This is a genomic window from Arcicella gelida, assembly GCF_034931025.1.
GTDB lineage: Bacteria > Bacteroidota > Bacteroidia > Cytophagales > Spirosomataceae > Arcicella > Arcicella gelida.
Window position 1 is genome coordinate 1 of sequence record NZ_JAYGIL010000009.1, and the last position, 115,343, is coordinate 115,343.

Below are 115,343 nucleotides of genomic sequence, written 5' to 3' on the forward strand. Positions count from 1 at the left end.
CCCAACAATTTTATAATTTCGTCTTTGATGATTTGTTTCATCCTTAAAGGCTGGTTTGATGCGTGGTAGCTCAAAGTTCAGCCTTTTTGTTTTCAGAAACAAAATCTTCGGGTAGAGTAATATACAGCTATAAGAAATAATCAAATTTTTGACTTTATGTCCATAACCCCAAATGAAAATTTCTATTTTCAACATTATGAATTTTAATAATGCTAAAATTCTATCAAATGTTTGATAATGACTTTTATAGTATTCGGTCTCACCTAAAATTACAGATTTTAAGTCTCCAATTTCTGATTCAATTTCAATATCTAAAAAATGGTCAGCCTCACTTTGCATTCCTATATTTTGAAAATTAATTTTTAAATTAGTTGCTAATTTCTTTTTTAAATTTGATTCATTAGGTAATGCTGCACTTATCTCACGTACAGGTAAAATACAGTTTTGAAATCTACAATGCTGAAAGTTGCAGTTAATAAATTTTATATTATCAAAATTACAGTTTATAGATTGAGAACCAGTGAAGTCTATGTTTTCAAATATAACACCTCTTGCATAAAAGTTTTCATAAGTGCAATGTTTAAAATCACAGTGTGAAAATTTTAAGTTCAAAAAACTAATATTATAGAAAGTTGCAAAATGTAAGTATTTTTGAGTTATTATTTTTGTTGAGTGATTTTTAGAATTTATGTCACTTTGTTGAATAAATAATAAATCATATTTTCTATCATTTTCGGTATCTGGTACAAATAAGGAATCTATCTTTTCTATTTTCATAACATATAAATACTAAATTTTCTCATTTTTTCATTTAAAGTTTGATATTAGACGTAGCGTTTATCAAAAATAACTATTTAATATTGCATATTTTTGTCCCTATTAAATCTTTATACACTACGAAAATGATTAACAACATTTTTGCTACTCAAAATCAAACCAATTAATTTAAAATCATTAAATTTCATCATATATCAGAGTATATCATGTTTGTCAGTGCTATAAAAACATTGCTAGCAACTGAAAGAGAAACTATTTATATAACTTATTAAACTATGAAAAGATTACTCTTAGTAAAATATCGTTTTTATACCCTAACACTATCAGTATTGGTTGTGTGGATGTTTTTTTTTGATGATAATAATGTGTTTACTCAGATTAAAATGTATCGTGAATTAAGCCGATTGGAAGATGAAACTGCTTATTATGCTGAGAAATTAAAAGAAGTAGAAAAAGAAAAAGTAGAAGTAATGGGAAGCCCGAGTTTGATTGAAAAATTTGCTCGTGAAAAGTACTTGATGAAAAAGCCCAATGAAGAGATTTTTGTGATTGTCGATGAAGACAATCTACCAATAGAGAAGTAAATCTTTTCAAAATAAATGCAAATGAGCCTGTAATACTAAGCTGTTTTACAGGTTTTTTTGTGAAATTTGTATTCCAGCTTTATTTTACACAATTCTTAGTTTGGATTAAACATTGAATTGTTATCGTTAAAAATGATGTTAAAAATCTTATTTGTTTGTACTGGTAATATTTGTCGTTCGCCTATTGCGGAGGAAACTTTTAGAAGAGCCGTAAAAGCCCGTGGTTTACAGCGTGTTGTTCAGTGTGACTCTGCTGCTACTCATGCTTATCATATCGGAGATTTACCCGACCCTCGTACTCGTAAAAATGCAGAGTCGCATGGTTTGAAACTTACTCATCACTGTAGAAAACTTTCTGGAGAAGATTTTTCTGTTTTTGACTATATCGTTGCGATGGACAACTATAATATCGAAAATATCCAAACCATTAGTGCTAGGTCTATCGGGATAAAACAACCCGAAGAGAATTGTTTTTTATACAGAAGATTCGACTCAACAACTCCTAATAAAGTAATGGAAGTGCCAGACCCTTATTATGGAAATTCTGATAATTTTGAAGAAGTTTACCAGATTGTGAATCGTTGTGCAGATACTTTTTTAGATTTTTTAATTGATAAACATCATTTGTAGATGAAAGGATTAATCTTAATATTACTGATATTAATTTCAAGTGAGATTTTAGCACAATCTTATCAAGAAAGTATCGTAAAACATCGAGAGCATTATAAAAATGAGTTTTTGGAAAGTGGAAATAGTCCATTGAAAAAGGCAGATTTAGCTTTTCTTCGTTTTTATGAACCTGATGAAAACTTCAAAGTAAACTGCACTTTCAAAAAATCTGATAACGTTAGTCCATTTAAGATGATGACTTCTTCTGGAAAAAAGAAAGAATATTATAAATATGGAATACTCTCTTTTCAGTTGCAAGGACAAACTGTTGAATTGAATGTTTATAGAAGTATAGATTTGATGTCGATAGCCAAGTACAAAAATTACTTATTCATTCCATTCAAAGATGTCACAAATGGCAAAGATACTTATGGTGGAGGACGATATTTAGAACTTGAAACTACCGATATTCAAAATGATAGCGTAATTTTAGACTTCAATAAAGCATACAATCCTTACTGTGCTTTCAGTAATGGATATTCTTGCCCGATTCCTCCTAAAGAAAATCACTTAACGGTGTCTATTGAAGCAGGAGAGAAGAATTTTGGTAAAGAACATAAGTAAGAGTTATGAATGATGAGTTAGGTCTGTAAGAAGGATTTAACAAGTCTAAACCTTCGTACAAATAAAATGATGAGTTATGAATTTAAAATATTGATAAATAGCATTTTAATGCTCAGAAACCTCTTATTTTCAGAAGTTCATTAAAAAATTAAAGCTTAAAGCTTATAGCTTAAAGCCAATTGCTAAATACTAATAAAACAAATCAAGCAATACACGTGGACAAAAAAGTAATTTTAATCATCCTTGACGGTTGGGGAATAGCTCAGAAGGGTTATGAAGACCGTTCGGCAATCATTGCAGCCAGAACACCATTTTATGATTCTATTTTGGCGAATAATCCAAACAGTACTTTAGTTACTTTCGGCCCAGAAGTGGGTTTGCCAGAAGGTCAGTTTGGTAATTCAGAGGTTGGTCACATGAATTTAGGGGCTGGTCGTACTGTAAAACAAAGTTTGGTTCGCTTAAATGATGCAATTGAACAAGATACTCTTCGTCATGAACCAGTTTTAGTGAAAGCGATTAAGTATGCTAAAAATAATAACAAGCCTTTCCATTTGATGGGTTTAGTGTCAGACGGTGGTGTACACGCACATATCAATCACGTAAAAGCATTGTGTAATGTATTAAAAGATAATGGTTTAGATAAAGTGTATATCCATGCTTTTACAGATGGACGTGATACTGACCCTAAATCAGGAAAAGGATATATTGAAGATTTATCTTCTTTCTTAGTTACTTCCGTGGGTAAAATTGCAAGTGTAACGGGTCGTTATTTTGCAATGGACAGAGATAATCGTTGGGAACGTATTCAAAAAGCTTACGACGTAATGGTTAAAGGAATCGGAACTGAAACAGAAGATGTTTTGGCTTCAATTGCTGCTTCTTATGAAGCTGGAGTAACTGACGAATTCATCGAACCGCTTTTAGTAACAGAAAACGGAAAACCAGTTGCTACTATCGAAGAAGGTGATGTTGTATTATGTTTCAATTATCGTACAGACCGTCCGCAGGAAATCACTAAGGCTTTAACGCAACAAGATTTCCCTGAAAATGGTATGAAGAAATTGGATATTCAGTATTATACTTTAACGAATTATAATAAGTCTTTTGTTGGAGTAAATGTAATTTTTGATGACAGTAATTTACCAGCGACTTTAGGTGAAGTATTATCTGAAGCTGGTAAAAAACAAATCAGAATTGCAGAAACAGAGAAATACCCACACGTTACTTTCTTCTTCTCTGGCGGTCGTAATGAAGAGTTTGAAGGTGAAAGTCGTATTTTATGTAATTCTCCGAAAGTGGCTACTTACGATTTACAACCAGAAATGTCTGTATATGAAGTACGTGATAGCTTAGTACCAGCATTGACAGAAGAAAAAGCTGATTTCGTTTGTTTGAATTTTGCTAACCCTGATATGGTTGGTCATACTGGAGATTTTCAAGCAGTAATTGATGCTTGTGAAGCAGTAGATCAATCATTAGAAGCTGTTGTTAATGCTGGTGTTGAACATGGTTATTCTGTAATCGTATTAGCTGACCACGGAAATGCTGATTATATGATTAACGACGACGGTTCGCCAAATACACAACATAGCTTAAATCTTGTACCTTGTATTTTGATTGACAAAGATAAAAAGGCAATCAAAAATGGTAAATTAGGTGACATCGCTCCAACTATTTTGGATTTGATGGGAGTTGAAAAACCTGCTATCATGACGGGAGTAAGCTTAGTATAGCATTCAATTACGAGTATTATCTCGTGTAAAAATAAAAAGGTCAGGTTTTTTAAAACCTGACCTTTTTCTATACTCTTTTTAAAATATCACTCCTTAAAATAAAATATTTTAAGGTAATGGAATAATCAATTTCTCGCCTCTTTCAGTTATATCTTTTGTCTTTTTATTAGCATCCATGATTGCTTGCTTGCTAACGCCATATTTCTGAGCAACTACTCTTAGAATATCACCTGGTCCCACGGTATGAATCGCTTTTACTTTCACATTCAGTTTAGTAATACCAACTTTAATACCTTCAGGTTTTACATCAGGATTAAGCGTTTGTAAAGCAGCTTTACTGATATGATAACGATTAGCAATGCCATAAAAAGTTTCTCCAGCTTGTACTGTATGTACAAAGGTTGTTCCCTTTAAAGGTACTTCCGCAGTTTTCTTTTCAGTTTTGGCTACTTCTTCAACCTTTTTGGTTTCTTCTTTTTTCTTCTCTGCTACTTTTTCTTCTTGAGCTTTTTTGTCTTGCTTTTCTTCTTCATCAACTGTTGTTGATGCTTTTTTATTTTCTTTCTCTGCACCTTCTTCTGGCATTTCCGTAGTTGGGGCAGTTACAAGGTCAGCATCTTCTTGTCCTTTCATCGCATCAGATTTTGGCGGAGTACTTAGAACAACTTCTGTTTTGGTGGTATCATCACTCATCGACTGCCAACCAACATAAAGCAAAGCAATTACCAATGCCACTAATACCAAAAGGGTAATCATGGGAATGTTTGAATTTTCTTCTGCTGGGCGAGGATTACGATAGTCTTCCATATTTCGTAAGGATTGGTGAGGTTTGTTTAGAAAGAAAACAGTTTTCGATTATTAAAATTATAAAAATCTCAAAAACTATTATTTATTTCCTTTCAATTCTGTAACCATTTCTGCAACTTTTTCGCTAAGTTCTGCTTTATAGTTTTGCAATTTAGTAGCAATTTCCTGATTTTCAATACCCAACATTTGAATTGCCAATATTCCCGCATTTTTAGCACCATTCAATGCTACAGTAGCTACTGGAACACCAGAAGGCATTTGTAAGATTGAAAGTACTGAATCCCAACCATCAATTGAGTTTGAAGATTTTACAGGTACTCCAATTACTGGAAGTGTTGTGATAGAAGCAACCATACCCGGTAAATGTGCTGCGCCGCCTGCACCAGCAATGATTACTTTGATTCCTTTTTCTCTGGCTGTATTGGCATAATCAACCATTTTCAAAGGTGTTCTATGTGCCGACACGATGTCTATTTCATACGCTACGCCAAATTGTTTACAAACGTCGGCAGCTTCTTGCATGACTTTGATGTCTGAAATACTGCCCATGATGATTCCTACCATTATCTACTTACTAATTAAATTGCGTTAAATGAATACAAATTTAGGGCTAAAAATCGAAAAAGCCTCTATTTCAAATGGAGTAGAGGCTTTTTCGGGTATTCTTTTATATTACTTATTCTTACTGAAATAAAATCATGAAGCCTAAGCAATTACCTTTAGCTTTTCTTTCACAATATTTACTTTCTCTTTTAATGATTCTAAGTTTTCATCAACTACAGTAACGTGTCCCATTTTTCGGAAAGGTTTCGTGATTTTCTTGCCGTATAAAAATGGATAAACACCTGCTATTGCCAAAGCTTCGTTCATGCCCACATACTTTGCTTCACCAGTGTAACCGTCTTCACCCAAAAGATTCACCATAGCTGCTTTTGAATGTGCTGTAGTATCACCCAATGGTAAGCCTAAAACCGCTCTAAGATGTTGTTCAAACTGTGAAGTATGATTTGCTCTGATGGTATGATGTCCGCTGTTGTGTGTGCGTGGAGCAACTTCATTGATAAGTATCTTACCATCTTTCGTCAAAAACATTTCTACGGCTAAAAGCCCAACGATACCAAGTTTCTCAGCTGTTTCAATCGCAATTTGTTTGGCTTCTTCATGAATTGTTGAGTTTACATCAGCTGGTGCAAATAAATATTCAACTAAATTATATACAGGATGAAACACACATTCTACCGTCGGGAAGGTTTTTATTTCGCCATGCTCATTTCTAGCAACGATTACGGCAATTTCTTTATCGAAATCAATTGCTTTTTCTAATAAACTTGGTTCAGTAAAAGCTAAAGGCAAATCAATTTCAGAACTTAGCTTTTGTACGCCTCTGCCATCATAACCGCCTTTTCCTAATTTGTTGAAAGCAGGTAAGAAATCAAGATGTTTACTGATGTCTTCTACAGAATCGGTCAAGATAAAATCAGAAGTAGGCAGATTGTTATCTAAGTAAAACTGTTTTTGAACACGTTTATCTTGAATGATTTCTAATACTTCTGGTTGAGGAAATACTTTTTTCCCTTCTGAACGAAGTTTCTTTAAAGCTTCTAAATTAACGTTTTCAATTTCGATGGTAATTACTTCACAATCTTGTCCGAATTGATAAACAGTATCATAATCAAGAAAAGAACCCACTACAAATTCTGGTGCAATCTTAGCACAAGGAGCATCTGGGTCTGGGTCAAGTGCTTTTACATGAATATCTAAATCAATAGCAGCTTGGAGTAACATTCTTCCTAATTGTCCGCCACCTAATAAACCTAATTTGAAATTTTTAGAAAACATTTTTTATCGGGGTAAATGATTGGAGCTATAAGATTCTTTGACTTTAGGGTTTTGTTATTGTAAGGCATTAAGATTAATTCAAAATGCTTCTATATTTAGCCCTAGATTTCAATGTTGGTAAAAAGTATTTACTCCTTAAAGACTCTTCTATTTTAAATTTTTATCAAAATTACGTTGAAATCTGTAAACCTTAGTAAATTTGTATATCCTAAATAAATTAGAATAGAAATTTAGGAGAAAATATTCATGAAAAATTCAATAAACCTTCGTTTTGGTGTTTTAGTTGCTATCATTTTGGTTGCTACTGCCTTTCGTTTTTTAGCGGTGATTGCACCAACTTTATCCAACTTTTCGCCAGTAGGAACAATCGCATTGTTCGGAGGGGCTTATTTTACCAAGAAACAGTGGGCTTTTATTATACCAATGGCTGCTTTGTGGTTATCTAATTTGGTGTTGAACAATGTTTTTTACACACAATGGTATCCTACTTTTTCATTTGGTTTTGACTCAGGCACTTTCTTTTGTTTTGCTTTGGTAGTAGCGATAGGCATCCTTACGCTAAAGAAAGTAACAGTTACAAGCCTACTTACCGCTAATTTATTAGGCACAGTTGTATTCTTTGTAGTGTCTAACTTTTTAGTTTGGACTGGCGGTAAAATGTATCCACAAACTTTTGAAGGTTTAATGTCATGTTATACAATGGCTTTACCTTTCTTGAAAAATACATTGACGAGTAATTTAGTTTTCTCAGCCATCATGTTTGGTGCTTTTGAATATGCAAAATCAACTTCTAAGGTTTTACAATTGCAATAAGAGATTTAAGAAATCAATCATATTTGAAATAGTGTAGGCAAAACCTACACTATTTTTTTTGTGTCTATTGCTGGAATTTATGCTAATTGGCTAATATTTAACTCCGTAAATATTGATATACCACCAATAAATGCTTTTTCATTATTGATAAAACCCTGTTCTTCTATGGGTAGAAAGTATATTTTTCATCCTTGAAAAATTATTTTGTAGGGTAGAAAAAAACATTTTCACCCTTGAAAAACTATTTTGTAAGGTAGAAAAAAACATTTTCACCCTTGAAAAACTATTTTGTAAGGTAGAAAAAAATATTTTCACCCTTGAAAAATTATTTTGTAGGGTAGAAAAAAACATTTTCACCCTTGAAAAACTATTTTGTAAGGTAGAAAAAAATATTTTCACCCTTGAAAAACTTCTTCATTCGTCAGAAGCGATTCCTCAATCGCTCATTACAAATAGTGGATAGGCATTTTAAAAAGTGGTATAGGCATAAAAAAATAACAGATGACTTGAATCAAATTCATGTCATCTGTTAAAATATTATTCACAAGCCATTGTTGGTTTATCAACAGAATGGCTGATTATGCTTCAATGTCAACAATCTTGGCAATATGTTTCCAGAAAGAAGGATATGATTTTACCACTACATCTGGTTCTTCAATCGTAATGTCTGAAACCAAGGCTAAAGGAGCAAAAGCCATAGCCATACGGTGGTCATCATAAGTATGAATAGCCGTATCTGCTTTAATGGCTTCTCCGCTTGCAGTTAACAAATATTTATGATTTTTTTCTGTTTCGACTAAACTTCCACCAATTTTTGCTAGTTCAGTTTGTAAAGCATAGATACGGTCGGTTTCTTTTACTTTTAAAGATTCCACGCCTGTTAATGTAAGTGGAATGTTTTTAGCCGCCGCCACAACGCAAACTGTTTGAGCTAAGTCAGGACAATTGGTAAAATCCCAAGCTAAAGAAGCTTCCGCAGGAATTTTAGTCAATTTAAAACCACGACCAGTATATTCAGATTTCACGCCTAAGTGACTCATGATGTCAGTAATCACAGAGTCGCCTTGTAATGAATTTTCTTTTAAGCCTAATAGTTCTAATTCAGCATCTTCAAACTCAGAAAGTGCAACCATCGAAAACCAATAACTCGCCCCAGACCAATCTGATTCAATAGCATAAGGAATTACTTCATATTGCTGTGCAGGCACAGTAATCGTCATGTTTCCCCAATCAGGAGTAACCGTAATACCAAAACTTTTCATTTGTTGAATCGTCATTTCGATATATGGCTTAGAGCCTAAATCACCAGTAATGGTTAAAATAAGTCCTTCTGGCAATAAAGGGGCAATCATCAAAATAGCAGAAATGTATTGCGAAGAAACATCGCCTCTGATAGATAAATTGTTATTTCCAGAGAAATTAAAACCATTCAATTGCAAAGGCGGATAACCTTCTTTATTGATATAGTCGATATCAGCACCCAAAGAACGAAGGGCATCTACCAAAATTCCAATCGGACGCTCGCACATTCTAGGAGTACCCGTCATCGTCTTTTGCTGACCTGTTACCGAGAAATAAGCAGTCAAGAAACGCATAGTAGTTCCAGCATCAATCACATCAGCGATGGCATCATCAGAAGCCAACAAACGCATCATTGTTTGCGTATCACGAGCTTCGGCAAGGTTCGATAAATTATCTTTTCCCTTAGCCAAGGCATTGATAATCAAAGCACGATTAGATTCTGATTTAGAAGAAGGCAATGGTATTTCCGTTTGGAAAGATTTCTGTACTTTGGGAAGGAATAGCTTTTTCAATGTGTGATTTCGGATTTATTTTCGGGAAAAAACACTCCCGATATACTTCTCTGATTCGTTTTTGGGATTTAAAGAATACAAAGATAAGGGAAAAGCTTGAAAATAGACTTAATAACAGGGCTTTACAGCTTACAAAAAGGAGGAATAAAATGAGGAGATGGTTTTAGAAGAGTTTTTCAAAAGAAAGATGAAACAATAAATTGTTGTTGTCTTACAATTTTAAATCTTTACCTAATTCAATTTTTCGTGTAGAGGAATAGGAATTTGTTTTATCGTGGCAAATACTTGTTTCTCATTGATATTTATTCAAATAATACTTGTAGTGGTAACCTTTACGGTTACCGTTTCTGGTTACTTTCGAACGGTAACCGCAAATTTTCAGGAACTTGACACTGTTTATCTTTTGGAGTATGATAAGTTACCGTTTCTGGTTACTTTCGAACGGTAACCGCAAGGGTTACCGCTACAGGTTTTTATAATGGTTAAATGCTAATCTTTACGGTTACCGTTTTCTTATTACTATTACTGTCGAATGGTAACCGAAAGGGTTCTACACCCTAGAAAAATTAGTTTAAACCTGATAATTTTTGAGAACTTATTTAAAGTTTAACAATCTTTACAAAAGCTCATCATTTTCAACAATACTTTCTCTAAATCGTTCCTGATACATTTCAAGCAACTGTTCCAGTTGCCATGCAGTAATATCCAATTGTTGAATAGGAATTTCTTGAATTCTTCCATTATTGGTAAAAACCAAGGTTTCTGAATAATTATTTCCCTTCACTTCTGGGCGAATCTGTAAACCATGTACAAATGCCCAAGAAACAAAAGGTTGTCCAACCACTTGTATGCCATCTTGGCTAATAATGAGTTTAGCCTTCACCTTGATTTTTTCTAAATAATGATAAATCAAAAAAATGCTAGTGAGTAAACAGAAAGTACTTGATAAGTATTCTGTTCTAATCAAGAAATAGATAACATATAAAAACGTCCCTAAACCGCCCAAGAGTAATAAATGTTGGTCGGAGGGACGAGTATTAATGATTGAAATATGAGGAATATTATTGTTGTCAGCCATTTTAATTCAAACTTGGGTCGCTTGGATAATTAGCTAAAACTTTGAACGAGCCACCCATTTCTTTGAGAATTGTTCTCCAGAAATTTTCTGGGGGCGTATCAAAAATAACATCCGAAGTAGTACTTGAAACTATCCAAGAATCTTTTTTGAGTTCATTATCAAGTTGGTCTTCTTCCCAACCCGAATATCCAATAAAGCAACGAATATCTTTGGGCGATAAAACACCATTATTGAGGAGGCTCTTTACTTGTTGGAAATTTCCACCCCAAGTAACACCATCCATCAAGGTGATTCCCCCGTCGATAATATCAGGACGGCGATGCACATAGTGCAAAGTATTATGCTGAACGGGACCACCAACATAAAGTGGTACGTCAGGATAAATATTTTCTTCCAATACATCATCAAGATTTAGATTGGAAGTTTGGTTCAGAATCAGTCCGAAAGAGCCTTGGTTTGTCTCGTGTTCACAAATAAGTACAACACTTCGATTGAAATTTGGGTCCTTAAGAAAAGGTTCTGAAATGAGTATAGAGCCTTTTGTGATGTTTTTCATGGTAGGTATTTAAAGGATTATTGGTGAATTAAGCGATATTTATAAATCTTTGCAAGAATATACACTACGAAAAGCGAATCGGTCAGTAATAATATAGATTATATGCTATGGAGCTTTTAAAGAAGTTTAACTAAAAATACAATGCAAAAGCTAAATCTCCAAACGACTTACTTACTTTTAGGGTCAAATTTGGGAAACAGAGCCGAAATTCTGGAAAATGCCATCCAATTAATAGCCATTAAGATTGGATTGATTACCAAACGGTCAAAATTCTATGAAACTACACCTTGGGGTGTGGAAAACCAACCTAATTATTTAAACTTAGCCCTTGCCGTTGAAACAACACTAAGTTCAAAAGAATTGTTGCTACAAGCACAAATGATTGAGGAAATGTTAGGTAGAGTTCGCATCGAAAAATGGGGTGCAAGATTAATTGATATTGATATTATTTTTCATGGAAATCAAATTATTGATGAACCTTCGCTAACACTCCCACATACTTTGATGCAAGAAAGAAACTTTGTACTAGTGCCATTAGAAGAAATTGCAGCAGATTTTGTACATCCAATACTTCACAAAAGTGTTAAAGCATTATATAATGCTTGTCCAGATGTAGGTGAAGTAAAACCTTATTTTATCCCAACAGAATAGGGAAGGAGTAAAGTGAAAAAAGTAGAATTATCAGAACAATGTGCATTGATACTTCCTCCATGAAGTTTCACAATACGATTTACTAAAGATAAGCCCACACCATAACCTTTGATACTCGCCGTATTTTGGCTTCTGTAGAAAGGCTCGAAAACCAAAGCTATTTCTTTTTGTGCCATTGCCCCTTTGTTTTCAAACTGTACTTCTATTTGTTTTTCCAAGAAACGAATGCTTACTTTCACCGTATGGTTTTCAGAGAATTTACAGCCATTTTCCATTAAGTTGACAAAAGCTGTTTTCAATAATTGTGCATTGCCTTGAATCACCAATTCTGAATCTTCATCAATTTCACTGGTAAAGTTTACTTGTACTTGATAATCTTTTTCGGCTTGCAAAAGTAAGTCGCCAGCTTCCCAAATAATTTCATCAAGGCGTACTTCATCGTACATTAAACTATGATTCAAATCACTTACTTTGGCTAATTCTAACAAAGTATTTGAAAGCTGACCAAGTTCACGAATATCCTGTCTGACAGACTGCAAAGTTGCCAAGTATTGTTCTTCACTTCTGCTTTTTAATAAAGTAACATCTATTTGAGAACCGATTTTCATCAAAGGGTTTTTCATTTCATGCGAAACATTCGAAACAAATAGATTTTGCAAACGAAATACTTCACCGATTCTTTCTAAAAGCTCGTTGAAAGTAGCAGTAAGTTGTCCAATTTCATCTTTAGGATTCTGAATGGTAAGCCGTTGATTAACGTTTTGGGGATAAATGGTTTTTACTTGTTTGATTACTTCAGAAATAGGCGACAAAGCACGAACAGAAAAATACCAACCTGTTACCGCCACAACAGCAATCACAATAAAAAACAAACCAAACATGGTGTTTTGAAGATTTTTTAAATCTCGTTCACCTGATAAATCTACTGCACCAGCAATGGTTACAACACGATTGAAACGGTCACGATAAAGGATTCCGACAATTTTGAAATCTCCTTGTGTAAACCTTGAAACTCGTTCTTTTCTAACTTGGTTAAGCATTTCCGAAGAAATCTTAAACCCACTCGTATCATTACTTGAATATACTTTTAGGTTTTCGTAATCGTAAATAATGAGATTTTCACGATAAAGAACATCCTTGTTAGTTTGGTTGATTTTCTTGAGTAGTTTATAATTTACTTCGTTGATAGTAACCAATAATTTGGCAGATGTAGAAGCTTTTTGCGTAAGGCGATTATAAAATTCTTCTTTGACGTAATTATAACGCAAACCATAAATAACAATAAAAATTGTCAAAACAATTACTGACACTAAAAGTGTAAATTGTAAAGTAAGTTTTGCCCGAATTTGCATGATTTATAGAATCGTTTTTTGATTTTACCTGAATTACTCCTCAACCTTTAAAACGTAGCCAACGCCATATTGGGTATGAATCAATTTAGTATCATAATTTTTATCGACTTTCTTACGAAGCATCGTCATGAACACTTCGATGACATTAGTACCCATTTCAAAACGACTATCCCATACTTTTTCAGCAATATCAGCTTTTGAAATTACTTTTCCCTGATTGCGTAAAAGATATTCTAAAAGAGCGAATTCACGAGCAGTTAAATCAATCTTATTGCCTCCTCTGGTTACTAGATGTGCATCCAGATTCATTTCAAGATTACTGTAACTCAGAATATTACTATTGTTTGGAAGAGGGATTTGGGTTCTTTTACTCAATACTTTAATACGAGCCAACAATTCCAAGAAATCAAAAGGTTTTACCAAGTAATCATCTGCACCAGCATCAAAACCCATCAGTTTTTCTTGGATACTTCCCATAGCAGTAAGCATCAAAATTGGTGTAGTAACACCTTCTTCACGCAATTGTTTGCAAAGTTCAAGTCCATTGATACCCGGCATGATGATGTCGGTAACAATGATTTGATATTGATTTTTTCGAGCAAGATGTTTACCAATGACGCCGTCATAAGCAATATCAACTTCAAAACCATTTTCCTCTAATCCTTGTCGAAGCGATTGAAGTGTTTTGGGTTCGTCTTCTATCAGTAATATTTTCATGAGATTTGGCTAATGAATTTAGGTTCAAAGATAAAATAAAAAACTCCGCAAGATACTTTTATTCTTGCGGAGTCATTACTAAATGAGTATTTCTTATAGATTCTCGGAAACTTTAGATTTGTCCATCGTTGCCATTGTTCCAAATATATAATCCCAAAGCGGAGAAGAAACACCGAAAACAGCATTTCCATCTTTATAATGATGCACAGCGTGGTTAATCCACAATTGCTTCATAAAATTCTTTGGTGGTGCATAAGCATGAACAGAATAATGTACTAATAAGTAAGCCGCATAACCCCAAATAAAACCAGGGAAAAAAGCATAGGCAGCTTCGCCCATCAATACAAAAAAGATTGAAAACAAAGTAACAGCCACAATTACAGCAACAATCGGAGGCATTGCTAAACGAGTTTTATCTTTTGGATATTCGTGATGCACACCGTGAGCGATGTATTGGAATTTTGCTCTTGCTTCAGTGGTTGGCTCAATGTGATACACACTTCTATGAACCCAATATTCAATAAAAGTAAATGTAATTGCACCAACTATAAATAGCACACCAATTGCCCAGTTGTCTAATTCGGTATGAGTAAAAGCATAATATCCAAGCACAAAACCTGCAATGAAAAACATACTAACAGGAATGGCAATGTGTGTGTGTGATAGTTTCTCTAAAATTGGATTATCGAATAATTGTTTAGAGCCACTATTTTTAGGTCTTATTTTTGAGTTTTTCGCTTCCATAATACTATTTCAGATAAGTAGGAGAGTTAGCGTATAAATTGTACTAATTTTATATAAAGAGCTTAATACCTATCAATTTGTTGAATTATAACGACAAAGATACTGAAGATTTATTTACAATAAAATACCGTTTGTCATGTTATTTAATGATAATTTGTTTATGTGATTAATAGTCAGTTCGCTAAGTTTGATTGTTTTTAGGAGATTTAGCTTTGATGATTAACCTTAATGACTGGTCGTAAGTAATATAATTCCACAACCAGTTGATAAATATTAACACTTTGTTTTTTACTCCGACAATAGCAATGAGGTGAACAAACATCCAAGTAAGCCAAGCAAAAAATCCTTGAAAATGCCAAAATGGTAAATCTACTACAGCTTTGTTTCTACCAATAGTTGCCATAGACCCCAAATCTTTATAGCAGAAATCTTCAACAGGGTTTCCTTTTAGCATATTTTTTAAATTACTAGCCAATAAATTTCCTTGTTGAATAGCGGGTTGTGCTACTTGTGGGTGACCATTCGGAAATTTATCTTCCGTCATATAAGCCACATCGCCTACCGCAAAAATATTTTCGTATCCTTCTACAAGATTTTGTCTGTTCACTTTTAAGCGTCCGCCACGAATCATGATTTCTGGTTTTATACCTTCAATCACATTAGCTTTCACACCAGCAGCCCAAACTAAATTGTTAGTTCTGATAGTTGTGCCATTATTAAAATAAACGTGCTTCCCATCAAAATCTGTTACTCTGGTATTTAGATGAACTATTACACCTAATTGCTCTAAATATTCTTTAGATTTAATTTGTGCATTGAGCGACATTGGCCCTAATAATTCTCCGCCAGATTCAATGATATGAACCTGCATTAAATCAAAATCTAGTTCTGGATAATCTTTAGGCAACACCATTCTTTTCATTTCTGCCAAAGTACCTGATACTTCTACGCCAGTTGGCCCGCCACCAACTACCACTACATTCATTAAACCAATTTTATCTTCTTCTTGGTCGGCAAGTAAGGCTTTTTCAAAATTCTCTAATAAACGATTTCTAAGTCCAAGTGCTTCACTCACCGATTTCATCGGAAGGGCATTGTCTTCAATATTTTTATTACCAAAAAAATTGGTATCAGCTCCAATTGCAATTACCAGATAATCGAAAGAGAGTTCACCAATATTAGTTTCAATAAGATTTTGTTCAGGAATAATTTTTGTGACAGTCGCCACCCTTACATACACATTTTCATAGTGATGAAAAGCCAAACGAAGTGGGAAAGAAATCGCCGAAGGTTCTAGTCCTGCGGTGGCTACTTGGTAGAATAATGGTTGAAATTGATGATAATTGTTTTTATCAATCAAAACAACTTCAAAATCAGCACTTCCTGCTAATTCTTGAGCAAGTTTCAACCCTCCAAAACCCGCACCAATAATGACAACTCTTTTACGATTACTTACTTTTATGTTTAGGGGCATATTATTATTAATTTAAACTATCGACTGCACAAGGTTGTGGTGGAAATTTCCAACTTTTAGCAGTTACTTCTTCATAATAACGTTCGTAAAGGGGTAAAATATTGGCGATGTCAAACTCTTTGGCTCTTTCATGTGCATTGTGTTTGAAACGAGCCAATACTTCATCATCTTCCAAAATTGAAATTGCATTTTTTGCCATATCGTCGGTATCGCCAATTTTAGAAACAAAACCTGTTACGCCATGCACATTTACTTCTGGTAATCCACCAGCGTCAGACGAAATAATTGGTACTTCACAAGCCATTGCTTCTAAAGCTGCCAAGCCGAAACTTTCTTTTTCGGAAGTAAGTAAAAATAAATCTGCTAAAGAAAGTACTTCTTCTATCACATCAAGTTTACCTAAAAATCTTACATCTTGCTGAACGCCCAATTCTCTACAAAGCATTTCTATGGAAGTACGTTCTGGGCCGTCGCCGACTAAGAGTAATTTTGAAGGAATTTTTTGATTTACTTTATGAAAAACGTGAACAACGTCTTCGATTCTTTTTACTTTTCTAAAGTTAGAAGTGTGCATCAATAGTTTTTCGCCATTGGGGCAAATCGCTATTTTGAAATGATCTTTACGAAGTTTTTTGAAACGTTCTAAATCAATAAAATTTGGAATTACTTCTATTTTACTTACAATTTCAAATTCATCATAAGTATCGTTTTTCAGACTTTCAGAAACTGCCGTAACACCGTCAGATTCATTAATTGAGAAAGTAACGACTGGTTCAAAAGATGGGTCTTTGCCTACTAAAGTAATGTCTGTTCCATGCAGCGTAGTGATAAATGGAATATGAATACCTTTAGATTTCAGGATTTGCTTTGCTAAATAAGCCGCAGAAGCATGAGGAATGGCATAATGAACGTGTAATAAATCAAGCCTTTCGTTGATAACTACATCAACAATTTTACTTGCCAAAGCCGACTCGTAAGGTAAGTATTGGAAAAGTGGATAGCTAGAAACACTTACTTCATGATAATAGATATTTTCGTTAAAAAAGTCTAACCTTGAAGGTTGTGAATAGGTGATAAAATGTACTTCATGACCTGCTTTAGCAAGTGCCTTACCTAATTCTGTGGCTACAACACCACTACCTCCGTAAGTAGGATAACAAACAATTCCGATTTTCATTAATCTAATATTGAAGCGGTTCGCCGCACGTTGTGGATATGTAAAGTTAAGTCTTAGCGAATAGACTTATCAAAGGTCTAACACACAAAAACAAAAAAAAATCTCTTCTAATGACTAAAAAAGTTTTTTAAGGGATTAAAATGGAATAAATTTGGTTGTTATAGTGTATAGCAATCTTCTAATATGATGTTGAGAACCCCTCGGAAAGTTACATACCTACAAGTACTTACAGGTTTTAGCCGACTGATTCGTTGGCAAAATTTAGCAATTATCGTATTTACGCAATATTTTACAAGATTCTTTTTGGTTAGAGATAAACCGCTTTCTTTCAGTCATCTCCTTGATATTTTATTAGAAAAAAACTTATTCTTAATTGTTTTAGCGACCGTTTTGGTGGCTGCTTCTGGTTATATCATCAATGATTATTATGACATAAAAATTGATTTGGTGAATAAACCTGAACGAGTAGTAATTGGGCGGTACATCAAAAGAAGATGGGCTTTATTGATTCATCAAATTTTTAATGCTTCTGGAATTTTATTAGGTTTATTGGTAGATAGAAAAACAGCTTTTGTGAATTTATGTGCCGTTTTTTGTTTGTGGCTTTATGCCAATAAATTAAAAAGATTGGCTTTTTGGGGAAATTTGATGGTTGCTATTTTAACAGGTTTTTCTTTGTTGGTTTTAGCGGTTTATTATCCTGGTCATCAGAGAGAAGTATGGGTTTATGCCACATTTTCATTTTTCATTACTTTGATTCGTGAGATTATTAAAGATATGGAAGATGTAAAAGGCGATGAGCGTCACGGTTGTAGAACACTTCCAATTATCTGGGGAATTGCTAGAACCAAAAATCTTGTTTACGGATTAATCGCCATTTTTATCAGTATTTTATTCATTCTGGCAAGTCAATTACCGAATGAGAGAATTGCTTATATTTTTCTATTAATGATGTTTCCTGTAGGTTTACTTACTTATAAATTAGTTTATGCCGACAAACCCAATGATTTTGCTTTTCTGAGCAATGCCTGTAAAATTATTATGCTAATAGGAGTTTTAACAATGATAGCTGTTTGATTGTAACGATAGAAATGATTTTCAAACAAAATGGCTTCGTTTTTGCGAAGCCATTTTGTTTGATTTTTATTAAGAAGAATTATCAAAAATGTTCAAATCCGGGTGAAGTAACATTAATTAAAGTACCCGATTTCATCATTAATTTTACACCATCTACATCATTCGTCATATAACCCAAGAAGCTAATATCAGACATATTTTTGATGGTTTCAAAGTCTTCTTGTTTCACTGTAAAAAGTAATTCATAATCTTCTCCACCATTCAATGCCGCCGTCATTGGGCTAAAATTTAATTCAGTCGCTACCAAATAAGTTTGGTCGTCGATTGGAATTTTGTCTTCAAAAATTACTGCACCAGTACCAGAGTTCTTGCAAAGATGTAAAATTTCAGAAGCCAATCCATCCGAAACATCAATCATAGCAGTAGGAATTACGCCTAAATCACGCAATTCATAAATTACGTCCATTCGGGCATTTGGTTTCAATTGACGTTCTATCACATAATCTTTGTCTTTATCCAATTGAGGTTGCATATCAGGGTTTGCTAAAAATACTTGTTTTTCTCTTTCAAGTGTTTGTAAACCAATGTAAGCAGCACCTAAGTCTCCCGAAACACAAATAATGTCGTTGGTATTCGCAGTATTTCTTTGAACGATATTTTTCTTTTCAGCAGTACCTAACGCAGTAATTGAAATCACCAAACCAGAGCGAGAAGCCGAAGTATCACCACCTACTAAATCTACTTTATATTCATCACAAGCAATCTTGATGCCTTCATATAACTCTTCAATGGCTTCTACTGAAAAACGATTACTCAAGCCTAAACTTACTGTAATTTGCTTTGGTATAGCATTCATCGCAGCAATATCAGAAACATTTACGGCAACAGCTTTGTAACCTAAATGTTTGAGAGGAGTATAAGCTAAATCGAAATGGATGCCTTCCATTAAAAGGTCGGTAGAAATTACCAATTCTTTTCCAGCTGTATCGATAATGGCTGCATCATCACCAATTCCTTTGATGGTTTCTGGATTAATGGTTTGAAATTTCGAATCGATTAACTTTATCAAGCCAAATTCTCCGATTGTACTTAATTCTGTTCTTGTTTCCATAATACAAAGTTACGTTTGATTTTGTGATTGAGAGAATCGAGGGATTGATATTTTATGGAAAAGAAAAAAGCCATCCTGTTAGAGATGGCTTTGTGATAATAATTTATGTTTGGTTTAAGGATTTACTAATTGTAAATTAACAATAGAATTACTTGCTTTAATGTCTGGTTGTAAAGACTCAAGTGTTACTGCTGAACCAGTTCCATCAATTGTAACGATTGTAAATTCAATTGTTCCAGTAGTTCCAGTTGGATTTGCTCCTGCTGAAGTTTTTAATCCAGTTAAACTTAAAGTTTTGTCTGTATTTGTCAATGCCCAAGTACCCGTGAATGTAGTATTATCTTTCGCCGTTAATGTAGCCGACTTTGTACTACTTAAACTTAATTTGTAGTTAGAATAACCAGAAGCAATGTTTGTTGCTTTAGTTTTGTTGTAAACTTCAACACCACCTTCTTTTGCAATGCTAACGGTAAAAGTTTTTGTCAACTTTTCTGTTAAAGTTGGTTCAGGTGCATCTTTTCCACAACTGCTTAGTATTAAAACAAAGGCAAAGAGAATAGGGAGGGATAGAATTAGTTTTTTCATTATCTGTTAGATTTTATTTTTGAGGGATAAAAATGATAAAATAAATTGAGTTCAACAAATTTGATACAATATATAAAAAATAATTATGCTAAAAAAATACACAAAATCTCAATTGGCTTTAAGGAACGGTCAAGATCGTGACGAAATCTGGATTGCCTTCAAAGGGTTTATTTATGATGTTAGTGATTCCAGACTTTGGCGTAATGGTAAGCATTATGAACATTGGGCTGGTCAAGATTTAACCGATGAACTAAAAGACGCTCCGCATACCGACAAAGTTTTTGAAAAATTTATAGTTGTGGGTGAGTTAGCTTGAGTAATTTTAATGACTGCTTATCTTAAAAAAAGGTTGCATTGTATATCCGAAAACTACATTTTTAAAATACTAAATAATGATTTTAATCGCAGAAAGTGGCTCAAGTAAAACAGATTGGCGAATGATTTCTCCAAACGGAGAAGTTTCCCAAGCCAAAACAATTGGGCTAAATCCATATTATCAAACTACTGATTCAATTATTGAAGAATTACAAAAAAACTTATTACCATCACTCAACAATCAAGCAGTTTCTGAAGTTTTTTATTATGGAACGGGTGTCACAAATGAAGAAAAAGCTGAAATTATTCGCTTGGCTTTCAAAACAATTTTTCCAACAATAAAAAAGATAGAAGTACACAGTGATATGTTGGCGGCGGCTCGTGCTTTGTGTGGTCGTGAGGCTGGCATTGCCTGTATTTTAGGGACAGGCTCTAATTCTTGCTTTTATGATGGTAAAGATATTACTTTTCAAGTACCACCTTTAGGTTTTTGGTTGGGAGATGAAGGAAGCGGAGGTTACCTTGGCAAACAATTAGTATTAAGTTATTTGCACAAAGAAATGCCTATTGATATTCGTGAAAAATTCGAAAAGCGTTTTGGTGCGAAAGACCGTCTGGAAATTTTAGATAATGCTTATCAAAAACCTTTTCCTAATCGTTACTTTGCTTCTTTTTCAAAATTTATTTTTGATAATCGTAATCATCCATTTACGTTTGGCTTAGTTAAAAGTGCATTTGATTTATTTTTTGAAAAATACTTATTAAAGTACCCCGATTACCAACAGTATAAAATTCATTTCACAGGTTCTGTCGCATTTTATTACTCTGATATTCTAAGAAGAGTAGCCATCGAAAAAGGCTTTAGTGTTGGAGTGATTATGGAAAGTCCGATTGCTGGTTTGACTTTGTTTCACAAATCACAATTAACCTAAATTGAATGAGCTATATTACGTTTTATACTTTTGTTTGTTTAAAACCTACTCAACTGCTTGCTAATTCGTTTTTTGTATTAATTTTTAGATAAAGAATTATATTTTTGGTAGATTTTTGTCAAGCTTTGCCCATTGAATTGTAAATTAGGAAATGCTTTGAGTGATAGGGTACAATTAAATAAAGAGAATAATGTCATGGTAAATTACGATAGAAATTTAGGCACAAAACAGAAGGCTCTTCGCATCAATCTCGACCGCCGAATTTATGGCTCTTTTGCTGAAATCGGGGCTGGGCAAGATGTCGCTGCTAATTTTTTTAAGTCGGGCGGAGCATCAGGAACGATTGCAAAAACTATTTCAGCTTATGATATGGCTTTCTCGGATGCCATTTATGGGGAAGAAGAATCTGGGCGTTATGTAGTAGAAGCCCGTTTGATGAAAATGCTTACTCGTGAGTATAAATTATTAAATGTACGTCTGACCGAAATGGCTTCTGAACGTACATTTTTTGCTTTTGCTGATACTGTTGCTGCGCTAAACTATCAAAAAAATAATGACCCACATGGGTGGATTGGCTTACGTTTTCAACTTGAACCAAATGGCGAACCAAACGATGTTGTCATTCACGTTAGAATGAAAGACAATGACAATGTTTTACAGCAACAAGCTTTAGGTGTTATTGGTGTAAACTTGATGTATGGTTGTTTCTATTATAATGCACAGCCTGAAATTTTGCTTCAATCTTTAATGGATGATTTATCGTCTGATAGAATTGAGATTGATATGATTCGTTTTCGTGGTCCAGATTTTAAAGGTGTGGACGACCGTTTGATGTCGCTTCACTTAGTAAAAAATGGTTTTACCAATGCCGCACTTTTCGGACCAGACGGAAACGTAATGCAGCCTTCAGAAGCCTTCTATAAAAAACATATTGTGGCAGTACGTGGACGTTTTAGACCTGTTACGAATGTATCTTTAGACATGATTAAAACGGGTTTGAAACAGTTTGAAGCCGAACCAGACGTTGATGACGATAAAGTAGTTTTATTAGCTGAACTTACTTTGAAGAATTTACAAGCAGGTGGTGAACAAATCAATGAAAGAGATTTCCTCGATCGTGTAGATATTTTATGTTCGCTAGGACATACCGTTTTGATTTCAAATTTTCATGAATATTATCGTTTAGTGCAATATCTATGTGGTTTTACCAAATTAAGAATGGGTCTGATTCTAGGAATGCCTAACCTTGATTATATTTTTGAAGAAAAGCATTATACCAATATTTCAGGGGGAATTCTTTCCGCTTTTTCTACCTTGTTTGCTCCTAAAATTAAATTGTATTTGCATCCAATGCTCAATGCAGATGGTGAAATTGTAACCACAAAAGAATTTACTCCTCCTTCGCATTTAAAAGGCTTGTTTCAATATTTGCAAGACAACGATAAATTTGCCGATATTAAAAATTACGATAAAGAACTACTCAAAATTAATACAGATGCGGTCTTGAAACTAATCCAATCTGGCGAATCTGGTTGGGAAGAATTAGTACCATCAGTCGTATCGAAATTAGTAAAAGGAAATTGCTTATTTGGTTATCCTTGCGAAGTAACACCTGCTTGAGATGCTAAAAAGACCTTTTGATAATATAATTCTCAAATCCTTTCCTATTAGGCGGTGACTTAAGTCGCCGCCTAATAGGAATTGTAGTTTTTATAACTTAATGGCTCTCACTACCTCTCTTTTACCCCATATTCCTACATGCTTTTCTACTTTAAATCCTGCTTGTTCCATTGCCCTTCTGACAATAGTTTTTGAACAATAAGTAGTCAGGAATCCTCCTTTTTTTAAGAAAGACGCAACATGAGTAAATGTTTCCACCGTCCAGAGTTCTGGTTGTGACGAAGGAGCGAAGGCATCGTAATAAACTACGTCAAATAGCTCGTCAGTTTTAAAATCTTGAAGCGTACTCTTTACTTTTTTGAGTGAAAAATTAGAAGAGATTTCAATGTTTTCTTCCCAGTTTACTGAATGAAGCCTTTGGAGTAAATCAGTTGCTGTGTCCGTCTGATAATTTAATAATTTGACATCTTCTTCAGAAATGGGAAATGGCTCAAGACTGGTATAATGTACTTTTAGCTGATTTTTTTTAGCTTCTCCTGCGGTTATTAAAGCATTTAACCCAGTACCAAAACCCAATTCCAGAATGCTAATTTCCTGCGTTTCCTGCATTTTCGCCAATAAACCCAATTCAATATATACTCTTTGGGTTTCGTCTAAAGCACCACGAACAGAATGATAAAATTGGTTAAACTCTGCACTGAATAAAGTAGTAAAACCGTCGTCAGTAATTCTTACTCTTTGCATTTTTTATTTAGATATAAGATTTTAGAAGCAAGATACAAGACCAATGATAGCAAATGAAAGAGTTTTTGAAAGGGAATAGTTTTTACAAAACAATAAAGACTTGAATTTGAAAGCTACATACTTTCAAATTCAAGTCTAACACTCTTGTTTCTTTTCTCTTGCTTCTTGAATCTACTTAAAGCATTCCCACAAAATTATCAAACAAATAACGAGAATCGTGTGGACCTGGAGATGCTTCTGGGTGATGTTGTACCGAGAATGCAGGTTTATCTTTTCTTCTTAACCCTTCAACAGTTTTGTCGTTTAAGTTGATATGCGTTAATTCAACATTTTCATTTGCTTCCAACTCTTCCATTTTTACAGCAAAACCATGATTTTGAGAAGTGATTTCTGATAAACCAGTAATCAAATTCTTCACTGGGTGATTCAAACCACGGTGTCCGTTTTTCATTTTATAAGTAGAAAGACCAGACGCTTGTGCTAAAATTTGGTGACCTAAACAGATACCAAAAGTAGGGCTATCGTTTTCTACAATTGCCTTAACAGTTTCAATGGCATAAGGCATCACTGCTGGGTCGCCAGGGCCATTCGAGATAAAGTATCCGTCTGGATTCCAAGCTTGCATTTCAGAATAAGAAGTTTTTGCTGGGAATACTTTCAAATAACAATCTCTATCAGTAAGATTACTTAAAATACTTTTCTTTACGCCTAAATCTAAAACAGCTACTTTGTGTTCTGCTTCTGGGTTTCCCAAGAAATATGATTCTTGTGTACAGATTTGAGAAGATAACTCAAGTCCTTCCATTGGCGGTACTTTCGCTAATTCTTTTTTCAATTCTTCTACATCCAAAATCTCAGAAGAAATGATGCAGTTCATTACACCAACCTCACGGATATGACGAACAATTTGACGAGTATCAACGCCAGAGATACCAACGATTCCAGCTTTTTCGAAGTAGTCTTGTAAAGAACCATCAGCAGTTTTACGTGAATGAATTGGTGAGAATTCATTACAAACCATTCCAGAAATGGTTACAGTGCCAGATTCTTCTTCTAAATCGTTCACTACTCCATAGTTTCCGATATGAGAAGTTGTATTTACAATTACTTGTCCAAAATACGAAGGGTCAGTATAAATTTCCTGATAGCCAGTCATACCTGTATTGAAGCAAATTTCTCCGCCACTCGTCCCGATTTTTCCGAGAGCATTCCCTCTAAAAACTGTACCGTCTTCCAACAACAAAATAGCTGCTTGGCTTTGTGTTACTTTCATTTGATTGTTTCTTGGTTACTGAAAAAAGATTGTACTATAAAAAAGGAGGTCAATTAACTTGACCTCCTAATAAAAATATTTTTTAGAAACGATAACACAGCCCTTTTTTGAAGGTAAATCTTTGGACATTTTCCAAAAGTTACTCGTAAAAACTGCTTGTATCATCATTTTTTTCATTTCTGATACAAAGATAGGGAATAAATGATTTTTGGACAAATCCAATATTCTTAATTTTGAATTTGATGAAAAATATATCGTAAATCATTTATCCTAAGTGTAATAAAAAAGCACAAACCCCAATGAGTCTGTGCTTTTAATATAGTTTTTGTAATTGAGACCGAATCCACAATTACTATATACTAATTACAATACTGCTTCTGCCAATACTAAGATTTTGTTGTTCAATACTTCAACAACACCACCGTCGATAGTGAATACTTGTTTGTCAGCCGCTAATGTTCCTTTTCCTAAAGTCGAAACGATAGGAGCATGGTCTTTCAAAATTTGGAAAGAACCATCTGTGCCCGGTAAAGTAACTACTTCTACTTCGCCAGAGAACACTTTTTTGTCGGGAGTAATGATTTGTAAATTCATTTTTTTTCAGTTTATGAGTGTATGAGTTAAAAGTTTATGAGTAAGGTTTTACTCATAAACTCATTTACTCCTAAACTTTATTTCGATGCTTCTGCTACTAATCTTTCTCCTTTAGCAATAGCATCTTCGATACTACCTACTAAGTTGAAAGCTGCTTCAGGAAGGTGATCGTATTCTCCATCAATGATTGCGTTGAATCCTTTGATGGTATCGTTAATATCAACCAATACTCCTTTTAAACCTGTAAATTGTTCAGCCACAAAGAATGGTTGTGACAAGAAACGTTGTACACGTCTAGCACGAGATACTACCAATTTATCGTCTTCAGATAATTCGTCCAAACCAAGGATGGCGATAATATCTTGTAATTCTTTATAACGTTGAAGAATCTCTTTAACACGTTGAGCAGTGTTATAGTGAACATCACCTAAAATGCTTGGAGATAAAATACGTGATGAAGAATCTAATGGATCCACCGCTGGGTAGATACCTAATTCAGCAATCTTACGAGATAATACCGTTGTAGCATCTAAGTGAGTAAACGTAGTAGCCGGAGCAGGGTCAGTTAAGTCATCGGCAGGTACATAAACGGCCTGTACTGAAGTAATTGAACCTCTTTTTGTTGAAGTAATACGTTCTTGCATCGCACCCATTTCAGTAGCAAGCGTTGGTTGGTAACCTACAGCCGAAGGCATACGACCTAAAAGAGCCGATACTTCAGAACCTGCTTGTGTAAAACGGAAGATATTATCAATAAAGAAAAGGATATCACGACCTTGGTCTTCACCTTCTGCATCACGGAAATATTCAGCAACTGTCAAACCAGAAAGAGCAACTCTAGCACGAGCTCCTGGAGGTTCGTTCATTTGACCGAACACCAAAGTAGCTTGTGAAGCTAAAAGAGCTTCTTCATCTACTTTAGATAAATCCCATTCTCCTTTTTCCATTGCGTGTTTGAAATCTTCACCGTAACGAATTACGTTTGATTCAATCATTTCACGCAATAAGTCGTTACCCTCACGAGTACGCTCACCAACACCAGCGAATACAGAAAGACCTTCGTAAGCTTTAGCGATGTTGTTGATAAGTTCCATAATTAATACAGTCTTACCTACACCAGCACCACCAAATAAACCAATTTTACCACCTTTTACATAAGGAGCAAGTAAGTCAATTACTTTGATACCTGTAAAAAGCACCTCAGTTGAAGTTGCCAATTCGTCATACTTTGGAGCAAGACGGTGGATTGGCATTGATTTGTTAGACTTAGGTTGAGGAATACCATCGATTGCCTCACCAACTACGTTGAAAAGACGTCCTTTGATACTGTCACCAGTTGGCATAGACATAGGTTGTCCTAAGTCTCTTACTTCCTGACCTCTTTGAAGTCCTTCTGTTCCTTCCATTGCAATGGTACGAACACGGTCTTCACCTAAATGTTGTTGTACTTCGAGAATAACTTTGGTGCCGTTGGCTTTTGTAACCTCCAAGGCATTCAAAATTGTGGGGAGATGAGAGTTAGCACCCTCGAAGCTCACGTCCACAACTGGTCCGATTACTTGCGTAACTTTCCCTGTATTGACTGCATTTGCCATTTGTATTGTGATTTTGTTATCTGATTGTCAAGTGATTACGTTTTTTATGTACTTAACGTAGTAATTCAGACTGCAAAACTACTTGGTAAAATTCAGATTAACAATTCTGTTTTTGGATTTTTACCATATTTTTTGCTTAAAAAGTATCGTTTTGTTGGATTGCTTTAAGAGTGAGGGTAGAAAAATAGTTTTTTTTTCGGTTTTAGACGTCGATTTTCACTTTTCTCAATATAGTCGATGAAAAGCCGTATTTCTTTTTTAAATCACAATGCTTTTTCTTTTCGTTTCTTATGTTTCATAATGAATGTTTGTAATCATTGAAAGATTTGATGTCGTAAATAATTTTCAAGAGTTTCAACAAATCATAATAATTACGAATTTTGTGCATTAGTGAATAGTATAACTAGTTTCTTTAATTGATGAAATCATTAAACTAGCCAAAATAATAAATTTCATTTTCCCTAAAAGGCTTAATTTATCATATCAATATGAATTCAATACAATTCTGGAAAAACTGGCAAAAAGCTTCTCGTCTGCTATATTTTTTCTCAATCAGTATTTTGTTGTTTACAGTATTTGCATTTGCTTTCTTTTATTTCAAAGGATTAGAAAACGTGGTGCATTGGAATATTTTAGCTGAATTAGGCGAAGTTCCTTTTGTGTTGGACTACTTTGATGTTGGTCAAGAAACTCTTTCTTTTCCAAGTAAAACTTTTACAGTAACAGAGCAGTTTCTAGCTTCACCGATGGAAATAAACCTTATCGGGAATTATATTTTTCTATCACTCTTTGTCTTTGCTTTTGTTTTAATCCTCTCAGTACTTTCGTCGCTGGCTCGTTTTTGGTATTTGGTGGCGATGGGGCTTGTTATTTTACTCTTGGTCACTTTCAACCTTGAATTATTGTATAATGCCAGCAACAGATACTTCACGATGGGGTTGATTGTACTCTATGCAGGTCTTAGTTATTTTTTCCACGCTTTTCGTCCCGATATTAATATTTTCAAAAGGTTTTTATCTTTCTTTTTGATAAGTATCGTACTCATTTTGGTGATTCTTTACAGTACAAAAGTGAATACGCCTTTTTTGTTATTAGCGAGTTATAGAACAGCGGGAGCGATGATATTGAGTGTGGCTTTCATTTTTATGATTGCTTATGAAATCGTTCAAGGTTTTTTGGTGTTGACAACCTCTTCAAAAAGTCCTCAGGCATTGAAGAATTTCTTGTTAATTTCTTTGATTTACTTAGCCAATGTATTACTCGTTTTTTTGCATAACAACAAAGTAATTGACTGGGAAATGATTTATATCAACCCATTTGTCCTATTAATTACTTCTACTTTTTTAGGCATTTGGGGGTTCAAAAAGCGATTGGAAGGCAATAAGCAAATCATCGATTTTGAAGATGCTGGTTCGTTTATCTATTTAGGATTAGCCATCATTACTTTAGCTACTTGCGGACAAGCATTTTCCACTGGCAACGACCCTATGGTAGAAGTATTAGAAGATGCAATTACCTACACGCATTTGGCGATGGGATTAGTGTTTTTAATTTATGTTTTAGTGAATTTCTTGCCACTTTTCAAGCAAGGATTTGAAGTACACAAAGTAGTTTTCAAACCCATAAACCTGCCGATTTGGACAGCCAGAGTATTATCAATTATTATCATAGCCGCTTTATTAGTATTGAAAAACTTCTTTACATTTCAGCAAGCAAATGCGGCATATTATAATGCTTTGGGCGATTATTATGCTTTTGACAAACAATATAGAGTGGCAGAATCGGAGTACCAAATGGCTTTGGCTTACGAATATCGCAATCATAAAAGTAATTATGCTTTGGCTTCTTTGGCATTATGGCAAAACGATAATGAACGAGCAGCATTGTACTTCAAAAAAGCCTTGGCGAAAAACCCATCAGTTTTTGCTTATGAAGGATTGAGTCGTTCTTTTTATGATGGCGAACATTTTTTTGATGCCATGTTTACTTTGAAAGAAGGCTTGGCGAAATTCCCGACAAGTGGAGAGTTGCAAAATAATTTAGCCTATTTATTCAACAAATCGAATGTAGTGGATTCTACCGTTTTGTATTATGAAATGGCAGTGAAAAACGCCAGAAAGTCAGAAGTACCTGCTAGTAATTTATTAGCATTTTGGGCAATGAATGGAAAAGAGCAAACCATTCAAGAATTGTTAGCAAAGCCAGAGAATATTGAATACAGTTCATATCAAGCCAACGTACTTGCTCTGAAAAATGTGTTGAAAAACAAAAAAGTAATTGCTTCTGAAGAAATCACTAAACTAGATTTACCCAAAGATTCCGTATTAAGTAACATCGCCGATTTCGCAAGAGTGTATAATCAAGCACTTTATCAGAAAGCAAAGGGAGAAATTTTGCCATTAAGGAGATTGTCGGAACTAGATGAAAATCAGGCGGATACTGAAGATTTACTTTTTGCTGATATTGTTCAAGAGTATTATAAAGGAGATAAAATAATAACTTTTCAAACGCTACAAGCTTGGTCGCTAGGCGATTCTGCCGATAAAAAAGGGAAGTACTATCAATTATTATTGAATACTTTACTAAAGAAAGAAGCAACAGAAAAGGTAACTATTGCAACCATAAAAAATATTGCTACAGATGGCTTAAAACAACATCCTGTTAATGAAGAAGTACTGACGAAAGCCATTGAAATACTCAACCAACAAAAGCAAGAAAATAAAGCTTATGAAGCCACTTTGAATGCTATTGCTTGGCGAAAAGATTCTCCAGTGTTATACCAATTATATATTCTTCAAGCTTTAAAAGTTGGGATGAAAGATTATGCTATAGATGGAATGAAGATACTTCAAAAATTATCCCCAACCGACTATCAGCGTTTTCTACCAACCTATCAAGCTAAATTAGCTTCTATCGAAAAGGCAAGTGCTGGTTTTCAGTAAATTATTAAGTTTGTTTATTAAGAATAATTTAATGGACATGAGCGAGCAGTTAACCTTCTCTAAAGATTTTTGGAGTTCCACCTACGAAGTTAAAGATGGTGCTCAAGTACTTATTAAAACAGAAAAGAAATCTATTTGGTCTTACGACTCAAATGTAAGAATTGGAGATAAAGAATATTTTTTTGATGTAACAGGATTGCTCTCCGATACTGTGATTATCTACGAAGATAAAGACAAAGTAATAGGAAGAATTAACATCAATTTTTGGAATACAGAAGCCTATATACTATTAGAAAATGAAGAGAAGTTTTTCTTCAAACAGATAGGTTTAATTGCTAATGAATGGGAACTGCACGATGAAGAAGGTTTAATGATTCATTTTTCAAAAGATTGGTTTACTAATGATGGAAGCATAAAAATCTATCAAGAGAATAACAAATGTTTAGCCATCGGTATTTTTCTCATTTCATTGTATCAACAAAAGAGTAATAATTCATAAATGATTAATCATTTTGAAGAAATACATAAAACATGAGCCTCTAAGCTCAACAGGTCAAAACTTTACAGTTTAATAAAATATTATGAAAATCATCGAAACCAGCCACATATCAAGACGTTACGTAATGGGTGAAGAAGTAATTCAAGCCTTGAAAGATGTAAGTATTTCAGTCAGTAAAGGTGAATATGTAGCTTTTATGGGTCCATCGGGTTCTGGGAAGTCAACATTAATGAACATCATTGGCTGTTTGGATACTCCATCTACAGGGAAATATATTCTGAACAATCAAGACGTAAGTGAAATGTCTGAAAATGAATTGGCAACGGTTCGTAACAAAGAAATTGGGTTTGTATTCCAAACTTTCAATTTATTACCCCGTCAGTCATCTTTAGAGAATGTTGCTTTGCCTTTGATTTATGCAGGTTACAATAAAGCCGACCGTATTGAGAAAGCAATGTTAGCTTTAAAAGGAGTGGGTTTAGAAAACCGTGCAGGTCATAAACCCAATGAACTTTCAGGTGGTCAGCGTCAGCGTGTGGCAATTGCCAGAGCATTAGTAAATGACCCTTCGATACTTTTAGCAGATGAACCCACAGGTAATTTAGATACTAAGACTTCTTATGAAATCATGGATTTGTTCGATCAGCTTTATTCAAAAGGAAATACCATTGTAATGGTAACGCACGAAGATGATATTGCTCAATACGCCCACAGAATAGTAAGATTACGTGACGGTTTGGTAGAATCTGATAAGATAAATACCAATGTTAAAAAGGCTAAAGACTTAATGGCGGGTCTTCAAGGACATTGATAGTAATATAATTTGAAAATATTTTAATTGTATAAGTTGCTGTTAATTAGTTGATTAAAAGTTTATTTGAAATAAAGTTAAAATATTTTTCATTTTTATTTCAGTGAACGCTTGTATAATAAAAAAACTGTCGTACCTTTGCAGTCCAATCAAATGGAAACAACACCGCAGGATGGAGCAGTAGGTAGCTCGTTGGGCTCAAATTATTGTTAATTGAGGATTTTGAAAATTACTTTATCAAAATTTGTACAATCAATTTGCAAGAGGGCTGCGTAGAAAGAAATTTTTACGTGAAAGTTTGTCAAATTCGGGGAACCCTTTAAGTATGGCAATCCCGAGCCAAGCCTTAGAAATAAGGAAGGTGTAGAGACTGAATGGCAGATACCTTAACGATTAGGTCGAAGGTAAAGAGACAGTCCAGACCACAAACCAGTAGGGTAGCGAAAGCTATAGTGGTAAGCATAACCCAAAGGTCACAGGTTCGAGTCCTGTTCCTGCTACACAGAGTAAAGCCAATTATTTGATATTCAAGTAATTGGCTTTTTTGTTTTTGTTTTAGATTAGAAAATGATAAACACAGATACAAAACTCAAAGGAGACATCGCTGAACAAGCTGTTGTTTTACAAGCTTTAAAAAAAAGTTGGAGTGTTTTAAAGCCAATAGGAGATAGACTTCCTTATGATTTAGTTTTTGAGATTGATGGAAGGTTTGTCAAAATTCAAGTAAAAAGTGCTTGGTTCGATACAAAACGACAAAACTATGTTGTTGATACTCGAAGAACTAAGACGAACAGAAGAGAAATGTTAAGGGAAAAATATAGTGAATCAGATTTTGATTTTGCGATTATTTACCTTGAGGAAATACAAATTTTTTATATTATTCCTGTCGGAGTATTTATTCGTTATAGCTCTGAAATTCATTTAGTTGAATCAGAGAAGAGACAAAGAAAACCTAAATCTGCTGATTATCGTGAAGCATGGCATTTATTGAATCCTATTTCAGTAAATCAACAACGAATAGCAGATAACGACTTCTAATCGTATGGAACAACTTAATCATAAAGCAGGCTTTGTCAGTATCGTCGGAAAACCAAACGTTGGAAAATCTACTTTGATGAACGTTTTGGTGGGCGAACGCCTTTCAATTATTACTTCTAAGGCACAAACTACTCGCCATCGTATCATGGGAATTCTGAACGGAACCCATAAAGGAACTGATTTTCAATTGGTTTACTCTGATACGCCTGGAATTATTCTTCCAAAATACGAGTTACATAAATCAATGATGACATTCGTGCATAGTTCTTTGGAAGATGCTGATGTTATTTTGTTTGTAACGGATATTTTTGAAAAGTACGATGAAGATGATGTTATCAATAAATTAGCAAGAATCGACCACGTGCCAGTTTTGTTATTAATTAACAAAATTGATTTGGCCACAGAAGAACAAGTACAGGAAAAAATTGCACATTGGCGTGAACGTTTTCCAACGCAAGCAATTATTCCAATTTCTGCTTTGAAGGAAGAAAATATTGGTCAGATTTTTGATACAATTGTTGAACAATTACCCCTTCATCCGCCATATTTTGATAAAGAAGAATTAACAGACAAACCAGAACGCTTTTTTGCTTCTGAGATTTTAAGAGAAAAAATCTTCTTAAATTATAAAAAAGAGATTCCTTATTCTTGCGAAGTAGTAATTGTTTCTTTCAAAGAAGAGGATAATCTTATCCGAATCTCGGCAGAAATTTATGTGGAAAGAGTAACACAAAGAGCGATTCTGATTGGTCATAAAGGAGAATCTATCAAAAAAGTAGGTACTCAGGCTCGTGAAGCGATGGAAAAATTCTTTGGTAAAAAAGTATTCTTAGAACAATTTATCAAAGTAGAACCAGATTGGCGTTCAAAAGCACAAAAAGTAAAATCGTTTGGTTATAGTCAAGACTAATTTTGATTTGGGAATTGTGATTTCGGATTTGGATTTGAATGTAAACAAACGATTTGGATATTAACTCAAAACTGAATCCGAAAGTGCATATACAAACATTCATAATTCATCACTCATAATTCATAACTCTTTCATTCTTCTACCCCTAATTTTAACAGTATATTGTAATCTTTAACGTTGAGGTGCTTGTTAAGCCAAGATTGAACGACTGATATTCAGGAAATTAATCATAAAAGGTACGCAGGGAACAGCTCAAAAATCAAAAAATGTCAAACATTGTTGCAATTGTAGGTCGCCCAAACGTGGGTAAATCTACGCTTTTTAATCGCCTTATCGAACAGAAAAAGGCAATTATGGATAACGTTTCAGGCGTTACTCGTGACCGTCACTATGGATATGGTGAGTGGATTGGTAAATATTTCACCATTATTGATACTGGTGGCTATGTTCATGGTTCAGATGATACTTTTGAAGGTGCAATTCGTGAACAAGTAGAAATGGCAATCGAAGAAGCAGACGTTTGTTTGTTCGTGGTAGATTGTTCTACTGGTGTTACAGATTTAGATAAGGACTTCGCCAAGGTACTTCGTCGTTCAAAAAAACCTGTTTATATCGTAGCCAACAAAGCTGATACTTATGAAAAAGGTATGGAAGCGGTTGAGTTTTACGAATTAGGGATGGGTGAACCTTATGCGATTGCTGCTGAAAGTGGTTCAGGAACAGGAGATTTATTAGATGCAGTTGTTAGCCATTTTCCAGAAGAAGGAATTGAAAATCCAAATGCTGGTATTCCGAAAATTGCGATTTTAGGAAAACCAAACGTAGGAAAATCATCTTTCTTAAATGCACTTTTAGGAAAAGAAAGAAGTATCGTAACGGATATTGCAGGAACCACTCGTGATGCGATTGATAATCACTATACTTTATTTGGAAAAGATTTTATCATTACCGATACCGCCGGGATTCGTAGAAAAGCAAAAATTGATGATAACATCGAATATTATTCGATTTTGCGTTCAATCAAGGCGATGGAAGAATGTGATGTTGCGGTTATTATTGTTGATGCTACTACAATCGACGTACAAACGGGTTTACAGGCACAAGATATGAACATTATTTCGATGGCTGATAAAGCAAAAAAAGGAATTGTGTTGATGATTAATAAATGGGATTTGGTTGAGAAAGATTCAATGACAGCAAAACGCATTGAAGATGCAGTTCGTCAGAGAATGGCACCAATCAATTATATGCCAATTATTTTTACTTCGGTAAAAGATAAACAGCGTATTTTCCAAGCCGTAGAAAAAGTACTGGAAGTGTATGAAAATAAAACTCGTAAAATTCCTACTTCTAAATTAAATGATGTGATGTTGAAAGTGATTGAAAACTATCCGCCACCAGCTTGGAAAGGGAAGTACATCAAAATCAAATACATGACACAATTACCAACAAAAGCTCCGTCTTTTGTGATGTTCTGTAATTTACCGCAGTATATTCGTGAGTCGTATGAACGTTATTTGGAGAACCAAATGCGTGAACACTTCGATTTTACTGGTGTACCGATTCAGATTTTCTTTAGAAAAAAATAATTATCAAATGAATATGATTTCAGCATATTGGTTACTTCTCGCAATCAGCCCACAAGGCATGAGATAAGTAGCTATTTGATAAAATATATTATTAAAAAGACCTTTCTCAGCGATGTGAAAGGTCTTTTGTTTTTTACCTCAATTTTTAATAAGCCATGAAAGAAATAAGTAAAACAAAGTATTTTGTTGGAGTAGTTTTAGTGTTGACTGGAGCAGTTTTATTTGCTGGGAAAGCTGTTTTGGTAAAGTATAATTATATACATTACCATGTGGATACTGTTTCATTATTAGCTTTAAGGATGCTGTTTTCAGCACCTTTTTACCTGATAATTTTATTTTTTCAACAGAAAGAGGAGAAACAAACAAAGCTGACTACACGTCAATGGTTTTGGATGTTTGCCATTGGTTTAGTGGGTTATTACTTAGCTTCGTTTTTTGACTTTTTGGGTTTAAATTATATCACAGCCAGTGTTGAGCGTCTGATACTTTTTATATATCCAACCATTGTGGTTGTGGTTTCAGCTATTTTCTTAAAAAAGCCTATTCATAAAATTCAATATGTAGCTTTGGTGATTACCTACTTGGGAGTAGCTTTAGCTTTTATTCCAGACTTAAAATTGGGCTTACAGAAAGATTTATTAATTGGTTGTTTCTTGATTTTTTTGAGTGCCTTTACTTACGCACTATTTTTGGTAGGAAGTGGCGAAATGATTCAAAAAGTAGGAGCGTTACGTTTTACTTGTTATTCAATGTTGATTTCCACAGGTATGGTAATTATTCATTATTTAGTTTCTGTTGGGAAAGGGTTGTTGGCGTATGAAGCTGGAGCATATTGGTTGAGCCTTTCAATGGCAGTATTTTCAACGGTAATTCCTTCTTTTATGATTTCGGAAGGTATCAAACGAATTGGTTCGGGAAATGCTTCAATTATTGGAAGTATCGGGCCAGTAGCAACGATTATTATGGCGAGTGTTTTTTTAGATGAACAAATATCAGCTTGGCAATTAGCTGGAACATTCGTGGTGTTATTTGGAGTATTAATGATTTCTTGGAAAGGGAAGAAGTGATAGGAGTTATGAATTATGAGTGATGAATTTTGAAATAATTCAATAAAATCCGTAGCGAGGTTGCCATAGAAAATGGTTTAGTACTTGTAATAAAATGAGTTTATCTTTTCAGGGTATAAATTTTAGTTTATACCCTGAAACTTTTACCTATTTTCCGAAAAATGTAGTATCTAATTTGGCAATACTTCCTTTGCCTCCAACAGCCCAAATACCGTTTCCAGAAATACTAATGGCATGAAAAGGAGAGGTGTCAATTACTTTCCATGACTTTCCAAAATCTTTTGAAAAACTGGTTCCTGATGGTCCAACAGCTATCAGGATTTTTTTCTTGTAAATTGCTACTGCTTCTTTTAATCCAGCTGGATTTGTTTGTGGAGCATCAATCCAAGTTTTACCACCATCGTTAGTTAATAAAACATTCGGAATGGCTTTATTGACTTCCATATAATCTCCACCAACGGCAACTCCATGAATGTTATCCCAAAATCTCAATCCAAATAATCCACTGGTTTTACCCGCTGCCATTGAAGTACTGATTACCTCCCAAGTTTCACCTTGGTTGTTACTTTTGAATATACGTGCATTTGAAGAACCGCCAGTGCAGATATAAGCATTACTCTTGCCAGAAATAATTAAACTTGTACCACTCGCAGCAAAGGCAGCTTCACCCTCTTGATTACTTGGAATATTTTCTGGATTTACAGGCAACCAAGTTTTTCCGCCATCTTTTGTTTTAATAATGTAAAAATGACCATTGATTGGGTCACTAAAAGCTATTCCATTTTGTTTATCCCAGAAATCGATTCCGTCGAAAAATATACCTTTTTCAGAAGTTTGATAAACGATGTTCCATGTATTGCCACCATCTTCAGTTCTGTAAATTTTGGCTTGTCCTTGTTCTGCTTCTCCTGCACTCATCAAAATAGCAGTATTTTCATCAAAGGCATGAACGTCTCTGAAATCTAATTTTTCAGCTTCAGGTACTTGTTTTACTTGCCACGTTTTTCCGCCATCGGTTGTTTTGATGAATGTTCCTTTTGATCCTCCAATCCAAACTACTTTTTCAGAAACGGCATGTATTGCTCTAAAACTAGCATCCGTAGCAAGGTTTTGTTTTATCCATTGCGCATAAGTATTTTGATGCAATAATAAGACTAATAAGTAGGTAATATATTTTAAGGTTGTCATTGATGAAATGATTTATGAATGAAATGCTAATGTACAAAAAGTAGCATAAAAAAAGCCTTCCCAAAATACTTTGAGAAGGCTTTTCTTTATTTATTATAACTATCTATTTACGATAATACGTTTAGTTAAATCAAAATCTCCAGCTTTAAAACGAAGCATGTATTCTCCTTCATTATTATTTCTTAAATCTACAATTACTTTTCCTTTAATTGTTGGTAAAGTACTAGCGTAGATTTGTCTTCCAAGAAGGTCGTAAATCAAAATCTGAGGATTATCGTAATCTGCTAATGTTTCGATTGTTAATAAACCATTACTTGGGTTTGGATAGATAGACAAGCCTTTGAAAATAGCTTCTTCACTAAATGTAAATGCTTTAGAGAAGTTAGAAAAACATCCTAACTGTCCGCCAGGAGCAGAAGCAATAGCGAATACAGTTTTAACTCTTGCACTATAATCACCATATCTATTTGCTTTAATTACCCCTTCTTTAAATGCTAATACTTCTGAACCATATTTCCATTCATATTCATTTCCAGTAGGGAAATTAACTGCTTTCAAAGTATATGTACCATCTTTTTCAATGCTAGCTGCTGAAGCATCAGGGTTATTTCTAACGATGATATTGATTGGTGCTGATTTCGCAGAAACACAACCTGTTGTAGTATTTTTAGCAGTTGCAGTATATTCTCTTGAAATATCAATAAAAGTACCTTGGCTGTTAATAGAAGTAAGATTAAGTGTTTTACCAACTAAACCGGTACTCCAAGTTACTTCAAAAGTACTAGTCGCTAATAGATTAACAGAGTTGATTTTACTGTAATCAGCATTATCTCTCGAACAAAAAGTCGTAAGTCCATCAGCTGCGATAGTTGGGGCATCAGGTACTGGTAAAGCAGTCGTTGTAACGATGTCAGACGAAGGAGATACACATCCACGAGGGTCAATTACTTTTACTGAGAATGTACCAGTTGTTTTCACAGTGATTGATTTAGTAACATCTGCACTACTCCAAAGATATTTTGTTACTTCACCATTTGGTAAATCAGAAGAAGTAATAATTACACTTTGGTCAGCACAAAATGCAAGGCTACTACTTGAAGTAATTGTTGGTTTGGCAGGTAAAGCATAAACCGTAACTTTCACTAAATCTGAAGATGGAGATTTACAGTTGTTAGCATCAATTACTGCTACTGTTAAATCTTGAGAGGTTTTAATCGTGATAGCTTGAGTAGCTTCATTATTACTCCAAACATATTTAACATTTGGTGTTGATGTTAAAGTAACTGCACCACCATCACAAAATGCTAAAACACCATTTGCTGTAATTACAGGTTTGGCAGGAAGTGAATTAACAATCACAGTAGTAGTATCAGATGACTTAGATACACATCCTTTTTCATCAGTGATTTTTAAAGTATACTTACCAGAAGTTTTGATATTATCAATACTTCTAGTGGTAGCTCCTGTATTCCAAGTATAGCTAAATCCTGAAGTTGAAGTAAGCATCACAACGTCGCCATCACAAATAGTAGCATTCAGTTTTGAAGAAGTAATGATTGGTTTAGCTGGTAATGCAAGAGCTGTTAAATTAACGGCATCTGAAATAGGAGATAAACATCCTAAGACGCTTTCAACACCAATGATTTGAATTGATGCAGTTTTGTTGAAAGAATTGACGGTATTTGTAGTACCTAGAGTATCTTGTTTCGCACCATTGATGAACCATTGGAATGATGTAGCAATAGCACTGCTTGTTGCTTTTAACGAAACTGCTTTATCTTCACAAAATTCTAAAGCACTTGCAGTGATTACAGGCTTAGTTGGTACTGTAACTGCTTTAAGTGAAATGGCTTCAGAAATTGGAGAGAGACAATTTAAAACACCTTCCACAGCAATTACTTGCACAGAACCAGTTTGATAAAATTTGTCGATATGACTAATTGTTCCTAGATTTTCATTCCTAACACCGTTCAAAAACCATTGATAGTTTTTGATGATAGATGAACTATCCGTTTTAAGAGAGGTACCTTTGTCTTCACAAAAATCTAAAGCACTTGCAGTAATAACAGGCTTAGCGGGAACTGGAATTGCTTGTACTGTTACAGGATTAGAAATTGGAGAAAGACATCCTAATCTAGCTTCTACAGAAACAACTTGAACTGAACCAGTTTTTTGGAATTTATCAATATGACTAATCGTTCCCATATTAGGTTGCCTAATACCATTCAAATACCATTGATAATTCTTGATAAATTGAATACTATCTGTTTTCAACGTTATACCTTGATCTTCACAGAAAGTAGCAGCTGATGTTGTAATTACTGGTTTTGGCAAAGAATAAAATTCAGCAAAAACCACACCACTTGCATAAGCAGGAGCTTGAGGACAGCTTGGAGATACTACAGAAAGGTAATAATAACCAGACAAAGTAGCCTTTAAGGTAGGAGTTCCGAATCCTTCTGTATTAGGGTCTATAATATTAGGAGCCGAAGGAGTATTGTTTATTCCTAGTGTACGCTCCCAACGATATTCATAATTTGGGTTAGTAATACTAGACTTTAGCGTTATTTTCTCCCCATCACACGCAATACTTCTGTCAAGTGTGATAGTTGGAATTGTTGACGGAGCAGCCTGATATTGAACATTTACACTATTAGAAGGATCTCCAAAACCAAATCCATCATAACATTTAGCATAAACAGTAATGTTAGACGTGATTTCTAAAAACTTAAGGTCACGACCAGGTGAATCCAAGCCTAAATCATTGTTATTGGAATCATACCAATGTGTTTGGCTAGAACCACATCCCGTTGCTCGCACGATAACTACACTAACAGGATCACCAATAGATTGATAACCACACCTATCAATACCAACGTATTCAACGACTGGTCTTGCAGGAATGACTGAATTGCCCGAAGTTTTTGTGGTGCTTGTGTTCTCCCCTGAAGTTGAAGTAGAACCATTTGCCCAGACAACACCTAAAGACGCTATCACAAACAAAATAACTAAGAGTGTTCTTTGAGTAAGGTTGTTCATAATTAAAATATTTTTTTGGTAAAATTTTTAGGTTGAGATTTCAGAAAGTTTAAAGATTGATAGTGGCTTTGTACGAGGCAATTTACCTAATATATTCTAAATAAATGCTATGCCCTGTAAAGTATGAAGTAAAAATAAGACAGGACTAGCTTAAAACCATAAAAAAATCATTAAACTTTTTGAATTCGAAATTTTAAAATGTTCAGGAAATATTTTTAAGCCTTCTATAACACAAGTTTTCAGACTTGTTTTTGAAGAATATTTCCTAATATAAATGCTGAAGATAACGTTAAAAATGCCTTTGGTTCGTTAAAAGGCTATTTTTTCTAAATAAAAAATACACATTTATTTACTTTAAAGTATCAAAAGATATACCTTTGTGATATTATTAATAATTTTATATTTTTTATAATAAATCAGTGATTATTTTCACGATTTTCAATGAATATTCGCAAATTACCATCGGCAAGTCAAGCTTTTAAATATCCTTTATTGATTAAAAGTATTCTTGCTTATTCTACTATGTTAGAGCCTTATAACGAAATCGTTTATAAGGATACTTTGCGATACAACTATTTCGAACTTAATAGAAGAGTACGAAAACAAGCCAATGTTTTAAAAAACTTGGAAATTGACGGAGGAAAAACAATTGCTGTAATCGACTACGATTCTCATCGTTACTTAGAATGTTTCTTTGGCATTCCGATGACTGGCAACGTTTTGCATACTATTAATTGGAGGCTTTCTCCTGCTCAGGTTTTATACACAATCAATCATGCTCAAGACGAAGTAATTATTTGTCATATTGACTTTTTGCCACTTTTGGCTTCAATATTTGATGAAATTACTACGGTGAAAAGTATTATTATTTGCGCTGATAATGGCGAGTTTGTTAATAATACTACTTTGCCAATTATTGGTGAATACGAGGCTCTTTTAGCAAATGCTTCTGATGAATACGATTTTGAAGATTTTGATGAAGATGCAATAGCTACAACTTTTTATACTACTGGAACCACAGGAAATCCTAAAGGTGTTTATTTTACCCATCGCCAATTGGTATTACATACTTTATCAATTAGTGTAACATTTAGTGCAATTGATGGTGCTTGTCGCTTCAATAATTCAGATGTATATATGCCACTTACACCTATGTTTCATGTTCACGCATGGGGTTTTCCGTATGTGGCAACTATGTGCAACACCAAACAGGTTTACATTGGCAAGTTTGAGCCAGAAACAGTTTTGAAGTGTTTTGTGAAAGAAAAAGTCACGTTTTCACACTGCGTGCCAACAATTTTACAAATGTTTGTTAGCCATCCAGCTACGCAACAAATTGATTTGTCTCGTTGGAAAGTTGTAATTGGTGGTTCTGCTTTACCAGAAGCACTGGCTAAAGCGGCTTTACAAAGAGGCGTTGATGTAATTACTGGATACGGAATGTCTGAAACCTGTCCGATTTTATCAACAGTTTATCTCAAGCCAGAAGATGTACAGAATACAGACATAGATTTTCAAGTAAAGGCTCGTACTCGTTCTGGAACTCCTGCAATTTTGGTTGATTTACAATTATTTACAGAAGATGGGAAAGTGGCCGAGAAAGATGGTGAAACAATAGGGGAGATTACTGCTAGAACGCCTTGGTTGACTCAAGGTTACTTTAATGAACCTGAAAAGTCGGAAGAATTGTGGAAAGATGGCTGGTTGCATACTGGTGATGTTGCCACAATGAATCAAAGTAATTCATTGAAGATTACAGACAGAATAAAAGATGTAATAAAGTCGGGCGGTGAATGGGTCAGTTCTATTGCTTTAGAAAATCTAATAGGTAAACATGAGGCTGTTCAAGAAGTAGCGGTTGTAGGAATTCCAGATATAAAATGGGGTGAACGTCCTCATGCAATGATTGTATTAAAAGACGGAAAAAGTTTAACGAAAGAAATACTTAAAGACTTCTTACAAAAATATGTGGATGACCAAACAATTACTGCTTGGACAATCCCAAGTTCGGTTGATTTTGCGAAAGCAATTCCGAAAACATCAGTCGGAAAAATCGACAAAAAAGTAATAAGAGCTTCGTTGGCGAACTTAGAAGAGAAAAGTCTTTCATAATGATTTTTATATAAATGCTTGATTACTGAAACCTTGTTCGGATTCCGAGCAAGGTTTTTTGTTTGTATCTTCGCTTTTCCAATGGTTAGCTTAAATTTATACGTGAGTTGTCGAGAATTTTTTCAAGTATTTTGATTATTGTCAAGATATTAAAAATAGAATGACCAGCAACGGAAAACTTGTAAGAAAGTACTTAATCTCAATTAATTAAAAGACGATGCAAAATACTTCCATAAAAAACCGATTATTTCCTGTTTTTCTTAAATTAGAAGAACTAAATGTTTTACTTGTTGGCGGTGGAAATGTTGGTTTAGAAAAACTTTCTGCAATGCTCAACAATAGTCCAGATGCTAAAGTAACCGTTGTTGGCACTTTTATAAGACCTGAATTAAGAGAATATGCCAAAGCTTTTTCTCAAGTAATTTTAGAAGAAAGGAATTTCGAAAATAGTGATTTGAACGAAAGAGATTTGGTGATTTTAGCAACCGATAATCCAGACTTACATGCAAGTATTAAGCGAATCACAGCAGAACGACATATCCTTTGCAATGTTGCTGATACACCTGCACTTTGTGATTTTTATTTAGGCTCAATCGTACAAAAAGGAGATTTGAAAATTGGGATTTCGACCAATGGAAAATCGCCAACGATGGCCAAAAGAATGCGTGAGTTTTTAGATGATATTATTCCAGACGATATTCAGAATTTATTAGAAAATTTGCGAGAAATTAGAAAATCAATCAAAGGTGATTTTCAGGAAAAAATCAGGGTTTTGAATGAAGTAACTGAAAGTATGATTAATAAAAAATAATCAAATCCGATGAAAACGTTGAAAATTTTGAAAACGAATCAGATAAAAGCATTGGATGCTTTTACGATTCAAAAAGAAGGGATTTCTTCTGTTGATTTAATGGAAAGAGCTTCTGTTGCTTTTTTGAATTGGTTTCTTCAAAAGTATTTTCACAATTCAAAATTGTCTGTCAATGTTTTTTGTGGTTTAGGAAATAATGGTGGCGATGGTTTGGCGATTGCTCGTTTATTGATTCAAAAAGGGTTTTCGGTTAATGTTTTTGTCGTTCAATATGCTGAAAAAACAAGTACTGATTTTGAAGTTAATCTTCGCAGGCTACAAGAATTTAAAAAGGTCTTTTTTATTAAAAATGAAGATGATTTTAAAGTTTTTCAACAAGTCACAACTAATGATATTATCATTGATGCCATTTTGGGTGCAGGTATAAATCGGGCTGTCGATGGACTTTTAAAAGCTTTAATTATTCAATTGAATGAATTGAATGCTGAAAAAATATCGGTTGATATTGCTTCAGGTTTGTTTATGGATGAAGCAAACACAAAAGAAGACATCATTTTTAAACCAAATTTTACCATTACTTTTCAGTTGCCAAAATTGGCTTTAATGCTTCCTCAAAATTATGAGTATGTCGGTGATTGGGAAGTTCTAGACATTGGTTTGAACCAAGAAATGATTTCAGAATTACCTTCTTATTATTTTTACACACAAGATATTCAGCCAAAAGCTCGCCCGAAATTTTCTCATAAAGGTACTTTTGGACATACTTTATTGTTGGCTGGTTCAAAAGGAATGATGGGTGCTGCCATTTTATCGGCCAAAGCTTGTCTGCGTTCAGGAGTAGGAAAACTTACTTGTCATGTTCCGAATATTGCGTTTGAAATCATGCAAATTGCCGTTCCTGAAGCGATGACATGGACAAGTGCCGATGATTTTGACTTTATTTCAACCAATTTTACTGAAAATGATTTAAGTACTTTTCAGTCCATTGCAATCGGCCCAGGCATTGGCACACATCCAGATGTTTATAAAATGCTAGAAAGTGTAATTTTATCGGCTCAAGATAAAAAGCTGGTAATTGATGCTGATGCCTTGAACCTTTTAGCGACTGAAGAAGGGAAAGAATTATTGAATAAATTACCTAGAAATACAATTTTGACACCTCATCCAAAAGAGTTTCAAAAACTATTGGGGAAAACATGGAAAAACGATTATGAAAAACTGGCTTTACTTCAAGCTTTTGCTCAAAAATATCAAATATTGATAGTATTGAAAGGCTATCAATCCGCAGTTGCAACACCCGAAGGTGATATTTACTTTAATGCAACAGGTAATGCAGGAATGGCTACAGGTGGAAGTGGAGATGTATTAACTGGAATTATTGCAGCTTTGCTAGCTCAAGGCTATTCGGCTAAAGAAGCAACGATTTTAGGTGTATTCAAACATGGAGAAGCAGGAGATTTAGCAGCTGATACTCGTGGACAAATGGCAATGATTGCCAGTGACATTATCGAAAATTTAAAATGGTAATTTATTGATTCAATCCATTTATTGCTAGAATTCCTTTCTGAATGAGTAATTGGCTAAAGGCTGTGCTAAAATCGTGAATGGTATCAGCATCAGTCAAATAGGGAAGTAAATAATAAGAAATTCTTGAAGCCAAGAGTTCTTCACAAGTATTTTTTAAAACGCTATCGCTACTCCAAGCTTTGTTTTGAAATATTGCGGGATATGGTTTCCTCATTCCTAATAAATAGTAACCACCATCATTTGCAGGACCAATTACTACTTCATGTGTATCAAGCGCATAAAATGATTTAGTAAGATGCCATAAGCTCAAATCGGGACAATCACTTCCAATAATACTTGCCTTTTTAATATTGTCTTTGCCCAATGTATAAATAAAAGCATTGAGCATTTTTTCTCCTAAATCATTACCAACTTGCAATTGTTTATCGTACAAAGTATTATCCCAAGCATCATTATAGTCGATAAAATCTGAATAGAATAATACCTTTTCTCCAATTAATTGATTAGTAATTGAGCGAGTGATTTCAGTAAGCGTTTCATAAATTTTCAAAGCTTTTTCTTCTCCTAAATCTTGAGCAATTCTAGTTTTTACTTTTCCTAATACTGGATTTTTAATAAAAATAATGAGGGCACTTTGTTGAGGCATTGTTTGTTGAGATGCGGGTGAATAAATAAATCATTTCCTTAAATATAGAAGAAGAGGAGTAATCTACCAAGAAAAGTTTTTGTGAGAGATGTAGAATATATTTTTTTCTGTGGAAGTTTAAATATAATTATTGAATCAGTTTTTACTTGAATTACCTAAAACAATAAAAGCAGACCTTAAGCCTGCCTTTATCGTAAATATTGTTGGAAATATTATTTCAATACTTGATACACAATAAGTGCTGAAATATAAGCCAAGCCAGTCATGTAAAATAGTTGAATGGCTGGGTATTTCCAAGATTTTGTTTCTCTATAAGTAATTGCCAGCGTACTCATACACTGCATGGCAAAAGCATAGAAAATCAATAATGAAAATCCTAATGCTGTGTCATACATCGGCTTACCAGTTGCAGGGTTGATTTCTGCACGCATTCTGTTCATTACCGTCGAATTTTCATCATCTACTTCGCCGCCTAAACTATAAATAGTTGACATTGTACCCACAAAAACTTCACGGGCAGCGAAAGAAGTAATCAATGCAATCCCGATTTTCCAGTCATATCCTAACGGCTTAATGGCTGGTTCGATAACCTTTCCAAATACACCAGCATAAGAGTTTTCTAATTTCTGAGAAGCAATCTTATTGTCTAATTCAATACCAGAAAGTGTTGGATTTTCCGCTTTTACTTTAATTTCTGCTTGTTCAATTGCATCGCCAGGGCCATAACTTGCTAAAACCCATAATACAATTGAAATGGCTACGATAATTTTACCTGCTTCAAAAACGAATGCTTTAGTAGAATTTAATATCGTGATAGCAACGTGCGAAAATCTTGGTCCTTTATATGAAGGTAATTCCATGATGAAATAACTCCTTTCTTGCACTTTCAATAACAACTTCATAATCCAAGCTGAAAATAAAGCCATGAAGAAACCTAATAAATACAAGGCAAAAAGTGCTACTCCTTGTAAATTGAAAATACCAAATAATGAACTTGTTTCAGGAACAACCAAAGCAATCAATACCGTGTAAATCGGTAAACGTGCTGAACAAGACATCAAAGGCGTTACCATGATTGTAATCAATCGGTCTTTCCACGAACTGATACTTCTGGTACTCATGATGGCTGGTACTGCACAAGCGATACCAGAAATTAAAGGCACGACAGATTTTCCACTCAAACCAAATCGACGCATTAATTTATCCATGATAAACATTACTCTCGACATATAACCTGTTTCTTCCAACATGGAAATAAACAAGAATAAAAAGGCAATTTGTGGAATAAAAATCAACACACCACCAATCCCCGAAATCAATCCGTCGGTTAATAAATCGGTTAGTTTTGAATTAGGAAGTTCTGTTTTGAGGAATTCATTCAATGAAGCTACACCTCCGTCAATTAAATCCATTGGATAAGTTGCCCAAGTAAAAATTGCTTGGAAAACAATGAACAAAATGCCCAAGAAAATAAAATAACCCCAGAAACGATGTAAGAAAATTTTATCAAGTCTGTCGGTCCAAGTATTGATTGGTTCTTCCTCAACAGGCATTTCGTGCAAACAGTTATCCACAATTTCATTCAATTGTGCATATCTTGCCATCGTTTCTTTTGATTGCGCTTCCTGTGTTTTCCAACCGTATTTTTCTTGAAGTGCATCAAAACCTACTCTTTGTTGCGTATTGAATTGCCTTAAATTATCGTGTTCAGAAAGCCAAAGTAAGGCATGATAATCGTCAGTATCGCCATATTTCTCTTTGATTTCTTCTACCAATTCTTTTGAATAAGACATCGGAAGCGAATCATTTGAATTATAGCCAGATTCTAAAGTTTTATTCACCGCCAAACGTAAACCGTTTAAACCGATCCCTTTTTTAGCATTGATTTCAGCAATTTCAACATTTAATTCACGAGATAATTTTACAGAATTAATCACAATTCCTTGGTTTTCTGCAACATCAATCATGTTTAGTGCTAAAACTGTTGGAATACCTAAATCACGTACTTGGCTGAAAAGTAGCAAATTACGTTTTAGGTTGGAAGCATCAGCAACAACAATGGCTAAATCTGGATAATCAGGATGTTTGGGATTGGCTAGAATGTTGATAACTACTTGTTCATCCATTGATTTTGGATAAATACTGTAGATGCCGGGTAAATCCAGAATTTCGGCTTCATCCCCAGTTTCTAATTTCCACTTACCAATTAGTTTGTCCATCGTTACTCCAGGGAAATTTCCCGTTTTCTGACGAAGCCCAGTTAGTGAGTTAAATAACGATGATTTCCCAGCGTTTGGATTACCGATGAGAGCTATTTTTGGAGATTTTTTCAATTTTTTAAATTAATTAACGGCAATTTCTTGAGAGCATCCTTTGTTTAAAGAAGCTTTAAAATTAAGTAATTGAATAACATTAAATGTTATTTTCACTTTTTTGATAAATTGTTTAATTACTTTTTAGGCAACTACAATTGTTGAGGCTTCATTCAACCTCATCGAAAGTACATAGCCCGAAACTTTTACTGCGATAGGGTCGCCGAAAGGGGCGATGTGTGTCATAGTGACTTGAGTACCGGGTAGGCAACCCATTTCAAGTAATTTCAACGATAAACCTTGGTCTGTGAAATTTACGATAACTCCTCGTTCTCCTATTTTTAAATCTGCAATGGTTTTCATGGGCTTTGTTTTCATCAGTAAAAACTGAATAAATACTCAAATACTAGAATTGGAATCGAACAGCTAATCTTTCCTCTTTAAAATGGATTTATTTAGACTTATTCTAAAACAAATGCAAATTAACAAAGAGTTCCTTCATTAGAAACAATTAATGACTAAAATCATTTTGGAATGTCAAAATATTATTTTGTTTCATGACCAAGCGTTTTGTTTGTGTCGTAACTTTGCAAAAAAAATACAGAAAGTAGGCATTTGCTTATTCCCGAGAATGTTTAAAGAGATTAAAGCTTTAATAGAAAAAGAAATTACGCTTGAACTAAGACAGAAATATGCTTTAAACGGCATGTTACTCTATATTGTTAGTACAGTGTATGTTTGTTATTTATCTTTTCGAATGAAAGCCAATCAAATCGATAAAATTACGTGGAATACACTCTTTTGGATTATTTTATTATTTACTGCGATGAATGCCATTGCTAAAAGTTTTACGCAAGAGCGTTACGGGAGGCTTTTGTATTATTATACTTTGGCGAGTCCTGTCGGAATTATTCTTTCAAAAATTGTTTACAATACACTTTTGATGTTAGTGCTGGCTTTGGCAGGTTTTGGAGTATATGCTGTGGTGATGGGAAATCCGGTAGGAGATATGCCTTTGTATTTGGCAAGTATTGTATTGGGGGCTGTTGGTTTTTCGAGTACTCTTACGATGATTGCTGGAATTGCTTCAAAAGCTGAAAATAGTGCTACTTTGATGGCAGTCCTTAGCTTTCCAGTTATTCTACCAATGCTTTTGATGTTATTGAAGATTTCTAAAAATGCTTTGGACGGACTTGATAGAGCAAGCAGTTTAGACGAAGTATTTATGCTCTTGGCAATAGATGCCATTGTCCTAGTTTTAAGTGTGATTCTTTTTCCTTTTCTGTGGAGAAGTTAGTTTTTGGAAACTTTAGGATTTTGGACTTTAAGACTTTAAGATTAAAGAAGCAAGAGACAAGACGCAAGATTCAAGACTTTAGGATTCTGGACTTTATGAATTTAGAGGCAATAGATAATATTCAAGGTTTGAGGATAAATGAAGTAGGAGATTTGGAAAAAAAGTTAAAGTATAAATTAAGCAATTTAAAAAGAAAAATAATCAAAGCTTAAAGCTCATAGCTTAAAGCATTTCTTAAATAATGAAACAAAACTGGTATAAAATTCTGGCTGTAGTGCTATTGACTTATGTAGTAATTTGGGGGTTTCTGGGCAGAATTCCTCGTCAGCCTGTACTTCATGAAACTGCTCGCAATCTTTATTTTCATGTTCCGATGTGGTTTGCGATGTTCGCCATGCTAAGTGTTTCGGTATGGAATTCAATTCAATATCTTCGTAACCCTTTAATGAGTTTTGATGACAAAGCATCTGAATATGCTAATACGGGTATTGTTTTCGGAATTGTAGGTATTGCAACAGGAAGTGTTTGGGCAAGATATACTTGGGGAACTTGGTGGACGAATGATGTAAAACTAAATGGTGCTGCGATTGGCTTGTTGATTTACTTTGCCTACATTATTCTAAGAGGTTCTTTTACAGATGAACAGCAAAGGGCAAGAATTTCAGCGATTTATAACATCTTTGCCGTTGCCTTGTTGATACCATTATTGATTATTTTACCAAGAATGACCGATTCTCTTCATCCGGGAAATGGCGGAAATCCAGGTTTTAAACCAATGGATACTGAACATACGATGAGAATTGTGTTTTATCCCGCCTGCATCGGTTGGATTTGTTTAGCTTTCTGGATTACCAGTCTTCGTTTAAGAATTAGAAAATTGATAGCATTGAATCAAGATTAGAAATATGAAAAAAATACTTTCGTTAATCATTTGCTTACTTATTTCAGTAAGCCTTTTTGCCCAAGATAATGCCGCTGGTGAACCAGAAATGGCGGATAAATTATTTGCTGACGGTAGAATTTATGTAGTAGTAGCAGTTGTCGCAACTATTTTCACTGGAATCATCGTTTACTTAATAAATCTTGATAGTAAAATTTCTAAGTTAGAAAAACAAATAAAAAAATAGTGGAAGCTTTGAGCTACTAGCTTTAAGCTTTCAGAAGTGAGTAATTTGGAATGTTAGATTTTAGGATTATTAACAAATCACTAACTCACAATTCACTAAATCACTAATTATAAATATGAAAAAGACGCATATCATCGGACTAATTGTGATTGCTATTGCTGTGGCAATCCTTGTTTCAACAGGTACTGAAGCAAGTACTTATGTTGATTTTTCTGTCGCTGAAAACATGGCAAAAACTGGCGATAACGACCAAGTACATGTAGTTGGCAAATTGAAAAAAGATGCTGCTGGAAACATTCAGGATTTAGTCTATAATCCAACGCTTGATGCCAATCACTTAGAATTTATGCTAATTGATAACAATGGGCGTGAACAAAAAGTAATTTATAATGCTCCAAAACCACAAGATATGGGCAGAGCAGAGCAAATGGTTATCATTGGTAATATGGATGGAAATGTATTTAAGTGTGAAAAAATCTTACTTAAATGTCCTTCAAAATATCAAGATGGTAAAGTAGAGTTTAAAGAAGCAAAACCAGAAAAGCAGTCATAATCTTTATAATTTGTATAGGAAGCTATCGAATATTGAGATAGCTTTTTATTAACGATTTTGGAAAGAAAATTTTGGCTTTTAAAATCCGAAACCCGAAATCCGAAGTCCCCAATCCCTTTATGTTACATACAACCATCGGAAATATTGGTCACTTGTTTATTATTTTGTCGTTTGTGGCATCATTAATTTCAACATTTGGCTACTTCAAATCGGTACAAACCACTGATTTATTAGAACAAGCTTCTTGGAAACGTTTTTCTCGTTTCGCATTTTACATACACGGAGCCGCTGTTATCGGGATAATTGCAGTACTGTACACCATTATTTACAAGCATTATTTTGAATATCACTATGCTTGGTCGCACTCATCAAAAGCATTACCAGTTTATTATATTATTTCCTGTTTTTGGGAAGGTCAAGAAGGTAGCTTTTTGCTCTGGATATTTTGGCATGCCGTTTTAGGAATTGTATTAATCAATACCAATAAACATTGGGAAGCACCCGTAATGGCGATTTTTGGTGCTGTACAAGTATTTTTGTGTTCAATGATTTTAGGAGTAGTATTGCCAATAATTGATTTGAAAATTGGTTCATCACCATTCTTATTAATGCGTGAAGCCATGCCAGATTTACCAGTTTGGGCAATGAAACCAGATTTCGTTCCTGAAGATGGAAATGGCTTGAATCCATTACTTCAAAATTATTGGATGGTTATTCACCCTCCAACCTTATTTTTAGGTTTTGCAACTACTTTAATTCCATTTGCTTATGCCATTGCTGGGCTTTGGAGAAAAGAGTTCAGCGAATGGATTCGTCCAGCTTTGCCTTGGGCTTTAGTTTCAGCTTTAGTGCTGGGTGTTGGTATTATTATGGGTGGTTATTGGGCTTACGAAACCCTAAACTTTGGTGGATATTGGAACTGGGATCCAGTTGAAAATGCTTCATTTGTGCCTTGGTTAGTATTAGTAGCGGCAATTCACTGCATGATTATTTACAAAAATAACGAAGCTGCTTTGCGTACTTCATACATTTTAGTAATTGCTACTTTTGTATTGGTTCTTTACTCTACTTTCTTGAACAGAAGTGGAATTTTGGGAGAAGCCTCTGTACACTCTTTTACTGATTTAGGGCTTTCTGGTCAGTTATTGATTTACATGTTGTTTTTCTTGTTTGTAGCGATTGTTTTATTGGTAATTCGTTGGAAAGACATTCCTTCGGATGAAAAAGAAGTATCAACTTATAGTCGTGAATTCTGGATTTTTATGGGAGCAACTACACTTTGCTTGTCGTCATTCCAGATTATTGCTGCTACTTCATTGCCAGTTTATAATAAAATAGTTGAAGGTTTAGGCTTTGTTTCAAAATTAGCACCGCCTGCCGATGCTCCAACTTACTATTCTAAATTTCAATTATGGTTTGGTGTTGGTATTGCTATTTTCTCTGGAATCGGGCAATCATTTTGGTGGAGAAAAATCAAAAAAGAAACCCTTAGCAAACATTTATTAACACCACTTTTGTTAAGTTTGATTTTAACTTTCGTAGCGATTTTCTTCACTACAAAAGCACAAGTAGGAGATTTCTTCGGTACGCCAACTTATATTATTTTGTTGTTTGGAGGTATTTTCTCTATCATCACAAATGGCAGTATTTTGTTAGATATTTTCAAAGGAAATTATAAATTATCAGGCGGAGCTGTTACACACATTGGTGTGGCAATGATGCTTCTTGGTATTTTGTTTTCTTCAGGTTATTCAAAGGTTGTTTCAATCAATAATAGTGGCTTTGCGATTTCTGAAAAAGATGAAGCTTTTACAAAAGACAACGATAAAGAAAATAAAGAAAACGTAATTCTTTGGCTGAATACTCCATCTGAAATGAGTGATTACACACTTACTTATAAAGGAGTAAGAGTGGAAGGAAGAGAATTGCCAGAATATCTTCATCCTAAACAAGTAGAATTGATTGAAAATGATTTCCATGCAGTTGCTTTGGAAGACATCGTTCAGCAAGGGAAGAAATATTATTCAGCGGGTGATACTTTACCTGTTTTTCCAGAAAACAAATTCTATGAAATTGATTTCAGAGATAAAGAAGGAAAAATAACGACACTTTTCCCTAGGTTTCAGATTAATAAAAAGATGGGAAATGCGCCATCTCCAGCCCTAAAACATACCATTGGTGGTGACCTTTATACTTATGTGGCTTTAGCACCAAATTTGGAAGAAAAGGAGTGGAGTAAAACCGAAAACTTTACGGTAGCTTTGAAAGATACTTTCTTCTTGAACGACTATGTAGCGGTTTTAGACCAAGTAAAGCGTGTTGATACTTATGAAGGAAAGCCATTAGGAGTAAATGATGCAGCAGTGCAAGCTACAATAAAAGTAATGGGGAAAGATTTTAGACCTTACGAAGTAAATCCAATTTTTGTGATTAAAGAAGGCTTGGTAGCTATGCCAGCAATTGAAAATGATGAAATTGGCGTAAGAGCAAAATTTACCAATATTGATCCTAAAACTGGTCAGTTTGGTTTTGCCATCAACACCACGCAAAGAGATTTTATCATCTTGAAAGCCATTCAAAAGCCATTAATCAACTTACTTTGGTTAGGAACTTTGGTATTAATTGTTGGTTTTGTAATGGCAATTATCAGAAGATACAGAGAATTCAAATTGATGAGAGACAAAGGTTTTTAAATAAAATTCCTAAGCGTTTTATTAAATATCAAAACGCTTAGGGTTTGTTTTAAAGCTTAAAATGTAAGATTGACATGAGTAAAAAAGAAATACTTCTTCTATTTGCAGCCATTGGTTTTATCATCATGTGGATATTAGATTTACGTGCAGGTTTACCCGCTGGACTAGAACCTACCTTTTGGAATAAGATATTTTATCATTATTCATTCCTAATGTTTGCAATGGTTTGTCTTTTTTACTTCCAATATTCTAAACAAATTCGTTTGAAAAAAGAAGAGGAAGAAGCTAAAAATAAACCAAGCGAAAAGCCAAAAGATGATAAACAAGCCCAAAGAAAGGCTTTATTGAAAGGGAAAAAATAAGCGATTTTAAAGATTTCTTTCTATATTTGAGGAAGTAACAACAATTTTGTTAGGCAAATCTCTAAGCTCCTAACCCAAAATATGGACTCCCAACAAGCACTAAGTATAATAATCGCCATTATCGCCTCGGCATTTTTTTCAGGTGTTGAAATGGCTTTTGTATCTGCCAATAAACTTTATTTTGAACTCCAAGCAAAACAAGGAGTAATTACTGGGCAGATTATCTCTAACTATCTAAAAAATCCTTCAAAATTTATCGGAACGATGCTCATCGGAAATACACTTTCCTTGGTAGCCTACGGTATTTTTATGGAAGGATATTTACATCATGAAATAGAAATGTATTTGCCAATTTCGGGCATTGCTGCTGGATTAATTGCTTCTTTTATCGGTACAGTAATTATTTTAGCAACGTCTGAATTTACGCCTAAAAGTATTTTTTTATTGAATCCTGATGGCTTTTTAGAAGTATTAGCTATTCCTATTCTGATTATTTATACATTAATGTACCCATTAGTTTGGGCAATTGTTGGTTTGTCTAAATGGTTTATTAACAATGTTTTACGGTTAGAATATTCTGAAGAAAGACCAGCTTTCGGCTTGACGGATTTGAACAATTACCTTCAAAATCTGAATCGTAAAACATCCACAGAAGAAGAAGCAGAAGTCGATACTAAAATCTTCAATAACGCACTTGAATTCAAACAAGTACGTGTTCGTGATTGTATGATTCCAAGAACAGATATTGTAGGAGTGGACATTGAAGACGGTATTGAAGAATTGAAAAAAGTATTTGTAGAAAGTGGACATTCAAGAGTACTCATCTACAAAGAAACAATGGAGGACGTTTTAGGATATTGTCATTCTTTAGCTTTATTTAAAAAACCCAAAGAAATTCAGGGTATTTTAACGCCTATTCCGATTGTGCCTGAAGCGATGCCTGCGAAAGATTTGTTATTCCGTTTTTCTAAAGAACATAAATCGCTTGCTTTAGTCGTTGATGAATTTGGAAGTACTGCTGGTTTAGTAAGTATGGAAGATGTAATGGAGCAGATTTTTGGTGAAATTGAGGACGAATACGATGATAATGAAAATCTTACCGAAAAACGACTTGAAGATAAAACCTATTTGCTTTCTGCAAGATTAGAAATTGATTATTTGAATGATAAATACGATTGGAACCTTCCGGAAGGCGATTATGATACTTTAGGAGGTATGATAATCAGTATTAATGAAGATATTCCAGAAATTAACGAAACGATTATTTTTCATCCATTCAATTTCCAAATTATTGAAATGACGGATGCAAGAATAGATATTGTAAAATTGATGATAATTGGCGACATCGAAAAGAAATCAGAATCTTACACGATGAAACATTAGTTGATTTTACAGAATTACGTTGATTAAAGTCTGGCTTTTCATCTCTGTTTCATACCATTCCTTTACAGGGTTTGAATCAGAAGTAATGCCACAACCTGCAAAAAAAGTAGCGTGATTGCCTTGGATTTTTACTGTTCTTAGATTGACAAATAAATGACTTTCTTCTTTGATATTTATTGGACCAAGAAATCCACTGTAAAATTCCCGATTGTGTAATTCCGTTTCAGCAATCAAACGTAAAGCCGCATCTTTTGGCATTCCACAGACGGCCGAAGTAGGATGCAATAATTCAAGCATTACTGTTCCTAATTGAGGAAAATTAAGAGCTTTTGTATCTACTTTAAAATCGGTTCTCAAGTGCATCAAATTGCCTGCTTGCACCGTTTTTGGTCCACTTTCGCAGTATTCTCTCAAACGAATTTTCTTGAAACATTCAATAACGTATCTACTTACAAAAGCTTGTTCTTCAATTTCTTTATGCGACCAACGAATACTGATTGGCGAAAGCATTTCACCATTATCACCAACAGCAGATTGAGTACCAGCTAAAGACATCGTTTTGAAAATACCTTGTGCATCTACACTAACCAAGGTTTCTGGAGTTGCTCCAAGCCAAATCGCTTCAAATTCTGGCAAATACACCAAAGAGACAAAGGCATTTGGATAAGCCTTGCATAATTTCTGGAAAGCATCAATTACTTCAAAACTTTCTGGTAAAGTAACGTTTTTAGTTCTTGATAAAACTACTTTTTGCATTTCACCATTTTCAATGGCAATGATGGCTTTTGAAACCATTTCTGCAAAAATCATTTCATTGTATAATCCACCATCCCATTTTTCTAAGGTACTTTCTGAAATGTGGACTTGTTGTTTTTTGATATTTTTTTCGGGTGATGAATTTACTTTATTTTCTTCTGAATAATCTAAATATTTTCGTTCAAAAACTTCTGCCTCAAGTGGTTTGCCTTTGAGGTCATCTTCAATTTCATGATTATTCGTATCAAATCGATAGTATAAATCACCTTTAAGAAATAGTGATTCTCCTTGGAATGGACTCATCACAAAACCAGCAGGTAATTCATCTAAATCAATTTTTGTACGTTGAGTACTCCCAGAAAGATCAATAATTAATTGTTTCTCAGTAGATCGTGGCAACTGCCAAAGTGCCAAAGGAAAACCCTCTGCAAAAGCAATTTGCGAGAGTCTTTCTAATTTATGTGTTTGTTGTGAAATATGAAATTCCGAAGTCGGGGTCATATCCTGAAGTGTTTTAGTAATTTACAAAGAACTATAAAATTAACATCTTGTGTATAAATGCGGTTTCAGAAAATTTCAAAAATTTCCTAATATTTTATAAGTATTTGATTATTAAAAATTTAAGTGAGAAAAGATTTTGATACTCATTATCTTTTCTCAATAATAGCGGTGGTTAATCTACTGGCACAAACTAAATCGCCTTTATCGTCGCTTATTTTAATGTCCCAAACGTGTACAGTTCTTCCAATTTTTAAGGGATAGCATTTTGCATAAACAAAGCCTCCACGGGCTGATTTTAAGTGATTAGCATTGATTTCAATGCCAACGGCGGCTTGTTTTTCAGGGTTTTCTAACATCATCCAAGAGGCGATACTCCCCAAAGATTCTGCTAATACTACTGATGCTCCGCCATGAAGTAAACCCATAGGTTGTTTAGTGCGTTCATCTACAGGCATTTTGGCGGCAATATAAGTGTCTGTTATTTCGGTGAATTCAATTCCTAAAAGTCCAACCATATTGCCTTTACTTCTTTCATTAAGTTCTTCGAGTGTATAGGATGTTTTTATCATGTTGATGATTTGATTTATGCTCAAAAACTGTATTTTTGCGGGAAATTAGTCAAACTAAATGAGTTTTTTATTGATTAACTTTACATAATTTGTAAAAAAGCATCAAACCCATTAAAAAGATTGTCATAAAATATAATCCTTCAAATCAATGTCCAACGAGCAATCACAAACTCCCAAAATAAAGACCGTTTATTTAATCCGCCATGGAGAAACAGATTTCAACCGACAAGGTATTGTTCAAGGCAGTGGTGTTGATTCTGAATTGAATGAATTAGGGCATGCTCAGGCAGAAGCTTTTTTCCAAAAATATCATCACATTAATTTTGATAAAGTATATACTTCGGCATTACAGAGGACACACCAATCAGTAAAGAAATTTCTTGAAAAAGGACTTCCTTGGGAACAACACGAAGGACTAAACGAAATCAGTTGGGGCGTGCGTGAAGGAAGAGTACCCAATGACGTTGATAATGAGTATTATAAAATACTTATTGATAGTTGGATTAATGGTAAGGTAGATATGCCTTCAGAAGGCGGCGAAAGTCCTTTAGATGTAATTACTCGCCAAAAGCCAGTGATTGATTTGATTTTATCTCGCCCAGATGAAGAAACGATTTTGGTAGCTATGCACGGAAGAGCCATCAGAATTATTTTAACATTATTATTGGAACGTGAATTGCATGAAATGGATACTTTCGAACACGCCAACCTTTGTTTGTACAAACTTATTTATGATTACGAACAGGGTAAATTTTTTGTAGAATTAGAAAACGACCTTTCACATCTCGACGATCTTATCGTTGATTAATCATATTTTAGGGAAATATGTAAAATACTTCTTTCATATTTCCCTTAATTCTTCATTTCCTCTTTTATCCGTTTATCAAGCCCACTTTCCGTTTACTGAATAATTTCATTGCTTTTTAGTACATTGCCTTAATTTGTTGTTAAAAGGGTAGAAGAAACAGGAGTAAATAGAGATTTACACTTCATTTTAGAAGTGTTTAGAAAAGAATAATATGTCCAGAGCTAAGTTATATTGGATTTTACAAGTATTCGGCTGGTCGGCGTGGTTGGCAAACGAAGCTTTGATTTATTCGAATGATTTTGGTTGGTCTTTAGATTGGTTTGTTGCAGCACTTTTGAATGTTGTTGTTGCCATTGTAATTACTCATAATTTCAGAAAAATCATTAAAAAATACGGTTGGGTAGAACTTCCAATCGACAGAGTAATTCCCCGAATATTGATTGCCGTCGGTTTTATGTCAGTTTTTATGGCATTTGTCAATATTCCATTAGATTCTTACTTGTTGCGAGAAGAAGAAGAAAGAGACCTTTGGTCATTCTTTTTTGTGATGCAGTTTATTTTTAGCTGGGCAAAACCATTGATGATTTGGACATTGTTTTATTATGCTTCACATTATTTCGAAAGAAAATCAGAAGTAGAAGTCGATAAAATTCGATTAGAATCGTCAGTGAAAGAAACCGAATCAAAAGTATTAAGAGCGCAAATGAATCCACATTTTATGTTCAATGCTTTGAATAGTATTCGTGCTTTGATTTTGGAAGAACCTGATAAAGCTCAAAAAGCAGTAACGCAATTATCAAATATTCTAAGAAGTTCTTTGCTGGCAGATAGAAGAAAAACAGTTTCACTTTCTGAGGAATTAAGAACGGTAGAGGATTATTTAGCACTAGAAAAAATCCGTTACGAAGAACGTCTGCAAATCAGAAAAAATATTTATCCAGACACGATGCACGTACAAGTACCGCCAATGTTATTACAAACTTTGGTAGAAAATGCGATAAAACATGGCGTTTCGAAGCCCGTAAAAGGTGGTTTTGTGAGTTTAGAGGCAAAATTGGTAGGAAAGAATTTGTTAATCATTATCAGTAATACTGGTGTTTTAGAAACTACAGATTCAGGTGGTTTCGGACTTGAAAACACTGCACATCGTTTAGAATTACTCTTTGGTCCAGAGTCTAAATTTAGAATTTATCAAGCATCGAAAGATGTCGTTACAGCTGAAATCACGATACCGATTCCACATGTTGAATCGGAAAAAGATACACCTTTTTCAAAAATTACTAATATTGTAAAACCTAAAGTGACAATCTAAAAAGATGATTAGAAGCGACGCTAATCAGAAACCATAAATTTTAATATGAAGGCTATCATTGTTGATGACGAACGTTTGGCAAGAAACGAATTAAAACGCTTGCTAGAGAATTTTCCTAAAATAAATATCGTTGGAGAAGCTGCCAATGCAGATGAGGCAGTTGTGATGATTGACGAGCTACATCCTGATTTATTGTTTTTGGATATTCAAATGCCAGGCAAAACAGGTTTTGATTTATTGAGTGATTTGGAAGGTTATGTACCAGAAGTAATTTTTACAACTGCGTACGACGAATACGCTATCAAAGCCTTTGAGTTTAATGCTTTAGACTATCTGCTTAAACCGATTGAATTACACAGATTAAGTGAAGCAATTCAAAAAGTAGAAGAAGAATTTGACCGCCAAAAACAACTTACTGAAACGGTAAAAGATAGTACCATTGTTTTGACAGAAAATGACCAAGTTTTTGTAAAAGATGGTGAGAAATGCTGGTTTGTGCGTTTAGGAAATGTTCGTTTGTTCGAATCAATGGGAAATTATGTGAGATTGTACTTTGATGACCAGAAACCATTGGTTTTAAAATCATTAAATGCCTTAGAAGATAGACTAGACCCAAAAACCTTTTTTAGAGCTAACCGAAAGCATATTATCAATCTTAAATATATTCAGAAAATCGAGCCTTGGTTTTCAGGCGGTTTACAAGTAACCTTGCGAGAAAGTGGAGATAAAATCGAAATTTCTCGTCGCCAAGCAATTAGATTTAAAGAATTATTAAGTTTATAAACATTACAAGATGGTCGTTAGTTTTAAATCTAAACTAACGACCATTTTTCTTTTATATGAAAAAGCCAAGTATTGATGAGTTACATAATCCAAATCATTTTTCACTTGTAGAATCATTCAAGATTGAAGAAATGATGGCATTTTTAATGAAAGAATTGGGTGCTAAAACCGATAAACCCAAAAGTAAAGGCAATCCTGTAATAAAAATTCTTCTATTAGGGATTTTGGGTGGAATTTTTGGCTACTTTGTCGGTAAACAAATCGTTCAGTATAAGATTGACCCTTGGCAGTTTTTAGAAGCTTTCGGACTATTAATTTTTGTATTACTTCCCATTCATGAAGGCATTCATGGATTAGTTTTTAAAATACTTGGAGCGGAGAAAGTAGGTTTTGGTTGGACACCCAAAACATTAATGGTTTATGCTTATGCTCAGAAATTTGTGATGAGTTTGAAAGAAAATGCTATTGTTGCAGTGATGCCTTTTCTGATGATTACTTTGGCTTTGTTAATTACCTTTTTTGCTTTGCCTGAATATAAAACCCTTATAGTTTCTACTTTTGTTTTACACACTTATGGCTGTTTGGGCGACTTTATTCTGATAAAATATTACTTCAAATATCGTCATAAACAAATGTTCACTTATGACGATATTGATGAGGCTGGAATGACTTATTTTTTTGAGAAAGATTAATTTAACCTCTGAGATTCGCCAGTTTTTGTTCTTCAATAATGGTGATTTCACTTCCACTTACTTCAATCAATTTATCTGATTTAAAATCACTCAATGTTCGGATGAGTGATTCTGTAGCTGTACCTACAACTGATGCTAAATCGTCTCTAGAAATTCTAATTGAAAATTTATCTTGCTTTTCGGTTTTATATTTTTTAGATAACATTACCAAGGCATCAGCAGTACGTTTTCGTAAAGAATTATAAGCCATTTGAGTTAACTGCTTTTCTTTTTCCTGAATATCATTTGCCAACATTTTGATGAATTTGTTTGCAACAGATTGATTTCTTGTAATTAATTCTAAAAAATCGTTTTTAGGAATTCCGATTACTTCACAATCTTCAAGTGCTTCTGCCGATTCTTGGTATTCAGTTGATTCAATAATTGCAATATGCCCAAAAAAATCTCCAGAATTATATAAACCCGTTACAAATTCCTTCCCATCTCGGTTTGATTGATACGTTTTAATTTTCCCAGATTTTAGGAAGTAAAACTTAATAGGTTCGTCGCCTTCAGTATAAATCAATTGCTTTTTCTTGGTAGCCGATACTTTTCTATCTTTAGAAAGTGAGTTGATATCAACATATTCACGTGCTTGTTGATAAAGCTCTTCTAACTCTAATTCTGTATTTTTAAATGATTTTGAAAGATTATCAATCTTTTTCAATCTACTTTCAATGGCATTCAAAAGCTCAATTTCTTGGAAAGGCTTCGTTAAGTAATCATCAGCCCCCATTTCCATGCCTTTTCGATGGTCCGAGCGTTCAGCTTTTGCCGTTAAGAAAATGAATGGAATATTTTGTAATTCTGGATTTTGGCTAAAAATATGCAATACTCCATACCCATCCAAAATTGGCATCATAATGTCGCAAATCACTAAGTCGGGTTTTACTTTTTGGGCAAGTTCAACCCCTACTTTTCCATTTTCGGCAGTCAGAACATTGTAGCTTGCAAGTTCTAAAATTTCAGCGGTTGTTTCTCTGATATCGTCACTGTCTTCTATGAGGAGTATTGTTTTCATTTGCGAGTATTTAAGGGTGTTTCTTGTTAATTAAGATTCCAGAAAGATTTCTACCAAAAATAAAAAAGATTAATTAAATATTGATACTTTGATTGCTTTTAAAAATCACAGAGCAAATTTTATACTGAAAGTTGTACCACGATTTAAAGTACTTTCAACAAATACTTTTCCATTCAACAGTTCGGCGTAGCGAGCTACAATGTGTAAGCCCAATCCTGTTCCTTGAATATTTGTAACATTTGTACCTCTAAAAAAACGGTCAAATAAATGTTTTTGGTCATCTTCTGAAATACCCACACCTTGGTCAGAAACCTTCAAGATAAGTATATTGTCGAGCTTTTCAGTAGAAATATCAATGATTGAGTTTTCATTTGAAAACTTGATGGCATTTGAACCTAAATTGATAATGATTTTTCGAAATAGAGATTTATCTAAACAAACAGTAGTTTCTCCAAAATGTTGATATGCTATTTGTTGGTTTTTCTTCAGCATATTTTTGAGATCATTGTTGCTTTCTTCTACTAATTTTGGTAAATCGAAATTAGCCAATTTAGCATTTACTTTTCCTTCCTCAAGTTTACCAACAGAAAGGAATTCTTCAAGAATATCTGTTAAATTACCAACGGCATTCATTATTCGTTGAGTATGCCGCTCTCTTTTTTCTTGGTCTTCAGTTTTTGTATATTTCTCAATTAAGTAAGCCGCCGATAGTATAGCCGTGAGGGGCGTTCTGAATTCATGCGAAGCCATGGCAACAAACCTAGATTTAAGCTCACCCAAGTCCTTCTCTTTATTCAGTGCAATTTCTAGTTCTTTTTTAGATTGTTCAAGATTTTTAAGCGTTTCTACCAGAGCATTTGTTCTATTTACTACTTCTTTTTCAAGACTATTATTAAGTTTTTGAATCTCAGTAGTTTTTATTAATAAATCGGTTTCAGCTTTTTTCTTGAAAGTGGCATCATTAATAAAAGAAATATAGTAAGGTTTATCACCAGATTTAAAATGGCTCAAACTGATTTCTACAGGGAAAAGTGTACCATCTTTCTTGCGAGCTTTTAAATCAAGACCAATTCCCATGGGTCTTGATTGTGGCTTATTGGTATAATTAGCATAGGTTTCACGGTGCTTTTCTCTGATATTTTGTGGAATTAGTATTTCCAATTGTTTACCTTCCAATTCCCCTTGTTCGTAGCCAAACATAACATTGGCAAAGCGATTAGATAAAATGATTACTCCTTCACGGTCAACCATAACCAAACCAATAGCAGAGTGCATAAACAAAGCTTCAAAGCGATTGTTATCATCTTTTAATTGTTGTTCAGCCTTTTTCTGATATGAAATATCGTTAATACGCACCAAGTAATATGGAGTTTCCTCACTTTCGAACATAGAGATTTGTAAAGTTCCCCAGAACTCAAGATGGTTACTTGTCTCAAAAAGAGTATCCTCTATCCAAGTTTGATTTTCCTGTAAATGTTGATAGATTTTATCATGATTTTCAAGATTGAGTTTATCTTTTCTAAAACCATGTGGGTATTTGGCTTTAAAATCATCTAAATCAGAAGCTTCGAGCATACTTAGCCCCACTTTGTTTATAAAAACATAATGATGGGTAGATATGTTATAGATACCCATAAAAGCTGGAGTATCCTCTAAAATTGTTTTTAAAAGTATAGTATTGATAGGGAAGTCCATAGTAATATTTTTTTAGATAAATAAAGGTACAAATTTGCTTGATGCTAAGAAAATAAACTTGAGATATATCAGCTTAGTATATGATTTTTATACTAGGTCGTCCATGAAAAAGAGGAGAAATTTATAGTATTAAAAATTTAATAATTAAGGAAACAAACTATGGAAAAGGTAGAAAATAATGTTTATGATACTCAGGTATTTAAATATGGTGTGTATCATAAAGAGAATGTAAAATGGTTACAAAACTTAGCCTTTTATCGTGAAGAATTATCATATTTTGGTACATTAATTGACGACGTAAAAGATAAGAATACTAAATTAGAAGTATTAAATCAGGTTTTTGTATTTGAAAACCGACTACAAAGCCTTCATAGAGAATCAGACGAGTTATTACAGTTGATAAATCAAGAGCACTGGGGCTTTGAAGATGATGCTTTGGGTAAAGAGTTTTTATTAGGAGAAGAAATATGTACTCAACATTTTTCACTACGTGAGCGTTATCAAGTTTTCGAAAATGAATTTATTCGTACAAAACACGATTTTTATAAGTGCTTATCTAAAATACTTTAATCTTAGAATGTTATGAAATTTGATGTTTGTCACCACGAAAACATGCAATGGATAGAATCATTAGCATTTTATACCGACGAATTGCAGTACTTCCAAAAGTTGATTGAAGAAGTGAAGAGTAAAAATACAGATGAAGAATTGTTGCAGGAAGTAAATACCTTCAACCAAGAGTTTAGTAATGCGAAAGAGGTAATTGAAAATTTGCTTATTGGGATTAAAACTCAAGAAGAACGTTTTGCAGATTATGCCCAAGCTCAAAGTTTTTTATTTGATGAACAAATGGAATTAGTTCATGAACGACAAAGGTCAGCTTTTGAAACGCTTGAAAAAGACTTTGTCTTACATAAACACCAGTTTTATCGTTTGTTGGGGAAAATACTTTGATTCGATAATCATTTTTAAGTTTTAAAGAGAAGGGGTTAGTACTTGTACTAACTCCTTTTTTGTTAAATAGAATTAAACGTATAAGTATAAATAATTAAACATTTTGTGCAACTTTTACTTGTTAAGTGACTAAATTCAGCCTAAATTTAAATCATATTCTTTCTCATCTCTCCTTAATAAGCTTCTTCGAAACACTGGCACAATAATTTAGAGATTAATTCTTGTTTCAGTTTTACTAAAACTGTTGTATCTGAATTTGAACTTTTTTTAACAATTATATAAAACTCTGTATGAAAAAACTCTTTTACTTTCTAATTGCATTTGGTATTACTAGCCAAGTAGTAGCACAGTCCATTCCCTCATCACAAAAACCCCCAATTTTAACTGAATATCAGTATGGAAGAAACTCTATTAGTATCCAATTTGGAACAATGGGTTTTGGTGGAGAAGTAGCTCAAGCATTGAAACTAGACAATTCGTTGAACCTCAGAATTGGTGTTAGTTATTTTGATGTCAGTATGTTTGTAACTCCGCCTATTACAATTTCGCTAGGCGATGATGCTTCAGATATTGATGTTACTCCCAAAGTTAAATCAGTACTGATAGATGCTTTTGTGGACTATCATCCATTCAAAAACAAGTCTTTCAAATTAGTTGGAGGCTTGGCTTACGGAACAGGAGATTCTGAAGTAATGGCTGAACCAACCATTAAAACAGGTACTTTTAAATTTGCATCAGACTTTGAAATGGATGCTGAAGATTTCGGGAAAGCTAATCTTAGAGTATCTGGAAATGCTATTCGTCCATACGTAGGTTTTGGCTTTGGGAGAGCAATTCCTAAAAGACGTGTAGGTTTTGGGGTAGAGTTAGGAACTTATTATTCAGGTTCGCCTAAATTAGCTTTAGACCGTTCTGGAGTTGTTGAAACACTTATTACTGATGCCAATATTCTCAGTATCCAGAATAATGTCAAAAACTATTCATTTATTCCGAAATTATCTTTTTCGATTAGAGTTAAAATCTAATTTATAAAAAGTAATTACGGTTTAAAATCTTTAATTCTAAGATAGATAGATGATAGATGGACAATATTCTAAATAGGAAAACGAAATCAATCATTTGTTGAAATTTAACTTAAAACGATATTTCAGAAGATGAAAAAATATATTAATTACGCAATTTTAATTTTTACTGCTATTACAGTAAGTTATTCCTGTACGCCACCTTTAGAGGGTGTTCAGTTTAAATTTCCAGATGCTGTTACTGGGTCAAGTATTATTGTACAGTACTCTCAAGCAAATGATAATGTTGGAGAAGTTCCTAATACAATGACTGTACGTATTGGTGGAAAAGATTCTTCAAAAGTGGTAGATAGCTTTAATAAAAAAGTGTATAAACCCAAAAATGGTATCATGATTTTAGCATTAAAACCAGGTACAGTGGCAAGTGCTGCATCACCAATTAAATTTTCAATCATTACTGAAAGTGAAGGTTATTTGAAGGAAATTACTCCTATTGAAATAACAAGCAATGATGAACAAAAAGTTATTATTAAAGTCACTAAAATTGCCACACCACCAGAAGGCACAACGGTGATTCAAAAAGCAGAAGATGCTGATAATACAGGAAAAACTACAAAAGCTATTCAAATAACTACACCAACTTTGGCTGGAAGTAGTCACACTGCCACATTGAGTATCAATGCAGGAATTACCATAAAAGATGCTGCTGGAATCCCTGTTGCTGGAAAATTGAATGTTGTATTGGTACAAGTTGATCCTAAAAAGTCAAGTGTAATTGTAAATAAGCAACAAGCAGGAATGAAAGTTGTTGATAAAAACGATAACGCTATTCCGAATTTTAGCATCAATCCAATTTCAGCAGTGAGTGCGGAAATTTCAAATGAGAGTAGCCAGAAAGTAAAAACCTTCTCTGCACCAATTGAAATTAAATTTCAGTTTGGAGTAGGAACTAAAAATTCAGCAGGACAAGATATTAAAGAAGGAGATGTTTTAAGTTTTGCAAGCTACGATGAAGATGCTAAAACCTTGAAATATGAAGGCACAAGTACTGTTAAGAAAAACGGAAATGTGTTGGAATTTGTCGCTTCAGTAAATCATTTAACTGAATTTTACTGTGGCGATTTATTATCGGAATGCTCTAATCTTAAATTAAATATTTTAAACGATCCTCTTTATGTTGGTGAAACCATCCATACAACTGTGGTAGATAATAGCGGAAGAGTATTATTTAATGAATCTCACGGATTAGGTACAACATTAAATTGTAAGCTTTTTGTGCAAGGTCAAATAGGAGGAAACTCGCCAACATCATCTAATATCACTGTTACTACAAAAAGTATTACTGGAAAAACACTTTTCACAAAAACACTTAATGTAAGTTGTGCAGACGTAAATGCAGTGACAAATGTTGATGTTGCTTTGGTAAGTCCTATCAACTACGTTAAGATAACAATTACTCCTAAATGTGATAATGGCTTTGCCTTTAAAATTGGAGATGTTCAAGCAGCCGCAGATTTAAAAGATGGAAAAGGATATACAAGTATAGGTGTATTAAAGTCAACAGCTGATAATAAATTGGTTGCTCAGACCACACTTTTAAATAGAGGAGAGAAATACAACTTTATGTTTAATCTTGGTGGAATTTGGTATTATCAAAACGATTTGTGGATTGATAATTCTGCTACTTTGAACTCTACATTTAGTTTACCATCGTTTTTATGTAAATAAATCAAATAGACACAAACAAAAAGGCTTCCGAATTCGGAAGCCTTTTTCATGAATATTTACCCTAAAACTAATGTAATAATTCTTCTATACCTGCTACTTTTCCTATTTTTGAATTGCATTCTTTATAGTATTCGTTTTCCCAATCACTTAAATTTTCGATGGTTTTATCTGCAATATTTGTTAAAGCTTCATTGGTTAAAAATGCTTGATGCCCTGTTATTAACACATTTTTATGGGCTAATAAAGCCAAAAGTAACTCGTCTTTTTTCTCATTACTTTCGTGATTTTTAAAGAAAATACCTCTCTCTTTTTCGTAAACATCCAAGCCTAAATAAGCTATTTTCCCAGCCTTTAAAGCTTCAAGTACTTCTTTGGTATTAATAATTCCTCCACGACTTGTGTTTATCAACATGACACCGTCTTTCATTTTGCCAATACTCTCTTGGTTGATTAAATACTTTGTTTGAGGAGTAAAAGGTAAATGTAAAGTAATAATATCAGCCTCAGCATAAAGTGTATCTAGCGATACATACGCAAAATGTTGCGTTAAGGCTTTCGTGTAATCATGTTTTATATCATAAACTAATACTTTACAACCAAAACCATTCAAAATTTTGGCTACAATCGAACCGATTTCACCTAGACCAATAATCCCAACAGTTTTTTTATTCATATCAAAACCAATGAGCGGAGCTAAGTCGAATTGATATTGATGAGCATTTTCGTTGGCTAAAATTAATTTTCTATTCAACGTCAACATCATTCCGATTGTGTGTTCGGCTATTGAATATGGCGAATATGATGGTACGTTGCCAACTTTAATATCCATTTGTTTGGCTGCAATGAGGTCGATATGATCTGTTCCTACCGACCGTGTCGTAATATATCTAATACCTGATTCACGCAGTAATTGTAATACTTCTGCGGAAGCGTCATCATTAGTAAAAACAGAAACTGCATCATAACCAGCTGCTAAATTGGCGGTTTCAGCTGCTAAACTTTGATTACTGAATTTAATTTCGTGTTTATCCTGATTGGAATCAATAAGGTATTGTTTTTCAAATTCCTTAACACTATAAAAAAAAGTCTTCATTTGAGTTAGATTTAGGTGAATTAGACGATTAAAACAAAAATCTTTGTTGTCTTAACTTGAGTCTTCGAATAAAAACTAATGATGATTTATCCGTTTTCTTGCGTCAAAATTACTTCTTCCTCTAGCACTAAACTATGATATTTGTTAGTGTAATTATTGATTGAATGCAGTGAATTTAATTGATAAACTCCCAAGCACTTTGGTAAGCATTTAGGTTTTCGGCATATTCTATAAAATCTGCATAGAACGGAAATTGTGCAAGTGTTGCACTATCGCCAACGATGACTAATTTTTTTCTCGCTCGAGTCATTGCTACATTCATTCTTCTGATGTCTGATAAAAATCCAATTGCACCTTCAGCATTACTTCTGGTCATACTGATATAAACGATGTCTCGTTCTTGTCCTTGAAAACTATCAATCGTATTGACAGAAATTTTATCTGTAAAAATTTGCAAGGCAGGCGTATGAGCAAGTTGCTCTTTCAATAAATTAATTTGCTGTTTATAAGGCGAAATAATAGCGACTGTCGGGAATTTTTCTGGTTTGTACTCCAATGCCAGTTCATCACTAAATAAACAGAGATGACGCATCAAAAGAGCCGCTTCTTCTGGATTGGTTGAACTTGTTCCTTCAATTTTTTCTTCAAATCCACAACCCGCAGTATCAATAAATAACAGGGGAGTATTATCACTTTTTAAAGTATGATTTGCCACCGAAGTATGAGCTTTGAGTTTATTCTGATAAAATACTTGTGAAGAATAGCCCATAATTTGTTCGTGCATACGATACTGCTCAGCCAATAAAGTAACGGCTTCAGGATGCAGAGCGATACACTTTTCGAATAAAGTAACGTTCAGCCCATCTTTTGCGGCTTCGTTTGACTTAATCGTTGGCGATAACTGGCAATGGTCACCAGCCAACACTAATTTTGAAGCTTTCAGAATTGGAATCCAACAAGCAGGTTCTAAGGCTTGTCCAGCTTCGTCGATAATGACTGTGTCAAATTTTAGATTTCGAACCGTATAATGTGTTGCACCAACCAAAGTAGCTGTAATTACTTGTGCTTTTGCCACTAAATCATCAATGATGTACTGCTCAGTATTACCGACTTCCTTCATGATTTTGTGAGCTTCTTCAAAAAGTAATTTACGTTGGTCACGTTCAGATTTTCCAAAACTACGCTTATACTTATGTGCCATATTTTTGTATTCCTGAGCTTGCTTTTTCAGTTTTTTAGCATCACGAATCATAGAATGCTCTGCCATTTTGCTATCCAAAGTAAGGGCTAATTGCTTTTCATTTACTTTGGCTGGATTTCCAACACGCAATACATTCAAACCTTCTTCGTGCAGTTTTTCACTCAGTAAATCAACGGCGGTATTACTTGGAGCAACCACTAAAATTTTCTGATTATCTTTCTGAATCAACGCTTTTATCGCTTGAATCAAAGTAGTGGTTTTTCCAGTGCCGGGAGGGCCATGCACGATGGCTAATTCGTTGGTAGATAAAATTTTATTGACCGCTTCATTTTGCCAAGTGTTTAAACGTGGAATCGAAACTTGCTGGGTATTCTCTTGAAAAGTAGGCGATTTTTCGCCAATTAATACTTGAACTAAATTACTTTCGGATTTTTCAGCCAATGTATCAGCTTGTTTAAGAGCCGACTGCATTTCATCAAACCTATTGTCGTCAAAAAGCACGTCAATTCCCAATTTTCCATCACGACTCCATTCTGGTAATTCGTCTGTTTTAAAAGTGATTTTTAAACGATTTCCATTTTGATGAGCAATCGTTCCTTCAATTCTATCATTTTGTGGATCGAGATTACTGAAAAGTACCGCTGGCATTCCAAATCTGAATTGATGAGGAAGGTCTTGATGAGTAGTGCGTTCAATTTCAACACTTAAATAATCTCCACGACCAATTTCTGAACCTCGAATCGCAATCGGATACCAAGTAAGTCCGTTTGCTCGGCGTTCGCTAACGGATGATTTTTCAGTAAGTTGGATGTACTGATTCAGACTTTCGTCTCTTTCTGTTTTTAGTAAGTTGAGTAGTTTTTTGAAATAATCCATATACAAAGGTAATGGATTATTCACTTTTCAGAGAAACGACTTGTTCAGAAGCTCAAGCAAATTTCTTTTTATGAAGTTTTCGGGCGTAAAAGTAGGGGAGAGCTAATAATGAAATAAAGTAAATAATGATGGAGAAATAATTGAAAAGTTCAGGCAAAATCAACACAAGTATAATCGTTATTAATGCCCCAAAAACCTGAATTTTCCCTAAAAATCTTTTTGCTTTTTTGTTTATTTCTTCGTCATCAAAGTAAACACTGATTGTTTCTTGGTTGACTTCAATATTTGCACGGTAGTTTCCTACAATCATCATCCATATCAAGTACATCACGCACGTAATTTTTGGGTCTGAGATAATTTCTTTTACATATAAAACCAGTATTGCAAAAGAACTGATAGCCATAAAAAGCATGAGGTATTGCCAAATTTGTATGTATTTTTCTGCATTGGGATGTTCTTTAAGTTTAAGATCACGCTTAGCACCCCAATACCAGAAGTAAAATCCTAACAATGCACCAGAAGCTGCACCGATAATGAAGTCCGTACTTTTTCCTAATCCTCCTTCAAAAAATGCAGTAATATAAAAAGTCCCAGCCATTAAAAGTACAATCAAAATTTCCAGCAATACAGATTTAAGTTTCATGTTTTGTTAAATTTAGATGTTATGATTATTAATTTGTAAACGTATGCGTGGTTTTTCTGCTTTGGGTAAAGCTACTTCTTCCTTAACTACAGATGATTTGAATTGAACAAACCAAGCTAATACTTCGTCCATAACAGTCATATTCAGAGAGTAAGTAATAAACTGTCCTTGTTTTACAGCAACTACCAAGTCGGCTTGTTTTAGTAAATCTAAGTGATGAGAAATGCTGGGTTTACTCATGTTGAATTTATCCGCAATATCACCTGCCGTCATATCTCCATCTTTTAGCATCTCCAAAATTTCTCGTCTGGTAGCATCATTAAAGGCTTTAAAAAGAGTATTCATTTTTTGTTCGTTGGTAAATATTTAGACAAATATCTAAATAAAAGTGTATAGATAAAATTATTTCAAATAAATATTTAGACAAATGTCTAAATAATCTTGTAAATAAAATAAAAGCGAGTTATCCATAATTAGACAACTCGCTTTTAGAAGTTTTTATCTGATATTTATGTTTGAAAACAGACTTTAAAATGTCCATATTTCTGTTCCATATAAAACTTTTACTTTCGTCCTATTTTTTAAATAATCGTTGTAATTATTAGAATTCGTAAAATTTATTTTTGTCCCATCACACTTATATTGGTGAATATTGGTGGAGGAGCAAAGTGAACATTGAATCTCAATTACATTATCTCCTTTGTAATCATATAATACCACACCGTTAATTTTTTCAGAATTTATCCTATAAAATTCCCTAAATTTCATTTCATCAGATAACCAATTTAAATCATTTATGGGATCTTTTGTACCACAAACTAATAGTGAGGTGAGATTATTATCAGGCGTTGTATCTGCATCTTTTTTACAAGATGAGAAAACAGAGAGAAATATGCCTGTTAGTAATAATAAAAATGATTTCGTTTTCATAATAATGTTGAATGGTTTTAGAATGTTAGAGAAATAGCATGAGCCAATATTGTTGTAACTGGTTTATTGATAGTTGTTTATATCTTGTGAAAGATAATCAAAATATATAAGTTATGTTAATATTACTTACCTACTTCAAATAGTTTTTGAAAAAAATGAACAAAAAAAGCGACTTCTTCATCAAGAAAAAGTCGCTTTTTTGTTATTAAAATATACCTTTAAACTAAAGCCAAAACGGGAATATCACAATGATTAACTACATCTTCGGTAACACTTCCTGCAAAAAGTAAACTCAAACCTTTTCTACTGTTGGTTGTTAGAACAATCATGTCAGATTTCATGTCTTTTGCACAAGCAATGATTCCTTTGGCAATGCTATAATAATTGTAAATCAAAAAATCCATTTCTTTGATTCCCAATTCTTCACCAAGTTTAAACATTTTTTCGGTGGTGGTATGGCTATCTTCAAAACCATCAGGCGTATTGATGAATACAAAAGTTATTTTAGCTTTTGTGCTGTATAACTTTTTGATGAACTCTGCCGAAACCCTAGTTTCAAAATCTACCGCAACCATGATGCGTTTCATCTTGAATTTTTTGTCTGATTCTTTGACAATCAGTACTGGGCAATGTGAATTTCTAATCACAGATTCTGCATTAGAACGGCTCAATAAATCTTTCCATCCATCAGCACCTGTTGAACCCATCACGATTAAATCAACATCAGATTGTTGGGTGATGGCATCTTCAATAGGAAGATAACTATCTCCTAAAATCGGAGTAATCGTTACGCCATCATAAATGGGAGCGTCTGCAATTTGATGCAACTTTTTAGTTGCTTCTTCTACTTCGTATTTATATAAATCCAAATCTAAATTTGGCATCATGGTTACAGGAAATGGGTCTGCACTAACCATGTAGTGCATTGGCTGAGCATGGAAAAGTAATATTTCGGCTTTTGATTGCTGAGCGATTTCTACGGCTGTATCTAAAGCAAGTAATGACAGATTAGAAAAGTCGGTTGGAACAAGTATTTTTTTCATGGCAATGTTAGTTTAATTCAGGTTATGCTGTTGAAACGCATATTAATAATAACGAGTTTTAAAATATATAATTATAAATATATTGAGTTAGTTTTTTGTTTTTTCGTGACAAACAGGAATTTGTTGACTAATCGGCACTTTTTCAAATTTTGGACTAATATATGGAATTCCTAAATTCAAACCTCTAAAAATAAAAAAAGAAGCTAATATCAACGAGTAAATCGGAAGAAATTTATTGATTTTTTGTCGAATATTCAAGCTTAAAAATTTGGGTAAAACACTTACAGAAAACATCAATGGGGCTGTTCCTAAACCAAAAAGTGCCATGAAAATAGCACCTTCGATAGGAGATGTGGTAGCTGTTGCACCTGCCAAAGCAAGATAAACAGTACCACATGGTAAAAGTCCGTTAAGAACGCCTAAAATTAAAAAACCAATTAGTGAGTGGGTATTTAGCAACGAGCCGACACTTTTTTTTAAAATACTTGAAATTCGATGAAATGGATTGAAATGAATTGATTTGCTCGGAATCATAAATACGAGCATCAAAATTCCAATTGAAATAGATAATTGTTGTTGAAAACCAGCTACAAAAATTTCTCCTCCGAAATAGCCAAAAACATAACCCAGTGTTCCGTAAGTAATAATTCTTCCTAGATTGTATAAAACACGTGCAAAAATTGCTTGAACATTAGTAAGCTTTCCGACGGGTAAGGCTAGGGCAATCGGGCCGCACATACCAACACAATGAAAACTGCCAGCCAAACCCGTCATGAAAGCTATGGAAAAAAGAATGTTCATTATTAAAATGGTGTTTCACGGAATTGAATTCCGTGTCACTGAAATATTAAAAATGGTTAATGGTTGGGTCTAAAACGATTAACGAACGACAAACTCATCTTCTAAATAGTACTCTCTAATTCCGTCTGTCCAAGTAGCTTGTACTTTCCACTTTCCTTTTTCTAGTTTTTCGGTAGAATAATTGAAAATAGGTTGCTTTTGAACAGGTACGGTAAAGTCTAAACGTTTATCTGACGGACGAAAGAATGTTACACTTCCATTATTTACATTGGTTGGAAAACCGATTCTTAATGTTTGGTTTTCAGAGGAATAAGTCATAGCATTTTTTATATTGAGATTTGACGAATTCTTGCTTTTATTAATTTGAGATTGATAATTTATTTCGTTTTTGTAATAATCCTTATTCACTAAATCTACATTAGTAGTAGCCATTTTGTAAACCATCGTGCCAATAAAACCCGCAAAGATGATAAAACATAAAACGATTGATTTCCCCCAGTTCATAATGTTATTTTTATGATTCAAAGCTACTGTACAATTCCTGAAAAAAATATGAGCTTTGTTAGTCTTTTTGATGAAAAAAGTTGCTTGAGAGATATAAGACTGAAGAAGCAAGAAACAAGAATTAAAATTTGGAGCTTAAGATTAGTTATCTTACATCTAGCCTATAACATCTTTTATCTTGCTTCTCATGTCTAAAATCTTGTTTCTCTCTACAAAATCGGCCCTAAGAACTTTGTTTTCACATGATCAATTACTTTTCCATTAGAAATTACTTCAATCTCAATTTTTACACTTCCCTCGGTTAAAGACTTATTAGGGATTTCAATAAAGAACGATGATTCAGCTACTTCGCCTGGCTGAACAACAATCGCTTTCCCAATCATTTTAATCTGTGCATTCTGCTGATTAATTTTTAATTGAATCGGCATTGTTTGATAGCTTTTGTTCAGTACTTGAACATTATAAAGATTTGAAACAGTACCATTTTTATTTTCCTGATAAGTCAAACCAGGCGCACGCAAAATAGTTGTTTCAACGATATTTCTAGTCATTAACATATAAGCCAAAATACTTAGCAAAGCCAAAAGCACAAAAGAGTAAGAAGCAATTCTAGCATTAAATTTAAGCTTTGTTTTTTGTTCGATACCTTCTTGCGAAGCGTAGCGAATCAGTCCACGTGGTTCACTGATTTTATCCATTACTTCGTCGCAAGCATCAATACAAGCAGTACAGCCAATACATTCTAATTGTGTACCGTTTCGGATGTCGATACCCGTCGGACAAACTTGTACACAAATTTTACAGTCGATACAAGAACCGTGTGCTACAGGTGCTTTTGCTTTTTCTTCAAGAGTTTGTTTTTTGCCACGAGGTTCGCCACGTAAGAAATCGTAAGCGACGACGATAGATTTTTTATCTAACATTACACCTTGCAAACGCCCATAAGGACAAACGACAATACAAACTAATTCACGAAAACGAGCGAAGACAAAATAAAAAACAGCAGTGAAAATGATGATAGCAAAAAGCCCAGCAAGATGGTCGAGTGGATTATCTAAAACGATGGCAAACAATTCTCTTTTACCAATAATATAAGCCAAAAAAGTATTCGCAATCAGAAATGAGAGTAATACAAAAATACTGTGTTTGAGGGTCTTCTTCCAGATTTTCTCGGTAGTCCAAGGCTCATTATCTAATCTTCTTTGTGCATTGTGGTCGCCTTCGATTAATACTTCTACTTTTCTAAAAAGCATTTCCATAAAAATAGTTTGCGGACAAGCCCAGCCACACCAAATTCTGCCAAAAATAACTGTAAATAGAATAACAAATACGATAAAAGTAAGTAAACCAATGGCGACTAAATGGAAATCTTGCGGGAAAAAAGTTACTCCCCAAAAGATAAATTTTCTTTCAATGACATTAAAAAGAAACACTGGATGCCCATCTACTTCAATCAATGGAAGTCCAAAGAGTAAACCCAACAATAACCAAGAGAAATAAGTACGAAGCTTATAAAAATTTCCGATGACGATACGAGGATAAATCCAGATTCTTTTTCCAGTTTCGGTCACATTCGAAAGATGATCTCGGTAATTGCTCGTATCTATTTTTGCTTGTTTCATAATTGTTGTAGATAATCATCGCATCACGATTTTATCTTGTTTAATGTTAGAAAGCAAATCCCCAAAGAGTATCAAACGCTTTGGGGATTTTAATAAATTTTACTTCAATGAAACACTACTTGTGGTTTTGTTAGCTGTTGAATCAGTCGAAGCCCCAGAAGATTCATACTTTTCTCCTTGTGGTTCTTTCGGATTCGGAGGGTTCGTTCCTTTTAGAGAAACAATAAAACTTAATACTTGCTGAACCTGTATTGGATTCAAAGATTTTTTCCATGAAATCATCCCTTTTTCAGGTACTCCTTCGGTAATGGTATGGAAGATGTTTTTATCAGAACCTCCATGCAACCAAAACTCATCAGTAAGATTTGGTCCAACTTTTCCTTCCCCTTTTTCACCGTGACAAGCCACGCAGTTTTGTGTATAAATTTTTGCTCCACTTTCTATTGCTTTTGCATCAGTCAAGGCTTTTACATTGTCTTCGTTTACAGCATTAGCGAATTTCTTCATGTACTCTTCTCTAGCTTTTTCTGCAATCGAAACCTCCTCAGAGTATTCATTCGTCATGATTTTCCCATTACCAACAATATGAAAAACGATTAAATAAAAAACAGCAAATACAATAGTGGAATAGAAAAGATACATAAACCAAGGTGGAGTAGGATTATCTAGCTCCGCAATGTCATCATACTTATGCTCCATTTCCAAGTCTTTCTCCATCGACAATGGTTTTAAACTTGCGATTTTTTGCCAGAAAGTACGGTTTTGCATCGCTTGTTCATAGGCATCGTCCGTTTGTTTTAATGGATTCAAAATAGCATTTACTTTTTGCTGTAATCCATAAGCCAAGAAACAAATAGCGATGCAAGTAATGATTAAAATGCCCAATAACGAAACCATGAGCAAGTCTTCAATCGTTTTGATACCTCCGAAAAAGTACTCTTTTTGTGGAGCATCGGCTGCAAATATTTGATGCGAGCCTAATAAAAATGAGAATATAAATATCTTTTTCATCTGATTATCTTAATTGTTTTCCTCTAAAGGCAAGTGGCTCATGTATTGAATGTGCTTTTTATCAATGATGAACAGATAAACTCCTACCATTAAGAAAAACACAAAGAATATGAGAAGAGAAGTAATCATTGGAACATCCGCTCCTTGAACTTTATCTAATAATTGTCTGAACATCGTTTTATGTGTTTATGAAAAACCTCATCCCCCTGCCCCTTCTCCTGTAGAGAAGGGGAGTTCTAAAGATGTATTTTCATTTCTCCCCCTCTCTAACGGAGAAGGGGCTAGGGGATGAGGTTTTTTCTATTGTTGTCCTTTTTTAATATCAGTACCTATTCTTTGTAAATAAGCAATCAAGGCGATAATTTCTTTATCTGGCGTAACTTTGATTCCCTCTTTTGCCAAATTATCTGCAATACCTTTTGCTTGAATTTTCAAGTCTTCTTCACCATGTGCAATGGCATAGTCATCGTAAGGAACACCTAAAGTTTTCATCGCTTTTAGCTTATTTTTTGTGTCAGCGATATTCAATTTTTGAGATAACAGCCAATCGTAAGCTGGCATAATAGAGCCTGGCGACATTGAACTTGGTTCTCTCATGTGGTGATAATGCCATGAATCTGGATACTTGCCTCCTTCACGGTGTAAATCTGGACCAGTTCTTTTTGAACCCCACAAGAATGGGTGGTCATACACAAATTCACCTGCTTTAGAATATTCACCATAACGTTCGGTTTCAGAACGGAAAGGACGAATCATTTGGCTATGGCAAGAAACACAGCCTTCCCGGATGTATAAATCTCTACCTTCTAATTCTAAAGGCGTATAAGGCATTACTGACGCAATGGTTGGTACGTTAGATTTTACCATTAAAGTCGGCATTAATTCTATCATTGAGCCAATTGCTACAACAACTAAAGCACCTACTAATAATGGCATTGGTTTACGTTCCAACCATCTATGCCAGTAAGTATCTGAACCTTGTGCTACGAATACTTTTTCTAAAGCTGGAGCTTGTGCTGCTTCGTTGGCAATTAATTTTCCTGCCAACATTGTTTTGAAAATATTATAAGCACCAATCAATGCACCAGACAAGTAGAAAACACCACCCAAAGCACGCATCATGTACATTGGAATAATTTGTAATGTAGTTTCCAAGAAACTTGCATACTTTAAATTACCTTCTGCAGTAAACTCTTTCCACATCATTCCTTGTGTAAATCCTGCGATATACATCGGAACTGCCCAGAACAAAATCCCCAAAGTACCTAACCAGAAGTGTGCGTTCATCAATTTTTTAGAGAACATCTGATTCCCATAAATCTTTGGAATCATATAATACATGATGGCAAAAGAAAGGAAACCATTCCAACCTAAAGCACCTACGTGTACGTGTGCAGGAATCCAGTCGGTATAGTGGGCAATGGCGTTGATGTTTTTCAAAGAAAGCATTGGTCCTTCAAAAGTAGCCATACCATAAGCTGTAATACCAACTACCATCATTTTCAATCTAGGGTCTTCTCTTACTGAGTCCCAAGCACCACGAAGCGTAAGTAAACCGTTAATCATACCTCCCCAAGATGGAGCAATCAACATAATTGAGAAAACTGTACCTAATGATTGTGCCCAGTCTGGCAAACTTGTATAAAGTAAGTGGTGAGGTCCCGCCCAGATATACAAGAAAATTAATGACCAAAAGTGAAGAATTGATAATTTATAAGAATACACTGGACGATTAGCCATTTTAGGTAAGTAATAATACATCAAACCTAAGAATGGAGTAGTTAAGAAGAATGCCACAGCATTGTGTCCGTACCACCATTGCACCAAAGCATCTTGCACACCAGCGTAAATAGAATAACTTTTTGTCCAAGATACTGGAATCGCTAATGAGTTCACGATGTGTAACATTGCTACAGTAACGAAAGTAGCAATGTAAAACCAAATGGCTACATACAAATGGCGTTCACGACGTTTTAAAATAGTACCGAACATGTTGATACCGAATACTACCCAAATCAAAGCAATGGCAACATCAATTGGCCATTCTAATTCTGCATATTCTTTTGAAGTACTTAAACCCAAAGGAAGCGTAATGGCTGCTGACAAGATAATTAATTGCCAACCCCAAAAGTGAATCTTCGACAATAAGTCGCTATACAAACGGGCTTTACAAAGTCGTTGTAAAGAGTAATACATTCCTGCGAAAATAGCATTCCCTACAAAAGCAAAAATCACGGCATTAGTATGTAATGCACGGATACGCCCAAAAGTAAAGTACTGCGTAAAATTGGCAGAAGGCATGAAAAGTTGAGTAGCAATAAGTACTCCGACTAGCAAGCCGACTATCGCAAAAATGATAGAGGCAAGAGCAAAATTTCGGACTATTTTATTGTCGTACTCAAAATGTTCTACATTGGTATTGATCGCTGACATAATATTATTTATTTCTGGTTAATTAGCTCAAAGTCAATTTCTTTTAGTGCTTTGCAACGTTTGCAGTCTTTGTCACAGGTACATTTTTTATGTTCTTGACTGGCGGTGGTTTGTGGGTTGTTTTTCATGGTGGGATGGTTTTATTCTTTGTCTTCAAATAAAATCCGCATAGCGGGTGTGTGCAAATCGTCGTTTTGTCCTTTAGACATCGACCAGAAGAAAGCCGCTAGAAAACCCAGTGCCATCAATAAACTTACGCCAATCATAAAGAAGATAACTTGCATTTTTTGAAGATTTTAGAAATGTTTGATGCCTCAAAATTCGGCTAAAAGGCTCGCTTCACCCATGAGATAAGTCAGAGTAAGGACAAGGATTTATCAGTATCTAAACTGATAAAAATCATAAGAAGGGCTTAGTACTTACAGGTAATTTTGAACTATGAATACTTTGATTGATAAATACAACGTTCCCGGTCCCCGTTACACGAGTTACCCAACAGTTCCTTTTTGGCAAAACGATGGTTTTGATGAAAACGCTTGGCTTTCGTCTTTAACTAATACTTTCAGAAGCACTAATAAGGCAACTGGTATTAGCTTATATATTCATCTTCCTTATTGCGAGAGTCTTTGTACTTTTTGTGGATGTAATAAACGAATTACCAAGAATCATCAAGTAGAGAAACCATATATCGAAGCCGTTTTGAAAGAATGGGAAATGTATTTAAAGCATTTTTCAGAAAAACCGCTAATCACAGAAATTCATTTGGGTGGAGGAACGCCAAGTTTCTTTGCTCCTGAAATGCTGGATTTATTAATCAGTGGAATTGTAAAACACACAAGTATTAGTACAGATTATGAATTTAGTTTTGAAGGACATCCGAATAATACTTCGTACCAACATCTAAAATCATTGTATGATGTAGGTTTTAAAAGAGTAAGTTTTGGAGTGCAAGACTATGACCCCATCGTTCAGAAAGCCATTCATCGTATTCAACCTTTTGAAAATGTAAAGCAAGTAACAGCATGGAGCAGAGAAATTGGCTATGAGTCTATCAGTCACGACTTAGTTTTTGGTTTACCTTTTCAACAAATTTCATCTATTCAAGATACCATCTCTAAAACCATTGAGTTACAGCCAGACAGATTGGCTTTTTACTCGTATGCACATGTACCGTGGATTAAAGGAAACGGTCAGCGTGGTTTTAGGGATGAAGATTTGCCTTCAGCAGCGCTCAAGCGTCAGTTATACGAAACAGGAAGAACTCTTTTTGAGGAAAACGGCTATGCAGAAATAGGCATGGATCATTTTGCCTTGCCAAAAGATTCTATGTATAAAGCCATGCAAAACGGCACATTGAATCGCAACTTTATGGGTTATACCACTACCCAAACCAAAGTATTACTAGGGTTAGGAGTATCATCAATTAGTGATTCATGGACTGCTTTCTCTCAGAATGTCAAAGATATTGATGAGTACCAAAGCATGATAGCCAATAATCAATTACCCATTTTAAAGGGACATATCTTAACAGATGAAGACCTCACGGTGCGTCAGCAGATATTAGATATTATGTGTCAATTTACTACTTCTTGGAAAGATGATGAATTTAGTTTTGAAGAAAGACAAGTGCTTTTCGAGAAACTAGAAAGTTTTAAACAGGATGGATTATTGACTTATGATGAAAACTCATTACAAGTAAATCCAGCAGGTCGCCCATTTATTCGCAATATCTGTATGGCATTTGATAAACGAATGCTTCAAGAAAATACTGAAAGGAAACTGTTTTCACAGACGGTTTAGAGAAAAATTAGCATTCTTAAATTATGCAACTAGATTATTTATTAGCGTAGAATTAACATTTTTTTTGGAAAATCCATTTGTTAGGGATTATTTTTAGCTATAAATTTGTAACCATTGTGTAAGGTTAAACAATTTGGTTATGAATGAATATTTGACATTAACAGAAGCTTCTGAGTTAATAGGTAAGAGTAAAGAAACCCTAAGAAGATGGGATAGAGAAGGTAAATTATCAGCAGCTCGTGAGCCAATAAGTAATTATAGGGTTTATAAAAGACAAGAAGTGGAGTCTCTTTTTGCTATTTTTTTTGCCAATGATACGAAAGAAACAGTATCCAATTTTGTTGAGCCTGAAAATGAATATAAAGTATTAGAATTATTTGCTGGGGCTGGTGGTTTGGCTGTTGGAATGGAGAGAGCTGGACTTAAATGCGTAGCACTCAATGAAATTGATAAATGGGCTTGCCAAACTTTACGTAAGAATCGTCCAAATTGGGAGGTGTTAGAAGGGGATGTTAAGGTCTTTGACTTTTCGAAGTACCATAATCAAGTTAATGTTGTAACTGGTGGTTTCCCATGTCAAGCTTTTAGTTATGCAGGGAAAAAATTAGGATTGGCTGATGCCCGTGGAACGCTTTTTTATGAATTTGCCAGAGTAGTGAGTGAAGTAAATCCTCCCATTTGTATTGGTGAAAATGTAAGGGGGCTGTTAAGTCATGATAATGGAAAGACTTTACAAGGAATGATTTCTATTTTAGATGAAATTGGTTACAATGTAGTTCCCGTACAAGTATTAAAAGCTATTAATTATAAGGTTCCTCAGAAAAGAGAACGTTTGATTTTAGTAGGAGTTAGAAAGGATATTGACGTTAACTATGAATATCCAAAACCATATAAAAAGGTATATAATCTTAGTTCCGCATTAAAAAAAGGAGAATTATTTGATTGTGATGTGCCAAAGTCTGAAGGTGCAAAATATCCTAAAAGTAAGATTGAAGTCCTAGATTTAGTTCCTCAGAAAGGTTATTGGCGTGATTTACCTTTAGATATTCAAAAGAAATTTATGGGAGGAAGTTTCTTTTTAGGAGGAGGAAAAACAGGTATTGCTCGTAGAATTGGTTGGGATGAACCTTGTCTTACGCTTACTTGTAGTCCAGCTCAAAAACAAACTGAGCGTTGCCATCCTGAGGAAACTCGTCCTTTTACTGTTCGTGAATATGCCCGTATTCAGACTTTCCCAGATGATTGGCAGTTTGAAGGTTCTATCGCACAACAATACAAACAAATTGGGAATGCTGTACCTGTAAATTTAGGGCGTGAGGTTGGTTATTCTATTATCAACTTTTTGAATAAATATTACAGTTTATCAAAACCAAAATAGTATCCATAGTTTTCAAAAGTTATTTGGTCTAAAATACTTCTTTCAGAAACAATCGTTTCTGACTTGATTTCATCTAAAGCCGAATTCTTTGTTGATGCTACCTGTTGATTTAATGAACTAAGATAGTCTTCAATGGCAAGAGGAAGTACTTTGTATAATTGATAAAGTGCATCTTCTTGTCCAGTAAGTAAAGCATAAAATTGGTCACCAGAAATTTTAAAAACTCTACTATGACTATATTCTTTGCCATTTATTTCACCAGTCCATCGTTCATTAAAACTACCTTTTGCCAAAATTTGTACCCAATAGCACTTTGACTGTTTGTAAGTGTCGGCATATCTTGCTAGTTTCTGAAATAAACTCTCAGCAGAACTACTATTCATTGTATTATGCTTGTTTTTTATATCAGCGAATAGCGTATCATCTTTTGCTTTAATATCAAAGCCGCTTAAATTACCTATTTCAAAACCATTAATTCCACCTAAAATTTGTTCATGAAAAGTACCAATTGAATTATTGAAAGACTTATCAATTTGTCTTAAAATTTCTGCTTGGATAAGGTTCTCTTCATCAATACCGTTGAATTTTGCATCAAATGTAAGCTTTAAGGTATCGACTTTATTAGAATAGAAATTCTTTTTGGTAACATTACTTTTTGCTTTCAAATAGGCAGAATGAAGATTGCCAATACAGAAAAACAGATGCTCGTCTGTGATAAAGGTTAAGTACTTATTGTCGTTCATCAAATGGTAGTTTTAAGGTTGCTTTAACTAATTTAGTATCAGTGTTGGTAGTATAAAATTAATGAGTGTGCAAAATTATCAAATTTGTTGAGAACATTTATTCTGATATAAATACTTTCAATGGGCTTAGCATACTTTTTTGTTATAATGGATAGACATAAAGAAAATATGGAACTATCATATTTTTTAATAAAAGTATAATACTCGGGACATAGCTATTTCCATATAAAAGCTAATATTTAAAATTAGAAATAAAGATAGATTTCAAAAGATTTTCACATTAAACCAATTACAAACCATGAAAAACATTTTAGTTGCTACCGACTTCTCGGAAAACTCTCAAAAGGCTTTGCAATACGCAACATTGTTAGCAAAAGCATACAAGGCTAAAATTTATTTACTTCATACTTATTTACCATATTTTGTAGAACCCGGAATTTATGCTGACTCATTGATGATGCAAGAGGCTTTGAATGAACAGTACGAAAGTATGAATGCAAAATTTATCCCCTTGGTAAAAGAACTTGAGGAGGCTGGAATTGAACACGAAACCTTGCTTGAACTCAATGATGTTACTTCGGGAATTTTTGATGCGATAGAAGAACATGAAATAGATTTCTTAGTCATTGGTAGAACTGGCTCTGGTGGGTTTATTAATAAACTAATCGGAAGTAATGCGGCTCATATTACCGCTAAGGCTTCTATCCCAGTTTTGGCAATTCCGCAACAACTGGAAAATGTGGGTATCAAACAAATTTTGTATGCCACTCAATTAGAATATGAAGAATGCGATGTTTTGGCAGAAGTATTTGCTTTGGCACAGAAGCTTGGTGCTAAAGTGAATTTAGTAAAAGTGGAGGCTTCTTTTGAACCTGATATTCAAGCTGACAAACAATTTATCGACCAGATTAAAGGTACTTTTGTGAAGGAGGACTTTGAGATTACGAAGGTTACTGCTGGAAATGTAACAGAAGGAATTTTAAAAACTGCTAAAGCACAAGAATCAGATTTGATTGTCTTGGCTGCTCATCACCGTAACTTTTTAAGTCAGATTATTGACCCAAGTAAATCTAAACAAGTAATCATTAGCTCGCCATTACCTGTGTTGACTTATCAATTAAAAGGAGATTTATAGGAGTTAAGAGTTGTGAGTGATGAGTTGTGAGTTTAAAATTTTGGTATGTAGCATTTTAATTCACATATAGTATTGTTTATGTAGATAGACTGCTTGGAGCTAAGAAAACAGATTGTTTATTACAGTTAATGATTGTTTTACAAAAATAATAAGCAACGTAACCTTGAGTATAAGAATAATACAAGTTAAAAACCTTAGCATTAAAGCTTTTGGCTTAGATGCTAAGGTTTTTTATTGATGTTTAATCCAGAAAACCCTTAATATGCGCCCGCATCTTGTCTCCTTCACAAGAGGTTGCCATGTGTCCGCAATCGCCTGTTAGTTCTACAATTGGGGCTTTTAATAATTTTCCAAAACGTATTGCCGCTTGCGGATTCACCATGTGGTCTTGCGTAGCAACTACTATCATCACTTTTGCTTTTACCTTCGCAAAGGCTTCTTCTGGCTTCTGTCCTTGAAAGATGTCATGATTAATCATCGCTTTTAGCTGTATCGCCCAATCATAAGCATTTAACTTTAGGGCATCATCTTCAATCTTTTTGATGTAACTAGCATATTCTTCCGTATTAGTATGAGCTTCTCTATAGCTTGGTGTCCAGAGATTTAATTGATGTAGTGCATTTACAGACTTCATGGCTTCGGCTGAATATTGCCCACGCTCAATAATATTCAATTGTAGATTCCAGAATAATTTATCATAAGTACTTTGTTTAGGACTACCAATAATTGGAATTACTTTATCCATAAACTCTGGGTAGCTCATCATCCATTGAAAAGACTGCATCCCGCCCATAGAGATGCCCGTTACTGCATACAAATGGTTAATCTTTAAAGCTTCTTTTACCAATTTGTATTGAGTATTGACCATATCACGAATACTGACAAAAGGGAAAAGCTTATCTTTCTGACTAACACTATTAGAAGGAGAGGAGGAAACTCCGTTGCCAAGGGCATCTACTACTATCACAAAATATTTGGTGCTATCGGCTATATCACTAGGATTGGCTACAAAGGATTTTTGTTGGCTAGTACCTGTAAACCAAGTAGGTACTAATACTGCATTTGATTTTCCAGCATTCAACTTTCCGAAGGTACGGTATCCGATTTTACAATCCTTTAGCACTTGTCCGTTTTCTAGTGGAAAATCTCCAATTTGATAATAACGCTGTTGTGCATAAGCCGACTGAACTAAAAATAATAATGTGATGATAAAAAGCTTTTTCATGTAAATAAGGTTATAATATAATGAGTTGGTAAATATACAAAATCAGAAAATTGAAAGTCCTTTATTATGACTGAAATGCAAAGGAATATGGAAATTGATACTTGTTTTAGAAAAATTAAATAAGGACTAAATCTTTATAACATATATCCTACAATTTGCGGATATATGAAATTTTAGTTTTAGGTATATCCAACAATTTGCGGATATATAAAATTTTGGTTTTAGGTATATCCAACAATTTGCGGATATATAAAATTTTGGTTTTAGATACATCCTACAATTTACGGATATATAAAATTTTGATTTTAGCTATATCTAACAATTTGCGGATATATAAAATTTTAGTTTTAGGTATATCCAACAATTTGTGGATATATGAAATTTTGGTTTTAGGTATATCCAACAATTTGCTGATATATGAAATTTTGGTTTTAGGTATATCCAACAATTTGTGGATATATGAAATTTTAGTTTTAGGTCTATGTCTAAATTCTGACATAGACTAAATTCTGTTTAAATATATATTCCTGATTTTCAGATAGTATCAAATTCTGTTTAAACATATATTCCTGATTTCTGGATAGTATCAAATTCTGTTTAAACATATATTCCTGATTTCTGGATAGTATCAAATTCTGTTTAAACATATATTCCTGATTTCATGACACTATCAAATTTTTGTTTTAGATATATTCCTGATTTCTGGATAGTATCAAATTCTGTTTAAACATATATTCCTGTTTTCGGGATAGTATCAAATTTTTGTTTTAGATATATTCCTGATTTCGGGATACTATCAAATTCTGGTTTTAGATATATTCCTGTTTTCGGGATGCTATCAAATTCTGGTTTTACATATATTCCTGTTTTTAGGATAGTATTAAATGTTGTTTTTAGTCTATGATTCTTCAACCAAGGATTATTCTTGTTCCCTACAAAGCCTTCTTCTCTTTTCGGTAATTTATTCTATTTTTATAGCAAGAACCTTTAATGTTTAATCTATGAGAATCCTTTTCCTATTTTTCCTATTAACGTTTTTGTCAAACGGCATTTTTGCTCAAAAAGCTGAACCTGAATTTTGGTGGAAACGGAATAATTTAAGAGTAATACAAACCAATCTTCCTGACTACGAAGCAGCAACGCTTAATCCAGACTCCTTAGTAAAAGATTTAGTGGCTTTTTCTGCCAATACGCTTATCATCAATGCAGGAGGAATCATGGCTTTTTATGATACTAAGCTAGACTTTCATTACAAGAACCCTTGGATGAAAAATAATATGTTGAAAGAAGTAGTGGATAAATGCCATCAAAAAAATATTAAGGTCATCGTTCGTTTTGACTTTAGTAGAGTTCACGAAAGTATCTTCAAGGCACATCCAGATTGGTGTTATATTTCACCGAAGGCTGAACGTATTATCAATACCGATATGTACGTCGTTTCAATCAATGCTCCTTATGTGCAAGACAAGGCTTTTAAGATAATTGAAGAAGTAATAAATTTCTTTCCTATTGATGGAATCTTTCTGAATATGCCGGGCTATCAAGTGAATAACCCTTACGAAGGAAAATATCATGGCATCGACCAAAATGAATATGATAAAAAACGTTTTGCCGAATATAGTAATGGAAAGACCTTACCAACGGTAGAAGATAAAGCAGACCCCATTTTTCAAGAATACTTAGCATTCAAAAAAAGTACGATTGAAGATTGGTCGGAGCGACTTCACAAACTTGTAAAATCTAAGAATGAACAAATTGCTATCTGTACTTATTTAGATAAACACGTTGACATTATTCGCCATGAATCCCAAACCAGTAATTTGCCTTACTGGCCATATTCGGCATCGGATAATGTAAGTAATGCACGTAATTCGTTTCCTAATCATATCATCAGCAATGCAAGTATTCAGCAAATTTCATTTCAGTCAAGATATAATGCCGCTGAACCAGAAGAAGTTAGTATCAGGTTGTACGAAAATATTGCTAATGGTTCAGGTTTAGATATGAGCATGATGGGCGATATGCGTGGCTATGAAGACGAAAGAAATTACCCAGTATTTAAAAAGATTTATGCTTTCCACAAAAAACACGAAGCCTATTTCGGGAATTATAAATCTGTTGCCAAAATAGCATTGATAGCTCCAGGTTCATGGCCAAATGGCGACCCCATGCAAGAGTATCGAGGTATTCAATTAATGTTAAAGGAAGCACATTTGCCTTTTGATATTATTGAAGATGCACAGCTTGTCAATGTAGCGGATAAAGTAAAACAATATCAATTAATTATTCTGCCAGAAATTACTTACCTAAAACCAGAAGCCATAGCACTACTGAAAGAAATAAGTAAAGCAGGTACAAATATTATAGCCACTAACAGAAGTTTGTTTGATAGTCCCGAAACGTTGAAAGAGCTATTCGGAGCAAAGATTATTAACAAAGATCATGACGGAATAGGCTTTTATTTACAGCCCAATGATGCAAATATACTCAAGCGTTTTAAGCTACAAAAAATGTTGTTCTGGAAATTCAATTTAGGGCTTTATGATTTATCTGGAACAGACAAAAAGCTATTTCCAATACTAAGTAAAGGAAGACCTGGTCCACCAGAAATTATTGGAGGTCACGACCCAATTAATTATTATGCAATGGGAATAAAGGAATTCCCACAAAGTAAAAATGTGATATTACCTATCAACATCGGGAAGTTGTATTATTTACATGGCTACGAAGAACATAAAAATATACTTTTAGATGCGATAGATTATGTAATGCCAAAAGCAAAGGAGCTTGTACAAACCAATGCACCAGAAAGGATAGAAGTAATTTTGCAGGCTTACGGAAAAAATGTAGCCAATAAAAATATCGGAAATACAGACGATGGTTTGATATTACACCTTATCAATCTAACAGGCTTTAGTGGGAATTCTTACTTTGATGCCTTGCCTGTTTATGGACATAACTTTACAATCAAGACAAGCTTTAAGCCATCAAAAGTATATGACTTGGCTACAAAATCACCCATAAAATATACATGGAAAGATGGTTTTATACATTTTCAGTTAGCTAAAATCGGAGAATACGAAGGGATTATAATGGATAAATAAGGTACAAAAGCTTTGTGATACTTCTGCTTAGAAAGTGCATGGTAGAAACTTTTCAATACACAGACTTGTTGAAAGATTATGCAAGACTGCATAAAGTTTTATAAACAAACAAAGAACCATCAACATGTTAAATTTCGATTTTCAGAACCCCACAAAAATCATTTTTGGTAAGGGACAAATCGCTACGATAGCCAAAGAAATTCCTGCCGACGCAACGATATTAATGACTTATGGCGGAGGAAGCATCAAGACCAATGGTGTTTATGAACAAGTAACCAAAGCTTTAGCAGGCAGAAAAGTAATAGAATTTGCAGGCATCGAACCAAATCCAAGTTATGAAACTTTGATGAAAGCCGTAGCAATCATGCGTGCTGAAAAGGTTGATTTCGTATTAGCAGTAGGCGGAGGTTCGGTGATTGATGGAACGAAATTCTTAGTGGCAGCCGTAGATTATGATGGCGACCCTTGGGAGATTTTAACCAAGCCCGTGCGTACAACAAAGGCAATGCCTTTCGGAACAGTACTTACTTTACCAGCAACGGGAACTGAAATGAATTCTGGAGCAGTAATTACTCGTAAATCAACCCATGAAAAATTAGGAATGGGCGGCCCAGGATTATTTCCTAAGTTCTCGGTACTTGATCCAGAGGTAATCAAAAGTATTCCTAAGACACAATTGGTAAATGGTATTGTAGATGCTTATACGCACGTCTTGGAACAGTATTTGACCTACCCAGCAGGAGCTTTATTACAAGACCGTTTTGCAGAAAGTATTTTACAAACATTGGTAGAAGTAGCTCCAAAAATCATTGCAGACCCAAGTGATTATCAGGCAGCAGCTAATTTTATGTGGAGTTGTACGATGGCTTTGAATGGCTTGATACAAAAAGGCGTTCCGACCGACTGGGCAACTCATGCGATTGGTCACGAACTAACAGCCTTGTACAATATTGACCATGCAAGAACTTTAGCGATAATTTTCCCTAATCTTTATAAAGTACGTTTCGAGAATAAAAAAGAAAAGTTGGCACAATACGGACAAAGAGTTTGGAATATCACCGAAGGAACTTTAGAAGAAAAAGCCAATGCAGCGATAGACCGTACAGTAGCCTTTTTGCATGAATTAGGCGTAAAAACTCGCTTATCTGAATACACGGATGATTATGCAAAAACAGCAGATTTTATCGAAAAACGTTTCACAGAAAGAGGTTGGAAAGCCCTTGGTGAACGTAAAGACATCACACCAGCGATAGTGAAAGAAATTGTGGAGTTGAGTTATTGATAAATAGCTGTGAGGAGTGAGCTTTGAGATTTTGATAGAAAAATCTCAAAGCTTCTTATACTTGGTTTAATCGAAGAGTTTCTGTTCAATACTTTATTTGTTAAATGAAGAGTAATTGTGTAAATTTAAGATATGAAAAAGTCAATAAATGTATCAGATAGACAGGCTCTGAGGCAGCGTATTTTAGCTTCTGCCATTGCTTCTGCACGTATTGAGGGAATCGTAATTCCTCAATCTGTAGGTCAGGAAGTATTGGTTAAGGTTGTAAAGAGCCTCCCCAAATCTGTTCAATAAGTTTTTCCATTGGTTTATAATTTTGTAAACCAGCTTGTTGAACACTTCTAATATAAGATTCCATTAAATTTTGCTCATTGATTAATTCCCATTTTGGAGCTTGATAGCCATATTTCCTACAATACAAATTGGTAAATATCCTTGAAGTCCTGCCATTACCTTCTCTGAAAGGATGAATAAATAGTAGTTCAGCGTGTGTTTTGGCGACTTGTGTGATAATATTAGTAGAATTGGGTATTTCTTTTAAAAATGTTTCTTCAAAACTTAACATACTTTGGTGTAAAAATTGAGCTGAAGCAAATACAAATCCTCCTTTAGATAAATTTACAGTTCGATATTTTCCTGCAAATTCATATAGTTGACCAAGTGCTAACTGATGAATTCGAAAAATGTACTTTACGTTTAGCTTAGTATTATTCTTTAAACTTTCTGTCAATAGAATTTCTGCTTTCAGAAAACCTTCAAATTCAGCTAAAGCGACTTCTTCATTGGTTTTTAGTCCAAGTAAGTTAGGTAAATGCTCATTTTGGTCATATTGAATCTGATATTTCATGATAAATGTCTTTTCATATTTTAAAATGAAAAATACGAATTTTCTAACATTTAATCACCCGTCCATCCTCCATTTCAATAATTCGATTTGTACGACTGGCAAAGCTTGGGTCGTGAGTTACGATTAATAGTGCTTGTTGGTATTCTATGGCTAATTGCTTAAAAATATCGAAGACTACTTCTGTATTTTTTTTATCTAAATTACCTGTAGGTTCATCTCCCATAATAATCAGTGGGTCGTTAATTAAGGCTCTGGCAATGGCTACTCTTTGTTTTTCTCCACCTGAAAGTTGTGTGGCACTTTTCAACGCTTGTTTTTCAATGCCTAATTTTCTGAGATGTTCCATTGCTCGGTGTTCTAATTCTTGTTCTGAATATTTATTGAGTTTCAAACCGGGCAACATAACGTTTTGTAGTACAGTAAATTCATTCAATAAGTAATGGAATTGGAATACAAAACCAATTTTTTCATTTCTTACTCTTGCCAAATCTTGCTCTTTTTTGCCTTGCATACTGATGCCATCAATCAATAATTCTCCTTCATAAGCAGTATCCATTGTAGAAAGTATATACAGCAAAGTCGATTTTCCACAGCCAGATTTTCCTACGATAGAAGTAAATTCTCCTTTGTTGACAGAAAAATTAATATCCTTCAAAATCGGAATCGTCACGGGGTCGTGGAAACTTTTGTTGATGGCTTTAGCCTCAATAATGGTTGAATGTTGCATATTATTTTCCTCTAATAATGTCCACAGGGTCGATTTTACTTGCTTTGCGTGCAGGGAAAAGTCCAGCGAAATAGGTTGTGATTAATGAGAACGATATGCCAATAAAGTAAAATTTTGCGTTATAATTTATCGGATAAGTCGTCACTGTAGGTAATGCTGCCGTATTAAAGGGAATTTGGTCGATGACTGAGGAAAGTAAAAAGCCAGAAATCAAACCAGTTATGCCTCCAAAGAAACCAATACTTAGGGCAATCGTAATAAAGATTCTATTCACATCTTTACCCGAAAAACCTGTAGCTTTTAAAATCGCAATGGTATCCATTTTCTCATAAATCATCATGTTCAGGATATTATAAATTCCAAAACCTGCCACAATCAACAGAGTGATTCCTACGGCATAAGAAATCAAAGAACGAATAGAACTTCCCGTTTCAAACTGTGAATTAGCAGTTTGAATATCTTCAGCATCAGTATTAAAAACATGGGCGTACTCTTTGCTAAGAGCTGGAGCCATTTTGATGTCCTTTAACTTTACTTGGATGTCGGTAACGTAACTATTGGTTTGTCCTAATAATTTCTGAGCCGTTTTGATGGACGCATAACTCTGTACTTTATCAATCTCAACAATACCAGATTGAAAAAAACCAACTACTTTCAAAGGAAAACGTTCGCCTTTTGGTGTTGTAATCTGAATAACATCACCAATTCTGGCTAACATTTTTTCAGCAGCACCTTTCCCCAAAATAATACTGTTAGGAACATTTTTTAGATCGAGGTAAGAGCCTTCGGTAACATAGTCTTGAAAGAAGAATAATTTACTTTCTGCTTCTACATCTACGCCATTTACCACTCCTGTAATATCAATGTCGCCAACATTGTAAAATACTTGAGCTGTCATTTTTGGTGAAATTCCCAATACTCTATCATCATTACGAAGTGCCTGCATGATGAGTCCGTTATTACGAATTTCGATACTATTACCACTTGGTTTGATTGAACTTATAAAATTATGATAAGCTTTATAGCGTTCAGAAAGATTAATGGGTTGGTTTTTATTGGCTTTTATTTCATTAAAAAGCCTAACATGAGGCGTGCGGTTGAGGATTAAATTATCCAATAAATCGTTCAGTCCATTCATAAAACCTAAAAGTGTGATGAACATCGTGATACTGAATGTAACGCCTATTGCTGCCACAAGTGTTTGTCGCCAGCGAGCTAATAATAGCGATTTGGCTATACTGATGATAAGTTTTGCGTTCATTTGTTAGGTTTTAGAATGATGTCTTGAGCCGTTAAACCCGATAGGATTTCTACTTTCTGATAATCTTTTAAACCTATTTTTACTTTTACTTTTTCGTTCTTTTCATTCAGAACGTAAGTGTCTTCTATTAAATAATTGCGTGGAATTGTCAGAACTTTTTCTTTGGTTTGGATGATGATATTGGCTTCTACCGTTAGGTTTGGATATAAGAGTTTAGGCTGTTTTGTAAAATTTGCTTTTACAGTAAACGCTCTTGTTTTTTCATTCATCAAAGGGTCAATTTCTTCTACCACAGCTTCAAAAGCTTCACCTTGGTAACTATCTAATGTTACCATGATTTTTTGTCCGATACTTACTCTAACAATATCATCTTCATCTACTTGTAGCTCTAAACTAAATAGGTTGGCATCACCGATAATAGCAATGGCTGATTGTGCATTTACCATTTCGCCTTTCTCTTTTTGTAAACTATACAAGCGACCAGTGTACTCGCTTTTCAAAGTGTAATCCGCTTCAATGGTTTGGTTAATGGCTAAGTTTTTCTTGGATTGTGCCGCTGAAAAATTTACTTGTCGTTTCAGTTCTTTGTATTTCAAAATGGCAGATTGATAAGCTATTTTAGAATTGGCATAAACTAATTCTCTTTGTTCAAATTCTACTTTAGTACCAACTTGTTGTGACCAAAGATTACTTTGACGAAGAAAAAGTAAAGAGTCGTTTTGAAGTTTTTTGTGAGCTAATTCTATCGCAATACTTAAGTCTTTTAGTTTATCTTCATTCGCTTTTACATCTGCATTGGCTGCAAGCAAAGCTGCGTTTTCGGTATTGAGTTTGCTTGTTTGATTAAAGATTTTCATCAAAGGCTGTCCCTTCTGTACAAAATCGCCATCTTTCACATAGAGTTCGTCGATGATGCCATTTACTTTTGAGAAAACCTGATATTGATTTTTACTTTTCACGATTCCCGAAGCATAAACTGATTCCGAAATATTCATGATTTCGGCTTGTGTTTGTTCCTGTGTTTTTTTACAAGAAAAGAATAGGAGGGGTACTAATAGAAAATAGATAATTTTCATGTGTTATTTCAATTAGAAATGTACTTAGATTGTGTGTTGAGCGAATTGCCAAAAGTACCGATTTAGTTGTAGAAATGAAATAGCGTTTAGTTCAGAGGAGTAAGGAATGAGCTTTGAATAGCTAGATTTAAGTTTTTTGATTGAATTGCTACTCTTTAAATTGCATTTATTTGAGGATGAATAAATATTTTGTTTTGTCCTCTTTCATGAAAGAGGACAAATTTTTTTTATGCAGGACTATTAAAATGGTGAATTTTAAATGCCCAAGATAAGGCTACATTTTTTGCTCTACTTTTAATTTCTTCTGCTTTTTCACCTTCAAAATGTTCGTCAACTGTAGCTTCGAAAAGTGTTAGCCAAGTAGCGAAATGTTGTGGATTCAGCGGATGTTGATTGTTAATCACCAAATGGGGGCGAAGCGGATGCCCTTCATAACCTTCTTTGTTGAAAAGAATCATCTCCCAAAAGCTATACATTTTTGGTAAATGTTTTTCCCAATTTACTTTAGCAACTTCATCAAAAATATAGCCTAATGTGTCGTTATCACGTATTTTATCGTAAAAACTATTAACTAATAGTTCTATGTCAGCACGGGTTTCTAAATTCTTTTTCATGTTGAATTATTGAGTGATTTAGTAAGCAGTCCGCCATCGATTGTGAGTTAGTGATTTTTGAAATTTTGATATGAAAAACAATCTCAGATATTACGAAACACTTTCGAATTTTCTGTAAGAATTTCAACTGAGCTATTGAAGTATTCACTAATTCACAATTCACTCAATCACAACTATCACTTCACAACTAATTTCCCTAATTTATGATAAAAAGGAGTTTTGCTTTTTTCATCTTTAGGTTGATACTTTCCTTGAACAATAGGAAAATACATAACTCTTCTGCGAGATTTTTCACCTGTAAACGGACAAACTTCTACTCTATGCCAAAGGTCGCCATCGTGTACGGTTAAATCACCTGCTTCAATATTTAAACCTACTTCGTTTTTATCTGGATTATGGTCGATGAATTGTTTCTTCAAAAACAATACTTTCATTTTACTCAGTTTGTGTGTACCCGGCAATACTCTTAAGCCACCATTTTCCATCGGACAATCATCTAAATGCGTACCAACGTTGAGCATTTTCAATATTTTTTGTCCTAAAAATAAATCTCTTGGGCTATCGGTATGCCAACCCATTTGCGAAAATTTACTGTTATCAGCATTCACATAATGGTTGAAAACTAAACCATCCTTTTCGTCTTCGCCAATACGATTCGCATTGTTGGGAATCAAAGTAAGTAAAGCTTTCAAACGTGGGTCTTGCAAATATTCATGCAAGATAGCACTGTGTTGTGATAAAAAACATAAACGCTGAATCATAGGATTTCCTTTTTCATCCTTCCCGAATTTCAAAGGAATGCCGTTCATCTTATCAATTCCAGCTTCAAGCCATTCTTTTTCTACACGATGAGCTTCGTTTTTAAAAGCTTCTACGGTTTCTTTTGAAATAAAATTTTTGAAATGAATAAATCCATATTGGTCGAAATACGCTTTTTGTTCAGGAGTTAATTGCTCGCCAAGCGTAAAAGTTTTTGCATCAAAGTCCATACATTAGTTGTGATTTAGTGAGAATTTGAGAGTTAGTGAATTGTGAATTAGTGATTTCTGGACAGTTTCAAAATAATGTGGTATTTCAAAGAAAAATGATGAACGATTGCCCTTTTTCCTATTAGGAGGCGAATTAATTCGCCTCCTAATAGGAATTTGTCCAGTAATAATGAATGATTTTATCTAAAGTCTCTAATTCGTTCATTCACAACTCACTAACTATTCATTCACAATTCCGATTTCACATATAATTCAAATCGTTATTGCGTTTTAGTTTGATGATGTGTAATAAATTCAGTACTAAGATAACTGGATAAGTAGGATCGAATTCATGCCATTTGATACCGAAATTGGCTCTTCCGCCTAATTTATGGTGGTTATTGTGGTATGATTCTCCCATCATCAAGAAATCGAATGGTAATAAGTTTTTGGCTGTATCATTTACTTTGAAATTGATATAACCATATTTATGAGCAAACCAGTTGATGATTACACCATGAACTGGCCCCATCAAATAATGAATTGGCAACAAAGCATATTCCCAAGTATGCGTAGCAAATTTCATATAAAACAAAGTATATAAAACACCCCAAGCGATTCTAACAAACCATTTATCACCTAACTTTTCAACCAAAGCATAATAGGGAACACCTTTGATGAATTTAGGCTCAATGCCAGCACGGTCGTTAAGTATGGCATTATAATAGTCCTTAGTTTTCCACATCATGTGGAAAAGGTTATCAGAATAACTTGGCGAGTGTGGGTCTTTTTCAGTATCAGCATAAGCATGGTGTAAACGGTGCATAATACCATAAGCCTTTGGGCTTAAAAACGAAGAACCTTGCGTGATAAAAGTAAACCAGTAAAAGAATTTCTCCCAACCCTTCGACATCGTGAACATCTGATGCGCAGCATAACGATGTAAAAAGAACGTCTGAGAGAATAATGATAAATACCAGTGAGCTACAAAGAAAATTAAGATTGCCATATAAGTTTTTTTTACAAAATTATGGCAAGGGAGAGGCTTAAAATATGATAAAAGTCAGTGGTGATAATGAGGATGATTAACAATAGAATGATTTTATCATGCGACATATAGCCAAAGGATGGGATAATTGCCATTAAAAACCTAAATTTAAGCCTTTGTTTGAATAAGGAAAAAATATAAGTATTTGAATATTTTCAAAAGGCATTATATTATCAAGAACTAACGTTTTATTTGTTTAAAACCTCAAAATCTAAGAACAGTTTTATAGAATTATATATGTCAGAAAGGTTAGATTATACCGCAAGAGCCATACGAGTGGCATCCAAATATCCATTATTTTCTCATTTGTCAATCCAAATAAATTTTTGGTTTATAGCACATCTGTCTTTTGGATTGATTAATTATTTAATACTTCGTTCGTTTATGCCAAGTGCCAAGTTTGTCATGGGCGATACTTTGGGTTCAAGTTTTTTATTAGCACTGATTTTAAGTATTTTATTTGGGCTTTCTTTTGGAATGATTGAGTACTATTTAGAAAATAGGATTTTCAGAAGGAAATCGCTTGGAAGAGTAATGATATTGAAAGCAATCCTCTCATTTATCGTTTCCTTGATACTTTTCTACATCATCAAGTATGTACTTTTTGAAAAACTGATTGCTCCGATGATTGATTTAAGCAATATTAAAGTGAATGAAGAATCGTGGAAATATATTTTTTACTTGTTTCTGCTTCATACTTTTTTCATGAACGCCATCATCAGTTTTATCAACCAAATGAATAAAAAATTTGGCCCTGGAATTTTAGTGCCTCTTTTGTTAGGGAAGTATCGTTCTCCTAAAGAAGAAGAAAGAGTATTTATGTTTATGGATTTGCAATCATCAACAAGTATTGCTGAAAATTTAGGACATATCAAATACAGTGCTTTTATTCAGGAAAGTTTTATGGATATTAACGATGTAGTTCCGAAGTTTCGGGCAGAAATTTACCAATATGTAGGTGACGAAATTGTGATTTCGTGGACAATCTCTGAAGGACTGAAAGATTTATCGTGTATCGCTTTTTACTTTGCCTGTGAAGCACAATTTAACAAACGAGCATCAGTGTATCAAAACGAATTTGGCACAGTGCCAAAATTTAAAGCGGGGGTTCATCTTGGAAAAGTAACAGCGGTAGAAATTGGAGAAATTAAACGAGATATTGCCTATCATGGCGATACTTTAAATACTGCCGCCAGAATACAAAGTGTTTGTAATGATTATGGAAAACACTTGTTGGCTTCTAAAGAATTGATTGATATTGTTAACATTACTGCCCAATACGATGTAACATCAATCGGTAAAATACAATTAAAAGGAAAGCGTAACCTCGTTGAAATTATGTGTGTTCAGGAAAAATAGGAATGATTTTATATCCCTGCTAATTCATTGATGTCTTTTACTTCTAAAATGTTTTTTGGATAACCATGCTGTGTAGCATGAATCATCGCTAAACCAACTTGAGTAAGTGTACTGACGTAGTTTTGAAAGAAAGTCTGGAAAATTGGGAAAAGCCAACTAAGGTATGAATAAAAACTTTGAGTGTTTTTCAGCCCATCTGTCGGCTGAATATAACCCGGTCTGAAAGCAAAAACTCTTTTGAAAGGAAGCTTCATTAAGTCATTTTCGGTTTTGCCTTTTACTCTTGCCCACATACTTCTTCCTTTTTCTGTACTATCGGTTCCAGCACCAGAAACATAACAGAAAGTCATGTTAGAGTTTTGTTGGCTAAGTATTTTGGCAATATGCAAAGTAAGCGTATGAGTCAATTTAGTGTATTCAGGTTCTTTTTTGCCTAATGAAGTAACGCCCAAACAAAAATAACAAGCGTTGTAAGCAGTGAGTTTATCTTGAATAGGAGTAATATCAAAGAAATTTTCATGGATAATTTCAATCAGTTTTGGGTGATGTACTCCACAAGGTTTTCTATTGATTACCAATACCGTTTCAACCGCTGGGTGCATCAAGCACTCATGTAATACGCCTTCGCCAACCATGCCCGTTGTACCTGTAATGATTACTCTAAGTTTTTCCTTCATTTTTCCGATGTATATGTTTTTTCAAATTACATATAAATCTTGAATAATTATCATGAAATAATTATACTGTTTTGATTAAAGACATAGAAACCACATTTGCCATGATATTGGCTGATGCACTTGAGTATAAGTACTTGATTGTTTTTAAGAGATTCGTACTATAATGGTCACCTTGATTTTGGTCGGCATAGGTTCTGAAAACACTAGTAGAAAGTAATAAATGATATTGCTGGTCACGAATATCATAAACAATAATCGGACTTGGGTTATTCTCATCTACTTCAAAACAGAAAATGAAAATAGGGAAATCGAAAAGATTCAAACCATTTAAATTGGTCATCAAATCGGCATCAAAGTAATCGTATTTAAAAAATGTATGTTCAAAACCAATTTCATTCAGTTGCTCAGATAATGTTTTGAGCTTCTCGGTCATGATTAAAAAAGGAATATTTTCATTTGAATAATGCTTAAAACTTAGCCAATTGTTGGTATGTATATCTAGGTATTCAAGGTTATTTTTGGCCAAATCCAATTTATAGTCAAACAAAGGATAACCCGGAGCAAAATATCCCGGATAGAAATAGTGCATTCCTAAATTTCTACAAAAATCTATTTTTTGGTACATCAAAAATTTCCCTAAGCTATGTTTTTTATAATCAGGGTCATAGAAACAAGTAATGCCAGCAGACGTATTATCGCCCAAGTCGAAGAAACCTGTTGCAATCAATTTTTCTTGGTCATACACACTTACTTCATAAGTATTGAAAATGTCGTTTTGACCATTGTTAAAAAGCAAATTTTCTAAAGAAGGAGAAGCATCAAAAGAGATATGATTGCGATATTTTTGAAAAAGGATTTCTTGTTTTTCATTAAACTGAATAGGCTGAATCACAACTTTAAAGCCTGCATTAAGTTTCTCAAGTTTTTGTTGCGTTTTAGTTTTTTCAAAAGTCGATAAATCAATTCTAAGCCAAATTGCGCTGTAGATGATTCCTGAAAATTTCAGAAAATTGGTCGTAAAAATAGTCTGTCCCATTCTAAACCATCCATTAGCAAGATAGTCGTCTAGTTCTTCAGGATGTAGAGAGTCAGGGAAATTTAGTTTCGCAAACATCTATTTAAAAGTAATATGATATATAAAATAGGAGTAAATGTAAGGAAAAATGTTTTTTGAAGGAAATAAGACGAAAAGCAAAGACTTATTACAAGTTTATATTTTAGAAGTAATGACATAAAAGAAAACAGATATTAATTAAAATCGAAAATTTTCGAAAAAAACAATTAATAAATGAAGCTTATGTTTGAGTAGAATATTATTCTTTTTACCTTTCTAGTAACTGGTATTTTACTTTCCTAGTTTGTAGTACATTAACATTTAATATTCCTCAGATTTATGTCGTATTCATCTTCTCAATATGATGAATTAACCCTTTGGTACGATTTGCGTAATGGCAATGAAGATGCGCTTGCTACGCTTCTGAGGCTTTATGCAAAACCACTGATTGGATATGGTCGAAAAATGATCAGTGATGACTCAATTATTGAAGATTGTATTCAAGAAGTATTTATTCAGCTTTGGCAATATCGACATACGTTGAAAGAAGATGTGGGTTCGGTGAAAGCATACATTTACTCATCTGTAAGACGAAGAATTATTACTGAAGTAAAGAAAAATGCTTTTTCTAGTCCTCAATACGATGGTTCAGAATCGGAAGGATATTTTGACATTGGTTTTTCTGTCGAAGAAAAAATCATTCAGGACGAAACTGAACTTCACCGTGTAAAAATTATTAATCAACACCTAAATAGTCTTCCCAAACGCCAGAAAGAAGCAATTTATTTAAAATACTTCAAAGAATTGAATAATCAGGAAATCGCTGATATTATGGGTATTAAATACCAAACCGTTGGTAATCTTATTCACGAAGCACTTACTTTTTTACGCACAGTTTTCCCAAATGATGCTGTTTGGCTTAGTCTTCTTTTCCTTTATTTCGAGTAAAACCTTTCATTTCCTACCTTGAAAATTGACATTTTGGGGTCAATTGTAAATATTTTAATTTTTTTTATTCAAAAAGCAGTATGAACCTTAACAATACTTTCTACTGTATATAGAAAGCATGTTATTATTTTATGAAAAAATATAATGATTATACGATAGATGATTTTGTTCTGAATCCATCATTTGTGGACTGGGTGAAGCGTTCAGGCTATAAAAACCCGAATGATTTCTGGACAAAATGGGTTGATGAAAATCCTCAGCAATACTTACTCGTGCAGCAAGCCAGTGATTTTATCCTTGCTTCAGCAGTAGAAGGCGAAACTGTGAGCGATTTTCAAGTAGAATTATTAGTGAATAAAACCCTGAGTTCAATTAATAATATAGAAAACCAACGAGAGCCTATTCAATTAAAGTTTTTCAAAAATAGAGAATGGATTTTGAAATTAGCAGCTTCTGTAGCCATCATTTTTACAATAGGTTTAGGTGCTTATTTATGGCAAAATAATATTTCGGAAGAGTTTTTATCAACAAAAATCAATAGAAAGTTTTTTGAAAAAGAAAACTTAACAGCACAAAAAATGCCAGTTCAATTGCCCGATGGAAGTACGGCACTTTTAGAGCCCAATAGTTCAATCAGTTTTCCTGTAACTTTTGAAAATACTAATAACAGAGAAGTTTATTTGAAAGGACAAGCTTTTTTTGAAGTCGTAAAAAATGCCAATCATCCCTTTTTAGTTCATGCCAAAGATGTTGTGGTAAAAGTATTGGGAACGAGTTTTACCGTTCAAGCTTTTTTGAAATCGACCGACGTAAAAGTGGTTGTGAAAACAGGAAAAGTAATGGTTTTCCCGAAAGAAGGCGGAAGTACTGAAAATACCATCACATTATTGCCTAATCAACAAGTGGTTGTCAATAATGAAAGTCATAGCGCAAATCAGTCGAATGTTGAACTCGCTGAAGTAAAAGCAATTACTTCAAATGCTACCCCAAGCTTAGAATTTAATGATTCGCCAATCAGCGAGATATTTCAAACACTTGAAAAAGCTTATGGTGTCACGATTTATTTTGATGAAAAATTATTGGCTGATTGCTCTTTAACGACCAGTTTAGCCGATGAACCACTTTTTGAAAAATTGAAATTGATTTGTGAAGCAATAGGACCAAATTCTCATTTTGAAGTAGTAAACGAAAAGATTATCATTCAATCACGAGGTTGTAACCAATAACATATACATTTTATGATTTTTCCTTTAACATTACCTCCGTAGCGATAAAAAAAGGTATTAGCAATGTACCACCACTGCTAACACCTTTACTTTCAATCCCCTTGATGCCTCAAGAACATAAACCCTTAGCGAGGGAAAGGGGATTTTTGTGCTTTTGTCATTCCAAAAACGAACAATTATATGAAAAAAAATCGACAATCAAATGCCTTATGGCTTACTATTATGAAAATAACTGGACTACAGTTTTTCATGATTTTATTTCTCACGAGCTTCTCGTGGGCTAAGAGTTCAGCACAAGAAGAGCTGAATAGAAAAATCAGCGTATCAATTGATGGAATTATGCTAAAATCAGCTTTACAGAAAATTGAAAAGACTGCCCAAATCAGAATTTCGTATAATTCGCAAGTAGTGCCATTAGAACGAGTAGTTTTTTTATCAGCCAAGAATGAAAAATTGGCGGAAGTACTTGAACGTTTATTGAAGCCGTTAGCTGTTACTTACGTAGTGGTGAATAAACAAATTGTGTTAAGAAAACTGGAAAATGCTTCACAATCTTTTGTTCCTGTTGAGGAAAATAAGGAAGAAATTGCGGTTGCTCAAAGTGTTTCTGGAACGATTAAAGATGAAAAAGGCAGTCCATTAGCAGGAGTAAACATTACGATAAAAGGTACAGTAAAAGGAACTAATTCGGATGCGAATGGTCAGTTTAAAATAGATATTGAAGACGAAAATACCGTTTTAGTTTTTAGTTATGTAGGCTATGGAAAACAAGAAGTACTTGTTGGAAAACGTACAGTTTTTAATATTTCAATGATAATTGACCAGAAATCATTGGATGAGGTAGTCGTTGTTGGTTATGGAACACAAAGTAAAAGAGCCGTCTCTGGAGCCGTTTCGTCAGTAAATTTCAAGCAATTTCAAGACCGTTCTTTTAGCAATGTTACGCAAGCTTTGGCTGGTCAGATTGCAGGAGTAAATATTTCACAAGGACAAGGAGCACCAGGTGTTTCGCCGATTATTCGTATTCGTGGAGTAAGTTCAATTACAGCAGGAACGAATCCATTATTTGTAGTAGATGGCGTTCCGCTTGAAAACTTCAACCTCAACATGGTAAATCCACAAGATATTGAATCAGTAGAAGTATTGAAAGATGCTTCTTCGGCAGCAATTTATGGTTCGAGAGGAGCGAATGGAGTTATTTTGGTAACTACAAAATTAGGAAAGCCGGGTAAAACAACTTTTAGTGTAGGATATGAATCTGGCGTGCAAAGTGTAGAAAGAAGAGTAGAAATGATGGACGCCCAGCAATGGATTAACTATTATATTGATGCACATAATAATGCTTGGGTAGATTTGAACCCCGCTAAAAATAAAGCGAGCGACCCAAATAGTCTTCGTACTTCTACTTATAGAATTCCTGATGAATTTTTAACAAATCCACAACAGTTTGGAAAAGGGACGGATTGGCAAGATGTGATGTTCAGAGTTGCGCCTTCACAAAATGCACAATTCTCAGCATCGGGTGGTACAGAAAAAACACAGTTTATGTTTTCGGCGGCTTATCTCAACCAACAAGCAGTATTAGACGAAAATTATTATAAACGTCTTTCTATTCGCTCGAATATTAAACATCAATTAAGTGACCAATTTACCATTGGTTTGAATATTGGCGTAACAAGTATTTTCGACCGCACTGATGGAACACAAGGAAAAAGTGATGTGGTAAGTTTAGGCTTACAAAGTGACCCGATTTTTCCAGTGTATAACGAAAATGGCAACATCGGCTACCGTGACCCTAATTCTGTTTGGAATAAATACGTGGCTTATAACGATTTGAATTTATGGCATCCGTATTCATTAACACGTTATATCCACAAGCAAAACAAGACTTTTAATACTTTAGGAACAGCATTTTTAGAGTATAAAATTATAGATGGTTTAAAATTCAGAACAAGTATCAATGCCAATTTGTACAATACTCGTTATAATTCTTATCGTGTAAATAAACAAGGTTATGGTTATTCAGGCGTTTTAGCTGCAGAAGGTTACTCAACAAGTGGTTATATGTTTAACTGGCTGAGCGAGAATACTTTGAGCTATGAAAAATCTTATGGAGAACATAACCTTAATGTATTATTAGGATATTCAGCGCAAAGTCAACGCAATGAATTTGCTTCGCTTACTTCTGGAAACTTTCCAAACGATTTAGTTGAAACCCTTAATGCGGGTGTAGTGTCAAGTGGTTTTACCAATGCTACAGAATGGTCGATGCTTTCATATTTAGGGAGAGCACAGTATAATTTCAAAAATAAATATTTCTTAACAGTTGCGATTCGTCGTGATGGAAGTTCACGATTTGGTTCAAATACTCGTTGGGGTTATTTTCCATCAGTTTCTGGTGCATGGATGGTTTCAGACGAAAATTTTATGCAAGATATTAATGCCATTAATAGCCTTAAATTTAGAGTAAGCTATGGTATGGCTGGGAATAATCAGATTCCAAATTATGGTTCAAAAAGCTTGTTGAACTCTTCTAATTATGTTTCAGGAACAACTCTTGCGCCGGGTTTAACCATTGGAAATATTGCCAATACCGATTTAAAATGGGAACGTACTACGCAATTTAACATCGGTTTTGATTTAAAAACATTGAACAATCGCATTGGTTTATCAGCTGAATATTACAATTCTACTACGAATGATATGTTATTGAATGTTCCTGTACCTGATATTACAGGTTTTGCAACACAATTGACCAACATTGGTAAAATGGAAAATACAGGTATTGAATTAAACTTGAATACACAAAATGTAAAAGGAAAATTCAATTGGTCAACTGATTTCAATTTTAGTTTAAATCGCAATAAAGTATTGCAATTAGGACAAAGCAATGCACCAATTACTTATACAGATTTTGTGGTTGCGGTAAAAACAGAAGTTGGTCAGCCAATATCTAATTTTTATGGATATATCGTTGATGGAGTTTTCAAAAATCAAGCGGCTGTTGATGCTTATCCACATTATTCAACAACAAGACCGGGCGACCCAATTATCAGAGATGTAAATGGTGATAACAAAATTACTGTCGATGATCGCACAACTTTAGGAAACTATCAGCCTGATTTTATGGCAGGTTTAACCAATACTTTTTCATACAAAGGTTTTGATTTTTCTTTCATGCTTCAAGGAACATTCGGTGGCGAAATTGTAAATCAAAATTTCCGTTACTCTGGTTTCTGGAACAACGGACGTAATATGTACGCAGGAGTAGCCAACAGATGGCGTTCGGAATCTGATCCGGGCGACGGGCAGCACTTCAGAGCTACTTTAGGATTGACGGGTCTGCAAGACCAATTTACAAGTTTATGGGTTGAAGATGCGTCTTTCGTAAGATTAAAAAATATCCGTGTTTCTTATGCTTTACCAGCAAGTATTTTAAGAAAATTACCAATCAAAACAGCTCGTATTTATATGAATGCTGAGAATGTTTTCTTGTGGAGTCATTATACCAATTATGACCCAGAAAATACTACTTATAGTGCTTCGAGTTTCTCAGGAGAAGCCAACGGTAATACTTCAAATGGATTAAATGCTTCTGGAAATGCACCAAACGGAGCTTTTGTTGGTGTTGATTATGGTTCATATCCAATTCCAAGAGTAATAACGATTGGTGCAAAATTCGATTTTTAAGAAGATATTTTGGTTTGAAGAAACCTCAAAAAGACATACGACGATGAAAAAAATAAAACAATTATGCTTCCTGCTTGCCATTAGTTTAACGGCAACAAGTTGTGGTGATTCTTTCTTAGAATTAGCGCCCATTTCAAATGCAACCGCCGATAATTTTAAAACAACTGATGATTTTGAATTAGCTGTAAACTCAGCTTATGCTACGCTTTATACGGTTTATCATCCAGAAGGACCTGTTTCATACGTGAATGAACAAATGAGCGATAATGCCATCATGTTTAATATTTCGGGGATTCAGGCTGATAAATGGCAGTTTAAAGATTACTCTTTAATGACGACCAATACTATGGTTTATCAATTTTGGCAAGATTATTACAAAGCAATTTTCAGTACCAATATTGTTTTGAATAAAATAGAAGGTGCCAGCCTAAGTACTGCTTATAAAGATGAAGTAAAAGCCCAAATGCAATTTTTAAGAGCTTTGTATTATTTTAATATGGTGCAAACTTGGGGAGATTTACCAATCGTAACAACACCATTGACAGGTACTGAAGCTTATGCCGTTCTTCGTTCGCCACAAGCAGCGGTGTATGAACAAATCAAAAAAGATTTACTTTTTGCTATTGATAAATTGCCTTTGGCTTCTGCGATTCCAAGTGCAAAAATCGGTAGAGCTTCAAAAGGAGCAGCACAAACTTTGTTGGGAAAAGTGTATTTAACGATTGGAGATAAAACTTCTGCCGCTACAGTATTGAAAGAAGTATATAACAGTAATCAATACGCATTATTGCCAAGCTATGCTAGTCTTTGGGGGCCAAATGTAAAAAATACCAAAGAATCAATTTTTGAGATTCAATATCAAGGTGGTTCGGTGTCAAGTCCATACAGTAGATATTATCAAACATTTTATCCAAATAATAATTTCTTAGGATTTTATGGCTCTGGCATGAACCAAGTAACCGACGATTTGTACAATGAATATGAAAGCAACGATCCACGAAGAGATTTATCAATTGCTTTGGGTTATAACAATGGAAATACTTTCATTGCACAGAAATATCCTATCAAATGGATTCATACTAATGCAGTATTAGGCGGAGGGAATCCATTATCGAATAATAATTTTATGGTTTTACGCTATGCTGATGTACTCTTGATGTTATCAGAAGCAACAGGAGATGCTAGTTATTTGAACTTAGTTAGAAGTAGAGCAGGTTTACCAAAATTTGGTGAACCTAATTATCCAGCTACTTACTCTACATTAAGTTTAGCTATCGAACACGAACGTAGAACAGAGTTAGCTTTAGAATTCCATCGTTGGTTTGACTTGAAAAGAAATAACAGAGCTGTTTCATTACTTACAACAAAAGGAAAAGCCATTACAAACGACAAATTATTATTACCAATTCCACAAATTGTACGTTCACAAAATGCTGCTATTACTCAGAATAATGGCTATAATTAAAAATTCATTATTGTTTATTATTGAGATGTGATTAGTTAAGTAAGAGTCTATACCTATTTTTTTGAAGCTGTTCGTATGAAATTTCGCAAATTCAATACGAACAGCTTTTATTGTAAAAGCCTTTAGAAAACAATAGATAAAACCGCTAATGAGATACTGATTTCAAGCCAATTATAGAACCAACCAATGTCGTTATAAAGAATAATCTCCAAAAATTTATAGGGTCTTTAAAGATAAAAATGCCCATTAGAACAGTTCCCACAGCACCAATTCCTGTCCAAACAGTGTAGGCAGTTCCAATTGGTAATGTTTGTGTAGCTTTTAGAAGAAGTAACATGCTGATGGTCATTGTAACGACAAAGCCACCATACCACCAATAAACATCGTTCCCTGTAGCTTCCTTAGCTTTTCCTAAACAAGAAGCGAATGCTACTTCAAATAATCCTGCAATAATTAAAATAATCCAGTTCATATCCTTTGTTTTTTATCGGACAAAGTTCTTGAAGCGAGTCGAATAAAAATTTTACAAATGATAAAAAAGGATTACTGCTACCTTATTGCTGCTCTTATTCTACTTAGACTTACTTGAGTGATACCAAGATAAGATGCAATATGACCCAATTGCACTCTTTGGATTAAATCAGGGCTGTCTTTTAGTAAACTATTATATCTTTCTGAGGCAGTTTTAAATTGTCTATGGATTAACCTTTCTTCCGTTTTGATAAGTTCTTTTTCTGCGAACCTTCTACCAAAATTCGCAATATTGATGTCCTTCTCGAATAATTTTTGTAAGTCGTTTTTGTTCAGTTTATAAAATTCACAATCTTCCAAAAGCTCAATGTTTTCATATCCATTTTGATTATCAACATAGCTTTTCATAGAAATAATCGTTTCACCTTCTTTCCCAAACCAAAAAGTAATCTCGTTGTCACTCTGGTCGATATATGCCCTCACGATTCCCTTTTTAATAAAGTAAATAGTAGGCTCAATTTTGTCAGCTTTTAATAAAATATGACCTTTGGGATAGGCAACTTCAGTAATACTTTCTTTAAGCGTATTTTTTGATTCCACCGGCAATTCGAAAATTGCGTCAATAATCTTATCTATATTCATTGATACTATTGATATGAAAGATTAAAATTAATCTTTACAAAGTTTGTTATAGAGAAGTTAGGATTATTTTTAATCAATAGCATTTTGATAGAAAATAGAATTTAAAATAGAAGCAAGAATGAAGTATTGATTTGAATTTAGTGTAACATGAAGCACTGAAAACAAAAAAATCTCACAATCTATTGATTATGAGACTTTTAATTGGCGGTCTGGACGGGACTCGAACCCGCGACCCCATGCGTGACAGGCATGTATTCTAACCAACTGAACTACCAAACCTTTTTTACAATTTAACAGCTTCTTAACTTTGCGTTTATGTCGTTGTTTTATTGTGATGCAAAATTAGTCGTTTTATTTTAGAATACAATACCTTTGTCAAAAAAAAATCAAAAAAATATATGAGAAAGCCTTTTGAAAACGAGTTTCCTGATGGTAAGTATTTTTCTTTTTATATAGAAAAGGTTGAAAGTCAAAATGTTATTGAAGTACTTATGGAACAAGAAAGTGTTGTGAAAAAAATCTATAAAAATTTGTCTGAAGAGCAAAAAAAATATCAATATGCAGTTGGAAAGTGGACTCCGCAACAAATTTTAGGTCATCTTACTGATACGGAACGTATTTTTGGGTATCGTGCTTTGTGTATTGCAAGAGGAGAAAAACAATCTTTACCTGGTTTTAATGAAAATGAGTATATGGATGCGTCGCATTTTAATGAAATTCCTTTTGAATCTTTATTAGAACAGTATCGTTTAGTAAGAGAAAGTTCTATCGCATTGTTTTCTTCTTTTTCAGAAGAAGTAGCTTTAAGAGTTGGAATAACAAATGGACATGCGGTTTCAGCAAGAGCTTTGGTTTGTATGATTGCTGGACATGAGCGTCATCATTTGAATATATTAAAAGAACGATATAATATTGGGTAAAAATTAAGGCGTTTAAAGTTTTGAATAATTATTAAGATGAAATTTTATAAATATCAAGGTACTGGAAACGATTTTGTAGTGGTAGATGACCGATCGAAATCTTTCCCAATTTCACAAGAATTTATTGCTCAGTTGTGTCATCGTCGTTTTGGGATTGGTGCTGATGGTTTGATGCTTTTACAAGAAGCTGAAGGTTATGATTTCCGAATGGTTTACTTCAATTCTGATGGAACGGAGGGTTCGATGTGTGGAAATGGGGGAAGATGTTTAGTGCGTTTTGCACATGATTTGGGTATTATTAGCGATTCAACTGTTTTTATCGCTGTAGATGGAGAACACGAAGCGAAAGTAACAAAAGAAGTAATTTCACTGAAAATGATTGATGTGAATAATATTGAGGAAACTTCTGATTACGATTTCATGAATACTGGCTCGCCACATTATGTTACTTATGTAAGTGATTTACAAAATTATGATGTTTACAGTACTGGAAAGGCTATACGTTACGGAGAACCCTTTGTAAGTAAAGGTGGAACGAATGTGAATTTTGTTGAAGTAACAGGCGAAAATGCTTTGGCAGTAAGAACTTATGAGCGTGGAGTAGAAGATGAAACTTATGCCTGTGGCACTGGTGTAACGGCTTGTGCTATTTCAGCCAATATTCGTTTGGGCTTTGATAAATTTGTGGATATTAAAGTAATGGGAGGACAACTAAGAATAGAATTTGAACGCACTGAAAATGGCTATCAAAATGTCTTTTTGATAGGGCCAGCTGTGAGAGTTTTTGAAGGTGAAATTTGAGGTTGACTTGATAATATGAAGACATTCACTACGGATTAACGATTGCTTCGTTTGATTCAGCAAGTGGATTTTTAGCCTTCTTTCTATTTAAAAACAAGTAATTGAAGCTTTTGGTGTACAGCAAACTTGCTCCGCCAGAAGTAAAGGTTTGATAAGTATTTAAAGCACCCAAGATGGACGTTTGTAAGTTTCTATTATAAGTTTTAAATCTCAAACTTCCGTCTTTTGTAATAAACCATTCCAATGCCCAGTCGCCGATAAGTGATTGGGCATTTGTTTGATTGGTAGCCGTTGTAAAACCGCCACTTCTCGTAATTCTAAATCGGTCGTTGAAATTGTATGAAAGCCTAAGTTGTAAATTGTTAATCAAATCTTGATTCAAGCCGTTTCCGTTTAATGATAAATCGACGTTCAGGTTTTGGTCAATTTTCGAGAAAACATTGCTCAATTGATTCGATAATAGTTCTGTTAAATTACTTACTAAGTTGACTGTCGCAAAGGCAGTTGAATTTGTTTGTGAAACCATTTGTCCCAACAATAATACATTACTTACTTGTCGGTTTAATTCTTGATCATCCGTTTTCATTCTGTTTTCGAATGCCGTAACCGCAGAATTAAAATCTGGGTTTTGCGGATAATCGTGCATTTTCAAATTGAAAGAAACCGTTGGCTGTAACAGTCTATCTTTTAAATTAATCGTAATATCAACAGGATAACGGCGAGTATAATCCGCTTTGTTTCTTAACTCTCTTCCTCTACCAGTCGAGTCAATAACCGAACCTAAATAACTTAAATTTTGCGTATAAGCGGCACGAATATCAACGATGGCTTCATAAGGATTACCCGACCATGAAATTTTACTTCCTCTTTGAATATTGAATTTCTTGTTGATAATATTCTGAAAAGTAAAAGTATAATCTCCACGTTCAATATTATAATCACCAGTCATATCGAAACCGCCTCTGGTATCAACTTTTAGGTTGATAATTCCAGAACCATTGGCACGCATAATATCGCCTGTTTGTTTGTCGAATTGTACTTCTCCGTAAGCATCAGGTGTGATTTCAAAATTGAAATCCATTTTGATACCGCTACTTGAACCATTTTTTGCTTGACTTTTATTCAAAGAATCTTTGGCTACTCTTGCACTTAAAAACTCAATTTCTTCTTGATTTCCTGCATCTTGAGCTTTATCTAGCGGAATGTATAATCTTGTTCCTCTATCGCTTTTTAAATCGGCAGAAATGTTAAGATTATCAAAAGTGCCACTTAAATTGAGTTTTCCAGTGGCATAAGCTGTTCCGTAATAAGTATCGTTATCTCTTCTGAGGGTATTCAAGATTTTAAAACGATTCATTGTCGTGTTTAAATCTACACTGAATGTTTTGTCACCATCAAAGAAAACACTTCCTTTTAGTGTTCCTTTATTGCCTTCATCGTCGGTTAAACGAAGGCTCTTCGCTCTTACTTCGTCAGGTTCAAAAGTGATTTTATCTTCAAAATTTAAGACAGATTTTAAATAATCGAAGAACAAAGTACCTTTTTTAATATCAATTGCTCCTTCTAAAATCGGGTGTGAAGGCTTACCTGTAATATTGATATTACCAATCGCTACGCCACCAATTTTAGAGAAAAGTCCTTTGGTAAAAGGCTCTAAAATTTGCAGATTTGTTTGGTTTAAAGTAGCTAATAAATCAAGTGAATTTTCACTTTGTTTTGGGTCGTAAATGCCCCTTACGCTCAGTACTTGATTTTGAAGACGCTCTAATGAATAATTAATATCTACAATTTGTCTTTCGTTATCAAAAACGCCATCGCCTGTTACATTGCCAATCAAAAAGTTATCCAAATACAAATCTTTGATATTCAGATGACTATCAAGATTTATACTTTTATAAATGTTTTTTACTTCAACTTCACCGTTTACCAAGCCTTTCATATTCAAGGAAACGATAGGTGCTAAGGTTTCAAGCTTGAAGTTTTTAGCTTGAAAAGTTAAGTTTTTGAGCGAATCTTCCGAAATACTTCCGTTCAATGCAATGAATTGTTCCAAATTACTCAAGTATAAATCTTTGGCAGTGATTTCATTACCAATAATTGTTAAGGCATTATCGGGACTAACGTTCCAATCTTGATCAAGTAAATGAAGTCTTGAACGTTTGAATTGTAAAGCAATACCGTCTGGAATAAACTTTAAATTTCCATTGAGTTTTACTAAATTGGTTGTTCCTACTTGTTTTAAACCACTGGTAAATCTAATGCCTTCATCTGCCCAAGAAGCATCAATGTCAAGTTGTTCTGTTGGCGCAAGGACACTAATTTTTTGCTTTTTAGAGTTCAAGATTAACGACGCTAATATTTCGGGCGTATTGTAGAATTTTGAAGAGTTTAAATCAATATCCGACTGATAAAAACGATATTTCTGTCCCAAAACCAAAGTATCAATCTTTGAACTCAAAGAGAAAGTAGAAGTATTGCTAATTCCGAAAGTTCCATCTATCCAAGTTTTTTTAGAAATATGTCCGTCTGGATAATAAAATGAAAGAATTGGGTCGAAATTTTTGAGATAAAATTGATAAGCAATTTGGTAATTCTGAGGAGGCGTTAATGGTTTTTGGGCATAATAGGCTCTTCGAGTAGCTTCGTCGCCTACAAAGTAAATTTTATATTCTTCAACAAGTACTTTTAAATCTTCAAAAGCTTGACTAGGCTTGAAATTTCCATTAAAACTTAAATTAACCAAATCTGATTCAATGTTTAATTTTCTGGTACTATCTTCAATTTTAGAAGTAATGTACAATGAATCAAGGATTAAATTTCGTTGTTCGAGCGTAACATAAGTGTTGATAAAATTTGCCTTTCCGACTAAATCATCAATGTTTTTCCCCTTTGTTTGAATATCAAGTAAAGTAGAAATTCGCCAATCATCTTTAGTGAAATGAAGATTTTTTAGGTTAGCCTTCGATAATTTCCCAAGCATATCTACGTCACTTTTTCCATTTCGTAAATCTACTTTTCCGAATACATTCAACACAAGATTGGTATCTTTTACGGCAATTCTTCCATCAAAAAGCTCTTTGGCAAGTTTGCCGTTAATGTCAATGTTTTTGTAATTATAGTCGTTGTAACCTATTTGTTTAACCGTTCCATCGAAATTCAAACTAGCATTTTTCAATGAAAAACCAACGCCTTCTATTTTTCCAGAAAGTGAAATGTCACCTAAAGAACCTGCATTTTCAATAAGTTTCCCAAGTTTAAAATCTTCTAATTTCAAAGAACCTTTATAAGTAGAATTTGCTTCGTTTGGTTTTAAAACCATTGCAACATCTACGTCCGATTTTCCTAAATCAGAAGTCAGTAATCCAGTTGTTTTAAAATTAGAAGTACTTCCTTTAAAAGTGCCGTCAAAAGTAATATGCCCAAATTTTTCAATGGCTTTTACAGGATCTTTTCCAATATATTTTTCTAAATCATTTACAAAAACATACGATTTTCGCATGTTGAAATTCATATCCGTAGTAGGAATATTGGGTAAACCTTTAAATGCAAAATCGCCTCTTAATTTAGATTTTTCACCAAAGTATAAATCGAAATTTTGGAGTTTAAAATCATTTACTGTGCCATCGAATTTTCCGTTGAGGTAATAAACCTCTTTGTACTGATACATATCGTTTACAAAACGAGCAATATCGCTTGCAACAACCACTGTCGAATCAAAATTGGCATGCATTCTTACTTTTGCATTCCAATGTTTGAAATCTTTTTGACTTCTGAACGACATGACGATGTTATTCCTTACCACTGAATTATTTACTTTCAGCAATAAATCATCAAAACGCATTTGCGTATCAGAAATCAAGAAATGTGTTTTTAGCGTTTTTATTCTTAAATCAGAAGAGCGGTCGTAAGCTTTAAGCGTAGTTTGAAAAGTAACAGTATCACGAATCAAAGTAAAATTTTTGAGGTGAGCGTTCAGTTCGTGGAGTTTAAAATGATAATGGTCGAACGATTTTTTGTCATTCATATAAGGTTCCGACTCATCATTCATGCTAAAAATACCTTCCACAATATCAGCTTCACCAATGATAAATGGCGTAGGTTTATGGTTTGGGTTTGGTGTAGGCGAAGCCGTAAGTCTGTTGATACGACGAATGAATTCATCAATATTCAAATCACCTTTTTTGTCGGTGACTAAACCAACTTTTGGATGATACAATCTTACATAATCTAATTTCGTTTTCAGAGAATCTTGTAAAAGACTTTTTAATTGAAAATCTAAGTCCAATTTTTCAATATCAATCATTTGATGATTCTGATAATCTTTTACTCTTACGCCTTCTAACGTAGCTTCATCAAAAAAACGAATAGTTACTTTATCAATTTCGATTGGATAACCAAGTGCTTTTGAAATTTTTGGAGCGTAATATTGGGCAATCTTGGTTTGTAAATAGGAACTTCTAAGTGCCAAAGAGCCTAAAACAGCCAACAATAATAAACCCACAACAGTGTAGAGGATTATTTTTGTCAATATTTTAGAAACCTTTATGAACATTTATTTTTACTATAGAAAAAGATGTTATTCGTTAATAGTATATCTGTTATCTGTATTTAATTTATCCTTTTACTTATAATAAAATGTGTTGAATGCTAAGAAAAAGCTTTAGAGTAAACTACAGAATTACTAAGGTATTGTTTTCACTGTGTTCTATCAACTAGCATTCATTATCTTTGCATTATTATGACAATCTTAGCAATCGAATCATCATGTGATGACAGCTCAGCAGCTGTAATTATTAACGGCAAAATTTGTTCCAACATTGTAGCAAGCCAAGCTATCCATACAAAATGGGGCGGGGTTGTTCCCGAATTAGCTAGCCGTGCACATCAACAACATATTGTACCTGTTGTGGCAGAGGCACTTGAAAGAGCGAAGATAACAAAAAATGACCTAAATGCCATTGCTTTTACTCGTGGACCGGGGCTTTTAGGTTCATTATTAGTAGGTACTTCGTTTGCCAAGGCTTTGGCAATGGGTTTGAATATCCCTTTGATTGATGTTCACCACATGCAAGCCCATGTTTTGGCTCATTTTATTGATGAACCTAAACCCAATTTTCCGTTTTTATGCCTAACAGTAAGCGGAGGACATACGCAAATTGTATTTGTGCGTTCGCCTTTGGAAATGGAAGTAATTGGCGAAACCCAAGACGATGCTGTTGGCGAAGCTTTTGATAAAACCGCTAAATTATTGAATTTGCCTTATCCAGGTGGACCTTTAATTGATAAATACGCTAAAGAAGGAAATCCAGAACGTTTCCCCTTCCCGATGGTAGAAATGCAAGGATTGAATTACTCTTTCTCAGGAATTAAAACTTCATTTTTATATTTCTTACAGAAAGAAACAAAGAAAAATGCCAATTTCGTTGAAGAAAATTTGGCAGATATTTGTGCTTCGATGCAAGCTACTTTAATAAAAATTCTTTTACAGAAACTTAAAAAAGCAGCGAAGCAATACAAAATAAAAGAAATAGCGATTGCTGGTGGTGTTTCAGCAAACTCTGGTTTAAGAGCAGAATTGCAAAAAATGGGAGAACAAGAAAATTGGAATGTTTATATTCCAGCTTTTCAATATTGTACCGATAATGCTGGAATGATAGCGATGGCAGCACATTTCAAAGCTGAAAAAGGCGAGTTTTGTAAACAAGATGTGAGTCCACTGCCAAGAATGGCTTGGTAATTTT

At 34.1% G+C, this 115,343-nt stretch carries 102 protein-coding genes and 2 tRNA genes; 49 read left to right on the plus strand and 55 right to left on the minus strand.

Features of this window, described 5'->3' with window-relative positions:
• Positions 1 to 777: pentapeptide repeat-containing protein (locus VB776_RS08815; protein WP_323328131.1), on the minus strand; the 777-nt coding region annotated here is incomplete at its 3' end.
• A gap of 275 nt (positions 778 to 1,052) precedes the next feature.
• Between VB776_RS08815 and VB776_RS08820 the strand changes: the two genes are divergently transcribed.
• The 4 genes from VB776_RS08820 to gpmI all read left to right on the plus strand — a co-directional run bounded on the left by VB776_RS08820 (position 1,053) and on the right by gpmI (position 4,330).
• On the plus strand, positions 1,053 to 1,361 hold the full coding sequence (locus tag VB776_RS08820; RefSeq protein WP_323328133.1) for an FtsB family cell division protein: 309 nt from the start codon (positions 1,053 to 1,055) through the stop codon (positions 1,359 to 1,361).
• Between the two features lie 132 nt (positions 1,362 to 1,493).
• On the plus strand, positions 1,494 to 1,991 hold the full coding sequence (locus VB776_RS08825) for a low molecular weight protein-tyrosine-phosphatase (RefSeq protein WP_323328135.1): 498 nt from the start codon (positions 1,494 to 1,496) through the stop codon (positions 1,989 to 1,991).
• Positions 1,992 to 2,594 (plus strand): DUF1684 domain-containing protein, encoded by a 603-nt coding sequence (locus tag VB776_RS08830; RefSeq protein WP_323328137.1) that lies wholly within the window; start codon positions 1,992 to 1,994, stop codon positions 2,592 to 2,594.
• Between the two features lie 215 nt (positions 2,595 to 2,809).
• Positions 2,810 to 4,330 (plus strand): 2,3-bisphosphoglycerate-independent phosphoglycerate mutase, encoded by a 1,521-nt coding sequence (gpmI, locus tag VB776_RS08835; RefSeq protein WP_323328139.1) that lies wholly within the window; start codon positions 2,810 to 2,812, stop codon positions 4,328 to 4,330.
• A gap of 108 nt (positions 4,331 to 4,438) precedes the next feature.
• On the opposite strand, the gene VB776_RS08840 is transcribed toward gpmI, so the two are convergent.
• From VB776_RS08840 to VB776_RS08850, 3 genes are all read right to left on the minus strand, one after another.
• On the minus strand, positions 4,439 to 5,137 hold the full coding sequence (locus VB776_RS08840) for a LysM peptidoglycan-binding domain-containing protein (RefSeq protein ID WP_323328141.1): 699 nt from the start codon (positions 5,135 to 5,137) through the stop codon (positions 4,439 to 4,441).
• Between the two features lie 78 nt (positions 5,138 to 5,215).
• On the minus strand, positions 5,216 to 5,701 hold the full coding sequence (gene purE, locus VB776_RS08845) for a 5-(carboxyamino)imidazole ribonucleotide mutase (protein WP_323328143.1): 486 nt from the start codon (positions 5,699 to 5,701) through the stop codon (positions 5,216 to 5,218).
• Positions 5,702 to 5,842: 141 nt separating this feature from the next.
• On the minus strand, positions 5,843 to 6,976 hold the full coding sequence (locus VB776_RS08850; RefSeq protein ID WP_323328145.1) for a 5-(carboxyamino)imidazole ribonucleotide synthase: 1,134 nt from the start codon (positions 6,974 to 6,976) through the stop codon (positions 5,843 to 5,845).
• A gap of 246 nt (positions 6,977 to 7,222) precedes the next feature.
• On the opposite strand from VB776_RS08850, the gene VB776_RS08855 reads away from it, so the two are divergent.
• Positions 7,223 to 7,789 (plus strand): DUF6580 family putative transport protein, encoded by a 567-nt coding sequence (locus VB776_RS08855; RefSeq protein WP_323328147.1) that lies wholly within the window; start codon positions 7,223 to 7,225, stop codon positions 7,787 to 7,789.
• 578 nt (positions 7,790 to 8,367) lie between these two features.
• On the opposite strand, the gene VB776_RS08860 is transcribed toward VB776_RS08855, so the two are convergent.
• The 3 genes from VB776_RS08860 to VB776_RS08870 form a co-directional block, all read right to left on the minus strand.
• Positions 8,368 to 9,603, minus strand: a complete 1,236-nt coding sequence (locus VB776_RS08860; RefSeq protein ID WP_323328149.1) for a 3-phosphoshikimate 1-carboxyvinyltransferase — start codon at positions 9,601 to 9,603, stop codon at positions 8,368 to 8,370.
• Between the two features lie 616 nt (positions 9,604 to 10,219).
• Positions 10,220 to 10,681 (minus strand): hypothetical protein, encoded by a 462-nt coding sequence (locus tag VB776_RS08865; RefSeq protein ID WP_323328151.1) that lies wholly within the window; start codon positions 10,679 to 10,681, stop codon positions 10,220 to 10,222.
• A gap of 1 nt (position 10,682) precedes the next feature.
• Complete coding sequence (locus VB776_RS08870; RefSeq protein WP_323256976.1) at positions 10,683 to 11,237, minus strand: YqgE/AlgH family protein; 555 nt, start codon at positions 11,235 to 11,237, stop codon at positions 10,683 to 10,685.
• Positions 11,238 to 11,378: 141 nt separating this feature from the next.
• Here VB776_RS08870 and folK point away from each other — a divergent pair, with 141 nt between their 5' ends.
• Positions 11,379 to 11,888, plus strand: a complete 510-nt coding sequence (gene folK, locus VB776_RS08875; protein ID WP_323328153.1) for a 2-amino-4-hydroxy-6-hydroxymethyldihydropteridine diphosphokinase — start codon at positions 11,379 to 11,381, stop codon at positions 11,886 to 11,888.
• Here the strand turns inward: folK and VB776_RS08880 are convergent.
• From VB776_RS08880 to bshA, 5 genes are all read right to left on the minus strand, one after another.
• The gene (locus tag VB776_RS08880; RefSeq protein ID WP_323256972.1) at positions 11,867 to 13,240 is read right to left on the minus strand and encodes a HAMP domain-containing sensor histidine kinase; all 1,374 of its coding nucleotides are present in this window, start codon (positions 13,238 to 13,240) and stop codon (positions 11,867 to 11,869) included. The genes folK and VB776_RS08880 overlap by 22 nt on opposite strands.
• Before the next feature lie 33 nt (positions 13,241 to 13,273).
• Positions 13,274 to 13,957, minus strand: a complete 684-nt coding sequence (locus VB776_RS08885) for a response regulator transcription factor (RefSeq protein ID WP_323328155.1) — start codon at positions 13,955 to 13,957, stop codon at positions 13,274 to 13,276.
• A gap of 93 nt (positions 13,958 to 14,050) precedes the next feature.
• On the minus strand, positions 14,051 to 14,701 hold the full coding sequence (locus tag VB776_RS08890; RefSeq protein ID WP_323328157.1) for a sterol desaturase family protein: 651 nt from the start codon (positions 14,699 to 14,701) through the stop codon (positions 14,051 to 14,053).
• A gap of 181 nt (positions 14,702 to 14,882) precedes the next feature.
• Entirely contained in the window at positions 14,883 to 16,175 is a 1,293-nt protein-coding gene (locus VB776_RS08895; RefSeq protein ID WP_323328159.1) for an NAD(P)/FAD-dependent oxidoreductase, read from the minus strand.
• A gap of 7 nt (positions 16,176 to 16,182) precedes the next feature.
• Positions 16,183 to 17,352, minus strand: coding sequence for an N-acetyl-alpha-D-glucosaminyl L-malate synthase BshA (gene bshA, locus VB776_RS08900; protein WP_323328161.1), 1,170 nt, complete (start codon positions 17,350 to 17,352; stop codon positions 16,183 to 16,185).
• 183 nt (positions 17,353 to 17,535) lie between these two features.
• On the opposite strand from bshA, the gene VB776_RS08905 reads away from it, so the two are divergent.
• Positions 17,536 to 18,429, plus strand: a complete 894-nt coding sequence (locus VB776_RS08905) for a geranylgeranylglycerol-phosphate geranylgeranyltransferase (protein ID WP_323328163.1) — start codon at positions 17,536 to 17,538, stop codon at positions 18,427 to 18,429.
• An 82-nt stretch (positions 18,430 to 18,511) separates the two neighbouring features.
• Here VB776_RS08905 and thiL read toward each other — a convergent pair whose 3' ends face one another.
• Positions 18,512 to 19,540 (minus strand): thiamine-phosphate kinase, encoded by a 1,029-nt coding sequence (thiL, locus tag VB776_RS08910; RefSeq protein ID WP_323328164.1) that lies wholly within the window; start codon positions 19,538 to 19,540, stop codon positions 18,512 to 18,514.
• A gap of 114 nt (positions 19,541 to 19,654) precedes the next feature.
• The gene (locus tag VB776_RS08915; protein ID WP_323328166.1) at positions 19,655 to 20,125 is read right to left on the minus strand and encodes a hypothetical protein; all 471 of its coding nucleotides are present in this window, start codon (positions 20,123 to 20,125) and stop codon (positions 19,655 to 19,657) included.
• Positions 20,126 to 20,210: 85 nt separating this feature from the next.
• Between VB776_RS08915 and VB776_RS08920 the strand changes: the two genes are divergently transcribed.
• The 3 genes from VB776_RS08920 (at position 20,211) to VB776_RS08930 (ending at position 22,992) form a co-directional block, all read left to right on the plus strand.
• Positions 20,211 to 20,441, plus strand: a complete 231-nt coding sequence (locus tag VB776_RS08920) for a cytochrome b5 domain-containing protein (protein WP_323328168.1) — start codon at positions 20,211 to 20,213, stop codon at positions 20,439 to 20,441.
• A gap of 76 nt (positions 20,442 to 20,517) precedes the next feature.
• Positions 20,518 to 21,372 carry an N-acetylglucosamine kinase gene (locus VB776_RS08925; RefSeq protein ID WP_323328170.1) on the plus strand — a complete coding sequence of 285 codons (855 nt, stop codon included), beginning with the start codon at positions 20,518 to 20,520 and terminating at the stop codon, positions 21,370 to 21,372.
• Between the two features lie 195 nt (positions 21,373 to 21,567).
• Complete coding sequence (locus VB776_RS08930) at positions 21,568 to 22,992, plus strand: TonB-dependent receptor (protein WP_323257253.1); 1,425 nt, start codon at positions 21,568 to 21,570, stop codon at positions 22,990 to 22,992.
• Between the two features lie 90 nt (positions 22,993 to 23,082).
• Here VB776_RS08930 and mnmD read toward each other — a convergent pair whose 3' ends face one another.
• The 4 genes from mnmD to atpD all read right to left on the minus strand — a co-directional run bounded on the left by mnmD (position 23,083) and on the right by atpD (position 27,198).
• Positions 23,083 to 23,736 (minus strand): tRNA (5-methylaminomethyl-2-thiouridine)(34)-methyltransferase MnmD, encoded by a 654-nt coding sequence (gene mnmD / locus VB776_RS08935; protein WP_323328171.1) that lies wholly within the window; start codon positions 23,734 to 23,736, stop codon positions 23,083 to 23,085.
• A 175-nt stretch (positions 23,737 to 23,911) separates the two neighbouring features.
• On the minus strand, positions 23,912 to 25,009 hold the full coding sequence (gene carA / locus VB776_RS08940) for a glutamine-hydrolyzing carbamoyl-phosphate synthase small subunit (protein WP_323328173.1): 1,098 nt from the start codon (positions 25,007 to 25,009) through the stop codon (positions 23,912 to 23,914).
• Between the two features lie 363 nt (positions 25,010 to 25,372).
• On the minus strand, positions 25,373 to 25,603 hold the full coding sequence (gene atpC, locus VB776_RS08945) for an ATP synthase F1 subunit epsilon (protein ID WP_323328176.1): 231 nt from the start codon (positions 25,601 to 25,603) through the stop codon (positions 25,373 to 25,375).
• A gap of 77 nt (positions 25,604 to 25,680) precedes the next feature.
• On the minus strand, positions 25,681 to 27,198 hold the full coding sequence (gene atpD, locus VB776_RS08950; RefSeq protein WP_323328179.1) for a F0F1 ATP synthase subunit beta: 1,518 nt from the start codon (positions 27,196 to 27,198) through the stop codon (positions 25,681 to 25,683).
• 488 nt (positions 27,199 to 27,686) lie between these two features.
• Here atpD and VB776_RS08955 point away from each other — a divergent pair, with 488 nt between their 5' ends.
• The 8 genes from VB776_RS08955 to VB776_RS08990 all read left to right on the plus strand — a co-directional run bounded on the left by VB776_RS08955 (position 27,687) and on the right by VB776_RS08990 (position 36,054).
• Positions 27,687 to 30,140 (plus strand): tetratricopeptide repeat protein, encoded by a 2,454-nt coding sequence (locus VB776_RS08955; protein ID WP_323328181.1) that lies wholly within the window; start codon positions 27,687 to 27,689, stop codon positions 30,138 to 30,140.
• Positions 30,141 to 30,177: 37 nt separating this feature from the next.
• On the plus strand, positions 30,178 to 30,639 hold the full coding sequence (locus tag VB776_RS08960) for a hypothetical protein (protein ID WP_323328183.1): 462 nt from the start codon (positions 30,178 to 30,180) through the stop codon (positions 30,637 to 30,639).
• Positions 30,640 to 30,721: 82 nt separating this feature from the next.
• On the plus strand, positions 30,722 to 31,450 hold the full coding sequence (locus VB776_RS08965; RefSeq protein ID WP_323328185.1) for an ABC transporter ATP-binding protein: 729 nt from the start codon (positions 30,722 to 30,724) through the stop codon (positions 31,448 to 31,450).
• A gap of 431 nt (positions 31,451 to 31,881) precedes the next feature.
• Positions 31,882 to 31,950: transfer RNA gene (locus tag VB776_RS08970), tRNA-OTHER, on the plus strand.
• Positions 31,951 to 32,017: 67 nt separating this feature from the next.
• On the plus strand, positions 32,018 to 32,488 hold the full coding sequence (locus VB776_RS08975; protein ID WP_323328186.1) for a group I intron-associated PD-(D/E)XK endonuclease: 471 nt from the start codon (positions 32,018 to 32,020) through the stop codon (positions 32,486 to 32,488).
• Between the two features lie 4 nt (positions 32,489 to 32,492).
• Positions 32,493 to 33,398, plus strand: coding sequence for a GTPase Era (gene era, locus VB776_RS08980; RefSeq protein WP_323328187.1), 906 nt, complete (start codon positions 32,493 to 32,495; stop codon positions 33,396 to 33,398).
• A gap of 266 nt (positions 33,399 to 33,664) precedes the next feature.
• On the plus strand, positions 33,665 to 34,987 hold the full coding sequence (gene der / locus VB776_RS08985; RefSeq protein WP_323328188.1) for a ribosome biogenesis GTPase Der: 1,323 nt from the start codon (positions 33,665 to 33,667) through the stop codon (positions 34,985 to 34,987).
• 155 nt (positions 34,988 to 35,142) lie between these two features.
• Positions 35,143 to 36,054 (plus strand): DMT family transporter, encoded by a 912-nt coding sequence (locus tag VB776_RS08990; RefSeq protein ID WP_323328189.1) that lies wholly within the window; start codon positions 35,143 to 35,145, stop codon positions 36,052 to 36,054.
• A 147-nt stretch (positions 36,055 to 36,201) separates the two neighbouring features.
• Here VB776_RS08990 and VB776_RS08995 read toward each other — a convergent pair whose 3' ends face one another.
• Positions 36,202 to 37,242 carry a WD40/YVTN/BNR-like repeat-containing protein gene (locus VB776_RS08995; protein WP_323328190.1) on the minus strand — a complete coding sequence of 347 codons (1,041 nt, stop codon included), beginning with the start codon at positions 37,240 to 37,242 and terminating at the stop codon, positions 36,202 to 36,204.
• Positions 37,243 to 37,341: 99 nt separating this feature from the next.
• Entirely contained in the window at positions 37,342 to 40,281 is a 2,940-nt protein-coding gene (locus tag VB776_RS09000; RefSeq protein WP_323328191.1) for a T9SS type A sorting domain-containing protein, read from the minus strand.
• Between the two features lie 441 nt (positions 40,282 to 40,722).
• Here VB776_RS09000 and VB776_RS09005 point away from each other — a divergent pair, with 441 nt between their 5' ends.
• The 3 genes from VB776_RS09005 to VB776_RS09015 all read left to right on the plus strand — a co-directional run bounded on the left by VB776_RS09005 (position 40,723) and on the right by VB776_RS09015 (position 44,731).
• Positions 40,723 to 42,393, plus strand: coding sequence for a fatty acid--CoA ligase (locus VB776_RS09005; RefSeq protein WP_323328192.1), 1,671 nt, complete (start codon positions 40,723 to 40,725; stop codon positions 42,391 to 42,393).
• A gap of 217 nt (positions 42,394 to 42,610) precedes the next feature.
• Positions 42,611 to 43,204 carry a precorrin-2 dehydrogenase/sirohydrochlorin ferrochelatase family protein gene (locus tag VB776_RS09010; RefSeq protein ID WP_323328193.1) on the plus strand — a complete coding sequence of 198 codons (594 nt, stop codon included), beginning with the start codon at positions 42,611 to 42,613 and terminating at the stop codon, positions 43,202 to 43,204.
• A gap of 9 nt (positions 43,205 to 43,213) precedes the next feature.
• Positions 43,214 to 44,731 (plus strand): NAD(P)H-hydrate dehydratase, encoded by a 1,518-nt coding sequence (locus tag VB776_RS09015; protein WP_323328195.1) that lies wholly within the window; start codon positions 43,214 to 43,216, stop codon positions 44,729 to 44,731.
• Between the two features lies 1 nt (position 44,732).
• Here the strand turns inward: VB776_RS09015 and VB776_RS09020 are convergent, their stop codons facing one another.
• From VB776_RS09020 to VB776_RS09030, 3 genes are all read right to left on the minus strand, one after another.
• Positions 44,733 to 45,377, minus strand: coding sequence for a TIGR04282 family arsenosugar biosynthesis glycosyltransferase (locus VB776_RS09020; RefSeq protein WP_323328197.1), 645 nt, complete (start codon positions 45,375 to 45,377; stop codon positions 44,733 to 44,735).
• A gap of 212 nt (positions 45,378 to 45,589) precedes the next feature.
• Positions 45,590 to 47,710 (minus strand): ferrous iron transport protein B, encoded by a 2,121-nt coding sequence (gene feoB / locus VB776_RS09025; protein ID WP_323328199.1) that lies wholly within the window; start codon positions 47,708 to 47,710, stop codon positions 45,590 to 45,592.
• A gap of 123 nt (positions 47,711 to 47,833) precedes the next feature.
• Positions 47,834 to 48,067, minus strand: a complete 234-nt coding sequence (locus VB776_RS09030; RefSeq protein ID WP_221432471.1) for a FeoA family protein — start codon at positions 48,065 to 48,067, stop codon at positions 47,834 to 47,836.
• 253 nt (positions 48,068 to 48,320) lie between these two features.
• Between VB776_RS09030 and VB776_RS09035 the strand changes: the two genes are divergently transcribed.
• The 7 genes from VB776_RS09035 (at position 48,321) to VB776_RS09065 (ending at position 55,104) form a co-directional block, all read left to right on the plus strand.
• A complete protein-coding gene (locus VB776_RS09035; RefSeq protein WP_323328456.1) occupies positions 48,321 to 48,986 on the plus strand; it encodes a heme exporter protein CcmB in 666 nt (221 codons plus the stop codon).
• A gap of 241 nt (positions 48,987 to 49,227) precedes the next feature.
• The gene (locus VB776_RS09040; protein WP_323328203.1) at positions 49,228 to 49,887 is read left to right on the plus strand and encodes a cytochrome c biogenesis protein; all 660 of its coding nucleotides are present in this window, start codon (positions 49,228 to 49,230) and stop codon (positions 49,885 to 49,887) included.
• A 4-nt stretch (positions 49,888 to 49,891) separates the two neighbouring features.
• Entirely contained in the window at positions 49,892 to 50,113 is a 222-nt protein-coding gene (locus tag VB776_RS09045) for a CcmD family protein (protein ID WP_323328205.1), read from the plus strand.
• Between the two features lie 115 nt (positions 50,114 to 50,228).
• Positions 50,229 to 50,666: a cytochrome c maturation protein CcmE domain-containing protein gene (locus VB776_RS09050; protein WP_323328207.1), complete on the plus strand. Its 438-nt coding sequence runs from the start codon at positions 50,229 to 50,231 to the stop codon at positions 50,664 to 50,666.
• A 119-nt stretch (positions 50,667 to 50,785) separates the two neighbouring features.
• Positions 50,786 to 53,359, plus strand: a complete 2,574-nt coding sequence (ccsA, locus tag VB776_RS09055; protein WP_323328209.1) for a cytochrome c biogenesis protein CcsA — start codon at positions 50,786 to 50,788, stop codon at positions 53,357 to 53,359.
• A gap of 74 nt (positions 53,360 to 53,433) precedes the next feature.
• Positions 53,434 to 53,721 carry a hypothetical protein gene (locus tag VB776_RS09060; protein ID WP_323328211.1) on the plus strand — a complete coding sequence of 96 codons (288 nt, stop codon included), beginning with the start codon at positions 53,434 to 53,436 and terminating at the stop codon, positions 53,719 to 53,721.
• 81 nt (positions 53,722 to 53,802) lie between these two features.
• Entirely contained in the window at positions 53,803 to 55,104 is a 1,302-nt protein-coding gene (locus tag VB776_RS09065; RefSeq protein ID WP_323328213.1) for a hemolysin family protein, read from the plus strand.
• Between the two features lie 6 nt (positions 55,105 to 55,110).
• Here VB776_RS09065 and VB776_RS09070 read toward each other — a convergent pair whose 3' ends face one another.
• On the minus strand, positions 55,111 to 56,361 hold the full coding sequence (locus VB776_RS09070) for a chorismate-binding protein (RefSeq protein WP_323328215.1): 1,251 nt from the start codon (positions 56,359 to 56,361) through the stop codon (positions 55,111 to 55,113).
• 146 nt (positions 56,362 to 56,507) lie between these two features.
• Complete coding sequence (locus VB776_RS09075; RefSeq protein WP_323328217.1) at positions 56,508 to 56,930, minus strand: hotdog fold thioesterase; 423 nt, start codon at positions 56,928 to 56,930, stop codon at positions 56,508 to 56,510.
• Positions 56,931 to 57,078: 148 nt separating this feature from the next.
• Between VB776_RS09075 and VB776_RS09080 the strand changes: the two genes are divergently transcribed.
• The 4 genes from VB776_RS09080 (at position 57,079) to VB776_RS09095 (ending at position 60,525) form a co-directional block, all read left to right on the plus strand.
• The gene (locus tag VB776_RS09080; protein WP_323328219.1) at positions 57,079 to 57,738 is read left to right on the plus strand and encodes a histidine phosphatase family protein; all 660 of its coding nucleotides are present in this window, start codon (positions 57,079 to 57,081) and stop codon (positions 57,736 to 57,738) included.
• Between the two features lie 211 nt (positions 57,739 to 57,949).
• Positions 57,950 to 59,050, plus strand: coding sequence for a sensor histidine kinase (locus VB776_RS09085; protein WP_323328220.1), 1,101 nt, complete (start codon positions 57,950 to 57,952; stop codon positions 59,048 to 59,050).
• 45 nt (positions 59,051 to 59,095) lie between these two features.
• The gene (locus VB776_RS09090; protein WP_323328222.1) at positions 59,096 to 59,833 is read left to right on the plus strand and encodes a LytR/AlgR family response regulator transcription factor; all 738 of its coding nucleotides are present in this window, start codon (positions 59,096 to 59,098) and stop codon (positions 59,831 to 59,833) included.
• Between the two features lie 56 nt (positions 59,834 to 59,889).
• Positions 59,890 to 60,525, plus strand: coding sequence for a DUF3267 domain-containing protein (locus tag VB776_RS09095; protein ID WP_323328226.1), 636 nt, complete (start codon positions 59,890 to 59,892; stop codon positions 60,523 to 60,525).
• Between the two features lies 1 nt (position 60,526).
• On the opposite strand, the gene VB776_RS09100 is transcribed toward VB776_RS09095, so the two are convergent.
• Together VB776_RS09100 and VB776_RS09105 are read right to left on the minus strand one after the other, a co-directional pair.
• Complete coding sequence (locus tag VB776_RS09100) at positions 60,527 to 61,585, minus strand: response regulator (RefSeq protein WP_323328228.1); 1,059 nt, start codon at positions 61,583 to 61,585, stop codon at positions 60,527 to 60,529.
• 105 nt (positions 61,586 to 61,690) lie between these two features.
• On the minus strand, positions 61,691 to 63,280 hold the full coding sequence (locus VB776_RS09105; protein WP_323328230.1) for a sensor histidine kinase: 1,590 nt from the start codon (positions 63,278 to 63,280) through the stop codon (positions 61,691 to 61,693).
• Between the two features lie 159 nt (positions 63,281 to 63,439).
• On the opposite strand from VB776_RS09105, the gene VB776_RS09110 reads away from it, so the two are divergent.
• The 4 genes from VB776_RS09110 (at position 63,440) to VB776_RS09125 (ending at position 66,984) form a co-directional block, all read left to right on the plus strand.
• The gene (locus tag VB776_RS09110) at positions 63,440 to 63,850 is read left to right on the plus strand and encodes a hypothetical protein (protein ID WP_323328231.1); all 411 of its coding nucleotides are present in this window, start codon (positions 63,440 to 63,442) and stop codon (positions 63,848 to 63,850) included.
• A gap of 12 nt (positions 63,851 to 63,862) precedes the next feature.
• Positions 63,863 to 64,234 (plus strand): hypothetical protein, encoded by a 372-nt coding sequence (locus VB776_RS09115; protein WP_323328233.1) that lies wholly within the window; start codon positions 63,863 to 63,865, stop codon positions 64,232 to 64,234.
• Between the two features lie 290 nt (positions 64,235 to 64,524).
• The gene (locus tag VB776_RS09120; RefSeq protein ID WP_323328235.1) at positions 64,525 to 65,259 is read left to right on the plus strand and encodes a hypothetical protein; all 735 of its coding nucleotides are present in this window, start codon (positions 64,525 to 64,527) and stop codon (positions 65,257 to 65,259) included.
• A 129-nt stretch (positions 65,260 to 65,388) separates the two neighbouring features.
• Positions 65,389 to 66,984 (plus strand): hypothetical protein, encoded by a 1,596-nt coding sequence (locus VB776_RS09125; RefSeq protein WP_323328237.1) that lies wholly within the window; start codon positions 65,389 to 65,391, stop codon positions 66,982 to 66,984.
• A 67-nt stretch (positions 66,985 to 67,051) separates the two neighbouring features.
• Here the strand turns inward: VB776_RS09125 and VB776_RS09130 are convergent, their stop codons facing one another.
• The 13 genes from VB776_RS09130 to ccoS all read right to left on the minus strand — a co-directional run bounded on the left by VB776_RS09130 (position 67,052) and on the right by ccoS (position 79,425).
• Positions 67,052 to 68,077, minus strand: coding sequence for a 2-hydroxyacid dehydrogenase (locus tag VB776_RS09130; RefSeq protein ID WP_323328239.1), 1,026 nt, complete (start codon positions 68,075 to 68,077; stop codon positions 67,052 to 67,054).
• A 175-nt stretch (positions 68,078 to 68,252) separates the two neighbouring features.
• Positions 68,253 to 70,154 (minus strand): AAA domain-containing protein, encoded by a 1,902-nt coding sequence (locus VB776_RS09135; protein WP_323328241.1) that lies wholly within the window; start codon positions 70,152 to 70,154, stop codon positions 68,253 to 68,255.
• Positions 70,155 to 70,206: 52 nt separating this feature from the next.
• Positions 70,207 to 70,797, minus strand: coding sequence for a hypothetical protein (locus VB776_RS09140; RefSeq protein WP_323328243.1), 591 nt, complete (start codon positions 70,795 to 70,797; stop codon positions 70,207 to 70,209).
• A gap of 12 nt (positions 70,798 to 70,809) precedes the next feature.
• A complete protein-coding gene (locus tag VB776_RS09145; protein ID WP_323328245.1) occupies positions 70,810 to 71,142 on the minus strand; it encodes an autorepressor SdpR family transcription factor in 333 nt (110 codons plus the stop codon).
• 183 nt (positions 71,143 to 71,325) lie between these two features.
• Positions 71,326 to 71,727 (minus strand): hypothetical protein, encoded by a 402-nt coding sequence (locus tag VB776_RS09150; RefSeq protein ID WP_323328246.1) that lies wholly within the window; start codon positions 71,725 to 71,727, stop codon positions 71,326 to 71,328.
• A 218-nt stretch (positions 71,728 to 71,945) separates the two neighbouring features.
• Positions 71,946 to 72,770 carry a universal stress protein gene (locus VB776_RS09155; RefSeq protein ID WP_323328248.1) on the minus strand — a complete coding sequence of 275 codons (825 nt, stop codon included), beginning with the start codon at positions 72,768 to 72,770 and terminating at the stop codon, positions 71,946 to 71,948.
• Positions 72,771 to 72,857: 87 nt separating this feature from the next.
• The gene (locus VB776_RS09160) at positions 72,858 to 73,571 is read right to left on the minus strand and encodes a sulfite exporter TauE/SafE family protein (protein WP_323328251.1); all 714 of its coding nucleotides are present in this window, start codon (positions 73,569 to 73,571) and stop codon (positions 72,858 to 72,860) included.
• 78 nt (positions 73,572 to 73,649) lie between these two features.
• Positions 73,650 to 74,075, minus strand: coding sequence for a FixH family protein (locus VB776_RS09165; protein WP_323328253.1), 426 nt, complete (start codon positions 74,073 to 74,075; stop codon positions 73,650 to 73,652).
• Between the two features lie 209 nt (positions 74,076 to 74,284).
• Complete coding sequence (gene ccoG, locus VB776_RS09170) at positions 74,285 to 75,697, minus strand: cytochrome c oxidase accessory protein CcoG (RefSeq protein WP_323328256.1); 1,413 nt, start codon at positions 75,695 to 75,697, stop codon at positions 74,285 to 74,287.
• A gap of 99 nt (positions 75,698 to 75,796) precedes the next feature.
• Positions 75,797 to 76,708 (minus strand): cbb3-type cytochrome c oxidase N-terminal domain-containing protein, encoded by a 912-nt coding sequence (locus tag VB776_RS09175; RefSeq protein ID WP_323328257.1) that lies wholly within the window; start codon positions 76,706 to 76,708, stop codon positions 75,797 to 75,799.
• A 9-nt stretch (positions 76,709 to 76,717) separates the two neighbouring features.
• Complete coding sequence (locus VB776_RS09180) at positions 76,718 to 76,882, minus strand: hypothetical protein (protein WP_323328259.1); 165 nt, start codon at positions 76,880 to 76,882, stop codon at positions 76,718 to 76,720.
• A 126-nt stretch (positions 76,883 to 77,008) separates the two neighbouring features.
• The gene (gene ccoN, locus VB776_RS09185) at positions 77,009 to 79,141 is read right to left on the minus strand and encodes a cytochrome-c oxidase, cbb3-type subunit I (protein ID WP_323328261.1); all 2,133 of its coding nucleotides are present in this window, start codon (positions 79,139 to 79,141) and stop codon (positions 77,009 to 77,011) included.
• A 140-nt stretch (positions 79,142 to 79,281) separates the two neighbouring features.
• Positions 79,282 to 79,425: a cbb3-type cytochrome oxidase assembly protein CcoS gene (ccoS, locus tag VB776_RS09190; RefSeq protein ID WP_323328263.1), complete on the minus strand. Its 144-nt coding sequence runs from the start codon at positions 79,423 to 79,425 to the stop codon at positions 79,282 to 79,284.
• 154 nt (positions 79,426 to 79,579) lie between these two features.
• On the opposite strand from ccoS, the gene hemN reads away from it, so the two are divergent.
• Both hemN and dcm read left to right on the plus strand, forming a co-directional pair.
• Positions 79,580 to 80,941 carry an oxygen-independent coproporphyrinogen III oxidase gene (gene hemN, locus VB776_RS09195; protein ID WP_323328265.1) on the plus strand — a complete coding sequence of 454 codons (1,362 nt, stop codon included), beginning with the start codon at positions 79,580 to 79,582 and terminating at the stop codon, positions 80,939 to 80,941.
• Positions 80,942 to 81,080: 139 nt separating this feature from the next.
• Positions 81,081 to 82,319, plus strand: coding sequence for a DNA (cytosine-5-)-methyltransferase (dcm, locus tag VB776_RS09200; RefSeq protein ID WP_323328267.1), 1,239 nt, complete (start codon positions 81,081 to 81,083; stop codon positions 82,317 to 82,319).
• Here the strand turns inward: dcm and VB776_RS09205 are convergent.
• The gene (locus VB776_RS09205) at positions 82,295 to 83,062 is read right to left on the minus strand and encodes an Eco47II family restriction endonuclease (RefSeq protein WP_323328269.1); all 768 of its coding nucleotides are present in this window, start codon (positions 83,060 to 83,062) and stop codon (positions 82,295 to 82,297) included. The two genes, dcm and VB776_RS09205, sit on opposite strands and share 25 nt — an antisense overlap.
• A 298-nt stretch (positions 83,063 to 83,360) precedes the next feature.
• On the opposite strand from VB776_RS09205, the gene VB776_RS09210 reads away from it, so the two are divergent.
• Positions 83,361 to 84,197, plus strand: a complete 837-nt coding sequence (locus VB776_RS09210) for a universal stress protein (protein WP_323328271.1) — start codon at positions 83,361 to 83,363, stop codon at positions 84,195 to 84,197.
• 241 nt (positions 84,198 to 84,438) lie between these two features.
• Here the strand turns inward: VB776_RS09210 and VB776_RS09215 are convergent, their stop codons facing one another.
• A complete protein-coding gene (locus tag VB776_RS09215) occupies positions 84,439 to 85,422 on the minus strand; it encodes an alpha/beta hydrolase (RefSeq protein WP_323328273.1) in 984 nt (327 codons plus the stop codon).
• Between the two features lie 1,001 nt (positions 85,423 to 86,423).
• Between VB776_RS09215 and VB776_RS09220 the strand changes: the two genes are divergently transcribed.
• Together VB776_RS09220 and VB776_RS09225 are read left to right on the plus strand one after the other, a co-directional pair.
• Positions 86,424 to 88,526 (plus strand): alpha-amylase family protein, encoded by a 2,103-nt coding sequence (locus VB776_RS09220; RefSeq protein ID WP_323328275.1) that lies wholly within the window; start codon positions 86,424 to 86,426, stop codon positions 88,524 to 88,526.
• 124 nt (positions 88,527 to 88,650) lie between these two features.
• Positions 88,651 to 89,808, plus strand: coding sequence for an iron-containing alcohol dehydrogenase (locus VB776_RS09225; RefSeq protein ID WP_323328277.1), 1,158 nt, complete (start codon positions 88,651 to 88,653; stop codon positions 89,806 to 89,808).
• Between the two features lie 256 nt (positions 89,809 to 90,064).
• Here VB776_RS09225 and VB776_RS09230 read toward each other — a convergent pair whose 3' ends face one another.
• From VB776_RS09230 to VB776_RS09260, 7 genes are all read right to left on the minus strand, one after another.
• Positions 90,065 to 90,655 carry a Fic/DOC family protein gene (locus VB776_RS09230; RefSeq protein WP_323328279.1) on the minus strand — a complete coding sequence of 197 codons (591 nt, stop codon included), beginning with the start codon at positions 90,653 to 90,655 and terminating at the stop codon, positions 90,065 to 90,067.
• Positions 90,656 to 90,698: 43 nt separating this feature from the next.
• Complete coding sequence (locus VB776_RS09235; RefSeq protein ID WP_323328281.1) at positions 90,699 to 91,382, minus strand: ABC transporter ATP-binding protein; 684 nt, start codon at positions 91,380 to 91,382, stop codon at positions 90,699 to 90,701.
• A 1-nt stretch (position 91,383) separates the two neighbouring features.
• Positions 91,384 to 92,643, minus strand: a complete 1,260-nt coding sequence (locus VB776_RS09240; protein WP_323328283.1) for an ABC transporter permease — start codon at positions 92,641 to 92,643, stop codon at positions 91,384 to 91,386.
• Positions 92,640 to 93,719 (minus strand): efflux RND transporter periplasmic adaptor subunit, encoded by a 1,080-nt coding sequence (locus VB776_RS09245; RefSeq protein WP_323328285.1) that lies wholly within the window; start codon positions 93,717 to 93,719, stop codon positions 92,640 to 92,642. Before VB776_RS09245 ends, VB776_RS09240 begins: the two co-directional genes overlap by 4 nt.
• 227 nt (positions 93,720 to 93,946) lie before the next feature.
• Positions 93,947 to 94,333 (minus strand): group III truncated hemoglobin, encoded by a 387-nt coding sequence (locus VB776_RS09250; RefSeq protein ID WP_323328287.1) that lies wholly within the window; start codon positions 94,331 to 94,333, stop codon positions 93,947 to 93,949.
• A gap of 176 nt (positions 94,334 to 94,509) precedes the next feature.
• On the minus strand, positions 94,510 to 95,322 hold the full coding sequence (locus tag VB776_RS09255; RefSeq protein ID WP_323328289.1) for a phytanoyl-CoA dioxygenase family protein: 813 nt from the start codon (positions 95,320 to 95,322) through the stop codon (positions 94,510 to 94,512).
• A 241-nt stretch (positions 95,323 to 95,563) separates the two neighbouring features.
• Positions 95,564 to 96,310: an acyl-CoA desaturase gene (locus VB776_RS09260; protein ID WP_323328291.1), complete on the minus strand. Its 747-nt coding sequence runs from the start codon at positions 96,308 to 96,310 to the stop codon at positions 95,564 to 95,566.
• A gap of 276 nt (positions 96,311 to 96,586) precedes the next feature.
• Here VB776_RS09260 and VB776_RS09265 point away from each other — a divergent pair, with 276 nt between their 5' ends.
• Complete coding sequence (locus VB776_RS09265) at positions 96,587 to 97,708, plus strand: adenylate/guanylate cyclase domain-containing protein (RefSeq protein WP_323328293.1); 1,122 nt, start codon at positions 96,587 to 96,589, stop codon at positions 97,706 to 97,708.
• A gap of 8 nt (positions 97,709 to 97,716) precedes the next feature.
• Here the strand turns inward: VB776_RS09265 and VB776_RS09270 are convergent, their stop codons facing one another.
• On the minus strand, positions 97,717 to 98,385 hold the full coding sequence (locus VB776_RS09270) for a Rossmann-fold NAD(P)-binding domain-containing protein (RefSeq protein WP_323328295.1): 669 nt from the start codon (positions 98,383 to 98,385) through the stop codon (positions 97,717 to 97,719).
• Positions 98,386 to 98,446: 61 nt separating this feature from the next.
• Positions 98,447 to 99,499 (minus strand): arginyl-tRNA--protein arginylyltransferase, encoded by a 1,053-nt coding sequence (locus tag VB776_RS09275; protein WP_323328297.1) that lies wholly within the window; start codon positions 99,497 to 99,499, stop codon positions 98,447 to 98,449.
• A gap of 279 nt (positions 99,500 to 99,778) precedes the next feature.
• On the opposite strand from VB776_RS09275, the gene VB776_RS09280 reads away from it, so the two are divergent.
• The 4 genes from VB776_RS09280 (at position 99,779) to VB776_RS09295 (ending at position 106,768) form a co-directional block, all read left to right on the plus strand.
• On the plus strand, positions 99,779 to 100,387 hold the full coding sequence (locus VB776_RS09280; RefSeq protein WP_323328299.1) for an RNA polymerase sigma factor: 609 nt from the start codon (positions 99,779 to 99,781) through the stop codon (positions 100,385 to 100,387).
• Positions 100,388 to 100,518: 131 nt separating this feature from the next.
• Entirely contained in the window at positions 100,519 to 101,613 is a 1,095-nt protein-coding gene (locus VB776_RS09285) for a FecR family protein (RefSeq protein WP_323328301.1), read from the plus strand.
• Positions 101,614 to 101,793: 180 nt separating this feature from the next.
• Positions 101,794 to 105,303: a TonB-dependent receptor gene (locus VB776_RS09290; RefSeq protein WP_323328303.1), complete on the plus strand. Its 3,510-nt coding sequence runs from the start codon at positions 101,794 to 101,796 to the stop codon at positions 105,301 to 105,303.
• A 43-nt stretch (positions 105,304 to 105,346) separates the two neighbouring features.
• Positions 105,347 to 106,768 (plus strand): RagB/SusD family nutrient uptake outer membrane protein, encoded by a 1,422-nt coding sequence (locus tag VB776_RS09295; RefSeq protein WP_323328305.1) that lies wholly within the window; start codon positions 105,347 to 105,349, stop codon positions 106,766 to 106,768.
• A 145-nt stretch (positions 106,769 to 106,913) separates the two neighbouring features.
• On the opposite strand, the gene VB776_RS09300 is transcribed toward VB776_RS09295, so the two are convergent.
• From VB776_RS09300 to VB776_RS09310, 3 genes are all read right to left on the minus strand, one after another.
• Positions 106,914 to 107,240 (minus strand): DMT family transporter, encoded by a 327-nt coding sequence (locus VB776_RS09300; RefSeq protein WP_323328307.1) that lies wholly within the window; start codon positions 107,238 to 107,240, stop codon positions 106,914 to 106,916.
• Positions 107,241 to 107,317: 77 nt separating this feature from the next.
• Positions 107,318 to 107,881 carry a Crp/Fnr family transcriptional regulator gene (locus VB776_RS09305; protein WP_323328309.1) on the minus strand — a complete coding sequence of 188 codons (564 nt, stop codon included), beginning with the start codon at positions 107,879 to 107,881 and terminating at the stop codon, positions 107,318 to 107,320.
• A 202-nt stretch (positions 107,882 to 108,083) separates the two neighbouring features.
• A tRNA-Asp gene (locus VB776_RS09310) sits at positions 108,084 to 108,160 on the minus strand.
• Positions 108,161 to 108,279: 119 nt separating this feature from the next.
• Here VB776_RS09310 and VB776_RS09315 point away from each other — a divergent pair.
• Positions 108,280 to 108,801 (plus strand): DinB family protein, encoded by a 522-nt coding sequence (locus VB776_RS09315; RefSeq protein WP_323328311.1) that lies wholly within the window; start codon positions 108,280 to 108,282, stop codon positions 108,799 to 108,801.
• 36 nt (positions 108,802 to 108,837) lie between these two features.
• Positions 108,838 to 109,602, plus strand: a complete 765-nt coding sequence (gene dapF / locus VB776_RS09320) for a diaminopimelate epimerase (RefSeq protein WP_323328313.1) — start codon at positions 108,838 to 108,840, stop codon at positions 109,600 to 109,602.
• Between the two features lie 28 nt (positions 109,603 to 109,630).
• Here dapF and VB776_RS09325 read toward each other — a convergent pair whose 3' ends face one another.
• Positions 109,631 to 114,130, minus strand: coding sequence for a translocation/assembly module TamB domain-containing protein (locus VB776_RS09325; RefSeq protein WP_323328315.1), 4,500 nt, complete (start codon positions 114,128 to 114,130; stop codon positions 109,631 to 109,633).
• 210 nt (positions 114,131 to 114,340) lie between these two features.
• Between VB776_RS09325 and tsaD the strand changes: the two genes are divergently transcribed.
• Positions 114,341 to 115,339 carry a tRNA (adenosine(37)-N6)-threonylcarbamoyltransferase complex transferase subunit TsaD gene (gene tsaD, locus VB776_RS09330; RefSeq protein WP_323328317.1) on the plus strand — a complete coding sequence of 333 codons (999 nt, stop codon included), beginning with the start codon at positions 114,341 to 114,343 and terminating at the stop codon, positions 115,337 to 115,339.
• Positions 115,340 to 115,343: the final 4 nt, after the last annotated feature.

Coding starts and splice junctions, on each gene's coding strand:
- VB776_RS09315 (WP_323328311.1), top strand. CDS start 108,280: ATGAGAAAGCCTTTTGAAAACGAGTTTCCTGATGGTAAGTATTTTTCT.
- atpD (WP_323328179.1), bottom strand. CDS start 27,198: ATGGCAAATGCAGTCAATACAGGGAAAGTTACGCAAGTAATCGGACCA.
- VB776_RS09010 (WP_323328193.1), top strand. CDS start 42,611: ATGCAAAATACTTCCATAAAAAACCGATTATTTCCTGTTTTTCTTAAA.
- VB776_RS09270 (WP_323328295.1), bottom strand. CDS start 98,385: ATGAAGGAAAAACTTAGAGTAATCATTACAGGTACAACGGGCATGGTT.
- der (WP_323328188.1), top strand. CDS start 33,665: ATGTCAAACATTGTTGCAATTGTAGGTCGCCCAAACGTGGGTAAATCT.
- VB776_RS09050 (WP_323328207.1), top strand. CDS start 50,229: ATGAAAAAGACGCATATCATCGGACTAATTGTGATTGCTATTGCTGTG.
- VB776_RS09045 (WP_323328205.1), top strand. CDS start 49,892: ATGAAAAAAATACTTTCGTTAATCATTTGCTTACTTATTTCAGTAAGC.
- carA (WP_323328173.1), bottom strand. CDS start 25,009: ATGAAAGTAACACAAAGCCAAGCAGCTATTTTGTTGTTGGAAGACGGT.
- VB776_RS09075 (WP_323328217.1), bottom strand. CDS start 56,930: ATGATAAAAACATCCTATACACTCGAAGAACTTAATGAAAGAAGTAAA.
- VB776_RS09130 (WP_323328239.1), bottom strand. CDS start 68,077: ATGAAGACTTTTTTTTATAGTGTTAAGGAATTTGAAAAACAATACCTT.
- VB776_RS09140 (WP_323328243.1), bottom strand. CDS start 70,797: ATGAAACTTAAATCTGTATTGCTGGAAATTTTGATTGTACTTTTAATG.
- dcm (WP_323328267.1), top strand. CDS start 81,081: ATGAATGAATATTTGACATTAACAGAAGCTTCTGAGTTAATAGGTAAG.
- folK (WP_323328153.1), top strand. CDS start 11,379: ATGCAAAAGCTAAATCTCCAAACGACTTACTTACTTTTAGGGTCAAAT.
- VB776_RS09080 (WP_323328219.1), top strand. CDS start 57,079: ATGTCCAACGAGCAATCACAAACTCCCAAAATAAAGACCGTTTATTTA.
- VB776_RS09280 (WP_323328299.1), top strand. CDS start 99,779: ATGTCGTATTCATCTTCTCAATATGATGAATTAACCCTTTGGTACGAT.
- VB776_RS08820 (WP_323328133.1), top strand. CDS start 1,053: ATGAAAAGATTACTCTTAGTAAAATATCGTTTTTATACCCTAACACTA.
- VB776_RS09300 (WP_323328307.1), bottom strand. CDS start 107,240: ATGAACTGGATTATTTTAATTATTGCAGGATTATTTGAAGTAGCATTC.
- VB776_RS09305 (WP_323328309.1), bottom strand. CDS start 107,881: ATGAATATAGATAAGATTATTGACGCAATTTTCGAATTGCCGGTGGAA.
- VB776_RS08905 (WP_323328163.1), top strand. CDS start 17,536: ATGATGTTGAGAACCCCTCGGAAAGTTACATACCTACAAGTACTTACA.
- dapF (WP_323328313.1), top strand. CDS start 108,838: ATGAAATTTTATAAATATCAAGGTACTGGAAACGATTTTGTAGTGGTA.
- VB776_RS09215 (WP_323328273.1), bottom strand. CDS start 85,422: ATGAAAAAGCTTTTTATCATCACATTATTATTTTTAGTTCAGTCGGCT.
- VB776_RS09020 (WP_323328197.1), bottom strand. CDS start 45,377: ATGCCTCAACAAAGTGCCCTCATTATTTTTATTAAAAATCCAGTATTA.
- VB776_RS08930 (WP_323257253.1), top strand. CDS start 21,568: ATGGTAAATTACGATAGAAATTTAGGCACAAAACAGAAGGCTCTTCGC.
- ccoN (WP_323328261.1), bottom strand. CDS start 79,141: ATGTCAGCGATCAATACCAATGTAGAACATTTTGAGTACGACAATAAA.
- VB776_RS08830 (WP_323328137.1), top strand. CDS start 1,992: ATGAAAGGATTAATCTTAATATTACTGATATTAATTTCAAGTGAGATT.
- VB776_RS08850 (WP_323328145.1), bottom strand. CDS start 6,976: ATGTTTTCTAAAAATTTCAAATTAGGTTTATTAGGTGGCGGACAATTA.
- ccoG (WP_323328256.1), bottom strand. CDS start 75,697: ATGAAACAAGCAAAAATAGATACGAGCAATTACCGAGATCATCTTTCG.
- VB776_RS08920 (WP_323328168.1), top strand. CDS start 20,211: ATGCTAAAAAAATACACAAAATCTCAATTGGCTTTAAGGAACGGTCAA.
- VB776_RS09245 (WP_323328285.1), bottom strand. CDS start 93,719: ATGAAAATTATCTATTTTCTATTAGTACCCCTCCTATTCTTTTCTTGT.
- VB776_RS09095 (WP_323328226.1), top strand. CDS start 59,890: ATGAAAAAGCCAAGTATTGATGAGTTACATAATCCAAATCATTTTTCA.
- tsaD (WP_323328317.1), top strand. CDS start 114,341: ATGACAATCTTAGCAATCGAATCATCATGTGATGACAGCTCAGCAGCT.
- ccsA (WP_323328209.1), top strand. CDS start 50,786: ATGTTACATACAACCATCGGAAATATTGGTCACTTGTTTATTATTTTG.
- VB776_RS09150 (WP_323328246.1), bottom strand. CDS start 71,727: ATGAAAACGAAATCATTTTTATTATTACTAACAGGCATATTTCTCTCT.
- VB776_RS09015 (WP_323328195.1), top strand. CDS start 43,214: ATGAAAACGTTGAAAATTTTGAAAACGAATCAGATAAAAGCATTGGAT.
- VB776_RS08870 (WP_323256976.1), bottom strand. CDS start 11,237: ATGAAAAACATCACAAAAGGCTCTATACTCATTTCAGAACCTTTTCTT.
- VB776_RS09210 (WP_323328271.1), top strand. CDS start 83,361: ATGAAAAACATTTTAGTTGCTACCGACTTCTCGGAAAACTCTCAAAAG.
- VB776_RS08840 (WP_323328141.1), bottom strand. CDS start 5,137: ATGGAAGACTATCGTAATCCTCGCCCAGCAGAAGAAAATTCAAACATT.
- VB776_RS08995 (WP_323328190.1), bottom strand. CDS start 37,242: ATGACAACCTTAAAATATATTACCTACTTATTAGTCTTATTATTGCAT.
- VB776_RS08890 (WP_323328157.1), bottom strand. CDS start 14,701: ATGGAAGCGAAAAACTCAAAAATAAGACCTAAAAATAGTGGCTCTAAA.
- VB776_RS09100 (WP_323328228.1), bottom strand. CDS start 61,585: ATGAAAACAATACTCCTCATAGAAGACAGTGACGATATCAGAGAAACA.
- VB776_RS09225 (WP_323328277.1), top strand. CDS start 88,651: ATGTTAAATTTCGATTTTCAGAACCCCACAAAAATCATTTTTGGTAAG.
- VB776_RS08990 (WP_323328189.1), top strand. CDS start 35,143: ATGAAAGAAATAAGTAAAACAAAGTATTTTGTTGGAGTAGTTTTAGTG.
- VB776_RS09060 (WP_323328211.1), top strand. CDS start 53,434: ATGAGTAAAAAAGAAATACTTCTTCTATTTGCAGCCATTGGTTTTATC.
- VB776_RS08915 (WP_323328166.1), bottom strand. CDS start 20,125: ATGAAAAAACTAATTCTATCCCTCCCTATTCTCTTTGCCTTTGTTTTA.
- VB776_RS09180 (WP_323328259.1), bottom strand. CDS start 76,882: ATGTTCAGACAATTATTAGATAAAGTTCAAGGAGCGGATGTTCCAATG.
- VB776_RS09275 (WP_323328297.1), bottom strand. CDS start 99,499: ATGTTTGCGAAACTAAATTTCCCTGACTCTCTACATCCTGAAGAACTA.
- VB776_RS09260 (WP_323328291.1), bottom strand. CDS start 96,310: ATGGCAATCTTAATTTTCTTTGTAGCTCACTGGTATTTATCATTATTC.
- VB776_RS09265 (WP_323328293.1), top strand. CDS start 96,587: ATGTCAGAAAGGTTAGATTATACCGCAAGAGCCATACGAGTGGCATCC.
- VB776_RS09005 (WP_323328192.1), top strand. CDS start 40,723: ATGAATATTCGCAAATTACCATCGGCAAGTCAAGCTTTTAAATATCCT.
- VB776_RS08865 (WP_323328151.1), bottom strand. CDS start 10,681: ATGGCTGACAACAATAATATTCCTCATATTTCAATCATTAATACTCGT.
- VB776_RS09145 (WP_323328245.1), bottom strand. CDS start 71,142: ATGAATACTCTTTTTAAAGCCTTTAATGATGCTACCAGACGAGAAATT.
- purE (WP_323328143.1), bottom strand. CDS start 5,701: ATGGTAGGAATCATCATGGGCAGTATTTCAGACATCAAAGTCATGCAA.
- bshA (WP_323328161.1), bottom strand. CDS start 17,352: ATGAAAATCGGAATTGTTTGTTATCCTACTTACGGAGGTAGTGGTGTT.
- VB776_RS09290 (WP_323328303.1), top strand. CDS start 101,794: ATGAAAAAAAATCGACAATCAAATGCCTTATGGCTTACTATTATGAAA.
- VB776_RS09285 (WP_323328301.1), top strand. CDS start 100,519: ATGAAAAAATATAATGATTATACGATAGATGATTTTGTTCTGAATCCA.
- VB776_RS08885 (WP_323328155.1), bottom strand. CDS start 13,957: ATGAAAATATTACTGATAGAAGACGAACCCAAAACACTTCAATCGCTT.
- VB776_RS09220 (WP_323328275.1), top strand. CDS start 86,424: ATGAGAATCCTTTTCCTATTTTTCCTATTAACGTTTTTGTCAAACGGC.
- VB776_RS09175 (WP_323328257.1), bottom strand. CDS start 76,708: ATGAAAAAGATATTTATATTCTCATTTTTATTAGGCTCGCATCAAATA.
- VB776_RS09240 (WP_323328283.1), bottom strand. CDS start 92,643: ATGAACGCAAAACTTATCATCAGTATAGCCAAATCGCTATTATTAGCT.
- mnmD (WP_323328171.1), bottom strand. CDS start 23,736: ATGCAAAGAGTAAGAATTACTGACGACGGTTTTACTACTTTATTCAGT.
- VB776_RS09105 (WP_323328230.1), bottom strand. CDS start 63,280: ATGGACTTCCCTATCAATACTATACTTTTAAAAACAATTTTAGAGGAT.
- VB776_RS09000 (WP_323328191.1), bottom strand. CDS start 40,281: ATGAACAACCTTACTCAAAGAACACTCTTAGTTATTTTGTTTGTGATA.
- VB776_RS09125 (WP_323328237.1), top strand. CDS start 65,389: ATGAAAAAATATATTAATTACGCAATTTTAATTTTTACTGCTATTACA.
- VB776_RS09065 (WP_323328213.1), top strand. CDS start 53,803: ATGGACTCCCAACAAGCACTAAGTATAATAATCGCCATTATCGCCTCG.
- VB776_RS09230 (WP_323328279.1), bottom strand. CDS start 90,655: ATGAAATATCAGATTCAATATGACCAAAATGAGCATTTACCTAACTTA.
- era (WP_323328187.1), top strand. CDS start 32,493: ATGGAACAACTTAATCATAAAGCAGGCTTTGTCAGTATCGTCGGAAAA.
- VB776_RS09120 (WP_323328235.1), top strand. CDS start 64,525: ATGAAAAAACTCTTTTACTTTCTAATTGCATTTGGTATTACTAGCCAA.
- VB776_RS08960 (WP_323328183.1), top strand. CDS start 30,178: ATGAGCGAGCAGTTAACCTTCTCTAAAGATTTTTGGAGTTCCACCTAC.
- VB776_RS09070 (WP_323328215.1), bottom strand. CDS start 56,361: ATGACCCCGACTTCGGAATTTCATATTTCACAACAAACACATAAATTA.
- VB776_RS08880 (WP_323256972.1), bottom strand. CDS start 13,240: ATGCAAATTCGGGCAAAACTTACTTTACAATTTACACTTTTAGTGTCA.
- VB776_RS09040 (WP_323328203.1), top strand. CDS start 49,228: ATGAAACAAAACTGGTATAAAATTCTGGCTGTAGTGCTATTGACTTAT.
- VB776_RS09160 (WP_323328251.1), bottom strand. CDS start 73,571: ATGAACATTCTTTTTTCCATAGCTTTCATGACGGGTTTGGCTGGCAGT.
- thiL (WP_323328164.1), bottom strand. CDS start 19,540: ATGGAAACAAGAACAGAATTAAGTACAATCGGAGAATTTGGCTTGATA.
- VB776_RS09255 (WP_323328289.1), bottom strand. CDS start 95,322: ATGGACTTTGATGCAAAAACTTTTACGCTTGGCGAGCAATTAACTCCT.
- VB776_RS08855 (WP_323328147.1), top strand. CDS start 7,223: ATGAAAAATTCAATAAACCTTCGTTTTGGTGTTTTAGTTGCTATCATT.
- VB776_RS09135 (WP_323328241.1), bottom strand. CDS start 70,154: ATGGATTATTTCAAAAAACTACTCAACTTACTAAAAACAGAAAGAGAC.
- VB776_RS09205 (WP_323328269.1), bottom strand. CDS start 83,062: ATGAACGACAATAAGTACTTAACCTTTATCACAGACGAGCATCTGTTT.
- VB776_RS09235 (WP_323328281.1), bottom strand. CDS start 91,382: ATGCAACATTCAACCATTATTGAGGCTAAAGCCATCAACAAAAGTTTC.
- VB776_RS09115 (WP_323328233.1), top strand. CDS start 63,863: ATGAAATTTGATGTTTGTCACCACGAAAACATGCAATGGATAGAATCA.
- ccoS (WP_323328263.1), bottom strand. CDS start 79,425: ATGCAAGTTATCTTCTTTATGATTGGCGTAAGTTTATTGATGGCACTG.
- VB776_RS08955 (WP_323328181.1), top strand. CDS start 27,687: ATGAATTCAATACAATTCTGGAAAAACTGGCAAAAAGCTTCTCGTCTG.
- VB776_RS09090 (WP_323328222.1), top strand. CDS start 59,096: ATGAAGGCTATCATTGTTGATGACGAACGTTTGGCAAGAAACGAATTA.
- VB776_RS08895 (WP_323328159.1), bottom strand. CDS start 16,175: ATGCCCCTAAACATAAAAGTAAGTAATCGTAAAAGAGTTGTCATTATT.
- VB776_RS09155 (WP_323328248.1), bottom strand. CDS start 72,770: ATGAAAAAAATACTTGTTCCAACCGACTTTTCTAATCTGTCATTACTT.
- hemN (WP_323328265.1), top strand. CDS start 79,580: ATGAATACTTTGATTGATAAATACAACGTTCCCGGTCCCCGTTACACG.
- VB776_RS09085 (WP_323328220.1), top strand. CDS start 57,950: ATGTCCAGAGCTAAGTTATATTGGATTTTACAAGTATTCGGCTGGTCG.
- VB776_RS09110 (WP_323328231.1), top strand. CDS start 63,440: ATGGAAAAGGTAGAAAATAATGTTTATGATACTCAGGTATTTAAATAT.
- VB776_RS08825 (WP_323328135.1), top strand. CDS start 1,494: ATGATGTTAAAAATCTTATTTGTTTGTACTGGTAATATTTGTCGTTCG.
- VB776_RS09250 (WP_323328287.1), bottom strand. CDS start 94,333: ATGAAAAAGAATTTAGAAACCCGTGCTGACATAGAACTATTAGTTAAT.
- VB776_RS08975 (WP_323328186.1), top strand. CDS start 32,018: ATGATAAACACAGATACAAAACTCAAAGGAGACATCGCTGAACAAGCT.
- VB776_RS08965 (WP_323328185.1), top strand. CDS start 30,722: ATGAAAATCATCGAAACCAGCCACATATCAAGACGTTACGTAATGGGT.
- VB776_RS09165 (WP_323328253.1), bottom strand. CDS start 74,075: ATGAACTGGGGGAAATCAATCGTTTTATGTTTTATCATCTTTGCGGGT.
- VB776_RS09030 (WP_221432471.1), bottom strand. CDS start 48,067: ATGAAAACAAAGCCCATGAAAACCATTGCAGATTTAAAAATAGGAGAA.
- VB776_RS09035 (WP_323328456.1), top strand. CDS start 48,321: ATGTTTAAAGAGATTAAAGCTTTAATAGAAAAAGAAATTACGCTTGAA.
- atpC (WP_323328176.1), bottom strand. CDS start 25,603: ATGAATTTACAAATCATTACTCCCGACAAAAAAGTGTTCTCTGGCGAA.
- VB776_RS08925 (WP_323328170.1), top strand. CDS start 20,518: ATGATTTTAATCGCAGAAAGTGGCTCAAGTAAAACAGATTGGCGAATG.
- VB776_RS09295 (WP_323328305.1), top strand. CDS start 105,347: ATGAAAAAAATAAAACAATTATGCTTCCTGCTTGCCATTAGTTTAACG.